Raw genomic sequence first — 115343 nt, forward strand, 5'->3', positions numbered from 1 at the left:
TAAAGATCAAGTGAAATTAAATATCCTACACAAAGCAGTAGGAGGGATAACAGATTCAGATGTGCTGCTTGCAGAAGCATCAAGTGCAGTAATTTTAGCTTTTAATGTAAAAGTGGACTCAAAAATAAGGGACTTGGCAAAACAAAAAGGTATAGAAATACATACTTATAACATAATATACGAGCTCATTGACGACATGAGAATGTATTTAACTAAAATGTTAAAGCCTGTTACACGAGAGGTTCGTGTTGGTTCTGCATCTGTAAGGCAAATATTTAATGTATCTAAAGCTGGTAATATCATTGGATGTTATGTAAGTGATGGAGTCATAAAAAAAGATTCTTTAATTAAGGTAGTGCGCAATAGTAAATTGGTGCATGAAGGAAAGTTAAAAGCACTACGTAGATTTAAAGATGATGTTAAAGAAGTAGGTGTAAACTTTGAATGCGGAGTATCACTAGAGGGTAATGTCGATATTAAAGTTGGAGATATTTTGGAAGCTTATCAATTAGTGCAAGAAGAAAGGGTGTTATAGTAGCTGGATATGAAAAAGGAAATTAGAAACCTAAAGATAGCATCGGTATTGCATAGAGCAATATCAAGAGTTCTAATGGAAGGTAAGGTGTTCAATAAAAATGTAGCGGTATCTGACGTAAAATTAAGTAAAGATTTGAAAAAAGCAGATGTATATATTGTGTTATCTTCATTGAATATTCAAGTAGCTGACTACTTAGATCCAGAAAAAAGACGCACTGGAGATCCTTCTGAGAATAATTGTGATATTAATACTGTTGTTAATGAAATGAACCAATCTGCATGGTCAATACGTAAATCTATATTGTGTTATGTTGATTTGCGATTTATACCTGAACTAGTTTTCAAGCCTGACTTAGCGTTCGATAATTTTGTTAATGTAAGCAAAATATTACATAATCACACTTAATTAATGCATTTCAATCGTTACTTTTCATTAATGAGGTTGCACAGTTTAACGGGTTTGTGGCTTGTGCTATTTCCCAGTTTGAGCGGTATTCTTTTAGCCTCAACTTCTCTATCGTATCAGGTTCTTTTTCTCCTTGTTTTGTTTACTATAGGTGCATTTTTAATGAGACCCGCAGGGTGCATAATCAATGATATCTTCGATAGAAAAATAGATGCGCACGTTGAACGAACAAAATATAGGCCACTTGCAAGTGGTGCATTAAACATAAAGCAGGCTTTAGCTTTACTTTCACTGCTACTGTTTATTGCCCTGGTAATCTTATTATTAACTAATAAAACTACACTCATACTTGGAATAATCTCAATGTGTATGATAGCTACTTACCCTTTATTAAAGCGGTATGTTTGGTGGCCACAATTGTTCTTAGGGTTTACCTTCAATATGGGATCGCTCATGGGCTCAGCAGCAATAACAAACCAGATCAGTATAGAATCCTTGCTGTTTTATATAGGATGCGTCTTTTGGACACTTAGCTATGACACCATATACGCCCATCAAGATAAAAAAGATGATGAAAAACTCGGGATGAAATCTACCGCATTATATTTTGGTGATACAACAAAATCTTGGTTGAAAAGATTTTATTTAATATCTCTTATGACGTGGCTATATGCTGGTATCTTATCATCATTAAATAACATTTTTTATATTGCTCTACTTGCTGTAGGGTTCATATTTCACCGCCAATACAAAAATTTCAATCCTGACGATCCCAGTCAATGCATGTCCATATTTAAAAATAATTCCTACGTAGGGTTGCTGCTCTTTTTCGGCATTCTTTTAGATAGAATTATCACCTAGGTCTCAAGAGTTTCGGCTCTAATGAAATCAATAGACTCAGGTAGCCCGCAGAAACAAAAAAACTTGCTTGACAAACTCCGCCAGCCCTCTTATCATGAAACTGAAGCTATTGTATTTGCTTTCGCCAATCTGCAGATTAAAAGGTAAGGATTACTTAATGTATCGGCGTCTTATGTTCAATTTTTTGCAGTATATAGATACTGTATGTCTTTACAAAACTTCATCTACATCTAGATTTTTATCTAAATAAGCTGAACGCGCTTATAAAGCGTTACAAGACATCAAAAAATGCCAATACTCGACAGAGATAGTAAAAGACTAGCTAACTCGGGGATTCTTTGTCTTTTTTTCTGCTTAGTAAACTTCTTAAACATTTGCAGCGTAAGTTAGTTGCAATTAAAAGCGGCTGAATCTCGCTTGTCAAGCGTTTAAAACATAAAAAACGCCAATATTTTAAAGCGGATAATAACCCCAGGGCTTCTTTTGCCTTTTTTTTCATTTGGTAAATTTCTTAATATTTACAGCTAAACAACAACCGTCATCCCTAAGTATCCCGCTGCTTGTTAGCGGCTGAGATACCGCGAATGAATCGCGGTATGAAGGTTCGCGGCAGGATGACGATAAGCTCGTCATCCCACTACTTGTTAGCGGCTAAGAGATACCGCGGCGGTATAGCTATAGGATGACAAAAAAAAGGGCACTGTGACGGACTTAAATCACAATTATCAGTTAATGCCAATCGCGGCATTATAAAAAACGCCAAACTTTTTTCTGCTTTTATGCAAGAAGTCTAGTCCATATATTCCTCCCACTTCTCCGCGACTTTCCTTACTATTTCCTCACTCATCTCAATTTTCTTTCCCCACTCTCGTTTGGTTTCAGGCGGGATTTTATTTGTCGCATCAAATCCCATTTTACCTCCAAGTCCACTTTCAGGGGAAGCAAAGTCTAAATAATCAATAGGTACACTTTCTATCATGATTGTATCACGCACAGGGTCCATCCTCGTTGACATTGCCCACATTACTTCCTTCCAATCACGTACATTTATATCATTATCAACAACGATAATAAACTTCGTGTATAAAAACTGCTTTAGAAAAGAAAGTATGCCCATAACAATTCTTTTTGCCTGCCCTGGATAGGATTTTTTTATCGACACTATCGCTATTCTATATGAGCAACCTTCCGGTGGCAGATAAAAGTCCACTATCTCTGGAAATTGATTGATAAGAATGGGCACAAAAATTTCATTGAGTGCTTCACCAAGAATCGATGGTTCATCAGGTGGCTTGCCAGTGAAAGTGCTAAGATATATCGGGTTTTTACGCATAGTAATTGCAGTAATATTAAATTCAGGAAATTGCTCAACAGAATTATAGTAGCCGGTGTGATCTCCGTATGGCCCTTCGTCTTGATATCTATCCAAACTCACATAGCCTTCCAGAACGATTTCCGCGTGAGCTGGTACTTGAAGTGGAATAGTCTTACAATTTACCAGCTCAAGCGGCTTCTTTCGCAGTAGTCCAGCAAATTGGTATTCTGACAATGTTTCTGGCACTGGAGTTACCGCAGCAATAATCGTTGCAGGATCACTACCGATCACAGCAGCAGCAGGAAATTTCATCTTTCTGCCTTCTTCCTTCCAACGCTTATGGTGAGTTGCGCCACCCCTGTGTGCAAGCCAACGCATTAGTGTTGTTTTTTTATCTATAACCTGCATACGATATATTCCAAGATTAAAATTATCTTGCTTTTCTTTCGTGGGTCCTTTCGTTACCACAATTGGCCAGGTGATAAGTGGTGCAGGTTCATTTGGCCAGCATGTTTGAATGGGCAGTAGACTTAGGTCCACTTCATCTCCGGTTAGCACTACCTCTTGACATGGAGCCTTGCTCACGACTTTACTTCGCATCGATAACACGACTTTCAACAAAGGAAACATTTTTATAGCATCCTTAAAGTTTTTTGGCGGCTCAGGTGATTGCAAAAATGCTAAAAGTTTACCAAGATCTCTTAGTTCATCAGGGTTTATGTTCAACCCCAATGCAATCCTCTTAATAGTACCAAATAAATTCACCAAAACTGGAATCGAATTTTTGCCATTTTCTGTGATAACATTTTCAAAAATGATCGCTGGCCCTTTGCTTGACAAAACTCTGCGATGAATTTCTGTCATTTCAAGAACTGTTGAAACTTCCTCCTTAATCCTAATCAGATCTTTTTTTTCTTCTAAGGCTTTGATGAAGTCACGTAAGTTGTTGTACATATTCCAGTTTTTAAAATTTTAAGTTTACATTTAGTTTTCAAGCACTTTATTGAAATTTGACCTATGCACTACTTTCCTGCCTAGCGAGCTTTCAGTTAATTTGAGATCAAATCCTCATATTGCTTACTAAGTTTGTATTTCCTTCCTCTATTGGAAAAATCTACAATCTTGATAAACCCCATTTCCACCCACTTTTTACAAAGTTGCGCACTGGTACGAGGCTTAAAATTAAATAGTTCGCCAACCTGACTAGCTGTAATAGCGGAAAACTCCTGGAAGAGCTCAAGAGCTTTGCGTTGTTTAGGATCAAGCTTACGTATAAGATCAGTCTGATCAGCGTGGTATTCTTCTTTATTTATACGTTGTAAAACGTTCTCAAATGAATTTGCCATACCTTCTACGAAATACTCCACCCACTTAGTAATATCTGCTTCAGCTCGTCCCATGTAATAGTTGTGCGATGGACCTATACTGATTGCTTCATAATACGCTCCTAGATTCTTAGCATAATATTCTTCCAATGAATAAAGTCCTTTTAGGTCATACCCACCAAGGTGTAAAATTAATGTAGTCAACAATCTTGCAGTACGACCATTACCGTCATAGTAAGGGTGAATTGTTACAAATTGATAATGCGCAATACCTGCAATAATTGGGCAAGGCACTTGCTCACTGTTACGAATCCAATCAATCATACTGCTCATGAGCTTTGGTACATCCTTTGCTTCAGGTGGCATATAAATTATTGCACGTGTAAGACTATCGCGGATAACATTTTGACCATCACGATAAGGTGTTGATTTTATTTTAGATTTTCCACTTGCTATTACTAGAGCATGTAGTGTTTGAACAGCTTTCTCAGTAATGGGTATTCTCCTTGCTGCCCATTGTTCAACTTGAGTTAAAGCTGCATAATATCCTTTAACCTCATTTTCATCTCTCCTATATTTTGGAAAGTGGCTTTTACCACTTAAAACCTCTTCAATCTGTTTAGGTTCAAGTCGATTTCCTTCAATCATAGTAGAATAGTGTGTGGTATAAAGCCGTGCAGTTTCACGAAGAGACAAAAGCATTGATACAGTGAGCGGCAAATGTAACACTTTTTCTTTTGCTGCTTCAATCCTTATAAGACAACTAGCAATTTTAGAAGTAATCGTATAATTCGGCATCGGCATAATATCTGCATTACATTACTTCTATATTATGCTGATAAAATGCAGATAATACAACATTTACACGACGCCGACCATAAACAGCAATAAATTCGGCTGATTGAGAAAGAAGTTTGTCTTGTAGAATAGCTATTTCTTTTTCTCTGCCAATTATTGGTTCACTCATATGTTTATTCCGCGGAAAATTATACACAGCGGAATAAAATTATCAACTTTGTTTTACCGCCGTATTTACAGCGTGGCGGTAAAAGATAGAGCATCTCATAATTGGCTATTCTGGGGGTAGTTTGGTCACCTACATTATCAAGTCTTCTGATGAACTTTGTGACAATATACCTAATCATTGTACGTAAAGTTTGTATTCGAGGCAAAACTGACTATAAAATACACTTGATATAAATGTTTTTATATATTAACATTAGATGCTTCTTTTAATATACAGATAAATGTGTACTAAAAGTTTTATGTTGTAGGTTTTTAAATAAATTGTATGTCTAGAATATCGTTTTTATTAATTTTAATAATAGCAATAGCAAGCTTGCCGATAATAAACAATTGGCTTTCAAATCGCAGCCAAATGCTAAGCGATGATTATATAGGTGAGAAATTAGATAATTATATAAGCAGAAATTTTGATAAGATCGTAAAAACTCTCAGAGAGGAGTCGATTAAAAGTAGTTACGCTGCTCGAGATAATGTAACCAAAAGTAAAATTTCACAATACAAGGATCAAATATTTGACCTTACTTATCCTTACTCCGGAAATGAAAATAGTAGTGTTATAGCTGTAGGCTTCCTTGACTATTCTTGTGGACATTGCAAAGCTATAAAGAATGATATAAAGCAGTTAATTAACGACGGCAAAATTAAGTATATCTTTAGGGATGCTCCAATACTTGGTAACGCTTCTTTAAAGGCAGCAAAAAGTGCTTTAGCTGTCTATTTTCTCGATAAAGAAAAATATTTCGATTTTCACCATGCTGCTTTAAGTCACAAAGGAGAATTTTCAGACGAAAGCATATTGGATATAGTGAAAAACATAGGGATTGATGAGGACGATTTTAATGATTCCATAAAAGATAACGCGGACAAAATTGAGCAAATGATAAACAACAGTAGGCTTCTAGTAAGAGATTTGGGAGTAGGTGGTACACCTTTTTTAATAATTGGAGATAGCCTGTTTGTAGGAGCATACGCGTCAAGTTAAGAGATTGTGAGCAAATTTAGAGAGGTTAAAGTGGATACTCTAGCCCTTCTACGTTTGTCTTTTAATGAAAATCGCGACCAAGTTATAGTGAGTTTTTTAAGAAATGCTTTTAAACTATTAATTTTGGTTAATACTAAAAATAACTCTCTAACCCGCCTTTTTAGCTCAATAAATGCCTTTGTTAAGCTAAGTTCTGTATTCTTTTTCACTTCTGTGCAACCAACTATGCCGTGAAATATAAGAATTGCGCACAATTTAGCATATAGTTCACATAATACTCTGCATGGCTTTCCTTTTAGCTTATCAAGCCTGATATGGCTTTTATACAATTTAAATAATAACTCAATTTGCCACCTTACTCTGTAAATCGTTAATACTTGCTCAGCACTAATTTTATTTTCTGGAACATTAGTTATAAATATTGACCAGTTCAACAATTTTTGATTTCTTTTAGAGGATGTATATCCCTGCGATCTTGCTAATCTATTAGCTTTCCTTCTTCTGGCCATAGACTGTTCTTCAGTTAGTTTCTGACATATAATTCTTACTCTAATTTTTGCTTCTTTTCCTAACAATACCTCGTTTTCTAAAAATAACTTATCCTCTAAACATTCTAATAACTCCATTTTTTGATTTGTTTCTACATCATATATGTTGGTATCGGATTTATAACGACTTATGAAATAAGCTCCTATTTCATTGATTTGTTTAAAAGAACTTGGCACAAAATAACCGAGATCAGATATTAGCAAATCATTGCTTAATATATTACTTAAATGTTTCCTATATCCCTGGTCTGATCTTACCCCCTCCGTTAAATTAAGTTGGTCTATTATCTGATTCATGTAGTCGAAAACTAATTGTAACTTTATTCCAGACTTAGTATTGCTTTCATAGCCACTGTAGCTAGTACCATAACCTTTATACATCTCTTCCATACTGTTAGGTAGAGTAATATAGCTACTGTCCAATAATTTAACACTATTAAATTGCTGTAAGATTTTGCAATCAACTTGCAAGATATTTTTAAAGAGAATCACAGATTCATTATACATCCTTTTCATAAATTCCACTGCTTCTTCAGTAAATCTAAAATCCAAACCTTGTTTTGTTATATCTATCGAGTCCTCGTTTAGTAATTGACACATTGTTTCTACGCTACAATTATCAACTCCTATATTACCCAAGACCATGGCTTTTACGAATGATGAACCTTTTAGCTTTCTCTTTCTTTTTATAAACCTTGTTGTAATTGAGATTTTCTCTGCTTTTTCATTAAAAAATTCTTTGAGCTTTTTTGATAAGCAAGTTATTTTATTCATTGGTTCTCTCACTAAAAGTATATCTGGGAGAACTTATACCTTATTATTCTATCTCTTTCATACCTTTATTTCCTTAACTTGACGCGTATGGTTTGTAGGAGCAACTGATTTGAATGTATTACGCAAAAAAGTAGATGAATTAAGTCACAAGCAAGGCTAGTTACAGTTTGCCATAAAATTTTATTTTTTTGCTTGACAACTCAAATGAACCTGAGTATAGTAACTGTGGGTGTGACAGCAGTTTAACTCAGTAGTCTCATCCACTTTCCATAGCGTCATTTACTATGTGAAACGCTTTCAAATTACAACATTTTCTTCAACCAAACTATTTTACTTTCACAGGAGGGTATATGTCATTCACAGAAATTAGATTTCCAGAAAATATATCTTATGGTTCCACTGGAGGACCGGAATTTTCCACTGACGTTGTAACAACTCACAATGGTTGTGAACAGCGCAACATCAATTGGTCTCATGCACGCACTAGATACAACATAGCTTACGGGGTCAGATCAAACGAGCAGCTACTAGAACTAATAACATTTTTTCATGCACGAAAAGGTAAAGCAATAGGGTTTCGTTTTAAGGATTGGTCGGATTTTATAGCCATTAATCAAGAGATTGGTATAGGAGATAACAAAAAAACGACTTTTCAGCTAATCAAAACTTATGTAAGTGGGGAAGATAAGCATATACGTATGATCAAAAAGCCAGTACATGGGACAGTAAAGATTTATTTAAATGGTAAAGAAGAGAGTGAATATTCAGTAAATTATTCAACTGGAGAAATAACATTTATGAAGCCACCAGTAAAAGATGTGATAATCACTGCGAGCTTTGAATTTGATGTGCCCGTGCGCTTTGATACAGATTACTTAAACGCTTCTATTGATGACTATGGAAGCAATAGCTGGAATAATATCCCCTTGGTGGAAGTGAAATTTTAGTTATAAGCGAGCATAGATCCACATCATAGTAGGGCTACTAGTCACCATCAATTGAAAAAATTAAGCACCACTGAGGCTCTATATTTAAATGAGCCTTAGTATATGCAATTATTTTAAACTTTATCACCAGCTATATACTACAATGTTGCTGAGCTTTGCTAACATTTACACTTGAAGCTTGGGGAGATTCTAACTCAGTGCTTTTTTCTTCCTGCAAAATAGAAAGCTTCAACAATTCCTTTAGAGTTAATTTTTCAAGTGTTGTATCATCTTTGTTTAAGATGTAGTCTAGCATGTTGTTTTTCTGTAAGCGATTAACAAAATATCTATCTTCCTCATTAAGAACCTCTATCTTGTTAATACAAGATAATACTAAATCCGAATTCTTTGTTGCTAAAATTCCATTCAAAAAGATATCTAATTTTGTTTTATCTTCAGTTAAGTCTTCAGCTAACCTATTTCTGATATTCTCATTGTCAAACACAATGTACTCGAGGTACGAGGAAGGCTCAATAAGTATAAAGTCCTCTAAAGGCACTAGTTCTGGATAGGTGCCAGCGTAATCAAGTATGCCACACTCAGTAATACACCCTCCTTTTCTTATAACACAGCAATTGAGACGACCATGATACATTGATAACAAAGAAAAAAGACGTATTATACTTGTACCTCTATCTTTCATTTCCTCGAAAAGCTTCCTATCATTTATTATAGCATTTCTCATAATAGTCCGAACAGGTCATAGGAAGGCAGAATCAACAGCACGACGAAAGGATTCGAATAGAGGAATGTTTTTCCTGGCTCTGTTTTTTATAGCAAACCAATGATGCTCAATTTTGTTGAAATCTGGAGAATAAGGCGGCAGATACAAAATTTCTGCACCAACCCCTTTAGCAAGCTCGATAATCTTATCAGACTTATGAAAAGTAGCATTGTCAAGAATGACAGTCTGTCCAGGTTCCAAGATCGGTGTCAAAAATTGCTCAAACCATCCATTAAAAACATCCATATTACAGTGGCCTTCAAAGGTTAACGGAACAACTATCTTTCTTCCACTTAAGGCTGCAACCATACTGATTCGTTGAGTTTTCTTTCCAGATTTTAAGGCATAAAACCGCTGTCCTTTCTGGCAATATCCGTAGGGGTAGTCTTCGGTGTTATCAATGCCAGACTCATCTATATACACTAAGTTTTTAGGTTCTTTTGTCGCTATAATTTTCAAAAATTCAGCACGTTTTTCTTCGTTTCTTTCCTTGTATCCATATGTCTTTTTTTGCGCGTAAATCCAATTTTTTTAAGGGCTCGATAGATCGTTTGGATACTAACGTTGTTCCAAAGTTTAGCCATTTCCGATAGAGTCTTTCCTCCGTGTTCTCTGGCAAATTTGGCAAAGGTATCCCAGTCGGTAATTTTGTGATTGTAACCCCCATTTCCAAGTTTTTTTGATTGAAAGTCTCCTGTTTCTTTTCTTCTTTGCTGCCACTCCCATAAAGTAGTTCTTCCAATCTTAAATCTTGCTGCCACTGTTTCTCTGCTTTCTCCTTCGTCTAGCGCTTCCATTGCTTTTTTTCTTAAATCATAACTATATGCTGCTGGCATTCAACCTCCTTATCATCATCTACCCTTATCCTATCACATCCGGACTTTTATGGAAAGAGCTATAATTTGTGCAAAATGTAATCCATAGCAGGACCTGGTTTGCGGAAATGAAACATATTATTCTCTTCAAAAATGGCCTCAGCTAATTCGATAGATTCTTTATCCTCATCTACAAAAGCTTTTTCATTTCTATTTAACTGTATGATCTCAGCTTTGCTATCTCTGCGTAGACCAGTTCTCCTTATTAACATCTCAAATATTTTTGTATTCATATATATCCTATATTAATTAAAGTAAATATTAATAATGTTTACTTTTTAAATAAAAATAAATGAAAATTTTAATAAAAATTAAATTTTTTTTAATAGAATAAAAATCTTTTATATTTGCTTGAGTACCAAAAGGGTTTGATTGGTGTGATACGTTTTCTATCGCGCCTGGCTGCAGTGCCCAGCGTCAAGATCTGATGAACAATGTTCGCTTGCCAGCTTTCGCTTCAATATTTGCACAATTGTGCTAGATCCCCTGCATAACCTGCTTTAAAATCTCCTCCTGCTGCTGAGTGTGAACACTAACATAACCACATGCAGGAGATGCAGCAGCAGGTCTTGCGATACACTTAGGTCTTTTTGCTTGGATATCGAGATTAGATAACACTTCTTCTATCAATGGGTTGACAAAAAACCATCCTCCCATATTTTTTGGTTCTTCTTGACACCATATAATTTCAGCGTTTTTGTACTTTTCAAGTTCATTACTTAGTTTATCTGCAGGAAAAGGATAGAATTGCTCCAAACGTATTACTGCTATATCGTTTATTTTTTGTGCTTCACATATGTCGTAATAAACTTTACCACTGCATATTACAACTTTACGTATTTTATCATTCGAAACTAAACCTGTTCTACATTCTGGAATTACTGTGAGGAATTTTCCTTCAAAATCAGATAGGTTAGATACTGCTCTTTTGTGGCGCAGTAGCGATTTAGGTGTAAACACTACCAGAGGCTTACGAAAGTCTCTATGCATTTGTCTGCGTAAGACATGGAAGTAATTCGCCGGAGTGGAACAATTAACTACCTGCATATTATCCTCTGCGCAGAGTTGCAAAAATCTCTCTATACGTGCGGAGCTATGCTCAGGTCCCTGTCCTTCATAACCATGAGGCAGCAATAAAACTAGACCGCTTGATCGCAACCACTTTGTTTCTGCAGATGCGATAAACTGGTCGATCATAATTTGCGCACCGTTTGCAAAATCACCAAATTGTCCTTCCCAGAGCACCAGTGAATACGGAGAATCAAGACTATATCCATATTCAAAGCCCATTACAGCATACTCAGATAGTGCGCTATCTATGACCTCAAAGTGAGCTTGCTTTTCATTTATATTGTTTAGCGGAATAAATGCTTCTTCTGTTACCTGATCAACAAGCCTTGAATGACGGTGCGAGAAAGTTCCACGACCAGAGTCTTGTCCTGATAAACGCACTCCTATTCTTTCTGTGAGCAGTGATGCAAACGCAAGACTTTCGGCAGTTGCCCAGTCTATATTACTACCAAAATTTATGCTGTCTATTCTGCCATCGAGTATTTTTCTAACCTTATTGTTAATGTTAAAGTTACTTGGGATATTGCTATTTATACGCACACCTAATTTTTTCAGCTCATCTGGCGGAACACCAGAATCCGTGTAGTATTCGCTCAAATCGTTCAGCTTTGCTCTTCTTAATTTTGACCACACTCCACCGAACCAGTCAGCTTTTTTTGGAGTGTAAGCCGCTGATTCAGCAAGACTTTTATCTAATTTTGCCCTGAATTCACTGCGCAATTTATTTACTTCATCGCCATCTAATACTTTCTCTGCAGTCAATTTTTCTTCATACAATGTTCCAGGAGTTTTATGCTTTGATATCGCCTTATACATAAGTGGCTGAGTGAAATTCGGTTCATCACCTTCATTATGGCCATATTTGCGGTAGCACATTATGTCAATTACTACGTCCTTTTTAAATTTCTGCCTATATTCCATCGCCAGACTTGTAGCAAAACTCACAGCTTCCGGGTTATCTCCATTGACGTGAAACACTGGAGCTTCTATTGATTTTGCTATATCAGTGCAATAAAAAGAGGATCGTGCGCAACATGGGTTAGCAGTAAAACCAACTTGGTTATTAATGACAATGTGCACAATGCCATCCACTTTATAGCCTTCAATATTGCTTAAGGTTAAAGTTTCAGCAACCACTCCTTGACCGATGAAAGCCGCATCACCATGAATTGATATGCCAAGCACAGATCTTATATTCTGTTTTGCTCTTATTCTTCCAGCCAAAACCGGATTTACCACTTCAAGGTGAGATGGATTAGGGCATAAACTTAAATGTATTTTTTTGCCACCTGAAAGTGCTCGATCAGAAGAGTAACCAAGGTGATATTTAACATCACCGGACACCTCAAGACCACTTGGGTATGCAAGATTGCCTTGAAATTCAGACAGCATTGCCGCATATTCTTTCCCCATCACTTTGGTTAGAACATTGAGTCGTCCGCGGTGAGCCATGCCAAGGACTATTTCTTCAATACCAAAAACCGTAGAATCACTAATGATTTTTTCAATTGCAACGATAGCTGACTCTCCACCTTCGATAGAGAAACGCTTATACCCAGGAAATTTCATATGGAGAAATTGTTCGAACATCTCAGATTCGATCAAGTGCCTCAGTATTTCTTTTTTGTCTTGTGAGCTCAGCGTATAGGTTTGATTTTCGATCTTTTCCTGCAGCCACATTTTCTCTTCATAAGAGGAGATATGCATAAATTCAAAGCCAATATTCTTGCAGTAAATATCTCTATAGATTCTAGTATCATCCGTAGGAGATAGATTCGAATATTTCTGATAATCTATTTCTTTATTTCCACTTGGCGATAATGGATCAAGGTCTGCAAAAAGATGACCATAAGATCTGAAGAAATTTGCCAAATCAGAAGCCGAATCATCCACCTTAGTTGCATGTTGTGCACCGCAAGTCTCTGCTTTATTAACTTCTAAATTGCTTGAAAAAACTCTGTGCCAATCCTTCCCGATTGATTTATCGCCCTGCAGATAACGGCTATACATTTCTTCCACAAATTCTGCATTATCACCATAAAGGCAGCTTAAACTCGACATAATTACTATAAAAAGTATCAAATACTTATAAGTATAACTTAAGTTTTTTAAAAAAGAACTTTTTTAGTTTCTATACGTCATACCGCGATTCATTCGCGGTATCTCTTAACATAGATCCCGCTAACACGTAGGGGGATGACGATTGTCAGGGTGTCATTCCAGCGCGTGACGCTGGAATCCAGTTTTTATTTGCAGCCTACTTGACTCGAAGCTAAGTTTTCTGGATCCAAATAGTCAAGGCACTGGGATGACAAAAAAAGGAGCACTGGAATGACAAAGCTATAGGTTGCAAGCGAGACGTCATACCGCCGCGGCGCTAACAAGAGATCCCGCTAACACGTAGCGGGATGACAGTTGTCGTTTAGCTATAAACATTAAGAAATTTACTAAGCGAAAAAAAAGGCAAAAGAAGCCCCGTGGTGGTTGGCTATTTACCATGTACTAAAATATCGGCGTTTTTTTTATTCTAAAACGCTTGATTAAGAGCGATTTAGCTGCTTTTAACTTGCAACTAACCTACACCGCAAGTGTTTAAGAAATTTACCAAGCAGGAAAAAAGGCAAAGAAACCCTAGGGTAGCTAGTATTCAAATTCTCCCTTGTCAATTTGACGTTTTTTGCTGTCTTAAACGCTTTGTAAGCGCGTTTCGGCTTATATAGGTAAAAACCCAGAAATTTTTAAAGACATGCGATGCACGTAGTGCGAAAAATTAAACATGAGACGCCAAATACCCTAAGTTTTTTGTCATTAACCTGCACAGATTGCGAAGATAAATAAATAGCTTCACTTCCATGATAAGGGGGCTGACGGAGTTTGTCAAGGAAGTTTTTTCGTTTCTATGAGCTACTTGGATGACGAGAAAGGAGCACTTACATATTTATGGCAACCTCATTACCTACGCTCAAAAAGTTTTTCAATATCACTGAGTTTCATTTCTATATAAGTTGGTCTTCCGTGGTTGCATTGCCCGGAATATGGGGTTTTTTCCATTTGTCTAAGCAGCACATTCATTTCTTCTAATCTCATTTTTCTACCCGCTCTAATTGATCCATAACAAGCGATAGTGGCCAATATTTTGTTCACTTTATCTTCTACTGGCAATGTATCTTCTATTTCCGTTAATCTATCAATTATGTTAATTAGCATCTCTTTCACATCTATTGCTCCCAAAATTGCAGGGATTTCTTTTACTATCACTTTATTTTCTGGTTTGATCTCAATATCAAAACCCATTTCAAATAACTTATCTTTATAGACTTCAATCATCTCCATTCCGGCTTGATTTTTGATTTCAACCGTTTCAGGAAGAAGTAGTTTTTGTCTTTTTACACTTGATTTTTGTTTTAAGCATTCATATACTAGCCTTTCGTGGGCTGCATGCTGGTCGACTATAATCAATTTGTCTCTTACCTCGGCAATAATGTAAGTATTATAGACCTGACAGCGTGCAAACCCGAGCGGGTGGCTCTCTATCAAATCAACTTGCTCTAACACCTTTTTTTCTAGAACCATAGCCTCCGCTTGTGCTGGGAATTTCTGTATGCCGGTATAATCAAACGATTTTGACTGTTCTGATAAGCCTTTTGCTTTTTCATTTGGAGAAGCAAATTCTTTTATTAGTTGATTTTCAAAAGGACTTGGCCTTCTTTCATTTTGAACATTAGGTTTATCAAAAGGATCTGGCAATGTTGAATCCATTTTCTGGTCATGCGCTGGAAAGGTGCCTATCCTTCTTGACAATGCTTTAATTAATCCTCTTGTCATTATCTCATATATGAGCTTCTTATTCTGAAACCTTACTTCTGACTTATTTGGATGCACGTTTACATCTACTTGATCATAAGGTATCTCTAAATGTAACGCTGCAAAAGGATACCTATCGCTTGGAATAAAATCATGATATGCATACCTAACTGCGCCAATAAGTAAATTATCTTTAATTGGCCTTCCATTAACAAACGTATAGATCTGAGTGGACTTACCACGATTGACGGTCGGCTTACAGATGTGTCCCGTAAGTTTAATGTCGTCTTCTTCTTCATTGACCTCCAAAGAATTGCCCTGAAATTCTTCTTCTACTTCACACAATCTATGAAATAACGAAGTCTGCTTAGCGTATTTTAAGAGCTTTTTATTACCTGAAGTGAGAGTAAACCCTATATGATAGTTAATCATTGCTAGGTTGTTTACAATATCAACAATGCTTTGAGTTTCTGCTCTTTCGGTTTTTAGAAATTTTAGTCTATTTGGGGTAGCGAAAAACAAATCTCGTACTTCAATATGTGTCCCTTGTGATAAAGAGTAAGGAGTTTGCTCCCCTATTTTCTCTCCACCCTCATAACTTATAGACCATGCTTCACTTGCTTCTCTTGCCTTAGACGATAATTTTATCCTACTTACTGCTGCTATTGAAGGCAGAGCTTCTCCTCTAAAGCCAAGATGCTTGATTTCTATCAACTCATTGTCGCTCAATTTTGAAGTAGCATGGCGCATAAACGCAAGTTCTAAATCGTTTTTTTCTACTCCGTTACCATCATCTGTCACAATAATAAGGTTACGCCCACCACTTTCTATTTTAATCTCTATTTCTAAACTTCCAGCATCTATTGCATTTTCCACTAATTCCTTTACTACACTTGCTGGCCTTTCTATCACCTCCCCCGCTGCTATACGGTTTATGGTTTTTGTGTCTAAAAGAATTATTGCCATAGATTTATTATGAAACTGGTTTTTCTTTTACTTCTTTGGTCTGTTTCTCTCTCCACTTTTTTAACCTACCTGCAATTTCACTGTTGGAAATTGACAATATAGATACGGCAGTAATGGCAGCATTATATGCTCCATTTTCTCCTATAGACATGGTTGCAACTGGAACACCCTTTGGCATTTGAACTATAGAGAGTAGACTGTCCAGCCCATTTAATTGTTTACTATGCACAGGAACACCGATAACTGGTAAACAAGTTAGTGACGCAACCATACCAGGTAAATGAGCTGCACCTCCTGCACCAGCTATAATAACCTTAAAACCTTCTTCTTGTGCAGATTTAGCAAAATTGAAGAGCCTTTCTGGCGTTCTATGTGCAGATATTATGAATATGTCATGTGAAGCTTCTAATGCTTTTAACATATCAACGGTATGGACCATAGTGGTGTAATCTGACTCACTTCCCATAATAACAGCAATATCTTTTTTTATTTTTGTCATATTCAACACAATTTTACTTACTAACTAAATAATGTTCCAGCTAAAAAGCAACAAATATTTAAATTATATTATAAATATAATATATAGAATTCTCGTTAAAATAGAAATTTTAAAAATTTAAATAAATATTTATATTAAGATATAGAGATATAAACTTCTTATGTAAGATAAATTTATAAAATAATTATTTTTGTATTTCAAGCTTTGTAATCTTAGCTTGTTCTTTCTATAAATGGTTTTTTCAGATAGACTGATGGTAAAATGGTAATTTAAAATTACTAGAAATTTGATAAAAATATTAATATATAATCAACTTAAAGTTTTAAATATTGATATCATATAATTATTGACAAGTTACATGATATTAATATCTTGGTATATTAAATATTATGTTATAATATTTAATAAAGTTAATTGATATGTGAGTGTAAGAATTATGGAAATAATATCGTTAAATAACTTAGACAGTGCAGGAATAAAAACAAAGTTGCTTTATATAATAAATAAAATTATAGAAAAAAATGCTTGGACTCAGGCTTTTGCAGCTGAGAAACTTGGTATTGATCAGCCAAAGGTATCGCAAATTAAAAATGGTAAAATAGATGGTTTTTCTTTAGAGCGATTGTTAGGATTTCTAAAAAAACTTGATCATGAGATAACAATCACGATGACAGAAAGCCAAGAAATAAAATCTGAGGCAGAAAAAGTAAAACATGAAGTTGAATCGCAATAGATACAAAGTTGACAACTTGTTTTTTGTGATATAGTATAAAACTTATTAAGGTAGTATCTTATGGCTGAGTCTATTGTAGAAAAGTGTATAGAACGGGTAAGTAACCGTTTCAAATTGGTTCTGTTGGCAAGTCAAAGAACACATGATTTAAATACAGGGGCAAGTAATCCAATTCAAGCAGCTAAGTTTAAAGGTCATAAAAATACCATAGTTTCCTTACATGAAATAGCAGGAAAACAGGTGGATACTCATGAGCTGTTTAGCCTTTTGGTAGGTAGATGCAAGGAATACATGAAAGGAAATATGAATAATGTTTACAGCAGTAATACAAGTAAGCTAGCGAATTTATTAAATTTTTCTGATAACACAGATCTTGATGCAAGTCAAGAAAGCCAAGATTATGAAGTGGATGGTGAAATAGATGATGAAATAAATGATCAAGATGGCGATGAAGAAGTATCCGTTTAGAAATCTACTGAAGTCACATAGTCTTTAAATGATTTGCATTGCTATCTATACACTGTTGTTCTGTATGAGTGTAATGTTGTGTTGCATAGTGTCTAAGTCAAATGATGTGTACAATAAGGTTTTAGCGTTCAATAATTTCTCAACGCAAGTAGTTGTACTTATAACAGCAATATCAATCATTCTGAATAATTTTTTTTTAATTGATATAGCATTGTTGTATGCTAGCGTTAGCTTTATATCAACTATAGCACTAATGAGATTAATGTTGTTTTGATAATTTATGATAGGATCCATTTTCATATTTTTAGGTATTTGTTTGATAATTATTTCAAATATAGGGGTGATCAGATTTCCTGATTTCTATACTAGGTTAAATGCAGCAGGTATTACAGATTCTAGCGGTGCAACGTTATTGTTAATTGGTTTTGCTTTGCAGAATGGATTTTCAATCAATACTGTTAAAATAGTATTATTAATTTTTATAATATGGGTAGCTAACTCAACTAATAGCTATATTTTAGCGCGCACTCATTATAAAGTTAAGAAAAAAACTGTTAAAGAAGGCTAAGGTGTTAGAAATATTAAATGTAGTGTTACTTTTGTTGTTACTAACAGTTACGGTTTTTATAGTTTTCTCGCGACATTTAGTCGTAAGTGCTGTTCTAATGTGTGTATTTAGTTCACTGATTGCGCTTATATACTTAATTATGAATGCACCTGATGTTGCAATTACTGAAGCTTCTGTTGGTGCGGGGCTCAGTACAGTTTTTACGTTTGCAGCACTCTCCTTGATAAAGAATCATAAAGTAAATCTATCTCATAACCCTATAACGCTTTTTTTTATGTTATTTCTGGCTGTATGTTTGTCATATTTTATGATTCAATTGCCAGATTTTGGCAGCCACAATGCTCCGATCCACTTGCATGTTGCTCCTTATTATGTGGAAAATACCGAAAAAGCTACCGGTATTCCTAATATAGTGACAGCTATTTTGGCAAGCTTTCGTGGTTATGACACGTTTGGAGAAACTATAGTAGTTTTTACTGCTGCGCTTTGTATAACGTTGATATTAAAAGAAGAAAAAGAAAATGATTAAAGATCCGATATTAAATGCAGTAACATTTTTGATGATACCTTTTATCATTTTATTTGGTTTATACATACAATTTCACGGTGATTACACTCCGGGTGGAGGTTTTCAAGCAGGAATAATTATTGCCTCCGGGATAATATTATATTCAATGCTATTTGGTGTATCTACAACTCTAAAAGCAATACCTTATTCTGTGATTAGATTGACTAACGTGTTAGGTATTTTAATTTATGGAGGAACGGGCGTTGCAACAACTTTACTTGGCCAAAATTTTTTATCTTATGATATCTTGTTAACCAATAATAGAACCGGTCAAAAATTAGGTATTTTTTTGGTGGAATTAGGTGTAGCATTTACTGTCTGCTCCTCTATGTTAATTATATATATAAATTTTGCTCGTAGGAAAAAACAATGACTTTATATAATTATACGATTATTATTGTATTAATGGTGCTAGGTTTATATATTATTATAAACGATAAAAATTTAATCAAGAAAATGATAGGGGTAAGCGTCTTCCAAGCATCTGTTTTGTTATTTTACATATCTCTAGGATATATAAAAAGTTCCTTGCCTCCTATATTGGTTTCAAATTTTTATTCATATAGCAATCCTATACCCCATGTTTTAATGCTTACTGCTATAGTGGTTGGAATTGCAACATTTTCAGTTGGATTATCCATAGCAGTAAAAATGGAAGAAAAGTATGGAACAATCGATTAAGACAAGTGTACATAAATTAACAGTATCTTAAACTATATGAAGTAACAAATAGCCACAAGTTAAAAGTAAAATTATAGACTTGCTCGTTGTAAGTTTGTTTGTTAATAAGAAATAAAATTATAAACTATAAAGGTAATGATGTCAACTATTAATGATGCAGAAGATAAGAAAAAAATTATCAAAGATCTGGTAACTAAGAGTATAAAAAAGGGTGGTTTTATCACCTTTGATGATATAAATGATAAATTATCAGATGAAAATTTTTCGTCTGACTTTATAGATGATGCTATATCTTTATTGCAGGATTCCGGAATTAATGTGCTTGAAAGTAGCGAAGATGAAGAAGATATTCCTTCCAACAGTGATGATAGTAAACTTGATGATGATGACACATCGCCAAATGTTACTGCAACTTTAGTACAAAATGATGATCCAGTGAGGATTTATTTACAAGACATGAGCTCCGTAAAGCTTTTATCAAGGGCAGATGAAATCGAGATAGCAAAAAAAATTGAATCTGAAAAGCATAACATGTTACGTGCAATAATTGAAACATCAGTAACATTAAAGGTGATAAAAGTATGGCGTGATGATTTAAGTAATGGAGCTCTCTTACTGAGAGAAATTATAGATCTGGATGCAATTTATAACTCTGATTTTAATGTGGTACCCAAAGAAGAAAGTGAAGAGAGTGAAGAAAGTGCTGAAGATGTTGAGGATTCTGAGGATGTTTCTGAAGATGCTGAGTACTGTAGTGATGATGAGAAAGATAGTAAAAAAAGTGATGATGAGAAAGACGGTAATAATGAAGATATAAGTTCAGTCAATTTAAATGTTTCTATTCTTGAAATGGAAAGTGACTTATTGCCAAAGGTCATAGTTGCATTGGATGAGATAATTACTTTAACAAATGAAGCGTTGATATTAAGAAAAAATTCTAAAAATTTCTCTAATGAGCTAGAAAATTTGTATAATCAAATATGGTCTATAGCATTACAAATTAAGTTAAGTGATGCTGCTGTTGCCAGAATTACACAAGAACTTTATAAGATAAATAGATCCATTACGCTTGAAGAGGCTAATCTTATTGCTGAGGCTAGAAAATACGATATCGATAGAGAAAGTTTCTATAAAGTTTATGATGACGTGCTTTTAAAGCACGAATTGAAAAAGATAAGTCTTTTAAAGATCAATGAAAATCAGTCCTCTTTTACAGGTGAATTAAAAAACAAATTTTTAAGGTTTATAGACAATAACTCTGAACATATAGCTAGTACCTTGAACGGTATTAAGCAGCATATACAGGAAGATAACGTACAAGAATTTAAGGAGCTAATCAAGAGAATACAAAAACACGAACGAGAAGTCTCTGAAGCAAAGCAAGAAATGATTAAGGCTAACTTAAGGCTAGTAGTTTCCATTGCTAAGAAGTATTCAAAAAGAGGCCTTGATCTGCTTGATTTGATACAAGAAGGCAATATTGGTCTTATGAAGGCCGTGGATAAGTTTGATTACAAACGTGGATATAAATTTTCAACTTATGGCACTTGGTGGGTAAGACAATCAATCACTAGAGCAATACCTGAGCAGTCTAAAGTAGTTAGAATACCAGTTCATATGGTGGAAATTATCAGTAAAATCAACAGAGCATTAAGAAAGATGACTCATGAGATGGGAAGAGAGCCGACGTTAGAGGAATTGAGTGTAGAACTGACAATGCCACTGGAAAGAATACGCAAAGTTATGAAAATAGCAAGGGATCCAGTAAGTCTTGAAGCTCCAACAGGAAAAGATGATAGTAGTACCTTTGGTGATTGTATAGAAGACAAGCGAGTCTCCAGGCCAGAGGATGCTGCAATACTTGCTGACTTGCGTGGCATTACAACCAATGTTCTTGCAACTTTAACACCAAAGGAAGAAAGAATTTTAAGAATGCGTTTTGGCCTTGGTAAAGATGGGAAGGAACATACCTTAGAAGAAGTAGGAAAAATTTTTAATGTAACACGTGAGAGAATTAGGCAAATAGAGGCAAAAGCACTGCGCAAGTTGAAACATCCAAGCCGTGCTAGAAAACTTAGAGGGTTCTTTTAAGTATACGTGTCAAGTTAAGAAGAAGCTGATTTTGCCCGGAAAAAGTGGAGAGCAAGTTAGGCCAAAGTTGTATAATTTCACCGCTATTTTTCTTTTTCTATGAATCTAATGAAACAACATGCTAATCTACGGTAAATATTATGACAAACAAAAATGACAATTCTAATTCAAAGTATAGAAATTTTTATGTTCTGGGTGATAGCTTATCCGATAATGGCGCAATCATTGGAATTTTAAATAATTTATCCTTTGCAAAAAGCGTAAAATTTGATGATCCTTTTTATCAAGGAAGATCTTTTAGCAATGGCCCTACTGCTGTTGAATATATAGCAAAATATTTAGATTTAGATGAATTTAAACCTGGGTGGAGTTATTCATTTTTTGGGAGATGGCACGAACAGCAAGGTCAGAATTACGCAGTTTCATATGCAACAGCATCTGAAATTTTTGACCCTATTTTTTCTTATTTCTTCAATAAATTTCGTTTAGCTAACCAGCTAGATGCGGTAATTAAACATCATCCAGATATAGGTAAAGAAGATTTATTTTGCATCATAATCGGCGGAAATGATGTTATGGTTGCCACTGCTTATGACGATACTAAAGCGGAAGAAGTGTTGGAACAAGCAGTGAGTGAAATATGTAATGCACTTAAGGTTCTAAATGAACATGGTGTTAAGCATGTAGTTGTTGCAAATGCACCTGAAGTTGGCTCAATACCAGCTTTTAATAGAGATGAAGAAGCAAGGGAACTAGCTACAAAGCTCACGGAGAGTTTCAATGCAAAACTGGCTAAAGGCTTAGATTATATGAAGAAAAGTACAAATCTTGAAATAAAAGCATTTGATCTTAACTCTAAAATGAGAAGTATGTTTAGCGAATACAAGAGCAAAGGTTTAAATTGTCAAGATGCATGCACATCGAACATTGCAGACCAAGTTGGGAGATTTAAAGAAAATATAAAAATACTCTTAAAGTTGATATTTAAAGGGGAACTTGACGTTCACTATAACCCTGGGTGTAGCAAAGAAACACTAAAGGATTATTTCTTTTTTGATTATTTCCATCCAACTGGGGAACTTCATCATGAAGTTGGTAATGAAGTGTATGAGTTGATTTGACACAGTTTTTTGAACATATCCTTTTAAATAGTAACCAGACTGCATTCTGTGATTTTTAGCAAAACACGATCTTTCATTTGAGCTTTCTTCAATTTAAAATAAATACAGAAAATTGCTGCCTATAGCTAAACTGACTTAGATTTACCGATAATTTGAAAAACCGTCATCCCGCTACTATATAGTTATTGATATATATTTTCTTTTAAGCTCTTGGTTTTGATCGATAAATGTAATCATTTCATCTTCTAAAGTTTTAATTTGATTACGTAAAATTGCAAGAAGTTCCTCTATTTGTTTGATTATAGATGTATCAGTTACCTGTTGGATTTGGGTTTTTTGTATTTTTGCTATTTCTACAAGTTGGTTTCTACGAGATAATTTTTGTTTCAAGCAATCAATACTACCATTACTAACTGTTAAAGGAGTAACACGCATATCTGTATTATTAATATAACGTGAGATGATACTGCAGTCTATTTTATCAGTTTTTGTAGTAATACCAAGGCTTTTAGCATAGTCTCTCCCACCTTGGTTGAATGACGTACACCTCAAAACCATTGCTTAGTAAAGTATAGGCACATAATTTTTCGTATCCACCAGTTGCCTCAAGACCAATTTTGGTTACATTATGCAAACGTAAAAAGTCCAGCATTTCATCAATGGATTGTACATTGTTTTCAAATATTTTATAATGCTCAAGTGGGTGAATGTGGAGATCTAATTTACTTTTGCTAACATCAATGCCAGCAATAATGTTTGATGAATTCATAATTCCTCCGTAATAATAACATATACTGCATTTTCCAGCCTTATATACGAGCCTAAAAGCTCAATCAGTTGTTCGGAACTTTCAGTATAATAAACCAGAGAAGAGAACCTTGCTGAACAACGATTCTTATAATCAAGGGGCGTGACGGTTCCTCTTCTCTGTGTGTCTTTAATATCACTACTTTGATATTTATAAAGACTTGTTCTTAACATATAAGGGAAGTGTCCTCTAGGTAAGATTGTGGAGTATTCGTTGCAGCATTTGGCTGTTCAATTACGCTAGTTGATTCTTTAGGTATACTATTTCCTTCAAAATTTCCATCTTTTTATTATGTTCTCTTTAGCATTTTGAGAGTGAATTATTCTAGTTTTGATATTTAACCGTTTTGTATCTGCTGTAATGATTTCACTTCCAATTTGCTATTCTTTACATATTGAATTGCAAGCACTAACGCTTTACTCCCAGAAGCTGTGGTACTGTAAGCTATATTTTGCAAAATAGCAGTTCTCCTGATATCTTTGCTATCTGAAACTGATTTCACACCTTTTGAGGTATTGATCACTAGATTTATTTTTCCATCTTTGAGCATATCAACTATGTGGGGTCTGCCTTCTCTCACTTTATTTACAGTTTGTGCAGCAATGCCATTATTATTCAGATAAGAAGCTGTACCTTTGGTTGCATATATTTCAAAACTCAGTTCTTTCAACATTCGTACAACAGGCAATATATACTCTTTATCATCATCTTTTACTGAAACCAGAGCTGTTCCTTCTGTTGGTAACTTGTATCCTGCAGCCATGTGCGTTTTTGCAAGTGCAGCTTCAAATGATGAGTCAATTCCCATCACTTCTCCTGTTGATTTCATTTCAGGACCAAGTAGAGTATCAATTCCCGAAAAACGCGTGAATGGAAAAACAGCAGCTTTAACTGCAAAATGATTGAAAGGCTTGTTTTCCTGATTCAATTTTTTACCCAAAATAACCTGAGTGGCAAGCTTTGCAATAGGAATATTGATTACCTTGGAAATAAAAGGAACGGTTCGACTAGCCCTTAAATTCACTTCAAGTATGTATACATCACTAGACCTCTTGCATAACTCGATTTCTGAAGGCAATTTTGTCGTCAAAGCTTGTCTGCGCTCCTCAAATACATTCGAGTATTCTGTGGTGCTCATCTGCACTTTTCCTAAAGATTTCTCATCACAAACAGGTTCTGCAAGAGGTCTATTCTCTTGAACAGCAAACTGAATGTTTATCAGACCTTTCACTTTTAATGCTAATGCTATTCTCTCAGTTTGGAGCTCGATCTCTTTTATTACTTCGTCACTCAATGTATTTGTCGGTATTGAGCATGTTGAATCACCAGAGTGGATACCAGCTTCTTCAATATGCTCCATGACCGCTGCAATGAAAACTTTTTCCCCATCACATACAGCATCAACGTCAACCTCAACTGCATTGACTAAAAATTTATCAAGAAGCAGCGAACCATGCTCAAAGATTTTAGTTTGATCTAAGACGTACTCTTTAAAGCTCTGAGTATCGTGTCTAATCGACATAGACTGACCGCCGAGGACATATGATGGCCTGACTACTAGTGGAAACCCCACCTTTTCTGCGTTGGTTAACGCTTCTTCTACTGAATGGCAGATAGAACTTTCAGGTTGTTTTAAATTAAGTTGCAAAGCAAGGTTTTTAAATCTCATGCGATCTTCTGCAAGGTCAATAGAATCAAACGAAGTTCCCAGAATTTTGAAACCTCTCTCGTTAAGCACTTTGGCTAACTTTAAAGGTGTTTGACCACCTATTTGAACTATCACACCAACCAGTGTGCCATTTTCTTGCTCTTTACTTAGTATTTCAAGCACATCCTCTGCAATCAGTGGGGCGAAATATAAACGATCAGCGGTATCGTAGTCAGTTGAAACAGTTTCTGGATTACAGTTGATCATTATTGTTTCATACCCCATTTCTTTGGCGGCAGAAGCTGCATGTACGCATGCATAATCAAACTCAATACCTTGACCAATGCGGTTTGGACCACTTCCTAAAATGACAACCTTTTCTCGGTCAGAAATATTCGCCTCACATTCCGTTTTATTTTCAACATCACCCTCATAGCAGCCATACATATAAGCAGTGCTTGATTCAAATTCAGCTGCACAGGTGTCTACGCGTTTATAAACTTGTTTAATGCCAAATTTTTTTCTTATTTCTTCGATTTGTTTTACTCGATCTCCAGCGTGTAACGCTGGCTGGATCCCAGTGTCACGCACTGGGATGACATTAGAGGGTACTGGAATGACAGAGGTAGGTCTATTACTTAACTTTGCTAATCTTGCATCTGAAAATCCCATTTTTTTCAGCTCTAACATTTCGTACGCAGTTCCAGGAAATCCATTTTCCTTGATTTTTTGTTCAGTTAATATAATTTGCTGTATATTTTGCAGAAACCATAAGTCATATCCTGTAATCGAATTTATTTCTTCTATGCTAATTCCGTGGCGCATTGCGTCAGCAGCAATCAGTAATCTGTTTGGTAGCAATTTTGCTAATTGAGATTTTACGTGATCAATATCAATGTTCTCAGGAAACACTTCATCAAGTCCTGTAAGATCAGTTTCAAGTGAACGAAAAGCTTTCTGCAGTGACTCATTAAAAGTGCGGCCTATAGACATTACTTCTCCCACTGATTTCATGGAGGTTGATAGTTCACAATTCGTTCCTTTAAATTTCTCAAACTCAAATCGAGGAATTTTAGTGACGATATAATCAATCACTGGTTCGAATGCTGCTGGTATTATTGGAGCACAGTCGTTACGTATTTCGTCGAGCGAATAGCCAATAGCAAGTTTAGTTACAACTTTTGCAATAGGATAGCCTGTTGCTTTCGAAGCAAGTGCAGAAGAGCGAGAAACCCTTGGATTCATCTCAATCACAACGAGGCTTCCATCTTCTTTAGGATTCACTGCAAATTGAACATTTGCACCACCGGCACTAACATCAATTTCTCTCAGCACTGCTATAGATGCATTTCTCATCTGTTGGTATTCTACGTCACGCAGAGTCAAAGCAGGAGCAACAGTTATGCTATCCCCAGTGTGCACTCCCATCGGATCAACATTTTCTATCGAACAGACTATTATGCAGTTATCTTTACAATCGCGGATAACTTCCATTTCATATTCTTTCCAGCCAATAATTGATTCATCTATCTGAACTTCATTTATTGGCGAAATTTTGAGAGCACTTTCTGCGATATTGAAAAACTCCTCTTTATTATATGCTATACCACTACCTGCGCCACCAAGAGTGAATGATGAACGGATGATTGCTGGTAATCCAACGTAGTCCAAAGCCTTTTTTATTTGTTCTTGATTTTTTATAATGATACTTTTGGGGTATTTCAGTCCTATTCTATCCATGGACTGGCGGAATAACTCTCTATCCTCTGCTTTTTTTATTGCTTCTCTATTTACCCCTATTAATTCTACGTTGTATTTGTCTAACACTCCATCATCTGCAAGTTTTATTGCACAATTGAGCGCTGTTTGCCCGCCCATTGTTGGCAATATTGCGTCTGGCCTCTCCTTAATTATAATTTTCTCTATGATTTCAGGCAGTACCGGCTCAATATACGTCGCATCAGAAAACTCAGGATCTGTCATTATAGTTGCGGGGTTGGAGTTAACCAAAATGACTTTATAACCTTCGCTTTTTAATACTTTACAGCTTTGCGTTCCGGAATAATCAAACTCGCATGCCTGACCTATAACTATTGGGCCTGCTCCTATTACTAATATAGATTCTATATCTGTGCGTTTCGGCATAATTACAATAACGGTCTCTATTCAAGTAATGTTACCAATCTTTCCTGTATATGTGAATTTTTATTAAACCTATTAGCTAATTATAGCATTTCTCATAATAGTCCGAACAGGTCATAGGAAGGCAGAATCAACAGCACGACGAAAGGATTCGAATAGAGGAATGTTTTTCCTGGCTCTGTTTTTTATAGCAAACCAATGATGCTCAATTTTGTTGAAATCTGGAGAATAAGGCGGCAGATACAAAATTTCTGCACCAACCCCTTTAGCAAGCTCGATAATCTTATCAGACTTATGAAAAGTAGCATTGTCAAGAATGACAGTCTGTCCAGGTTCCAAGATCGGTGTCAAAAATTGCTCAAACCATCCATTAAAAACATCCATATTACAGTGGCCTTCAAAGGTTAACGGAACAACTATCTTTCTTCCACTTAAGGCTGCAACCATACTGATTCGTTGAGTTTTCTTTCCAGATTTTAAGGCATAAAACCGCTGTCCTTTCTGGCAATATCCGTAGGGGTAGTCTTCGGTGTTATCAATGCCAGACTCATCTATATACACTAAGTTTTTAGGTTCTTTTGTCGCTATAATTTTCAAAAATTCAGCACGTTTTTCTTCGTTTCTTTCCTTGTATCCATATGTCTTTTTTTGCGCGTAAATCCAATTTTTTTAAGGGCTCGATAGATCGTTTGGATACTAACGTTGTTCCAAAGTTTAGCCATTTCCGATAGAGTCTTTCCTCCGTGTTCTCTGGCAAATTTGGCAAAGGTATCCCAGTCGGTAATTTTGTGATTGTAACCCCCATTTCCAAGTTTTTTTGATTGAAAGTCTCCTGTTTCTTTTCTTCTTTGCTGCCACTCCCATAAAGTAGTTCTTCCAATCTTAAATCTTGCTGCCACTGTTTCTCTGCTTTCTCCTTCGTCTAGCGCTTCCATTGCTTTTTTTCTTAAATCATAACTATATGCTGCTGGCATTCAACCTCCTTATCATCATCTACCCTTATCCTATCACATCCGGACTTTTATGGAAAGAGCTATACTTTTAGGCTTGACGCATAACTGTACGAACATTGCAATTTGCGTGGCAGATTCCAGTGCTTGACACACAGCTGTACAAACATTCATTTTTGAAGGTAAATTGCACAGCAAATGATGTCATTCAAGTAGCTGACACTGGTTCCTTTATGACGGCAGTGCCCAGAGGTGTCATCCCAGTCTGGGATGGCTTTGTTGCATCGCTACTTATGAAAGGCTAACTATAATTAGGATTATAAGCAACTTATTGAAAATCTTGTTTTTTTTGCAATCAATCTGATCAAATTTAAGAATAGTAACTTGTTATTTATATTAATAAATTTAATTCTATTGAAAATAGCTAAAGCATTGAAATTCTTGAATTTTAGCCGGATTAGTGAGTGGTAGTGAAATTTCTTTTACTCAAATTTAGGTATTCACTGACCGTTCTTGTTATAAATACCAGAATAATAAGCTACTGATATTCTCCACCTTTTTTATCTTTAATCCATCATAGCCAGCGATGCAACAAAGCCATCTGGGATCCAGAAAACTTAACTTTAAATAAGTGGCTGCATAATAAAGACTAGATTCCAGTGTCAAGCACTGGAATGACACCATAGAGGCACTGGGATGACATCCTTCCTAGTGGAGATTACTCTCAAATCACAATGTTCATACAGTTGTGGGCTTAACGGTATCTTTGCAGATACTATGGTAATTTATTCGGGAGATTTGCTGAGCGGTAAGATTTTTCCTGATATGCTGCAGTCTTCAGAAGCTAATTCCACAAATTTATCTGTCAGTTTATCAGGTGACACCAATTCAGATCCAGGAAATGCCTGCTCACTACCCACAGGTCCTTCCGTGTATACAGCATTTACACATAATTTTGTATGTTTTGTCTCAGATGCATATATCTGCACCATTATTTCTAGTGCAACTTTACTTGCAGCATACGGCATCCAATATGGATAAGAGGAAGGAGAAAGTGTCACTTCTGAGGTCATGAATATCGCTCTTCCAGCATTAGACTTTTTTAGCATTGGATCTAAGTTTTTTAGTAAGTACCAATTGGCAGTAAAATTTGTATTCATTACGTTCTGTAGCTCTTCAATCTCACAGTCATGAATGGGGTTCAGTTTGCCTAAAATTCCAGCACACGCAACTAATATATCAAGTGCTCCAGATTCTGATAATTTCAGGCTTTCTATCATGTTTGTCAGTATCTTTACATTCTCAAAGTCTAAAAGATCAAGCTGAATTAGTTTCACAGAGCCTTCTTTAAATTCTTCAAGCTCTTCAATTTCATTATATAGTGGCTTGAGATTATCAAGAGATCTTGAAATCAGAATCACACATGCACCTTCTCTTATAAACCTTTTTGCAACAGCAGAGCCTACTCCACCTGAAGCTCCGGTGATTAAAGCTACTTTACCTTCTAACTTACCCATTTCTTTCTCCTTAGCGAGATCCATTGAAATATTTTAGCTGAAAATTGAATTTTGCTCCATATATAAAAATCAAACTTAGCATATAAAAAAATAGTAATGACACTACCACACCACCTAAACTTCCATATATCAAATCCAGTTGGTCAAAGGAAGCTTTTAAATATTGCTTAAAAGCTGAAGCAGAAATCGTCCAAAGAATAACAGCTACACAAGATCCAGGAAATACGTCTGATAAATTTTGTTTTATGTTTGGTAACATAAAATATAGCCAAGAGACTACTGTGAAAAGTACAAATTCAATAAGTAAATACCTAGTATAACTTAGCCCCTGATAGGAAAAATCAATTAGCATTGGTACTAGTGTAGAAAACACTATAGTTAGAGTTATAATAAGCGTGATTACTAAAAATTGTAATATACTTAGTACTCTTCTTAATATATAAGGCGGCGAAACCGGAACTTTATAGGCCTTATTGAGTATTGTTCTAAGCCCTTCAATTGTCGATGAAGCGGTCCAAACAGCACCTACAATTGCTAAAGTTAGTAAGCTTTGCGGCGGGCCTGATATTATCTCCCTAATACGCGGCATCAAAGATGATAAAATATCCTGTGGCATGTTATCAATGATAAATACCCAGCCAATGTTGTACTGGTCTAAAAAATTTGCGAATGTTGACGCCACAGCCATTAAAACGATGAGAAAAGGAAATATTGATAACAGAATTAAAAATGATAAATACCCTGCATGCTCCACTCCATCATTATAAATTGTGTCAATCAAAGCACGATAAAGACAATAAACGATGCTGTAAAATTTCTGTAGCACTGTAATATAAACCATACGCGTCAAGTTAAGAGATTGTGAGCAAATTTAGAGAGGTTAAAGTGGATACTCTAGCCCTTCTACGTTTGTCTTTTAATGAAAATCGCGACCAAGTTATAGTGAGTTTTTTAAGAAATGCTTTTAAACTATTAGTTTTGGTTAATACTAAAAATAACTCTCTAACCCGCCTTTTTAGCTCAATAAATGCCTTTGTTAAGCTAAGTTCTGTATTCTTTTTCACTTCTGTGCAACCAACTATGCCGTGAAATATATGAATTGCGCACAATTTAGCATATAGTTCACATAATACTCTGCATGGCTTTCCTTTTAGCTTATCAAGCCTGATATGGCTTTTATACAATTTAAATAATAACTCAATTTGCCACCTTACTCTGTAAATCGTTAATACTTGCTCAGCACTAATTTTATTTTCTGGAACATTAGTTATAAATATTGACCAGTTCAACAATTTTTGATTTCTTTTAGAGGATGTATATCCCTGCGATCTTGCTAATCTATTAGCTTTCCTTCTTCTGGCCATAGACTGTTCTTCAGTTAGTTTCTGACATATAATTCTTACTCTAATTTTTGCTTCTTTTCCTAACAATACCTCGTTTTCTAAAAATAACTTATCCTCTAAACATTCTAATAACTCCATTTTTTGATTTGTTTCTACATCATATATGTTGGTATCGGATTTATAACGACTTATGAAATAAGCTCCTATTTCATTGATTTGTTTAAAAGAACTTGGCACAAAATAACCGAGATCAGATATTAGCAAATCATTGCTTAATATATTACTTAAATGTTTCCTATATCCCTGGTCTGATCTTACCCCCTCCGTTAAATTAAGTTGGTCTATTATCTGATTCATGTAGTCGAAAACTAATTGTAACTTTATTCCAGACTTAGTATTGCTTTCATAGCCACTGTAGCTAGTACCATAACCTTTATACATCTCTTCCATACTGTTAGGTAGAGTAATATAGCTACTGTCCAATAATTTAACACTATTAAATTGCTGTAAGATTTTGCAATCAACTTGCAAGATATTTTTAAAGAGAATCACAGATTCATTATACATCCTTTTCATAAATTCCACTGCTTCTTCAGTAAATCTAAAATCCAAACCTTGTTTTGTTATATCTATCGAGTCCTCGTTTAGTAATTGACACATTGTTTCTACGCTACAATTATCAACTCCTATATTACCCAAGACCATGGCTTTTACGAATGATGAACCTTTTAGCTTTCTCTTTCTTTTTATAAACCTTGTTGTAATTGAGATTTTCTCTGCTTTTTCATTAAAAAATTCTTTGAGCTTTTTTGATAAGCAAGTTATTTTATTCATTGGTTCTCTCACTAAAAGTATATCTGGGAGAACTTATACCTTATTATTCTATCTCTTTCATACCTTTATTTCCTTAACTTGACGCGTATGGTTTGAAAAACCGTCAATAAGACCCGCAGGTCAATTAAAAGCTGGCTTTGACTATCGCATAAACGAAGATGTATAGCTCTTTCCATAAAAGTCCGGATGTGATAGGATAAGGGTAGATGATGATAAGGAGGTTGAATGCCAGCAGCATATAGTTATGATTTAAGAAAAAAAGCAATGGAAGCGCTAGACGAAGGAGAAAGCAGAGAAACAGTGGCAGCAAGATTTAAGATTGGAAGAACTACTTTATGGGAGTGGCAGCAAAGAAGAAAAGAAACAGGAGACTTTCAATCAAAAAAACTTGGAAATGGGGGTTACAATCACAAAATTACCGACTGGGATACCTTTGCCAAATTTGCCAGAGAACACGGAGGAAAGACTCTATCGGAAATGGCTAAACTTTGGAACAACGTTAGTATCCAAACGATCTATCGAGCCCTTAAAAAAATTGGATTTACGCGCAAAAAAAGACATATGGATACAAGGAAAGAAACGAAGAAAAACGTGCTGAATTTTTGAAAATTATAGCGACAAAAGAACCTAAAAACTTAGTGTATATAGATGAGTCTGGCATTGATAACACCGAAGACTACCCCTACGGATATTGCCAGAAAGGACAGCGGTTTTATGCCTTAAAATCTGGAAAGAAAACTCAACGAATCAGTATGGTTGCAGCCTTAAGTGGAAGAAAGATAGTTGTTCCGTTAACCTTTGAAGGCCACTGTAATATGGATGTTTTTAATGGATGGTTTGAGCAATTTTTGACACCGATCTTGGAACCTGGACAGACTGTCATTCTTGACAATGCTACTTTTCATAAGTCTGATAAGATTATCGAGCTTGCTAAAGGGGTTGGTGCAGAAATTTTGTATCTGCCGCCTTATTCTCCAGATTTCAACAAAATTGAGCATCATTGGTTTGCTATAAAAAACAGAGCCAGGAAAAACATTCCTCTATTCGAATCCTTTCGTCGTGCTGTTGATTCTGCCTTCCTATGACCTGTTCGGACTATTATGAGAAATGCTATAAATATGCATATCGGATATAGAGGTTTTGGTGCTATTGGTAGCGATATTAAGCTTACAGCAAAAAGGTTAGGACAAGTGGTAGACGACCCTAATAATGATAAAAAAAAGAAGCTTAATCCTAGCTCAGGTAGCAAAGTAACTGAGGAAATAAATATAGGTAATCAACTATTTCACACACACGGTATAGAGGCTGGTCTTACTTTCCATTTTGCCAGCAAAGCTTAAACATGTTGCCCTTTAAAAAATGCATAAAACCGTTCCTGTCGTCCTATGGCTTGACCATAGGATCTAGTTAAATATAGATCCAAGTAGTCACGCTACTTGGATGACTAGGTAGAGGGTACTGGGATGATATAGGATAATATGGGATGAAGGCAAAAAAACATTAGCTATGTTCTTTTCACAACAATGCATCTCTTCATTCCCGCTAAGTCATATACATATTCCTGAAAAGCTAATTCGTATGAGGGGATTATTTTGTCAATATTGCTTTGATCTTCACCTATCTCCAATATCGCAAACCCATTTTTTTTAAGGCACCTCCTTAATATTGGAAAAATGCTCAAGTAACAACTCAAACCATCAATACCACCATCAAGGGCAATTCTTGGTTCCTTTTGCACTTCAGCTTGCAAGTCTTTCAATTTGCTTCTTTTAATATATGGAGGATTACTGATTATAAGATCGAATGAACCTCTGCACTCTGTCCACGAACTTGGAAATATTTTGGCTCTGCTGAGAAGATCATGTTTTTTTGTGTTCTGATAGGCAACTTTATATGCTTCCAAGCTTTTTTCAAAACCGACGCCAACAGCATATTCATACTCACTAAGTACGGATATCAATAAACAACCTGTGCCTGTACCAAAATCTGCAATTTTTAGTTTCTGTTTTTTGTTTGGGTAATATTTTAACACTGCTAGGATTATTGTTTCACTATCTGGCCTTGGATCTAAAACATGCTGGTTAACTATAAAATTTTTACTCCAGAATTCATGATTACCTATTATTTGCGATATTGGATATCTTTCCGCTCTTTTTTTTGTTAATTTCCAAAATAAAAGTTCTTTCTCCATTGGCACTTGATCAGCATGGTTCACAATTATAAATGATCTTTCCACTCCAAGTACGTGCTGCATGATGATTTCACAATCTAAATGTGGTGATTCAACTTTATGTGACGATAATAACTCCGATCCTTCTTGAATTAAAGAGCTGATTGTTTTCATTATTCTAAAAATATGTTTCTTTCAGCCAAAAATAGCAAGATGAGCTTCCAGTTTATGGTAGCTGCACTAAATCCCAGTGTCAAGCACGCAGCTGTACGAACCATACGCGTCAAGTTAAGGAAATAAAGGTATGAAAGAGATAGAATAATAAGGTATAAGTTCTCCCAGATATACTTTTAGTGAGAGAACCAATGAATAAAATAACTTGCTTATCAAAAAAGCTCAAAGAATTTTTTAATGAAAAAGCAGAGAAAATCTCAATTACAACAAGGTTTATAAAAAGAAAGAGAAAGCTAAAAGGTTCATCATTCGTAAAAGCCATGGTCTTGGGTAATATAGGAGTTGATAATTGTAGCGTAGAAACAATGTGTCAATTACTAAACGAGGACTCGATAGATATAACAAAACAAGGTTTGGATTTTAGATTTACTGAAGAAGCAGTGGAATTTATGAAAAGGATGTATAATGAATCTGTGATTCTCTTTAAAAATATCTTGCAAGTTGATTGCAAAATCTTACAGCAATTTAATAGTGTTAAATTATTGGACAGTAGCTATATTACTCTACCTAACAGTATGGAAGAGATGTATAAAGGTTATGGTACTAGCTACAGTGGCTATGAAAGCAATACTAAGTCTGGAATAAAGTTACAATTAGTTTTCGACTACATGAATCAGATAATAGACCAACTTAATTTAACGGAGGGGGTAAGATCAGACCAGGGATATAGGAAACATTTAAGTAATATATTAAGCAATGATTTGCTAATATCTGATCTCGGTTATTTTGTGCCAAGTTCTTTTAAACAAATCAATGAAATAGGAGCTTATTTCATAAGTCGTTATAAATCCGATACCAACATATATGATGTAGAAACAAATCAAAAAATGGAGTTATTAGAATGTTTAGAGGATAAGTTATTTTTAGAAAACGAGGTATTGTTAGGAAAAGAAGCAAAAATTAGAGTAAGAATTATATGTCAGAAACTAACTGAAGAACAGTCTATGGCCAGAAGAAGGAAAGCTAATAGATTAGCAAGATCGCAGGGATATACATCCTCTAAAAGAAATCAAAAATTGTTGAACTGGTCAATATTTATAACTAATGTTCCAGAAAATAAAATTAGTGCTGAGCAAGTATTAACGATTTACAGAGTAAGGTGGCAAATTGAGTTATTATTTAAATTGTATAAAAGCCATATCAGGCTTGATAAGCTAAAAGGAAAGCCATGCAGAGTATTATGTGAACTATATGCTAAATTGTGCGCAATTCTTATATTTCACGGCATAGTTGGTTGCACAGAAGTGAAAAAGAATACAGAACTTAGCTTAACAAAGGCATTTATTGAGCTAAAAAGGCGGGTTAGAGAGTTATTTTTAGTATTAACCAAAATTAATAGTTTAAAAGCATTTCTTAAAAAACTCACTATAACTTGGTCGCGATTTTCATTAAAAGACAAACGTAGAAGGGCTAGAGTATCCACTTTAACCTCTCTAAATTTGCTCACAATCTCTTAACTTGACGCGTATGGCTGTACGAACATTGCAATTTGCAGATCCAAGTAGCTTGACTACTTGGATCCAGCTAAGTTGGTGAGCATCAAAGTATAGCTAATGCGAGCTTTACGTCATACCGTCACGGTATCTCTAGATTCCGCTAACACGTAGCGGGACGACGAGGTCAGGGTGTCATCCTAGTACCTTCTCCTGTCATCCCAGTGCCCAGACACTGAGATCCAGAAAAGTTTGCTTGTAAGCAAGCAAACTAGCACAGAAAGTGGTTACAACATTTTCGATGAGATTATATGGAAAACTGGATTCCAGTGTCAAGCACTGGAATGACACCTTCCTGCTCAGTTCATGTTGCCATAAATATTAAGAAATTTACCAAGCAAAAAAAAGGCAAAAGAAGCCCTAGTCATTGTATATTTTCAGTATTGGCGTTTTTTAAGTCTTAAACACTGCAATTTAGCTGCTTTTAAATGCAACTCACCTTAGTTTAAATGTTTAAGAAATTTACTAAGCAGAAAAAAAGGCAAAAGATATCCCGTATTAGCTAGTTGTCACTCTCTAATCCTGCAAATTGGCGTACTATACTGTCTTAAACGCTTTATAAGCGCGTTTCAGCTTATATAGGTAAAAACCCAGAAATGTTGTGAAGACGTAAAGTGTGCATAGTGCAAAAAATTAAAAATAAGACGCCAATTACGTAATACTGTTGTCATTTAATCTGCACAGATTGAAGATAAATGAATACCTCCAGTACCATGATAATGGGGCTGGCGAAGGGTGTCAAGTAAGTTTTTTCGTTTCTACTGAATGACAGTTGTGGCTTGGGAGGTAGTGCAAGAAGTCTACTGATGGCTTTCAAGGCAGTTGAGCTTAATTATTAGAGTAGTAATGTTTATTTTTATATTGACTATTGAGGTTTATTATTTTATAACTAAAAGCTTAGTTATTTTAATGAGCTTGAGTTTATAACATATGCCTACGATAAATCAATTAATACGTAAGGGTAGATTAGGATTGACCCATAAGAAAAAGGTACCAGCTTTGGGAGAAAGCAACCCTCAAAGGAGAGGTGTTTGCACTAAGGTGTATACTACAACTCCTAGAAAGCCTAACTCAGCACTCCGTAAAGTAGCCAGAGTAAAAATTAGTGGGTATGGTGAAGTGACGGCTTATATACCTGGTGAAGGTCATAATTTACAAGAACACTCTGTTGTTTTGATACGTGGTGGGCGGGTTAAAGATTTGCCAGGTGTGCGTTATCACATAATAAGAGGTGCCCTTGATCTGCGTGGTGTGCAAAATCGAAAGAAAGCTCGTTCAAAATATGGTGTAAAGAAATCTGGTTAAAGTTTATGGCTCGTCGGAATAAAGCAAAAAAAAGAGAAATAAGTCCTGATTCGCGTTACGGCAGTGTTTTGCTGATGCGTTTCATTAATACAATCATGAAATGTGGTAAAAAATCTACTGCAGAAAAGATTATCTATGACGCTTTGTCTTTAGCTGAAAAGAAAATAGGCGAAGGTGGGTTATCAATTTTTGAGACAGCAGTAGGAAATGTTACTCCTTCTATAGAAGTGCGTTCTCGACGCATTGGTGGTGCAACTTATCAAGTACCTGTTGAAGTTCGACAAGATAGAGCGGTTTCTTTAGCGTTAAGGTGGATTGCTAAAGCAACTTCTGCTGCTCGAAAAAAGAGTGGAAAAACCACTGTTGATTGTTTGCAATCTGAAATACTGGATGCTTATAATAAACGCGGTGGTGCGTTTAAGATGTGCGAAGAAAAATATAAAATGGCTGAAGCTAATAAGGCATTTTCTCATCTTCGTTTTTAATGTTAGCTAATTAATTGTGATATGGAAATTGGAATATCTAAATACAGAAATATAGGGATAATGGCTCACATAGATGCTGGTAAGACTACCACAACAGAGCGTATTTTATTTTATACTGGTAAGCAAAATAGAATTGGTGAAGTGCACGATGGTGCAGCTTCTATGGATTGGATGGAGCAGGAAAAAGAGCGTGGTATTACAATCACATCTGCTGCAACAACATGTTTTTGGAATGATCATAGGGTCAATATAATAGACACTCCTGGTCACGTTGATTTCACTATTGAAGTTGAGAGATCTTTAAGGGTTTTGGATGGTGCAGTTGCTGTATTTGATGGAGTTGCTGGAGTTGAACCTCAATCTGAGACAGTGTGGCGTCAAGCTGATAAATATAGCGTTCCTCGTATCTGCTTTGTTAATAAGATGGATAGAATAGGGGCAAATTTTTATCGATGTGTTGATATGATAAAGACGAAGCTTGGTGCAGCACCTTTAGTTATTCATTTACCAATAGGGAGTGAGAAAGATTTCAAAGGTATAATTGACCTTATTTCTATGAAAGCCATTATATGGCAAGAAGAAACGTTGGGCGCTAAATTTTCTTATGAAGATATTCCTTCTGATTTGCTTGATAAGGCTCAAGAATATCGAAATCTTTTATTAGATGCTGCAGCTGAGATGGATGATGAAGCGATGAATACTTACTTTGAGTCTAATGATCTGCCAGTGGATTTACTGAAAAAATGCGTGAGAAATGGGACCATTAAAGGAAAATTTGTTCCTGTGTTATGTGGATCAGCTTTTAAAAATAAAGGCGTACAACCACTTTTAGATGGTGTGGTTGACTTTTTACCTTCTCCTATTGATGTTGATGTAATTGTTGGAATTGATCCTAAAGATTCAGAAAAGAAAATTGAGGTCAAACCTTCAGAAAAAGAGAAATTTGTTGCTCTTGCATTTAAAGTGATGACGGATAAATTTGTAGGCAGCTTGACGTTTATCCGTATTTATTCTGGTAAATTAAAGTCTAAATCTACCGTTTCAAATGCGTTAAAAAACGAAACTGAAGGGATTGGCAGAATGTTACTTATGCATGCAAATAACCGAGAAGATATAACTGAGGCTAGGGCTGGAGATATAGTTGCTTTAGTTGGGCTAAAGAAAACAACCACCGGAGATACTTTATGTTCTGTTGATTTTCCTATATTATTGGAGCGTATGGAATTTCCTGAGCCTGTTATTGAAATTGCTGTGGAACCTAAAACCACTTCAGATCAGGAAAAATTAGGTATTGCTCTAAATAGGTTGGTTGCAGAAGATCCTTCTTTGAGAATGTCAGTAAATGCGGAAAGTGGCCAGACTATATTGAAAGGCATGGGTGAGCTCCATCTTGAGATTATTGTTGATAGAATGAAGCGCGAATTTAACGTTGAGGCTAACGTCGGTGCTCCTCAGGTTGCATATCGTGAAACTATCACTAAATCTGTTGAAATTGATTACACTCATAAAAAACAATCTGGTGGAGCTGGTCAGTTTGCTAAGGTTAAAATAAAATTTGAACCTCTTGAGCCTGGTTCTGGGTTTCAATTTGAAAGTAAAATTGTAGGTGGTGCTATTCCAAAAGAGTATATTCCTGGGGTAGAAAATGGCTTGGAGTTGATAAGAGAAGGTGGTATAATTTCGGGATTTCCGTTGATTGATTTTAAGGCTACCCTTCTTGATGGTGCTTTTCATGAGGTTGATTCTAGTCCTTTAGCTTTTGAACTTGCTGCTAAAGGTGCTTTTAAAGAGATGGCAAATAAAGCTGGTCCAAAAATGCTGGAGCCTATAATGAAAGTTGAAATCATTACTCCTGAAGAATATATGGGTGATGTTATGGGTGATATAAATAGTAGAAGAGGAAATGTTGCTGATATGCTCGATTTAGGTAATAATAGTAAAATAATTACTGCTTCGGTACCTCTTGCAAATATGTTTGGTTATATCAACGTTTTGCGTTCTATGTCTCAGGGAAGGGCGCAGTATAGTATGCATTTTTCTTGTTATGAGCAAGTGCCACAATATGTGGTTGATGAGTTAAAGTTAGAGTATAATTAAGGGTAATAATTATGACAGCAGTAGTGGAAGCATTTGGAAAGCCGCATGTAAATGTGGGAACAATAGGACATGTGGATCATGGGAAGACGACGTTAACAGCGGCGATAACGAAGCATTATGGAAATTTTGTAGCGTACGATCAGATAGATAAAGCGCCAGAAGAAAGGAAGAGGGGGATAACGATAGCAACAGCGCATGTTGAGTATCAGACGGAAAAAAGGCATTATGCACACGTTGATTGTCCTGGACACGCTGACTATGTAAAGAACATGATAGTAGGTGCAGCACAGATGGATGCGGCGATATTGGTAGTGTCGGGGGTTGATGGGCCAATGCCACAAACGAGAGAGCATATATTGCTGGCGAAGCAGGTAGGTGTTGGATATATCGTGGTGTATATAAATAAAGCTGATGTTGCTGATGCTGATATGATAGATTTAGTAGAAATGGAAGTGAGGGAATTACTGAGTAAATACGGATTTCCAGGGGATGAAGTGCCTGTGGTGGTTGGTTCAGCGCTCAAGGCGCTGGAGGATGACAGCAGCGAATATGGAAAGAAATCAATAGACAAATTGATGGAAAAGTTAGATGAATATGTAGCGGTTCCACCAAGGCCTGTGGATTTACCATTTTTATTGCCAATCGAAGATGTATTTTCGATATCGGGGCGAGGAACAGTGGTAACAGGAAGAATAGAGAAGGGAGAGATAAAGACGGGAGAAGAGATAGAGATAATAGGTCTGAAAGCGACGCAAAAGACGATATGCACAGGTGTAGAAATGTTTAAGAAGTTGCTGGATAAGGGAAGTGCAGGACTCAATGTAGGAATATTGTTAAGAGGAACAAAAAGAGAAGAAGTGGAGAGAGGGCAAGTATTGGCAAAACCGGGGACGATAACGCCGCATAGAAAATTTAAGGCGGAGGTTTATATATTAAAGAAAGAGGAAGGAGGAAGGCATACACCATTTTTTGCGAATTACCAGCCACAGTTTTATTTAAGGACAACGGATGTAACTGGGAGCATAAAATTGCTAGATGGGAAGGAGATGGTAATGCCAGGAGATAATGTGAGTGTAGAAGTAGAATTGCAAGTACCGATAGCAATGGATAAGGGATTGCGTTTTGCGATAAGAGAAGGCGGTAGAACTGTTGGTTCTGGTGTTGTTTCTGAAATTTTGGAGTGAGAGTTTGAGTTATAGGAGTGTAGCTCAATTGGTAGAGCGCTGGTCTCCAAAACCAGAGGTTGTAGGTTCAATTCCTATCGCTCCTGCATTAATGTTGTGGTGGAAATGTTAAAAAGTTTGTGTGGTTTTTTCTGTGATATAAAGCAAGAAATACGAAGAATTGCTTGGGTAAAGAAACAGGAGGTGTTGTCATCTCTATTTGTTGTAATGATTGTTATATTATGCTTTTCGATTTTCTTCTGTTTTGTGGATTTTATGTCTCTTTACGTAATTAAGGCTTTATTTGGAATTATTTATGGAATGTGAATATAAATGGTATATCATTAAAGTTGATTATGGATATGAGCAAAACATACGCGAATTGGTAAGTAATGCTGTTTATTTTAAGGAAGTGTTTATTCCTTATCAAACGGTATGTAATTCAAAGTCTGATATAAAAGAATTATGTGAAGTGTATGTATATATGCATCTGTGTGATGAAAGCAAAAATATTTTGAATCAAACGCCTGGATTCTGCAGTGGCGAATCTGGTGATTTTGAGATGATTTCAGATGATGAGATAAGTTTAAAGTGTAAAGAATTTAATAGATATAAATGGTATATCTTGAGAGTTGCTTCCAATTGTGAAGAGAAAGTGCGCCAACATATATTGGAAAATTCTATGAGATTGGGTGTTAATGATTACTTTAAGGAAGTTTTTATTCCATATGAAGAGCTAAGTGAAGTAGAGTTGAAATCTAAGAAAATTGCTACACGAAGGAAATGCTTTCCTGGTTATGTCTTTTTATACGTGAATTTATGCGATGAAGTATTGAATTTTATCAATAATATACCAAAATCTCTTAAGGTTTATGGATTTTTGAAAAACGGTAATATTCCAAAGGTGATTTTGGATGATGAGATTCACTCAATGTGTAATGCACTTTATAATGCTCAAGAGACAAAGAAGTTAGGTTATGGTTATGAAAAAGGTGAAAAAGTGAAAATTAATGATGGTCTTTTTCAAAATTTTACTGGTAAGGTAAATATGGTAAACGATGAGAAAAAAATTATTAATGTGGAAGTATCGATTTTAGGTAAGCCGACAATAATAGAGCTTGATCTGGCTCAAGTAGAGAAAATAGAGGATTAATTATGAGTGTTATAGTTGCTAAGATTAACTTACTTATGGAAGCTGGGAAAGCAGTTCCAGGACCGAAAATTGCTTCAGTACTTGGTCCACGTGGTATACCTGTTCCTAAGTTTTGTGAAGCTTTTAATAAAGTTACTAGTGCTGCTAACGCTAATTATAAAGTAGGCGATTTAGTAACAGTGCGAATTTCCATAAAGGATGATCGCTCTCATGATTTTACTGTCAGCGGTCCGCCTGTGGCTTATTTACTTAAGCAGGAGGCTACATTAAGTAAAAGTTCTGGTAATCCTGGTAAAGAATTAGTGGCTAAATTACCTATGTCTGCTATAATTAAAGTAGCAAAGTGCAAGATGGTTGATATGAAAGTGGATAATGAAGATTCAGCAGTGAAAATGGTTGTAGGCACTGCAAAATCTATGGGTATAGAAGTTGTGGAAGGTTAGGTAAATGAATACATATAATGATAATCCTAAGCAGTGTTTGAAGAAGATTGTTGAGTCTGCTTCAGCAAAATTTAATGAATCAGTTGATATTGCGGTCAATTTAGGCGTAGATTCACGTAAATCTGAAGAGCAGGTGCGTGGTACAGTAGTTTTGCCTAAAGGTATCGGGAAGAATATTAAAGTAGCTGTTTTCGCTCAAGATAAACATTTATTAGAAGCTGAAAAAGCTGGTGCTGATATTGCAGGAGGAGAGGATTTAGTTGAAGAAATAAAAAAAGGTAGAAAGTTAGATGTTGATTGGTGCATTACTACTCCTGATTTTATGGCAAAAATCACTCCTATTGCAAAAGTATTGGGTGCTAAAGGGCTGATGCCTAACCCTAAATTTGGTACTGTGACTTCTAACATTGCAGAAGCTATTAAAACCATTAAGTCTGGTGAGGTAAAATTTAGAACAGATAAAAATGGTGTTATTCATGGTAAATTAGGAAATATTAAATTTGATATTGATGACTTGCTAGAAAATTTAAAAGCCTTTCTTAAAGTAATTAAAGATAATAAACCTATTTCTGCGAAAGGAATTTACTTTAAGGGTGTTTTTTTAAATTCAACTATGGGTAAAGCTTATAAGATAGGCAAAGTGGAAGATATAATTTAAGGGAGTGATACCGTGAAGCGTAAAGATAAGGATGAATTTATACAGAGCACAATAAACGTATTTGTAAATAATGATTTCTTGATATTGGTAAATTTTAAATCTATAAATGCTAATGATTCATTAACTCTGAGGAATAGTCTGAAGTCTGTAGCAGGTGGGGTATTAGTAGTTAAAAACACTCTAGCGCGCTTGGCTTTGGAAAGGACTGGTAAATTCTCTTATTTATCAGGCAAATTTTCCGGTCCTGTTGCTATTATATACTCTAGTGGCATAGTAGAAGCTGCAAAATTAATAGTTGATTTTACTAATGCTAACAAAGAAAAAATGTCTGTGATTTGCGCAGCTCATTTAAATGAATTGTTAACAGTGGAAGATGTTAATAAACTGGCTAAGTTGCCTTCTCTGGATGAATTGCGTGTTAAAATTATGCGTTTAATATCTTATGATATTCCTGCTCGGTTAGCGTTGTCTATTAATTCATCTTCTATGAGGCTTATGAGAGTTTTGGATTATTATAGTTCTAAAAAATAAATTTGTTGTTAAGTAAGGTGGTAATTATGAGTAATGTAACAAGTGATTTGGTTGATAAAATATTATCTTTAAACCTATTAGAGGCTTCTGAACTTGTAAAAGTTTTAGAAGAGAAAATAGGGTTGCCTGCTGGTTCTTTTCTTGGTGGAGCTGTTGGTGCTGGGGCGCCTATTGGTGATAATGCTGCTGCTCCTGCTGCTCAAGAAAAAGCTGAGTATAAAGTTGTGATTAAAGAAATTGATGCGAGTAAAAAAATAGGAGTTATTAAAGCTGTGAGAGAGGTTAATTCTACATTGGGTTTAAAAGAAGCAAAAGAGTTGGTTGAATCTTTACCTAAAGATTTGACTGCTAATGTTCCTAAAGACGAAGCAGAAAAAATCAAGCAAAAACTTATTGAAGCAGGAGCAACTAAAGTGGAGCTTGAATAATATTTAATGTATTAATTTTATATTGATATAGCTCTTTTAATTAGTTTGGGGTATTTTAATGGTTGATTCTTCTTATATGTACGCTTCTGGTGCTTTTGTTCCTAGAGTTTCTTATTCTAGGTCGATTGATTTAAAAGATTCTTTATTGGATTTGGTTAAGGTTCAAAAAGAATCATATGATTCTTTTACTCCTAAGAATAAGGGTAATGAAAGACTTGAAGTTATCTTTCATACAATCTTTCCAATAAATGATCCTTTGCGTAGGGCTACTATTGAGTTTATAAGTTGTAGGGTAGATGATCCTAAGTATGATGAATCTGAGTGTATAAAGCGTGGTGTAACTTTTTCTGCTCAGGTTATTGCTTCTATACGTCTTGTTGTTATGCAGGATGGTATTTCTCTTGATGAATATAAATCGATTAAAGAGAGTGGAGATCATTCTAAACTTGCAACCGTTGTAAAATCTATAGAAGAGCAGAAAGTCCACTTTTGTGGGTTGCCTATGATGACTGATAAGGGCACTTTCATCATTAATGGTGTGGAAAAAGTTATCGTCTCACAAATGCATAGGTCTCCTGGTGTATTTTTTGATAGCGATAAGGGAAAAACTTACAATTCTGGTAAATTGATCTATTCTGCTAGAATTATTCCTTATAGGGGTTCTTGGCTTGATATTGAATTTGATGTTAAAGACCATTTGTATTTTCGTGTTGATAGAAAAAGAAAATTGCCAATTTCAGTTTTATTAAAGGCGTTGGGTCTATCAAATAATGATATACTCGATAGATTTTATGAGAAAATAAAGTATGTAAAACATAAAGATGGTTGGAAAGTGCCTTTTGTTCCTGATAAATTTAAAGGAGTGAGGCTGCCTTTCGACTTAATGGATATTGAAGGTAATGTGCTGCTTAAAGCTAACGTTTGTATTACCTCAAGACTAGCTAAAAAGCTATATGATAATGAATTGAAAGAGTATCTGGTTCCTTTTAATTCTATATGTGGTTTATTCCTCGCAGAAGATTTAATGGATAGTGCTAGCTCTACGAAAATTTTATCTGCTGGTGAATCTATAAAGCTGGAAGACATAAAGAAGCTTGAGTTATTATCTGTAGATGAAATATCAGTGTTGAACATAGATAATTTGTTTGTTGGACCTTATATATTAAATACGCTTTTCTTAGATGAAAACATGTCTTATCAGGATGCACTATATGAAATATATAGAGTTTTGCGTCCTGGTGAAGTTCCTGTTTTAGAGATAGTAGAAGAGTTTTTCCGTAATCTTTTCTTCAGTCCGGAATATTATGATTTGTCTAACATTGGTAGGTTGAAGCTTAACTCTTACCTTGGATTAAATTATGATGAGGATTTAACTGTTTTAACGCATGAAGATATTATTGAAATTGTGAAAAAAATAGTATTGTTACGTGACGGTCAAGGATCTGTAGATGATATTGATCATTTAGGAAACAGAAGAGTAAGATCAGTTGGAGAGTTTATAGAAAATCAATTTAGAACTGGGTTGTTGAAATTGGAACGCGCAATAGTTGATTCTATGTCCACTTCTAGTTTAGATAAAGTTTCTCCATCTGATTTTATTAATCCAAAAGTGTTAACTAATGTCTTAAGAGATTTCTTCAATTCTTCTCAATTATCTCAATTTATGGATCAGACTAATCCGTTATCTGAAATAACACATAAAAGAAGGTTATCCGCGTTAGGTCCTGGCGGTTTAACAAGAGAACGGGCAGGATTTGAGGTGCGTGATGTTCATCCAACTCATTATGGAAGAATTTGCCCTATTGAGACTCCTGAAGGGCAAAATATAGGGTTAATCAACAGCTTAGCTATATACGCGCGTATTAATAAATATGGTTTCATTGAAAGCCCTTATAGAAAAGTAGTCAATAGGGTTGTTACTGATCAAATTGAGTATCTTTCTGCTATAGACGAAGGCTCACATCATATAGCTGACACTAGCGTAAAGCTTGATGAAAATAATTGCTTTGTTGATGACATGCTATACTGTAGATATGCTGGTAGCTTCGTCATGGTAAGTAGCGACCAAGTTAGTTACATTGACGTATCTCCTAAGCAGGTAATATCAGTTGCAGCTTCCTTGATTCCATTTTTAGAAAATGATGATGCTAATAGAGCATTAATGGGCTCAAATATGCAACGTCAGGCCGTACCTTTATTGAAGCCTACCGCTCCTCTGGTTGCTACTGGTATGGAGTCTTTTGTAGCTTCTGGCTCTGGTGCTGTAGTTTTAGCAAAACGCGATGGCATAGTTGATAGTTCTGATAGTAACTCTATAGTTATACGTGCTTTTGATAAAGAAAGGGTTAACTACTTGGACGTAGATATTTATCATCTAAGGAAATTTCAGCGTTCTAACCATAATACTTGTATTAATCAAAGACCGCTAGTGTGCGTAGGTGATTATGTTAAAAAGGGTGATGTAATAGCTGATGGTCCTGCAATTAACAGTGGTGAGTTGGCGCTTGGTAAAAATTTGCTAGTCGCTTTTATGTCTTGGCAAGGTTATAATTTTGAAGACTCTATTATTATTTCTAGTGAAGTTGTTAAAAAAGATCTCTTTACTTCTATTCATATAGAAGAATTTGACTGTGTTGTACATGATACCCCTTTAGGATCAGAAAAAATAACTCGTGCTATACCTGGTGTTAATGAAGAAAATCTATATCACTTGGATGATAGTGGTATAGTGAAAATTGGTACAAGAGTTGGTCCAGGCTATATTCTGGTAGGTAAAGTTACACCTAAACCTTCTCTTTCATTGCCTCCTGAAACGAAGTTATTAATGACAATTTTTGGTGAAAAGTCATTCGATTGTGCGGATTCCTCTTTATATACATCTCCAGATGTTGAAGGGACAGTAATTGATGTACAAGTCTTTACACGCAGGGGGGTTGAAGAAAATGAAAGGGCATTACTCATCAAACAAAAAGAGATAAATGACTTTGAGGAAGAGCGAGATTATATAATCAATGTTACTAGTGAATATTTCTATGATGAACTGAAGAAACTTCTTATTAATTCTGGTTCTCAAGATCGAGAAAAATTTGACTCTATTGAACGTGAGCAATGGTGGGGTATAGGATTAAAAAACCAATCCATTTCTGAGCAAGTTAAGAGCTTAAAAAAAGATTTTGATGAAAAAGTATCACATGCAATAGCACAGTTTAAGCTAAAAGTAGAAAAATTACATGAAGGTTATGACCTGCCTCAAGGTGTGTCGATGTCAGTAAAAGTTTTCATTGCTGTGAAACATAGTCTGCAACCAGGGGATAAAATGGCTGGTAGACATGGAAATAAAGGTGTGATTTCTCGAGTTGTGCCAGTGGAAGATATGCCTTATTTGGAAGATGGTACTCCTGTTGATATTATTCTTAACCCTCTTGGTGTTCCTTCACGAATGAATGTAGGGCAAATACTGGAAACGCATGTAGGTTGGGCTTGTAGAAAATTAGGGGAAAAGGTAAGTAATATTCTCGATGAGATCAATAAGATCAAAAGTGCTTTTTGCAAGGGAATTAGGTCCCTTAACGATGATAATTTTACACAATTTGCAGTAGCATACCTTGATAATAAAAAAATTGAAAATATTGATGATGATGAAATAACGGCTTCTGTTTTAAATACACCTAATAAGAATGCACTAAATGACGAGTTGAATGAGTTAGTAGAGAACTATTTGAACTCTTGTAAAAGTTCATACAGCAATTTACGTAACTTCCTGATTGAGGTTTATAGCTATGGCAGTAACGTATCTATCTGTAATGATATTCGTAATATTAGTGATAATAATCTCATTGAATTTGCACGCAAATTACGTGATGGCGTTCCTGTTGCTGCACCTGTATTTGAGGGTCCAAAAGATGAACAAATAGCAAAATTATTTGAACTTGCTGGTTTAGATAACTCTGGACAAGCTGTATTATATGACGGTTGCAGTGGTGAAAAATTCGACCGCAAGGTTACAGTTGGTTACATGTACATGCTTAAGTTGCACCACTTGGTTGATGGTAAAATTCATGCGCGTTCAGTAGGGCCTTATAGTTTGGTTACTCAACAACCTCTTGGAGGAAAATCTCATTTTGGTGGTCAGCGTTTTGGTGAAATGGAATGTTGGGCATTACAAGCCTATGGTGCTGCTTATACTTTGCAGGAAATGTTAACTGTGAAGTCTGATGATATTAATGGTAGAGTTAAGATTTATGAATCGATAATAAAAGGTGACAGTAATTTTGAATGTGGAATTCCTGAATCCTTTAATGTGATGATAAAAGAACTACGTTCTTTATGTTTAAATGTAGATTTAAAGCAAAATGATGTAGTGATTGAAGATATATCTCACACTAACATTGCACAACCTTTTAATGAGGTTAGCATATCGATTGCTAGCCCTGAAAGTATTAAGCGTATATCTTGTGGTGAGATAGAAGATGTTTCAACTGCAAATTATCGTACGTTCAAAGTTGAGAAAGGTGGATTATTTTGCCCTAAGGTTTTTGGCCCTGTCAATGACGATGAATGTTTATGTGGAAAATACAAAAAAAGAAGACACAGAGGTCGCATATGCGAAAAATGCGGAGTAGAAGTTACATCTTCTAAAGTAAGAAGAGAAAGGATGGGTCATATAGAGCTTGCATCTCCTGTTGCTCATATATGGTTTTTGAAATCGCTTCCTTCAAGAATTGGAGCATTATTGGATATGTCTCTCAGAGATATTGAGAATATTTTATATAGCGATAATTATATCGTAATAGATCCTCTTGTTTCGCCTTTTGAAAAAGGTGAGATTATTAGTGAAAAAGCTTATAATGAAGCTAAAGATAGCTATGGGATCGATAGTTTTGTAGCTATGCAAGGTGTTGAAGCTATAAGAGAGTTGCTAACGCGCCTTGATTTACATGAAATTAGGAAGGATTTAAGACTAGAATTAGAATCTGTTGCTTCTGAGATAAGAAGAAAGAAAATTATAAAGAGATTGCGTATTGTTGAAAACTTCATTAAATCTGGAAATAGGCCTGAGTGGATGATACTTACAACTATACCTATTTTACCACCTGATTTGCGTCCTTTGGTATCGCTTGAGAGTGGTCGTCCTGCAGTTTCTGATCTGAATCATCATTATAGGACTATTATTAATAGAAATAACAGGTTGAGGAAATTGTTGAGCTTAAATCCTCCTGAGATTATGATTCGTAATGAAAAAAGGATGTTACAAGAAGCAGTTGATTCTCTTTTTGATAATAGTCGTCGTAATACTTTGGTAAATAAAGCTGGTGCTGTTGGATATAAAAAGTCCATTAGTGATATGTTAAAAGGAAAACAGGGTCGTTTTCGCCAGAACCTCTTAGGAAAAAGGGTAGACTACTCTGGACGTTCTGTAATAGTTGTTGGTCCAACTTTGAAACTAAATCAGTGTGGATTACCAAAAAGAATGGCTCTTGAACTATTCAAACCTTTTGTTTACTCAAAGCTTAAGATGTATGGTATGGCTCCAACTATTAAGTTTGCTAGTAAGTTGATAAGAGCAGAAAAACCAGAAGTTTGGGATATGCTTGAAGAGGTAATAAAAGAGCATCCTGTTTTGTTGAATAGAGCGCCTACGCTACATAGACTTGGTATTCAGGCTTTTGAGCCAATCCTTATTGAAGGCAAAGCAATACAGCTTCATCCGCTTGTCTGTACGGCGTTTAATGCTGATTTTGATGGTGATCAAATGGCAGTGCATGTGCCAATTTCATTGGAAGCTCAGCTTGAAGCTAGGGTGTTGATGATGTCCACTAATAACGTTTTAAGTCCTTCTAATGGCAGACCGATTATAGTTCCTAGTAAAGATATAGTACTTGGTATATATTATCTGACTTTACAAGAACCTAAGGAAGATAATTTACCATCTTTTGGTGCTTTTTGTGAAGTTGAGCATTCCTTGAGTGATGGTACTTTACATATTCATTCTAGTATAAAGTATAGGATGGAGTATATTAATAGCAGCGGTGAAACTCACTATAAAACTGTTTGTACAACTCCTGGCCGTTTAATATTATGGCAAATTTTTCCTAAGCATGAGAATCTAGGCTTCGATCTAATAAATCAGATATTAACAGTCAAGGAAATAACTGGTATAGTTGATTTGGTATATCGTAACTGTGGTCAAAGTGCTACAGTGGCATTTTCTGATAAATTAATGGTACTTGGCTTTGAGTATGCCACATTTTCTGGTGTCTCTTTTGGTCGTTGTGATATGGTTATACCTGAAACTAAAGCTACACATGTTGATCACGCGAGGGGTGAAATTAAGAAATTCTCTATGCAATATCAAGATGGGCTAATAACTAGAAGTGAGAGGTATAACAAGGTTATAGATGAATGGTCTAAGTGTACGGATATGATAGCTAATGATATGTTAAAAGCAATATCTATATATGATGGAAATAGTAAGTACAACTCAGTGTATATGATGGTTAACTCTGGTGCAAGGGGTTCTACTTCACAGATGAAACAGCTAGCAGGAATGCGAGGGCTCATGACCAAACCTTCTGGTGAGATTATAGAAACACCTATAATTTCTAATTTCCGTGAAGGATTGAACGTATTTGAATACTTTAATTCTACTCACGGTGCGCGTAAAGGTTTAGCTGACACTGCACTTAAAACTGCAAACTCTGGATACTTAACTCGTCGTTTAGTTGATGTATCTCAAAATTGCATAGTTACAAAGCATGACTGTAAAACAAAAAATGGTCTTGTTGTGAGAGCTACAGTTGAAGGAAGTACTATAGTTGCATCTCTAGAGAGTGTTGTGCTGGGTAGAACAGCTGCAAATGATATATATAACCCAGTGACAAAAGAATTATTAGTAAAAGCAGGGGAATTAATTGATGAGGATAAAGTAAAGCAAATCAGCATTGCAGGTCTTGATGTTGTAAAAATTAGATCGCCTTTAACTTGTGAAATAAGTCCTGGTGTATGTTCTTTATGTTATGGAAGAGACCTTGCAACTGGTAAAATTGTTTCAATAGGTGAAGCAGTTGGTGTTATAGCTGCTCAATCTGTTGGAGAGCCAGGTACTCAGTTAACGATGCGTACTTTTCATATAGGTGGAGTAATGACTAGAGGCGTTGAATCCTCGAATATTATAGCTTCTATTAATGCTAAAATAAAGTTAAACAATAGTAATATAATTATAGATAGAAACGGAAATAAAATTGTGATAAGCCGTTCCTGTGAAGTCGTGTTGATTGATAGCCTTGGTAGTGAGAAGTTGAAGCACAGTGTACCTTACGGCGCTAAGCTTTATGTAGATGAGAGTGGGTCAGTAAAAATTGGCGATAAAGTTGCGGAATGGGATCCTTATACATTGCCTATTATCACGGAGAAGACTGGTACAGTGTCTTATCAGGACTTAAAAGATGGAATTTCGATCACTGAAGTGATGGATGAATCTACAGGAATATCAAGCAAAGTAGTAAAAGACTGGAAATTGCATTCTGGTGGAGCTAATTTACGTCCTCGTATTGTGCTGCTTGACGATAATGGTAAAGTAATGACACTCGCAAGTGGCGTTGAAGCATGTTATTTTATACCAATCGGTGCAGTGCTCAATGTACAAGATGGCCAGAAGGTTCATGCAGGTGATGTTATTACAAGAACACCAAGAGAGTCAGTTAAAACTCGTGATATTACTGGTGGTTTACCGAGGGTTATAGAGTTATTTGAAGCACGTCGTCCTAAAGAGCATGCTATTGTTAGTGAGATAGATGGCTATGTAGCGTTTTCTGAAAAAGACCGTAGAGGAAAACGCAGTATATTAATTAAACCTGTAGATGAACAAATTTCTCCAGTTGAATATTTGGTATCAAGAAGTAAGCATGTAATAGTCAATGAAGGTGATTTTGTACGTAAAGGTGATCTATTGATGGATGGTGACCCTGATCTCCATGATATTTTACGTGTGCTTGGGTTAGAAGCTTTAGCGCACTATATGATTTCTGAAATACAGCAAGTTTATAGATTGCAGGGTGTTCGTATAGACAATAAGCATTTAGAGGTGATCTTAAAACAAATGCTACAAAAAGTGGAAATTACTGATCCTGGTGATACTATGTACTTGGTTGGCGAAAGCATTGACAAGCTGGAAGTTGATAGGGAAAATGATGCTATGAGTAACTCTGGCAAACGGCCTACTCATTATCTTCCTATTCTGCAGGGGATTACTAGGGCAAGTCTTGAAACTAGCTCCTTTATTTCTGCTGCCTCTTTCCAAGAGACAACAAAAGTACTTACAGAAGCAGCATTCTGCGGGAAGAGTGATCCTTTAAGTGGATTAAAAGAAAATGTTATAGTAGGAAGATTAATTCCTGCTGGTACAGGTTTGATTATGAATAAGATCAGAGCACTTTCACTTTGTGATAATGTGGATAAATATGAAAAATATTTTGATATTGAAACTTATGACGAGGAATGGTTGATGGATAATGGTTGTCATTTACACTCTGGTGAGGAAGAGAGCGTAGTGGCATACGATCAGTCGAATTGAGTACAGCTAGTGTGTCTCTTGACCAAAAAAGCCAATAATATTTTCTTTCACTTCTGTGCTATCTGTCATGTTATTTACTCTCACACGAAATTCAGATGAGCCTTGAAGCCCGCTACTGTACCAACCTATGTGTTTGCGGGCCATCTTTATTCCTGTGTCATTTCCATAGTACTCAAGAATATTGTCGTAATGCTCGAGTATGATGCTTAATCTCTCTGAAGCTGTTGGCTCAGAAGTTTCACTTCCACTGAGAAAGTTCATTGCTTGATTAATCAGCCAAGGTTTACCGTAGGCACCACGACCTATCATCACTCCATCTGCTCCAGATTCTTTGAGAGCATTCTGAATATCATTTAAATTTTTAATATCGCCATTTACTATAACTGGAATTTTCACTTGCTCTTTAACATTTCTAACGAATTTCCAATCTGCTTGACCATTATAAAGCTGCGCTCTTGTTCTTCCATGCACAGTGATCATTTTTGCTCCTAAGTCTTCGGCAATTTTCGCAAGTCTCGGGGCATTGCGATTTTCATCGTTCCATCCAGTGCGCATTTTCACCGTAACTGGCATATTCACTGCTTTGACCACAGCTTCAATTATCTCAGCGGCTTTTTTCTCATCACGCATTAGCGCTGATCCTGCATAACCGTTTACAACTTTTTTAACAGGGCAACCAAAGTTTATGTCTATAATTTTTGCTCCCATATCCTCATTCAATTTTGCAGCTTCTGCCATAACATTCGGTTCGCATCCAGCAAGCTGAACAGCAGTTAATGCATCGACTTTTGCTTTTTGCAAACTCTGGCGAGTTTGCATAATCATAGCTCTGCTTGCAATCATCTCTGAAACTAACAAACTTGCACCAAGTTTCTTCACAATACTTCTAAACGGATAATCAGTCACTCCAGACATTGGAGCTAAAATAACTGGAGAATCAATTGTCAAATTTCCTATTTGGAGGGGCATAAGGTCAATGGTAATTTTTCATTGATTACATAATGCAACACAAACTTGCATTCTCCCTTGAAATAGAAGACTGAGATGTTTTCGTCCTTGGCGGATGCTTACGATTTCTTAGATCTTCCTTACATTTCTCATCTTCCATAAGCGCTCTTGTAAATTCTTCTCTTTTCTCATTCAAATCAAATTTATATTCTGATAACTTTTTGTCAATTTCGTCAAATGATTTGTCTTCGTTAAGCATTTGTGTAATTTTATGAGCATTTTCTAACGCAAATATTCCACAGTTATACCCGTCACTTTGCTGCTTAGTTGGGGAAATTCTTATGTCTAATACCCATTCCTCTTTTTGCAGTTCTCTTTTAACAATATTTAGCACATTATCTGGCAATTGATTACCAAATGAGTCACAGTAATAAGCTCTAAATTTTTTATCACCTGCATCAGGTTTAATAACCAAAGTTACCCAATGATTATTGTTAATATGAAGAACCGAAGTAAATATCAATTTAGAATTTTGTTTGAATTCACCTCTATAATTCTGAAGAAATTCTTTTGTGAGTTCGTCCCAACCATTAGAATAGCTAGGGGCAAGAAAATAGATATTATTATTACTATATTCACTTTGTGAGTACCCATATACAACTCTTGCAATATGTGTAATGTCATTATCATCTAACCAGTAACTATAGTTTTTTCTGTTTGTCTGATGCACAAGAGTGTCCAAATCTTCGTGAAACTCTTTACCACCCAAACCACTATCCAAAGAGCTTCTACGACTACTGTTCCTTGAATTGGGTTCACTTCCTGGTACAATACCACTATCTCCATCTTGAGTTTTTTGCTCACCTTGACTTGCTCTTTTTCCATTAATATAGTTCTTCGCTAAGTAAAATAAAGGTTCAACAACCATTTTGTATGCTACTGTAAGAATTATTCCCATTAAAACCCAAACTACGGGGTTAGAGATGAGCATAGCAAGTGGAAAGGTCAATAGAGGGGATCCTATTACCGCCCCTAAACAGCCAGCAGCGAATGTGGCTGCTAGGCATACACAAGTAGCGTAGATAACGAATTTCCAATCAGCAAAGTAAGTGCTCTTTTTTAATTGATTACATTTTCCTGTGATGCCCAACATACCACATCCTATGAACGCTAAGTTAATTAATTTTAACAAATTCTAACAAAAAAATCAACCATAATAATTTTAGTAGTATGAGAATATATTGAATATTAAGAGCTTTTGGAGTACAGTAACAATGTTAGTAATAGCACAATATATGCACGATATAGAATATATACGCAAAAACCCTGAAGGATTTGAAAAGGCAATGAAAAGCAGGGGAATTAGAGAATCTACTGCGGAAGAGATATTAGAAATCGATCACGAGAAAAGATCATTAACCACTAAACTGCAGGATTTGAATAGGCAGCGCAATGAAATCACAGAGGAAATAAAAAAGCTTAAAATGAGCAAGAGCCCCTGTGAAGAGCAAATAGAGTTGTCAAAAAGCATCACAAATGAGATAGAGGCAATCAGCTTAAAAGAACAAGCAGAAAAGGATAAGTTAGTGAATGTTTTATCTAACTTGCCGAATATTCCTGCGCAAGATGTGCCAATAGGCGCAGATGAGAACTCTAATTTAGAGGTGAGAAGATATGGAGGAAAAAGACAGTTTGATTTTGTACCAGAATCTCATTATGAACTCGGAGAAAAATTAGGTTTAATGGACTTCGAACAAGCGGCGAGAATTTCCGGATCAAGATTTACGATATTAAAAGGACAGTTAGCTAAGCTTGGACGAGCGCTAATAAATTTTATGCTTGAAATGCATGTTAATGAATTTGGCTATACTGAGGTGTACCACCCGACTTTGGTGAAAAACGAGGCTATGTATAATGTTGGTCAGCTACCGAAATTTTCTGACGATTCGTATTTAACTACCGACGAATTGAGGTTGATTCCCACAAGTGAAGTGTTTTTAACAAATTTAGTTGCTGACAAAATAATGGAAGAAAAAGAACTGCCTATTCGCTTTACTGCATATTCGGAGTGCTTTCGTAAAGAAGCAGGTAGTGCAGGTCGCGATACCAGGGGCATGATAAGGCAACACCAGTTTGGTAAAGTGGAGTTGGTAAGCATCACAACTGAAGACCAATCAAATGATGAGCTTGAGGGTATGACGAGTGTTGCTGAAGAGATATTAAAAAAATTAGAATTGCCATACAGAGTAATGCTGCTTTGCAGTGGCGATATGGGTTTTGCTGCACAAAGGACTTATGACATAGAGGTATGGTTACCTGGGCAAAATAAATATAGAGAAATATCAAGCTGCTCAAATTGTGGTGCATTTCAAGCAAGAAGGATGAACGCTAAATACTCTTCAGAAACTGATAAAAAGATAAAAAAATATGTTCACACTTTAAACGGCTCAGCTTTAGCTATAGGAAGAACGATTATTGCCATAATGGAGAATTATCAAAATTCTGACGGGTCGATTGCAATACCAAACGTGTTGCAAAAATACATGAGTAATGATACTGTTATAAGCAAATAATAATTTTGACATATAGAAAAGCGAGGAAATAAAGATGAAGGTTCTGGTTATAGGTTCTGGTGGGCGTGAGCACGCTCTACTTTGGGCTCTAAAAAAATCTCCTATCTTGACTGAGTTATATGTAACTCCTGGTCGCCAAGCTATGAAAGATCTTGGGGCTCTTGTGGATGTAAATATTCAAAATTCAGTGGATGTTACACAATTTTGCAAGAGAGAAAATATAGAGTTGGTTGTTATTGGTCCAGAACAACCAATAATTGATGGGCTTGCTGATGATTTAGTTGCAGAGGGAATAAATGTTTTTGCTCCAAGTCAAGCAACTGCAAAACTTGAGGGATCGAAGTCTTTCACCAAGGGACTATGTAAACGATATGGTATACCAACTGCCAAGTACGAGTGTTTTGTTGATGAAGGGTTAGCTAAAGATTTTGTACGTAGCAATAAAATAAAGTTTCCACTTGTAGTGAAAGCAAATGGAATTGCAGCAGGAAAAGGGGTGGTTATATGTAATACAGAAAGCGAAGCTTTTTCAGCAATAAATTCAATGCTAGTGGAGAAAAAATTTGGTGAATCAGGTGAAGAAATAATCATAGAAGAGTTTTTAGTTGGAGAAGAAGTAAGTTTTTTTGCTCTTATTGATGGGTTGAAAGTAGTAACTCTTGGGTGTGCAAAAGATTATAAGAGAGTTGATGAAAGTAATGAAAGCCAAAATACTGGAGGTATGGGGTCGTACTCATCACCTTCAATTATAAGTAAGGACATGGAGCAAAAAATTATCCAAAAAATAATATACCCTACAGCTCAAGCATTGGTTAACATGGGTACGTCTTATAAAGGAGTACTCTTTGCTGGTTTAATGATTTGCAAAGATAGCCCAAAACTTCTCGAGTATAACGTTAGATTCGGTGATCCAGAAACGCAATCTATATTACCTAGATTTGATTCAAATTGCGATTTGTTAAAATTGATGTTGTCAGTTGCAGAAGGAAAGTTAAATGTCAAAATGGTGGAACTTAACAACAAATCTACAGTTTGTGTAGTTGTTGCAAGTAAAGGCTATCCGGGTGATTATCAAAAGGGAGAAGTAATTAAAGGATTAGATAAGATTGAAAGCATTCCTGGTGTGTTGGTGTTTCATGCTGGTACTAAATTCGATGAAAGTGGTAACTTAGTTTCCGATGGCGGAAGAGTGCTAAATATAGTAGCAGAAGGGAGCACTATAGAGGAAGCCAAAAGTAAGGTGTACTCAGCATTAAATTTTTTAGAATGGCCAGGGGGCTTCTTCAGATACGATATCGGTAGTTAATGTTAGCTGTCGGTTAGCAGGTGGTTCACAGAAACGAAAAACTTCCTTGACAAACTCCGCCAGCCCCCTTATCATGAAACTGAAGCTATTGTATTTGCTTTCGCCAATCTGCAGATTAAAAGGTAAGGATTACTTAATGTATCGGCGTCTTATGTTCAATTTTTTGCAGTATATAGATACTGTATGTCTTTACAAAACTTCATCTACATCTAGATTTTTATCTAAATAAGCTGAACGCGCTTATAAAGCGTTACAAGACATCAAAAAATGCCAATACTCGACAGAGATAGTAAAAGACTAGCTAACTCGGGGATTCTTTGTCTTTTTTTCTGCTTAGTAAATTTCTTAAACATTTGCAGCTAAATCTTGCTTGTCAAGCGTTTAAAACATAAAAAACGCCAATATTTTAAAGCAGATAATAACCCCAGGGCTTCTTTTGCCTTTTTTTTCATTTGGTAAATTTCTTAAATATTTATGGCTAAACGACAATCGTCATCCCGCTACTTGTTAGCGGGATCTAGAGATACCGCGGCGGTATGACGTAGGGAAACCTTTCTTGGGTTAGCTATAAAACTAATCAGCATCTTGTTTAGCACATATAAATTAAGTTTCACAAATATAGTGCTAAACCTTGAAAATATGTTATAGCTACTTCTTCCAATTTAGTGGTGGGTTTTGACAGTACACATGTTATTTTACTAGCTACCAACTCAAGTGTCACAGAAGTTGCAATCACTGCATTTATATTCTGTACTTTAACATTTACTCTACTTTCTATTAGAGGCTTTACCCCCCTTACATCATTACGTACAGCAGTATGATTTATTTCATTTTCAATTCCACTACTATGCTGCAACAAGATATCCCCATTAACTTTTATTTCAACATTTTTGTCACTACTACCATTGTTAAAATTTAATCCCTCATCTCTTCTACTTTGTCTTTTTTCTTTTAATTTTAATTCAGTTTCTCTTTTATCAAGGGTAGGAAATGGGATGTGAGTTTTTTCCTGACCATCTTGATTTATAGCTCTTGTTGTATTAAAAGCTTCGTTGCTTTTACATGATATTGTATAAGTAAGTGGTGTGTAGATTTTTTCTTCACTATCTGGATATTTTATAGTTATTGTTGCATTAAGAATGTCTTTCAGAATATCATTTTCTCTAGCTATGTCTAAAATTTTTTGAATAACTTTGCGATCATGTAATGCGGCAAGTAACTTATCAGTTACTTTTTGATTATTTTTATGTTTTATGGTTATTGTTGTGTTAAGAATGTCTTTCAGAATACCGTTTTCTTTAGCTACTCTTAACATTTTCTCAACAGCTATACTATCTTTACGTAGTATAGCATAAGCAAGTGGTGTGCAAGTTTCTTCCTGACCATCTGGATATTTTATAGTTGTTGTTGCGTCAAGAATGTCTTTCAGAATACCGTTTTCTTTAGCTACTCTTAACATTTTCTCAACAGCCATACTATCTTTACGTAGTATAGCATAAGCAAGTGGTGTAACAGTTACTCTCCGACCATCTAGACATTTTATAGTTATTGTTGCGTTAAGAATATCTTTCAGAATACTGTTCTCCTTAGAGATTTTTAAAATTTCTTCAATAGCTATACTATTTTCACGCAGTATAGCATAAGCAAGTAGTGTGTAAGTTACTTCCCGGCTATCTGAATGTTTTATAGTTGTTGTTGCGTCAAGAATGTCTTTCAGAATATCGTTTTCTTTAGCTACTCTTAACATTTTCTCAACAGCTATACTATCTTTACGTAGTATAGCATAAGTAAGCGGTGCGCAAGTTTCTTCATGACCATCTGGACATTTTATAGTTGTTGTTGCATCAAGAATATCTTTCAGAATACCGTTTTCTTTAGAGATTTTTAAAATTTCTTCAATAGTTTTGCTATTTTTACATGATATAGCGTAAGTAAGCGGTGTGTAAATTTCTTTCTGACCATCTAGATATTTTATAGTTGTTGTTGCGTCAAGAATGTCTTTCAGAATATCGTTTTCTTTAGAGACTTTTAAAATTTCTTCAATAGTTTTGCTATTTTTACATGATATGGCGTAAGTAAGCGGTGTGTAAATTTCTTCTTGACCATCTAGATATTTTATAGTTGTTGTTGCGTCAAGAATATCTTTCAGAATACTGTTCTCTTCAGCTGCTACTAGAATTTCTTTAATAATTTTGCCATCCTCCCAGAACATAGCATGAGCAAGTGGTGTGTAAGTCACTTCCCGGCTATCTAAATGTTTTATAGTTATTGTTGTGTCAAGAATATCTCTCAGAATACCGTTTTCTTTAGCTACTCTTAACACTTTCTCAACAGCTATACTATCTCTACGTAGTATAACATAAGCAAGTGGTGTGTAAGTCACTTCCCGGTCTAGATATTTCATGGTTGTTGTTGTGTTAAGAATATCTTTCAGAATACTGTTCTCTTCAGCTGCTACTAGAATTTCTTTAATAGCTTTGCTATCCTTCCAGAACATAGCATAAGCAAGTGGCGCGTAAGTCACTTCCTTGTTATCTGGATATCTTATAGTTGCTGTTGTGTTAAGAATATCTTTCAGAATACCGTTCTCCTTAGAGACTTTTAAAATTTCTTCAATAGCTATACTATCTTCATATAGTATAGCATAAGCAAGTGGTGTAACAGTTGCTCTCCGACCATCTGGATATTTTATAGTTGTTGTTGCGTTAAGAATATCTTTCAGAATACCGTTTTCTTTAGAGACTTTTAAAGTTTCTTCAATAGTTTTGCTATTTTTACATAATATGGCATAAGTAAGTGGTGTGCAAGTTTCTTCCTGACCACCTGGATATTTTATAGTTGTTGTTGCGTCAAGAATGTCTTTCAGAATACCGTTTTCTTTAGCTACTCTTAACATTTTCTCAACAGCTATACTATCTTTACGTAGTATAGCATAAGCAAGTGATATAATAGTTGGTTCTTTACCCCGATGTTTGCTTACTTCCGTAGTAAGAATCCTTTGTTTTTCCTTTTCAGATATTTTTTCTAGTTCTTCAGCAATGCTACTTTTTTTGCCTTCTATTTTTGATGCTAATTTTAAAATACTTTTTTCATCTTTCTCTTTCAATTTCGAATCGTTTACCTGATGAGTCATTTTTTTTCTCAAGGTCTTTCTTATTAAACTAAGCATAACATTTTCTCTCTTCGTGGTTATAATATTTGCTTTTATGAATCAGTTGTGTTGACAATGTATTAATTGCATAGCTCAGACATTGTTTTATAAAGTAAAATTTTAGTAGACCACCTTACAAGAACGTTTCTTGCTAATTCTGAATCCGAAAAAAGGACGCAGTAAAGTTATTTGTAAGGGAAGAATGAAACTTGTAGCTATAGCTAAACTGACTTACGATAATTTGAAAAACCGTCATCCCGCTGCTTGTTAGCGCTTACTATTACCCACAAATATAAATGTTTGTTGCATAGCTCTTAATGGCATAACTTTTGCTTGAAATAACTGTTTATATGGTGCAATTTACAGCTTTTAGTTGCTAAAATTATAACTCTTAGTTTAATAATTTTAATCTAATAAGCTTTCAGGTTAATAAAATTAAATTATTTGAGTAAATACAATATTATGTTTTTATTTGTGGGTAATAGTAAGTTGTTAGCGGGATCTAGAGATACCGCGGCGGGATGACGGTTCGCAGTGGTATGACGGTTCGCGGCGGGATGACGATAAGCTCGTCATCCCGCTACATTAATATTGTATTAATAAAAACTTAATAATAATCCTTAATAATATATGAACTAACATGTTCGCAATTTCGTATGACAGAGGAAACAAAAGATGGATATGCTTCCTTATACGTTGCAATTCAGGAAGGTAATATTGAAGCTGCAGAACTACTAATAAAGTGTGGCACAAACGTCAATGATCATTATGAACGCAATCGTACGCCACTGCATATTGCCATCGGACGCAAACAATTAGAAATAGCAAAATTGCTGATAAAAAATGGAGCAAACGTTAATGCAAAAACTCAAAATCATGGTAAAGATGATCTAACACCAATGCACTTTGCAGTTTTTGCAAATACGCCAGAATTTATAGAATTACTAGCTAGCCATGGTGCATTGATTAATGAAAGAGAAAGCACCGAAGGGTATACTCCTCTTCACTTTGCTGCTTTATATGGGAACAAAAATATAATACAAGCCTTAATTGATAAGGGACAAGATATTGAAGATGTGGACAATAATGGGCGAACAGCTCTGTTTTTAGCTGCTAGGCAGTGCACTGAAGCAGAAGATGATAGCAGAATAGAAATTATCAAGTATTTGATAGACAAGCTCAAAGCAGATGTAACAAAGAAAGACAATAATAACAATGCAGTACTCTTTCCTGCCGCTAATAATTGCCCTGGAAAAGTGGTAGAATTCATCATTGAGCAATATATAAAAATCTTTGAGTTAGAGAATTTTATCAACCACAAAAATAATGATGGAATGGATGCTTTGGATATTGCGCTGAATAGTGGAAACGAGAAAGCTATTGAAGTATTAAGATCATATGGAGCAGATATCAAGAATAAGGTAGATGGTAGCATTCAAAAATTACTGCAGAAAAACCAAGTAGTACCCTAGACAGAGCAGAAAGTGCAGAGGTAGCGCCTCCAATTAAGCAAAGAGTATAAAACTTTTTATAAAGCGATTATAAATTTCAGTAAGTTGCAGAGGCTCTACAATGGGAAGTGTAGTATGTTAGCAGATACAAATGACTAGATAAATTATATTTCATTAAAGTCATTTATCTTGAAACATAAGCAGGATTTTGTATAGTTGTTTCAATTTGGGTCTGTATATTGAAACAACGCGTGAAAATGACAGGTCATTGTACAAGAGGTACCTAATTCACCGACAAGAATGCTAGATAAAGACACTTACATTTCAATTATTTTACAATTTCTGTATAATCTTAAAAACTCAATTAGTGCGTTATGAAGATAGTAATAGGTAATGCTAGTAAGGAATTAGGGGAATCAGTAGTTAACCGGCTAGATGTTCAACCATCCTCTGCTTGGATATCAAAGTTTACCGATGGCGAGGTAAATGTAGAAGTAGCAAATGATCTATATAATCAAGAAGTATATATAATACAATCTCTTTCTCCCCCTGTGAATGATAACCTTATGGAGCTTCTGCTCATAATTGATGCAGTAAATAGATTAGGAGCCAAAAGGATAGTAGTAATTATTCCTTATTATGGATATAGCAGGCAAGATAGAATTATCAAGAACAATAATGTGCAGTCTGCTTTAAGTGCCAAATTAGTTGCAAATCTTATTCAAACTGCAGGTGCAAGTAGCGTTGCAGTTATTGATTTGCACTCAAGTCAAATTGAAGGATTCTTTGATGTACCGATAACTAATTTGAACTGCTTTGAAGCATTTGTTGACTCTATACACACGGAAAATTTGGCAATTGTTGCACCTGATGTTGGAGCAATTGGTAGAGCACGTGCTTTTGCAAAGACTTTAGAGGAAAAGTACAAGATAGGGTTAAGTGATAAGATTATTGTAGTAGATAAATATAGGGAGAAAGCAGGCACATCTCAAGTAATGAACATAATAGGAGAAGTTGCAAACAAAAATTGTGTCATTGTTGATGATATAGTTGACTCTGGTGGAACATTGTGTAATGCAGCTCTTGCTTTAAAAAGTTACGGAGCAAAGTCCGTAACTTCATGCATCACACACGGTGTGCTTTCAGGAAGTGCAGTTGAGAAAATCTCTTCCTCTTCTTTAGATAAATTAGTGATTACGGATACCATACTTCACAAACTTGAAAAAACTGGTAAAATAGAAGTTGTTTCGGTTGTAAATATTTTAACTCACTTCATCCAAGGAGGTAGAAATGCCAGCTAAGTCAACAGAAGACGTTATTACTTCACTAATAGAATTTGCAAATAAGAGAAAAATAACAATTACCAAGGAAGAAATGCTTAAAATTGCACAGCTTGTAAGGATTAAGTTATCAAATGACGAGATTGATCACTACTCCAAAGAACTGACAATGCTGGATTGGATACATGATACTTTATTGCAAGTTAATACTGAAGGTGTTTCTCCTATGCGTTATGGCAGCATAGACAAGGACATTCATGTACGCGATGATGTTATAAATTCTCAAAATATTAAAGAAGAGATATTGTCCAATACAAAACCTGAGCATGGGTATTTTGTAGTGCCAAAGGTTATAAACGATTAAGGTAAAACAAGCTTATATCAAATCCACAATAGATCTACTTTCAAAAATAAGACCAATCCGGTAAAGAAGCATTTGTAGGAGTGGAAACCATTTTTTGATTTTTCTTTACTAAGTCTACTAAATATAGTTTAGAGTTGCTTGGTGATTCTGTTCTTGTAAAAATGATTTCTCTGCCATTTGGTAGCCATGCCGGGGATTCAATTTTATGCCCCTCTGAAAGCAGACGTTCTTCTTTGCCATCTGGCTTCATAACTCCTATGTAAAATTTTCCTGACTGAATCTTTGTAAAAGCTATCAGATCTCCTTTTGGCGACCAAACAGGCGTAGCATATCTTCCACTCCCAAAACTAATTCTTTTAGGTTTTTTACTTTTGTTAGTAAAATCGATAACGTACAGTTGCTGACTCCCACTTATATCAGAACTAAAAGCCATATACTTTTGATCTGGAGAAAAAGAGGGAGAAGTGCTTATAGCTGAACCTTTAGTAATTTTTTTTGTTCGTTTACTACTTAAATCCAAAGATAATATATTCGTTTCACCACCCAATGAGTGGGAAATTAAAAGAGATTTACCATCGGGAGAAAATCTTGGTGCAGAAACAACTCCTTCAAATGCGCTGATTATTGATTCAGTGTTATCTTTTAAATTTTTTAATATTATATAACTTTTACCATTTGCGTACGAGATATAAACAATACCCTTTCCATTTGGTGAGAATCTCGGTGTTGACACAAATCTATCGCCATTTGTTAAGTATTTTATATTACTTCCATCTTGATTCATCACAGCAATTTTACGCACAGATTTGTAGTTGCTATCTTTTTCTTCAGCGATATACGTGATTTTTGTGTTGAAGTGCCCTTTCTCACCAATTAATCTATCATGTATCACATCCGAAACGAGGTGACCAATTTTTCTCCAGTCTTTTGCTGGAAAAACAACTGACTGAGTAAGTAATTCTCTTTTTGTAAAAGCGTCAAATAAACGAAATGATAGCTCTAATGCACTACCAGATATTTCGCTTAAACTTACTGTGACTACAGTATCGCTTTTCCAAGATTTAGATTCAGCTTCCGCGCCACGTTTTACATTAAATAAGCCACAATTAGATAAATTTGTTCCTATTACCTTTGCAATATTTTCGCTTAATTCGCTTTCCAACGCTGTTTTACATGTACATTTAGATACAACAAGACCAATGTTACCAACACTGCTTTTTTTTATATCAACATATAAAGCAGCTTTTGTAAAATAAGGAATAAATAACGAAATAAATAACACCAGATGAACGAATAGCTTCATTCATTTCATACCTGTTCTATCTGAACCTCAATTATAGGCCTTTTTAGTAAATATTCCTTTAAGATACTCAATATTGAACTTTCAATCTTATTTTTAATTTTTTTTGTTGGCTGCAAACTAAACAACGACTCAACTTTCTTGACAATTTTCTGTATGGTAGCTGCATCTTCTAGCACTTCAAAAACACCAGGTACAAATACTTTTGGTTTAGCAAGCAATTTATTTTTCTTGTTTACAACTGCTGTTACCACAATAACTCCGGCATCTCTCATTCTTTTACGCATTTTTATAACACTGCTCTCCGGATGACGTAGCAACATACCATCAATACCAAAGTAGTCAACATCAATTGAATCAACCTTTTCTCCGTTCTCCAAATTAACAATATCACCTGGTGCAATCATTATTGCTTTTGCCACACCGCACTCTTTAGCAAATTTTACATGTGCATGCGTGTGAATATATTCGCCGTGAACTGGAATAGACATCTTCGGTTTTATTAAAGAATACATTTCCTTTAGCTCTTCTCTTGTTGGATGCCCAGAAGCATGAACATGCTCTGTTTTTTCAGTAATAACTTCTACCCCCATCTCAATAAAGGCATTGAGCATGTTGTGCGCACGAGTTTCATTTCCAGGAATGATTTTTGACGAAAAGATCATGGTATCACCTTGCTGCATTTTAAATGCTTGATGACTCTTAGCAGCAAGTCTTGCGGTAGCTGCCAGTGGCTCACCTTGACAACCTGTGCAAAGTAGCACCAGTTCTTCCCTTGGAAAATTTACTGCTTCCTTTGCTTCAAGAAACTGAGGAGAATCAGTTAAATAACCACTATCTTGCGCAACTTTCACTATTCTCCATAAAGATCTACCAAGTAAAACTACTTTTCTATTTAGTGCTTTTGCAGCTTGGCTTATCGTTTCAATTCGTGCCACATTTGAAGCGAATAGCGAAACAGCAACTAATTTTTTAGACCGCTTTATTATGTTATAAATATTATTATAAATTTCACCTTCTGACTCAGGGTGATGCTTGCTTAATATATTGGTTGAATCGCAAATTGCTGCAAGCAGGTCACCTTTATCGCCAATTTCTTTTAGACGCTCCATATTAGAAGTTAATCCAACAACAGGTTTTGGATCAAATTTCCAGTCTCCGGTATGGAGTGCACTACCCATTTCAGTGCTAATTAATATTGAATTTGCCTCAGGAATTGAATGAGTTACATTTATAAACTCGACGGTAAAAGGACCCAAATTTATGCTGCCATTTATGTCTACCTCTTTCACAGGCACTATACCTTCCAATCGAAATTCTTTTAGTTTCTCTTTAAGAAAATTAACCGTAAACTTTGTTGTATATATGGAGCACTGCAACTCTTCCCACAAGTGGGGCACTGCACCGCAGTGGTCCTCATGTGCATGTGTAATTATTATTCCAAGTAAATCTTTTTTTCTTTGAGCAATAAAATCTATATCAGCAATGAGCAGCTCAACACCTGGCATAGTTTCATCTGCAAAACCAACACCAAGGTCGATCATAATCCACTTACCTTGGTAATGATATAGGCTAACATTCATCCCGATTCTTCCTACTCCCCCAAGCGGAAGAAATAAAAACTCATTTTTGTTTATATTCATTAAATTTAAATTATTAAAACCTGAGAATAGCAAAACTTCGACCTTAAATAAAGAAATTTATTGCTTTTACATAGTTTTAAGGAACTAAGAAGTTTCTGTTGGCTAATAATAACACTATTGTTAAGTTTTCCATTAATAAGGTCAAAGAATTGCAGGATTAAATGAAAACCCGTAAACAGTTACCCCTTTATGTCATTTAGCAGATTTCTTATTTTTTTTTTACTTTACTAAAAAACCCTTCAGATTGCTGTTGTACACTTGCATTTTCCTCTTCTTCAAGCGCTTTTAATAGTTCAATTTGCTTTTTAGTTAAATTTTTTGGATTTAAAGTCTCAACTATTACCTGTACGTATAAATCACCACGAGCATGTGAGTTCATATATGGCATACCCTTTTCCCTACAACGTAGTTTGGTACCAGTTTGAGTGCCTTCAGGGACCTTTACTTTTATTTTAGCTCCATCAATTGATTGAATATCGATTTCACCACCAAGCACTGCTAGTGTCATTCTTATAGGCACTTTACAGTGTAAATCTGCTTTATTTCTAGCAAAGATTTTATGGAAAATTATTTTCACGTATACGTATAAATCTCCACTTTTTCCACCTTTTGTTCCAGCTTCTCCTTTACCACTTATCCTTACCTTAGCTCCTTCTTCTATGCCTTTTGGAATTGAAACGGATATATTTACTTCATCTCTTCTACGTCCACTTCCACCACATTTCTTACATTTGTTTTGTATTATTTCTCCTTCCCCATAGCATGTAGTACATGTTCTTTCGATGGTAAAAAAGCCTTGTTGAGTTCTAATCCTACCGCTTCCCTGGCATGTGTGGCACTGAACTGGTTTAATTGCTCCTTCGCCACCTGTGCCTTGGCATGTATCACATTTTACATTTGTCACATAATGTATAGGCGCTTGTATTCCTTTAAATGCATCTTCTAAGGTAATTTCAAGATCATAACGTAGGTCTGCTCCAGATACTCCTGTTGTACTTCTTTTTGCTCTCGATCTACTTGCACCACCACCGAATCCTCCACCAAAGAAGTCATTGAATATGTCGCTAAAATCTCCTGCAGAGCTAAAGCCTTGAAATCCACCAGAAGCACCTTCGTGGCCATAACGGTCATAGCCTGCCCTTTTCTCAGAGTCAGACAGAACTTCATATGCAGCTGTTACTTCTTTAAATTTTTCCTCTGCTTCTTGATTGCCAGGATTTCTATCAGGATGATATTTTAACGCTAATTTTTTATACGCTTTTTTTATCTCATCAATACTGGCATTTCTGCCTACTTCCAGTAGCTCATAGTAGTCTTTTTTGCTCATATATAATAGTTTAGTGCTCAACCTTTAAAGATAGGTATTGCATATATTAATTTCAAGTGTGACTTCTGCTTCCTATAAAATGTGGTGCACCCTGAGCGACTTGAACGCCCGACCTTTTGATCCGTAGTCAAATGCTCTAATCCAACTGAGCTAAGGGTGCTTTCATAAAGTTAACTTTAGCAGATTTTGTGGCTTGATTCAATTAATTTGGCTAAAAATAAAACTATTGATTTCTATCATACGTGAACCCCTCACAATTCTCAAACTGCCGTTTCGCATTAGAATTATCAAATTCACTACAAGGAGGAGCAGTTGGAGTAGTATTAGGATCTTGAGAAAAGTAAGGAGGTGGTGCATCATAACGAGAAGAATCTCCATAACCATGCCCTTGTCTAAGACAGCTATCTACCGCTCCTTTAGCTTTCTCGATATTTTCTGATTCTTCCTCATGCTTCATATGAAAAGCTAAACCACCAGTAAAACACACAAGAGAATTAACGCCAAGGATAACTAAACCCCACACTGGTAAGACTGGGTAAACAGCACAAGCTACCAAAGCTGCCAAAGAAACAGCGCCAACCGCAAATTCTATATTTCTGAACGTTTTAAATTTACTATCCAGGTAATCTATTTTTTCTTCTTTTCTAGCCACTTTTCTGCTGCTGTTATACCAAAAACACATACCAGCATGGAAAGCAACACACACAACTGCAGCTACCATACCTAAAGCTAATAACTTTCTATTGTCTTCTGAGTCTTTTTTCTTATCTTCTCTGCTTTGATGGCTACCACTACTGAAACCAGGGTTATTTATAACTGTAGTATGACCACCAAACCATACGCGTCAAGTTAAGGAAATAAAGGTATGAAAGAGATAGAATAATAAGGTATAAGTTCTCCCAGATATACTTTTAGTGAGAGAACCAATGAATAAAATAACTTGCTTATCAAAAAAGCTCAAAGAATTTTTTAATGAAAAAGCAGAGAAAATCTCAATTACAACAAGGTTTATAAAAAGAAAGAGAAAGCTAAAAGGTTCATCATTCGTAAAAGCCATGGTCTTGGGTAATATAGGAGTTGATAATTGTAGCGTAGAAACAATGTGTCAATTACTAAACGAGGACTCGATAGATATAACAAAACAAGGTTTGGATTTTAGATTTACTGAAGAAGCAGTGGAATTTATGAAAAGGATGTATAATGAATCTGTGATTCTCTTTAAAAATATCTTGCAAGTTGATTGCAAAATCTTACAGCAATTTAATAGTGTTAAATTATTGGACAGTAGCTATATTACTCTACCTAACAGTATGGAAGAGATGTATAAAGGTTATGGTACTAGCTACAGTGGCTATGAAAGCAATACTAAGTCTGGAATAAAGTTACAATTAGTTTTCGACTACATGAATCAGATAATAGACCAACTTAATTTAACGGAGGGGGTAAGATCAGACCAGGGATATAGGAAACATTTAAGTAATATATTAAGCAATGATTTGCTAATATCTGATCTCGGTTATTTTGTGCCAAGTTCTTTTAAACAAATCAATGAAATAGGAGCTTATTTCATAAGTCGTTATAAATCCGATACCAACATATATGATGTAGAAACAAATCAAAAAATGGAGTTATTAGAATGTTTAGAGGATAAGTTATTTTTAGAAAACGAGGTATTGTTAGGAAAAGAAGCAAAAATTAGAGTAAGAATTATATGTCAGAAACTAACTGAAGAACAGTCTATGGCCAGAAGAAGGAAAGCTAATAGATTAGCAAGATCGCAGGGATATACATCCTCTAAAAGAAATCAAAAATTGTTGAACTGGTCAATATTTATAACTAATGTTCCAGAAAATAAAATTAGTGCTGAGCAAGTATTAACGATTTACAGAGTAAGGTGGCAAATTGAGTTATTATTTAAATTGTATAAAAGCCATATCAGGCTTGATAAGCTAAAAGGAAAGCCATGCAGAGTATTATGTGAACTATATGCTAAATTGTGCGCAATTCTTATATTTCACGGCATAGTTGGTTGCACAGAAGTGAAAAAGAATACAGAACTTAGCTTAACAAAGGCATTTATTGAGCTAAAAAGGCGGGTTAGAGAGTTATTTTTAGTATTAACCAAAATTAATAGTTTAAAAGCATTTCTTAAAAAACTCACTATAACTTGGTCGCGATTTTCATTAAAAGACAAACGTAGAAGGGCTAGAGTATCCACTTTAACCTCTCTAAATTTGCTCACAATCTCTTAACTTGACGCGTATGGTTTTTTGAACATTCCCGTACTGCCTGCTTATTTCTAGCAGTTTTTTCTTCTTTTGCTTCTTCCATTTTAGAGCCTGGTTCTTCATGTGTATCAGTCACAGGTTCTTTTTCTGCTTGCATTATTTTACCTGATATGTACTCCTTAGCTTGCTTAGCGAGCTCGATTACAATAGCTACTCCAATTGCAGTTGCAATCAGAAGTACTGGTATTGTAGCTCCCATAGCTAACAAAGAACTAACTGTAGTTGATAAAGACGATAAAGAATCTACTTTAATTATTGGAGTCAAGCCACATGCAACAAGGCCAACTCCGGCTGCAACACTTCCAATAAACAAGCCAGCTAGACACGCAGTTTCTTTTAATGTTAACCCGCTATGACGCTCATATGGAATTGGATACAAAAGAATTGTTATGAAAGCTGCAATTAATGGCACTACATAGATGGCTCCAACAGTTCCGCCTATTATCAGAGGTGAAAGACTAGTGAAACTTAGTAAGAGACCTATTAAAGTGCCTATTATAGCTCCTATTATTGCTGCCACGCCCAGCATCGCTAAATAAATTACACCCACCATAACTTTGTCCCTATGTTAATAACATTTTAGTTTCACACACCATAATAAAAAAGTCAACCCACACCTTAGGTTGCAAAATCCCAAAAAGCAGCCACAATGAAATAAGCAAACATTTACAAATTAAATTTAGTGCAAACAAGGGTGTTGATATCAGCTATTCTCTGCAGAATAGCAATATGGTATGACCATATGCTCTTTATCGATCTGGTTAACATAATTAGTAGAGAGTTTTGTTGTGCAAAAGATGTTTACAACAGAATACTGCAATTGTTTGGAATTGCAGGACTGGGTGCTATGGTAAGGCCACTTGGCGCATTCATATTTGGTCACATTGGTGACAGGTATGGAAGGAGAATGGCATTAACGATTGCTATCTTGCTAATATCGATTCCGTCTAGTCTCGTTGCGTTTATTCCAAGTTATAGCAAAATAGGTATAACTTCTACTATATTGCTTCTTGCAATCCATGTGACACAAGGGATTGCGCTTGGCGCTGAACAAGGAGGCAGTTCTGTTTATCTCATAGAGCATTTACCTAATAAGAAAAAACTAGGAATGTTTTTTGGAATAATAAGTTTTGGTCGCTCCATTGGCATCTTGCTCTCTGTGATTGTAGTGATCATCTGCAAAAAAAACACTGATTTTAACGCTTGGGGTTGGAGGTTGCCGTTTACTTTTTCATTTGTTTTGGGGTTAATCAGCGCATATAGTGTATACACATTAGGAGAAACTCCAGCATATGAAGAAAATCGAAAACAAAGGAATTTATCTGATTTGCCAATAATAGAGCTTATAAAACGCTACAAGAGAGCTCTGATACTTGCTATTTTAATATCTGTACCTGTTAATGTTGTTGTTGGATTTACCATATTTCTTCGAACAATTGCAAAAGAAATAGTGTCGGTTGAGACGTATGTAACAACATATGTCAATGAAATTGTGCTCATTATAACCAGTATATTAATGCCGATATCTTCAATAGCGCTCGGAATGTTAGCTGATAAAGTAGGAAAAGAGCGCACTGCAATCTTATTTACAGTGATCACAATGGTACTGTGTTGTCCTGTGTTATCTACTGCATACTACTATAAAAGTTATCTTATAATTATGCTTGGTGTAATGGCTCTTTCTATAATAGAAAGGGGTATAAATCCTATAGGAATAGTTGCTGCTGAACTTTTTCCTACCAATGTTAGATTTAGTGGAGTGAGTTTATCACGTAACATCTCTTATGCGTTACATGGAGGATTTACTCCTATGATATGCACTTGGTTTACTATAACATTTCCTCAAGTAAACTTTGCCGCTGGGCTTTATGTAGTCTTTTGCTTATTGATCAGTGTGGTAGCAATATTGCAAATAAAACCGCAAGATAAGAAATTTGATTGGTCTTAGTTTTCTCCTATGTGATTTGATAGACCGGGAAAGGGTTTCATCTAAGTAGCTGACACCCTGACAACCGTCATCCCGCTGCTTGTTAGCGGGATCTAGAGATACCGTGACGGTATGACGTAGGACTGCTGTCATTCCCATACGCGTCAAGTTAAGGAAATAAAGGTATGAAAGAGATAGAATAATAAGGTATAAGTTCTCCCAGATATACTTTTAGTGAGAGAACCAATGAATAAAATAACTTGCTTATCAAAAAAGCTCAAAGAATTTTTTAATGAAAAAGCAGAGAAAATCTCAATTACAACAAGGTTTATAAAAAGAAAGAGAAAGCTAAAAGGTTCATCATTCGTAAAAGCCATGGTCTTGGGTAATATAGGAGTTGATAATTGTAGCGTAGAAACAATGTGTCAATTACTAAACGAGGACTCGATAGATATAACAAAACAAGGTTTGGATTTTAGATTTACTGAAGAAGCAGTGGAATTTATGAAAAGGATGTATAATGAATCTGTGATTCTCTTTAAAAATATCTTGCAAGTTGATTGCAAAATCTTACAGCAATTTAATAGTGTTAAATTATTGGACAGTAGCTATATTACTCTACCTAACAGTATGGAAGAGATGTATAAAGGTTATGGTACTAGCTACAGTGGCTATGAAAGCAATACTAAGTCTGGAATAAAGTTACAATTAGTTTTCGACTACATGAATCAGATAATAGACCAACTTAATTTAACGGAGGGGGTAAGATCAGACCAGGGATATAGGAAACATTTAAGTAATATATTAAGCAATGATTTGCTAATATCTGATCTCGGTTATTTTGTGCCAAGTTCTTTTAAACAAATCAATGAAATAGGAGCTTATTTCATAAGTCGTTATAAATCCGATACCAACATATATGATGTAGAAACAAATCAAAAAATGGAGTTATTAGAATGTTTAGAGGATAAGTTATTTTTAGAAAACGAGGTATTGTTAGGAAAAGAAGCAAAAATTAGAGTAAGAATTATATGTCAGAAACTAACTGAAGAACAGTCTATGGCCAGAAGAAGGAAAGCTAATAGATTAGCAAGATCGCAGGGATATACATCCTCTAAAAGAAATCAAAAATTGTTGAACTGGTCAATATTTATAACTAATGTTCCAGAAAATAAAATTAGTGCTGAGCAAGTATTAACGATTTACAGAGTAAGGTGGCAAATTGAGTTATTATTTAAATTGTATAAAAGCCATATCAGGCTTGATAAGCTAAAAGGAAAGCCATGCAGAGTATTATGTGAACTATATGCTAAATTGTGCGCAATTCTTATATTTCACGGCATAGTTGGTTGCACAGAAGTGAAAAAGAATACAGAACTTAGCTTAACAAAGGCATTTATTGAGCTAAAAAGGCGGGTTAGAGAGTTATTTTTAGTATTAACCAAAATTAATAGTTTAAAAGCATTTCTTAAAAAACTCACTATAACTTGGTCGCGATTTTCATTAAAAGACAAACGTAGAAGGGCTAGAGTATCCACTTTAACCTCTCTAAATTTGCTCACAATCTCTTAACTTGACGCGTATGGTTCTTCAGTTAGTTTCTGACATATAATTCTTACTCTAATTTTTGCTTCTTTTCCTAACAATACCTCGTTTTCTAAAAATAACTTATCCTCTAAACATTCTAATAACTCCATTTTTTGATTTGTTTCTACATCATATATGTTGGTATCGGATTTATAACGACTTATGAAATAAGCTCCTATTTCATTGATTTGTTTAAAAGAACTTGGCACAAAATAACCGAGATCAGATATTAGCAAATCATTGCTTAATATATTACTTAAATGTTTCCTATATCCCTGGTCTGATCTTACCCCCTCCGTTAAATTAAGTTGGTCTATTATCTGATTCATGTAGTCGAAAACTAATTGTAACTTTATTCCAGACTTAGTATTGCTTTCATAGCCACTGTAGCTAGTACCATAACCTTTATACATCTCTTCCATACTGTTAGGTAGAGTAATATAGCTACTGTCCAATAATTTAACACTATTAAATTGCTGTAAGATTTTGCAATCAACTTGCAAGATATTTTTAAAGAGAATCACAGATTCATTATACATCCTTTTCATAAATTCCACTGCTTCTTCAGTAAATCTAAAATCCAAACCTTGTTTTGTTATATCTATCGAGTCCTCGTTTAGTAATTGACACATTGTTTCTACGCTACAATTATCAACTCCTATATTACCCAAGACCATGGCTTTTACGAATGATGAACCTTTTAGCTTTCTCTTTCTTTTTATAAACCTTGTTGTAATTGAGATTTTCTCTGCTTTTTCATTAAAAAATTCTTTGAGCTTTTTTGATAAGCAAGTTATTTTATTCATTGGTTCTCTCACTAAAAGTATATCTGGGAGAACTTATACCTTATTATTCTATCTCTTTCATACCTTTATTTCCTTAACTTGACGCGTATGGTTTCAAAAACTATGCCCAAGCTTTTTCCAGATTCATCAAACGCTTCAACATGATTGGGGAATTTTTTATATTCTCCCATGTGCCTTTGATCTTTATATGAAAATTGTAAAAGCCAGATGTGAAACTGTTTTATAGTGTTTTCTGTAAATGGCATCTTTTTAAAATTTTGAAATACTTCTTCACACACATACGCATATCCGGCTATTTCTCGTTCATCTAGAGAACGAAATGAACGTGTATCAAGTTTGGATAATAATTGTTCAATTTCACGGTCTGATAGTTTTGCCCCTTCAATACGGGTAGAAGAACCAATACTTTCAATTGTTGCAATTTTCTTGAGCATTTGTAAACGTTCTGGAGCTAAATTACCAAACAATTGCCATGCTCCTTTAAATTCATCAATTTCAGCAACTAATTTTAACATTTCAGGTGTTATTACAATTTTTGAAATGTCAAACATATCTGTATTTTTATCTAGTTATATTCAATTATATTCGAAAATATCCTATTAGCAAAGAATACTTGTGAGACACACACTAAAGAATGAATTTTGGTAGGCATAAAAGCAGCTATTTTATGTTAAAATACAACATTTTGATGAAATTATAAGAAAGGCTGGATCTGAGTAGTCAGCTACTCGTCAGTGCATGTTGAAAAATCATTTTATGATCCAAGTCAGTTTTTTTACAGGTAACTTCTAAGCTTATCAATTTTTCCAAGATCTTCTTAAGTTCTGAAAGTTGCAAACTTTTCAAATGAGATTTAAAGCTCTGCAATTGTTTAAAAAACAATGGAGGGCTTAGCTGATCAATCGCAGCCTGCTCACTCATTCCACCTTGCACTGACAGCAAAACGTTTTCAAGGCGTAGGAAATAATTTGATATAATGCGAATTAGTGCTATCGGTGAAAAATTTTCTTGCGATATCAATACATCAGAAATTCTAATGAAGCGCGACATATCTTTACTTGCTATGGCAGAGCATAGATCATCAAGTGTAGCATAGTCGTTGCCAGAAGTTGAAAAGCATAATTCTATATCAGTAAGTTTTAGGTCTTTTCTCTCCCCTAAGTATAAAACTAACTTCTCAAGTTCTGAACATATAGGCAGCTTGCTATGATTAAAGTAAGATTGCAAATGGTAGATTATCTCATTTGTGCATTTTATATCATTTTGTTTTAAGTAACTTGATATAATGTCATAAAGATTGCTGTTGCTGTCCTTATAGCAAGCAATCACACCAAAAATTTTTGAACTCTCCATATAACTTTTAGTCGCAGAATTATATGGAAGATCACTTGCTACCATCATTACATAGTGACCACTTGCGTTATAATCCAATACGTTTTTTAACTCTTTGGATATACCTCCACTCACATTTATCAGCTTAATTAATTTTTTGCTGGTAAACATCGAAACGTTTGCCAATTCAGAAAACAGTAAACTGGGTGACTTATTCACTATTGCAAAATCCATCACCTGAACTGAATACTCACCCAAATTAGCAATTATTTCTTGTACATAAAAATCAACCCTACTGTTATCACTTCCATGAATTAACACACCACGTAAAGCATCAGGTTTCTCTAGGAATTTTTTAACTTTGGATGGTGTGACCCTCATGCTATCTATATGATATCATTCTCATTTGACTGTACATGAGTATCCAAAGACTCTGAGTCTCCTTGTGCAATATTATGCACATCGCCTGCTACATCATCTGACTCTTCTGTTTTTCCTGTAATATAATTATAAAATTTTTTCACAGGTTGAGATATATATTTGGAAAAAAATCCTTCTTCGCTCATATTGCTTACTCCATAAAATTAACAACTTATCATTAGCATATAAATAATAGTATAGCAAAAACTATTTTGTGCTAAGATAGTGATGTTTTATAATGAGTATATTACAAAATTATTAACATTCGAGATCAAAATTAAGCCAACCTGCTTAATACTAGCCTTATAAAATAAGCGATAATTAAATATACCGCTGCAACAAGTATAATTGCAGGTCCAGTTAACAAATCAAAACTTGCAGATAACATGAGACCTGATATCCCAGAGATCACAGAAAAAACTGTTGCAACAATAATCATCTGCATTGGAGTTTTCGAAATGAGCCTTGCAGATGCTGCTGGTATTAGCAAAAATGCAGCAATGAGTAATATTCCTATTAGTTGGGCAGCAATTGCTATAAATATAGCAAGAGTGATTAAAAATTCTAGTCTAACAAAGGTAACATTAATTTTTTCAACTACTGCTAAATCTTGATTAATTGAAATCATTAACCAATAACGCCATCTAAATATTAATATCAAAGTAACTATTAGAGAGGTTAAAAAAATCGATATTATATCACTTTGATCGAGCGTTAATATATCACCAAACAGTGAGCTAATAATACTATTATTGCCAGATGGAAGAAAAGACATAAGTATTAAACTCGATGATAAAACTACATTGGTAACAATGTTCAATATCGTATCAGCAGAATATAATCTGTTAAAATTAAGAGAAAGTAGTATAGCAAATGTAATTGCAATGAGCATTATGCTAAGCGATGGGCTAATCTTAAAGATCAAAGCAAGTGCAATACCAAGCAATGAAGAATGGGACAAACTATCACCAAGATAAGATAACCTTTGCCATATCATAAACGATCCTAAAGCGCCTGTTACTAGGCTAATTACGACTACTGCAACTAGACTGTTGATGAAAAAATCCTGGGTAAACATTTCAAACATGCTATATGGCTATTAGATAACTGACAACAAATCTATCTTCGGATATCAGAATATTATGGGTTCTGCATGCAGAACCTGTTGTCATAAATTCAAAATTTAAACCTTTTTGTTCCATAAGATAGGACTTCACTGAAGAACTTAGTATATTGCGTGTTTTACCAGTACCTATTAACAAAATTTCTATTTCCTCTGTTAAAAAAGATTCAAAATACTCCTTGCTGTTTATATCACTTTCTTTCAATTTAATCACCTTTTCAGGAAAAATTATAATTGAGCCGCAATATTCTCTATTATTCACCAAAAATTTTCCTTCCCTGTAACCATTTATAAGATTTTTATTCTCGGAAATTAAGGGCATAAGTCAAACTATTAATTGAGTGTCACATACCCACCATTCTGGTTGCTTTTTTCCGATATTAACTGCAGCAGCTTTTGCATTTTCCTCACTATCGAATATTCCAAAACATGATACACCACTGCCTGACATGCGAGAAAGTATAGAGCCTTCTTGTGACTCAAGTGTTGATATCACATCCTTAATTTCAGGTACAAAGCTTATTGCTATTTCTTGAAGATCGTTTCTCGTCTCTTTAAGAAGCTTCAACAAATCCTTTTCAGCGTCATCGCTCCATTTAATTGGCTCAGAAAATTTTCCTTCATGTTTGGAAAATACATCTGGTGTACTCAAAAACTTTTTTTTCGGTTTCACAAGCACCACATTTGTAGGTAAAGAGAATTTTTTAATGTGGCATAATTCTTCGCCAATACCTCTAACAAAAACTGGCTTGCTATCTACGCTTGCGGGAACATCAGCACCAACGTTTAAGGCTATTTCATTTAAAATCGTCCTATCAATCTCCCACAGCTTCCCTAGCGTACGTACCACAGCTCCAGCATCTGAGGATCCGCTACCAAGTCCTGCAGCAATTGGTATGTTTTTTACAACCTTTACAGTGACTTTAGTGCGTACAGGAGCATACCTAAGCAGCAGATTAACCGCTTTCATTACAGTGTTATATTGGTTATTTATTTTAGACTCGGAGTTTATAAATTCAACTGTAGAGTTATCGTATCTAGAATCCTTCTCACCTACTTTTATTTCCAAAAAATTAGAGAGATTAGCAAAGACAAATAAACCTTCAATCAAGTGATACCCTGTTTCTTTTTTGTCTACAACATGCAAAAAAAGATTGATTTTTGCAGGCGCCTTTACACAAAAACTTTTCATTATATATCTTCACTAACACTATTTTTACATTATATGTATAATGCTATTCTAGTCAACTTTTATAAGGTTCTCGCACTTCTGATGAGATCAAATGCCATAAATCCTAATTTCTCTGTGTGGGTAAATGCGTCCGCTGGTACAGGCAAAACAAAAATCTTAATAGACAGAGTATTGAGACTTTTATTAGAAAACAAAAGAAATATTCTTTGCTTAACATTCACCAATGCTGCAGCAAACGAAATGGAGAATCGCATTCACAGCATACTCAGTAAGTGGGCAATATGTTCAGATAGTGTGTTGGCAGCAGATCTAGAACAACTAGATTTCTTTCCAATGTCATCCCAGTGCGTGACACTGGGATCCAGAAAAAATAAAGATTATTTAACAAGAGCAAGAAGGCTTTTCTCTGAACTGGAAAATCTTGGTCTAACTATACAAACCATACACGCTTTCTGTTACAAATTAATCTCCAGCTTTCCTATAGAAGCTGGCATTGCTCCAAATTGCACGCTGAGCGAATGCAAAGAATTACATTCCATCATATTCAATAAAGTGCTTCATAACGAAACTGTGCAGGATGATATCAACCTTATTGCAACTGAAATTGATGAAAATAAACTACGCGATTTGCTTTATACTTTATGTATAAAAAGATCGATATCAGCAAATGATTCGAAATATATCAAAGATAAATTGAGCGCCCCAGATGAAATTCATGACTTACAGAGTGAAACAATCGAGCACGTGGAAAGACTAGCCGAGATATTAAGTGAAGGCAGTAAAAGAGATCAGAGTTATAGTGAAATACTTTATTCTACTGTCATCCCAGCTGGGATCCAGAAAAAAAGAACCAGTGTCAGCTACTCAGATGACACCGGAATAAAGTGGAATGACACCAAAATAGAAAACCTAGCCAAGGTATTTCTAAAATCAGAATCGCACGAAAAAAAGAGCATATCATCCATTGCAACAAAAAGTATTTTGGAGAAATTCAAAGATGCAGAGCAAATAATAGAGAGCGTTCAGAATGTAGTATTTACCCATATAAGAGACATGAACTCTTATCAAATATTCAAGAAAACCAGTAGCTTACTTGGTGTATTTAAAGTATATGTTGATTTGTATAATAGTGAAAAATCAAAAAATGCACTGCTTGACTACAATGATATAATTGACTTAGCAACAAATCTTCTCAGCAATCCAAACTATAAAGATTGGATATTGTTTAACTTGGATCAAAAAATAGATCACATCCTTGTTGACGAGGCACAAGACAATAGCATCAGCCAGTGGAAAATTATAACAAATCTCTGCGATGAATTTTTTGCCGGTAATGATGAAAAGCGAACCTTATTTGTAGTTGGTGACGTAAAACAATCCATATACAGATTTCAAGGAGCAAATCCCCATCTATTCAACTATATGCAACAATACTTTCATACGAAAACTGGTGGTAGAGATTGGATATCATGCCAACTTGAAAAGTCATTTCGCTCAACTCCAGAAGTTTTGATGCTTGTAGATAGAATATTTAATAACTTCCGCGCAGAAATATCTTTTAATGATAATGAAATAAAACATGTTCCACATAGAGAAAATGACCAAGGATATATTGAAATTTGGCCAGCGTTACCAAGGCGCAAAGAGAAAGAACAGCGAGCTTTACAAATTCCTCTGACATGCAAGGAAGGTTATACAATAGCAGATCGATTACTTGCTCAAACAATAGCTAACAGAATTCACAATTGGTTAAACGAAGGGCGGATTTTAGTCGCTAAAGATCGCCATATAGAGCCAAGAGACATTATGATTTTGGTGCGACAACGAAACGTGTTAGTTGATTACATAATAAGCGAACTTAAAAAAGCAAATGTGCCAGTTGTAGGCCGGGATTATTTTAGAATTATGAACTATATAGCCGTGCAGGACTTAATAGCTTTGGCCGAATTTTTACTCCTCCAGGCAAATGATTTAGCTCTTGCAAATGCTTTAAAATCACCGCTATTTAATTTCACCGAGGATGATTTATTTAACATTGCATACGACCGTAAAGAGCATTCACTATGGGAAAGAATTCACGATTATTCTGTGGTTATCTATAGTGAATTAAACTATCTCATTAACTTATCTCGCATAGAGTCTCCTCTTGCACTATTTACGCATATATTACGTACAGGTAAGAAGAAATTTGCTGCAAGGCTAGGTCTTGAGTGCTTTGAGGTCCTAGACGAATTTATGAACCTCGTGTTGCAATTTGAAAACCCATCTCTTCAAGCGTTTGTTCAATGGATCAAGGAGAATAATCCGGAGATTAAGAATGATATGCAATCAGAACGCAATGCTGTGCGAATAATGACAATTCACAAATCAAAAGGTCTGCAAGCTCCCATAGTATTTTTGGTTGATACAAACACAGTGCCAAGAAACAGTGAAAGCATTATCTTTGATGGAACGGAAGCACCATTTTGGTGTGGAAAAAACAACAACGCTTATTGCGATCAAGTAAAAAGAGAGAAAAAACTAGAGGATTATAATGAATATTTGCGTTTATTATACGTAGCACTCACGCGTGCTGAAGATGAGTTATACATCTTAAGTAAAGAGCCAGTGCAAAAGGGCTCTTGGTATGATCTAATCACTAAGTATGGAGAACCATATGAAAAGAAACAAAGGGGTTTACGGCCAATATTTAAAGAAAAAGTTGAAGTATTATGCGTGAATGCAAACTACCCTTACATTTATAAAAAACGTGATTACTTTGACGTTCCGGTCATTTCCCTTCCACCAGCTTTAGCCCACTCTTCGGTGTCATCCCAGCGCGTGACGCTGGAATCCAGTGAAAAAGAAGGAGCAGAATGGATCCCAGTGTCAGCTACTTGGATGACAGATGGTTATGCAAGAGGCCTGATTATTCACAGCATATTGCAGTATATGCCCAAGATAGAAAAAGAAAGGAGAAAAAATTGGGTCAGAAAATACCTTGATAACATCAGCGAAGATAAGGATGAAATTTACAGTAAAATATTAGCCTTTAATGAAAAATATGGCTATTTGTTTGACTTGGAAGGCAAATCAGAGATTACACTGAGTGGAACAATTGATGGCAAGTCAGTATTAGTACGACTAGATAGGCTATGCATAACGCAAGATAAAGCAATCATAATTGACTACAAATCACACCGTAACGTTTCTGTTTCCTTATTAAATGAAATAAAAAAACAGATGTTAATCTATAAAACCTTAGTACAAGAAATATATCCAAACAAGCAAGTAGAGTGCGTGGTTATTTGGGTGGAAGATTTAACCATTCAATCTGACTTTTAACGAAACTTGATTGCAAGAAATAGCTACTACGTCATACCACCGCGAACCGTCATACCGCCACTCCTTTCTCGTCATCCCGCTACGTGTTAGCGGGATCTCAGCATAGCTATCTTAAAGCTAAGTAATATAAGTCAACCCAGCTAGGATTCTTTTGATTGATCAAATTAATTTTCCACTGCCTTGGCCATCCTTTCAGGCGCCTTTCTCTTGCAATAGCTAAACTTATATCTTCAAACTCTTCAAAATATACAAGTTTATTTACATTATATCTTGATGTAAAACCTGAAACAATTTTGTTTTTGTGTTCCCAAATCCTCTTGATCAAATTTGCAGTTACACCAATATATAATGTGCTATTAGCTTTATTTGTAAGTATATAGATATATGATAACTTCATCTTAATCGTTTATAGCTAAAGTAACTGAGGTTTATCAACATTATACTACACCATCATGCCACAATAAATCTTACCGTCATACCACCGCGGATAGATCCCGCTAACACGTAGCGGGATGACGAGTTACTATACCGCGGCGGTATCTCAGCCGCTAACAAGCAGCGGGATGACAGCAATCTACGTCATACCGCGATTCATTCACGGTATCTCTTAGCCGCTAACACGTAGCGGAATGACGATTGTCGGTAAATCTAAGTTACTGTAGCTATAAAGGCTTTCACAACAACCTATTTTCCTTGAAACTAAAATAGCTACTGAATGTAATAATAATGTGGTCTATTAATTCTATTCCTATACTTTGGCAAGCTTCTGCTAGTTGTCTAGTGAGAGATATATCGCTATTTGAAGGTTGTGTATCTCCGCTTGGATGATTGTGAGATATTACAATGGATGTTGAACCAATCAAAAGTGCGCGCTTGATGATCTCTCTGACATAAAGAGGAGTTTGATCTACTGTACCAATATTTTGCAGGTCTTCCGCTATTAGACGATACTTTTTATTCATATAGATGACACGAAAATTTTCCTTATTGAGGCTTCCTATACTTATTCTTAAATAATCAAGCAATTTTTCCCAGTTATCGATTACAGGCAGGTTTTTTATTTCTTCTCTTGCAGAACGAACAAAGGCTTGTTTTACACAAAAGATGGCAGATATCGCTGCATTGCTGACATCATCAACGTTTTGCAGCGCTTCCAGGTCAGCATTAAAAACTTTATTTAAGCTGCCAAAACTTTCTATCAAACTCTTTGCCACCGGTTTTACATCAATTCTACTATATGCTGAATATAAAATGTGCTCTAAAACTTCATAATCAAGTAATGATTGTCCATTATCTGAAATAATTTTCTCTCTTAGGCGCTTTCTATGCCCCTTTTTGTAATTTTTCATCATCAATGAATTGCTTATCTCTTGTATAATAAGAAATTAGATTTTTAAGTAAAATATTTAATAAAGCGCATGACGCACAATTGTAAGAACATTCATTTTTAAAGACAGCAAATGGTGTCATGAAAGTAGCTGAGACACTGTCTTCCTTTGTCATCCGAGTAGCTGACACTGGTTCCTTTACGACGGCAGTGCCCAGAGGTGTCATCCCAGTGCATGCACATAGTGCAAAAAATTAAAAATAAGACGCCAATACGTAATACTGTTGTCGTTTAATCTGCACAGATTGAAGATAAATGAATACCTTCAGTATCATGATAAAGGGGCTGGCGAAGGGTGTCAAGTAGTTTTTAGCTCTGCCTTCTAAGGCTTTTACTCGTGACAACCACTGTGCCTGCGATCTTATCGTGCCAAGTTTGACAGCGTTTGTTGAAATTTGACCATAAAAAGCCCAAGAACAATGGTGCAACTGACAATATAAAGGAAAAAAATCTCTTTGTTGCTTGTTTTAGGGTCATCTTTTCGAAAGTTTGTGCATCCACAACTCTAAGCCCAAATAATAGTTTTCCAGGTGTAGTAGCAAACTTTACCCACATATATATTACATAGCAAAAGAGCATAATAAACTGGACTATTTGATTTAGGATTAGTAATTTTATAAGTCTACTCTGCGTTGTCTTTTCTTCCGCAGACAGTGGTGCTTGCATTGGGGATTTTGCAGCAATTTGACTTAATATTTTGCTATCCTCTGAGTTCATAAAGAGCTGATTTAAGGCTTGGCTGCAAAACTGCAAGAACAAAACGATAATAATCAAATCAAGCAATACTGATATATAGCGCCTGAGGCCCGTTACATAACATATCCCATTTTCATCTTTCTTTACCTTTTGAATAACATTTATAGAAGAAAAAATAGAAAATAAACGATTAAAAAATTTATGTAACATATATATACTTTCCAATATTTAACGTGCCCCTGGCCGGACTTGAACCAGCATGCTTTTGCAAGCAACAGATTTTGAGTCTGCCGTGTCTACCATTCCACCACAGGGGCATTAAGTTTTAATGCTATAGGCAACACGGAATTAGTCAAATTTTATATGTCTTTCAAATCAAAACTAAATATTCTACAATAATCAACAATTACTCTCAAAACTTAAAATGAATGAATTAGCCAATCTCCTCAGTTCAAGAAGTGTAGATAAGGAAATATGTAAATTACCGCATAATTTAGAAGCTGAACAGATGCTTATTGGTGCAATGATTCGTGATAATAGAATCTGTGATGCAGTTGAAGACACAATTACAGCAGAAAATTTCTATGATCCACTGCATCAAAGTATTTTTACGCAAATATCTAAAACCAGAAAACATGGCATAGTTGCCAATGAACTGAGCCTTAAAATGTTTTTTGAAAACGACCAAGCATTTACCGAGTGTGGTGGGGTAGAGTACTTAGCAAAGCTTGCAGCGAAGGCAAGTATTGCACTTGATATTTATAGTTTGACTAGAATAATCCGTGATACTTACTTAAGGAGATGTTTAATCAAGCTCGGGCAAGAAATAGTTGGTGATAGCTACAACTACGATATTGAAAATCCTGCACAGGCGCAAATTGAACAAGCAATGACAAAATTGTTCAATTTGGCAGTAAAAAAACAAGGTGAGAAAACATATATAAAACTTGCAAGTTCAATTAAAGATGTAGTTGAGAAGATCAGCACACTGAAAAATAATCCAGAAGCGCTAGGCGTTACAACCGGACTTCAAGATCTAAATCAGCTTCTTGGTGGTCTACAAAAATCTGATTTATTAATTTTAGCTGCAAGGCCTTCTATGGGTAAAACAGCATTGGCGCTAAACATCGCACTTAATGCTTGTAAGATGTTGCAAAAAAGAGCAGATAAGCAACACTATGTAGCGTTTTTCTCGCTTGAAATGTCAGCAGAGCAATTAACTGCAAGGCTGATCACTATAGATTCAGGAATTAGTTATTATAAGGCATTAACCGGGAGAATTAGTGATTTTGAATTGCATGAATTTATCAATACTAGTACAGAATTATCTGAACTGCCTTTCATCATAGATGACACCCCTGCGCTATCAATTAGTGCCCTTCGCACCAGAATACGCTTGCTGTATCAATTATATAATGTAGAAGTGGTATTCATTGATTATTTGCAGCTAATCAGAGGAACAACAAAAAGGAGTAATGAAAATAGAGTGCAAGAAATCTCGGAAGTGACGCAGGGTTTGAAAGCAATTGCAAAGGAGCTAAATATTCCCATTGTTGCACTATCTCAGCTCTCTCGTTCTGTTGAGCAGAGGGATGATAAAAAACCACAACTTTCTGATTTACGTGATTCAGGGAGCATAGAGCAAGACGCAGATATAGTAATGTTTCTCTATAGAGAAGAGTATTATGAACTAAGAAAACAGCCAAATGAAGGAAACAATAAACATCGGGAATGGCAAGAGAAAATGGAAAAAATTAGAAACATTGCAGAGCTCATTATTGCAAAGCAGAGAAATGGACCAATTGGCAGTGTGAAGCTATATTTTGACTCTAACAGAGGTGCATTTAAAGATTACACGGAAAGGCATAGTTCATAGCTTGACAGCAATCTTCTTGTTCCCAAGTTTATCAATTATTTTTTTTTATGTAAAGATAGCTTGACAACTTCTTAAAAATCCTTTTATAATGGTATTATATTTTATAATACGTGAGATGATGAATAAAAACAATGTACCCTATTATATAGCTGGAACTCTGGCTGCTTTAACTTTATTAGCATCTGGAGTGTTTGCTGCAGCTCCTTATATTGGTTTCTTAGCTCCAGTTGCAGCATTAAGTGTTGGCCTTCCATTTATTATTGATGGTGCTGTATTTTCTGCTGTAGCTATTGCACTTTCGTATGCAGCAGTTAGTAAGAACAAAACTATTTCTGAGAAGGAAGCTCAGCTTTCTGATGAAAAAAGTAAAGTAGAAGCTAAAGGTAAAATAATTTCTGAGAAAGTAAAAGAAATATCCGAAAGAAATACTCAACTGGCTAATCAAGCAAAAGAGATAGAAGATAAAGATAAAACTATTTCTGAGAAAGATCGGGAGATTTTTAGAATGAAAAATGAGTTGGCTGCAACCAGAAGGATTAATGCTTCTCAGCCAGGTAATGCGGTAGAATTTGATAGCATAAACCAGCAGCTTACTAAGAGAGATTTCGAAGTACAAACTCAAGAGCAAGCCATTATTTCACAAGCAAAAGGGAAATTTAATAGTGTTGGAAATAAATTAAAAAATATTTATGATACTATGCCATCAGCTGAGTTTGCAAAGGATATCAAAACAGCATCTGAAAAAGCATTTACTTCTACAAAAGAAGCATTTATTAGTGGTCGTGTAACTCGTATTGTTAAAGATGGCTTAAAAGATGTTTATGGTACGTCATTTGAACCAGTAAAAAGTGCACTTAATAGCTTTGGAAGCAGCTTGAAAAACACTTGTGATACATCAATTGAGTCAGCAAAAGGGACAATTAGTAGTGTTGGAAATAAATTAAAAAATGTTTATGATACTATGCCATCAACTAAAATAGAATTTTCATGGGTCTCAGAAAAATTTTCACCATACTGGAATAGTGTTAAAAACTTGATGTTTGGTAATAAGGCAGATCAAGCAAGTGGTGCTAGTCAACTTTCAAGTGAATCTCAAGGTAATGGTATTGTTATTCCAGAGGGGGCAAAGCTAGAGCTTTCTCCAATATTATTTGATTTTTTGTTTAGAGAAAAACAGAAGATGGTAAGGCAATTTTTAAGAGAGCAAACTGATGAAAAAAAGAATGTGGCTACACAAGAAAATTTAAAAACTGAGACTCCTAGCCAGGAAAATCAGATGAATATTGATAACGTTCCTAAGCAACCTGATCATTTAAATGTTGATGCTGCTAAAAGGTATTTAATGAGTCTTTCTGAGGATCAGGATGTATTTTATGATGCAGAATCTGGTGATGAAAAAGGTACTGAGATTTCTAGCCCAGAAAGTCAGCCAACTAAAGAAGAAAATGGTCAAGGCTGGTTTGCATGGAGCCTAGGAAAGGTTAAGTCGGCAATGACTGAAGTAGTAGTGATAGATGCTGATGTTACTAAATCACATTTTGCTAAAGTAACTAAGGCACTTGCCACCTAACTTGAATATGTAGACAGCGGTGTGCACCGTCGTTAACTAAAGATAATCCCATCCAGGAGAAATAGTTTTTACACTATTTCTCCTCTTTAGCATCAACCCTCAAAAAAACCGGCGTAGGTTTAGGCAATGTTATGCCTGAACTTACGCACGCGTCGCACAAAGATTTTAAATCTCGTTGTTCTTTCGGAATTTGCAGTTGATTTAGTATCATCTCTGCTGACTTGGGAACGATTGGCTGCAATAAAATGCCTATTATCCTGATATATTCCAGTAACTTGTAAATTACTAAATTCATGCGCTCTCTGTCAGTTTTGCTTAGTGTCCAGGGTGCACTTTTGTCTATGTAGGCATTTGCTTCAGAAGAGATGTTGATAATTAGAAGTATAATCTGGTTAAATTCATACTTTGATAGGTGATTCATCACTTGATCGAGTATAGCTTTGCAACCTGGAAGACTTTCTTCACCTTTAAGTAGGCTTTGATCGATTGTTGGTACAATTCCAGAACATTGCTTGTGTAAAAATGAAATTGTTCTTTGTACTAAATTGCCTATGTTGTTTGCCAGTTCTGAATTTATCCGGCTGATCATATTTTTCTTACTAAAGTTGCCATCTTGGCCGAATCTTGCTTCCCGAAGGAGAAAATAGCGTAGCTGATCAACACCAAACTCTTGAGCGAGGCCAATTGGATCTATGACATTACCAAGGGACTTGGATATTTTCTCTCCCTCGTTCAACCACCAACCATGAACTGCAATTTGTTTTGGCAGTGGCAGGTCTGCTGCAAGGAGAATCGCTGGCCAATATACAGCATGAAAGCGCAATATGTCTTTACCGATTACATGAACGTTGAAAGAGTTGTCAGCTAGGTTTGCAGCGCTTGACACTGGAATCTGCGTTTTCCCTTGGTTTGGTGTCATTCCAGTGCTTGACACTGGAATCTGTGTTTCTGGTTCTGCCCAAAACCTCTTATATTCCTCACCTTCAGTACTAGGGAAACCTATTGATGTAAGATAATTGGTTAATGCATCTATCCAAACATAGATTACGTGTTTGTCATTACCTGGTACTTTTATTCCCCAGTTAAAACTAGTGCGAGAGATTGAGAGGTCAATGAGCCCTGATCTTACAAACGATATCACTTCATTTCTTCTGGTCTCAGGAAAGATAAAACTTGGCTGATTTTTATAGAGTTCCAGTAATTTTTCTTGCCAGTTTGATAAGCGAAAAAAGTAACTCTCTTCTTTTATCCACTGGACCTCAGCACCTGTTGGTGCTTTGCCATCTATCAGCTCTGACTCCTGATAAAATGCTTCATCACGAACTGAATACCAACCCGAATAGGAATCCAAATATATTTGCCCTCTCTCTTCAAGTCTATTCCATAAAGCTATAACTGCTTTTTTGTGACGTTCCTCCGTAGTGCGAATAAAATCGTCATACTCAAAATTCATGAACTTAGCCAATTCTTTAAATGAAACGCTCACTTCATCTGTAAATTCTTTTGGCTGCATTTCCTTTGCTTTAGCTGCTTTTTCTATTTTTTGTCCATGTTCATCTGTACCGGTGGTAAATTTGACATTTTTCCCAGCTAGTTTCATGAACCTTGCCACCACGTCACACAAGAGAGAAGTGTATGCATGACCAATATGCGGCTTATCGTTTACGTAATATACTGGCGTGGTGATGTAAAAGTTCTCGAATTGTTCCATGGTTTAGCATTTTGATAAAAATCAACTGAGTTAATTATAGTATTAAAAAGGCAGTAATAAATAAATATTGATTGGGTTAAGCATAATTTTTGAAAAAAGCTATTTACTGAAATTTTATTAAAATAAGAAACAATCAGGCATGATTATTGAAAGAACAATGAGAAATTTTCTTGTAATTCTATTTATAGTTTTCTATGCATTTGATGCACACGCTGATGGAGCAACAGATGTAATGTGTAATGTAATAGGTTACGTTCATGGAATAGGTAGACCAATGATTACAGTGGTAATAATTGGTTCAAGCTTACTTGCAATATTTGGCAGAATGCCTTGGCCTGCACTTTTCGCACTGGGTATGTTTGTTGCTGTGTTTTTTGGTGCTCCTCAAATTGTAACAAAGGTAACAGAAAAAGAAGTTTGTTGTCTTTTTAAAGGTCAAACCTTGGAGAATGGAAAGTGTGTTGCTGCTCCTGGATATGAACGTGTAGGTACAGATTATGCTTGTCGTTCCGGTTGGGCGCTAACTAATAAAGGCTACTGTATAAAAGCTGGCCAAGATCCTTCAAAGTATTGGAAGTGAAAATGGTGCTTTTATAGAGTTAAATCTAACAAACCGCAGAGTATATAATTAACATCCACGCCTTTAGTTAGATTCCACTCACGCTTTATTACGTTGTACTCCATGCCAGCCATGTTTTGCAGCGTTACATTATTTTCTCTTAAGTGATTTGCAATTTCTGACGGCTTGAGAAATTTATTCCAGTTATGTGTACCTTTTGGCAGCCAATTTAATATGTACTCTGCACCAATTATTGCAAGGCAGAAGGATTTGATAGTTCTATTTATTGTGGATATAAATATCAGCCCATTCGGTTTTAGCAGTTCTATCGCTTTTTTCATGAAAAGCTCTAAATTATCCACATGTTCAACTACTTCCATCAACAGAACCACGTCGTACTTCTTGTCATTGCTTAGCTCTTCAATGCTGGTGTGTATATATTCTATATTTAACCCTACTTTTTTTGCATGTGAATGCGCTACTTTTATGTTTTCTTCACATACATCTATTCCCACAACGTTAATGCCAACGCGTGCCATTGACTCTGACAAAATGCCACCACCGCATCCAACATCAAGCAATGATAATTCTTTCAAATTGCATTTTTTTAACTCTTTTATTTTCTCAATAATGTAAGATACTCTAACAGGATTCATTATGTGCAATGGTTTGAATTTGCCGTTCTCATCCCACCACTGGCCTGCCATTTTAGCGAATTTTGATATTTCATCTTCGTTATAAGTTTTTGTTTTTTTTTTCTTAGAGGTTATATTGCTGAGTTTATCAAGGCGTTTTTTATGTCTGCTTTCTTTTGAAAATTCTGTTTCGAGGAATTGTTTGACTATGTCTTTTGCTAATCCACTCGCAGTAAATCCTGCACCAAGACACAGTACATTTGCGTTGCCATGCTCGCGAGCTAATTTTGCGATCTCAACACTGTTACATAAAGCAGCGTAGATTCCTTCAAAACGATTTGCCACAGTACTCATGCCCAAACCTGTACCACAAATTAATATCCCATAATTTGCTTTTTTGCTTGTTATATCTTCTACAACTTTAACAGCATAGTTTGGGTAATCTACACACTTTTGCTTAGCAGTGCAGCCTTGATCTACTACTCTGTAACCTAGGGCTTCCAGGTAAGGTTTTATTTCTGATTTTAATTCATAACCAGCATGATCTGAGGCAATTGATACTATACCTAACATATAAGAAATAAGGACATTTTATATGGGTTTGAACTTTCTGTCAAGTCATTCAATGCTTCTGACCTTTTGGGAGTTCTAAAGCTATAGCTAAGGTTTTCCTACGTCATACCGCAATTCATTCCACAACTGTACGAACATTGTGATTTGAGAATAATCTCCGCCAGGAAGGGTGTCATCCCAGTGCTTTGGCACTGAGATCCAGAAAACTTAATTTTAAATAAGTACACCAGATAGCTGTATAATAAGAACTGGATTCCAGTGGGCTTTGTTGCATAGCAACTGAAAAAATCTGGTGGCTACTGACAAAATTCATTATAAAATAGCCATTTAACCTTGAAAGAAAAAATATGCCACAAAAAATGAGGGTCAGTAACCATAGCGAATATAACAAATTTCTAGAAAAAAGAGGAAATATTTTTCATTATATCAACGAAGCCATAGAAAAGTGGTACGAGAATGGTCCAAAAATACCAGGTGGCAACAATATTTATAGCGATAAAGTTGTAATTTTGGTGCACATAATAACTTGTTTATTTAGAATAGGCCTGAGGCAAACAGTTGGGTTTATAGCAGGATACCTTGAGCAAATTGGGAAAAATTTGCAAGTTATCAGCTATTCACAATCATCAAGAAGGTTTAAGAAACTCAATATTAAGATCAATGATTGCAGAAAATAATATGGAAGATATCGAAATTGCTATAGACAGTACAGGAATTAGTATATACAACAACACTCCTGGTCATAGCAAAGAAAATAGCGAAGATAGAAAGTATCGCAGCTATGAACAGACAAGAAAATTGCATGTAATGTTGAATACAAACAGCAAAAAAGCCATAGCTGTAAAATACAGTAACGGCTGATCACTATGGAGCTTGTGATTTGCTAAAAGAAGTCGATTTTCAGTATGTCATAAAAGTACTATATGCAGATAGGGCATATGACAGAGAAAAGCTCTATAAGCTGTGTAATCAATATGGTATAAAAACGAAAATTCCTCCGAAAAACAACGCAGCAGAGCATCCAAAGTTAGACTATATGGCTGAGAGAAATGCTGCAATTAGACTAATAAAATCATGCAGCGAAGATGGAATGAAGAGGTGGAAAAGGCAAACAAACTACGGAAAAAGATCTTATATAGAAAGTTTTTTCTCGCGACTGAAACAAACATTCGGGTTTAGTTTTAGGAATAAATCTGAGACAAATAGAGAGAAGGAACTACTTGTTAAATGCTATTTGCTCAATAAGTTCACTGATATTGGTATGGCTAAATTTGAGATAGCTTCATGAATTTATTGTGCGTTACCTACTATCCGAAGAGCGATGCAACAAAGCCATTCCAGTGTCAAGCACTGGAATGACACCTTCTGTATAAATATTAAGAAATTTACCAAACGAAAAAAAAGGCAAAAGAAGCCCCGTGGTTGGCTAATTACTTACATTATACTTTCAAGTATGGCGTTTTTTTATTCTAAACACTTAATAACCGCGATTTAGCTGCTTTTAAGCCGCAACTAATCTAAATTATAAACGTTAAGAAATTTACTAAACAGAAAAAAAGGCAAAAGAAACCCTAGGGTAGCTAGTTATTCACTATCCATTTTTTAAGTTGGCGTTTTTTAATGTTTTAAATGCTTTATAAGCGTATTTCAGCTTGTGTAGGTCAAAACCCGGAAATTTGATAAAGACATAAGGTGCACATAGTGCAAAAAATTAAACATGAGACGCCAGATACGTTGAGTTTTTTTGTCATTTAATCTGTACAGAGAAGATAAATAAATAGCTTCAGTTTCATGATAAGGGCGCTGGCGAGTTTTGTCAAGGAAGTTTTTTGTTTCTGTGGGCTACCTGGATGACAGGATTGCTCTTGAATTTGTATAGCTACATTGTCGGTAAATCTAAATTGCTTTAGTTATAGAAATAAATTTCGAGTCAGATGTGTATAAATTCTATATAATTTTTATCCTACTACTAATTTCACAAGATGGATCATATAGATATTATAAAATCAAAATTATTATTATCCGACCTAGTAGGTAAAAAAGTCAGATTAATAAAAAGAGGAGATAGTTTTGTTGGGCTCTGTCCATTTCATAACGAAAAAACCCCATCTTTTTCGGTAAGTAATACTAAAGGATTGTATTACTGTTTTGGTTGCTTGGCTAGTGGTGACGTATTTGAATTTATTTCACAAACTGAAGGATTAAGCTTTAAAGAAGCATTGGAAAGATTAGCATCGGTTACAGGTGTTGAACTGCCCAAAAGTCTTAGTATTACAAAAGAGGACAATAAACTATTTTTAGCGCTTGATTTAGCTGCAAATTGGTTTGCACAAAAAAATCAAAGTGTTGTAGATTATTTAAAGCAGCGTAAGATTTCACCTAAAATCATAGATAAATTTAAGATAGGTTATGCACCAAGCTCTGGTTTGAAAGAGTATTTAAACTCTTCAGGTATTGAAGACAAAATTTTAATTGATATTGGATTAGTAAACAAAAATTTTCATGATTATTTTTATGACCGGCTGATATTTCCTATACAGAGCATTGCAGGGAGAGTTATTGGTTTTGGCGGACGTGCGCTAAGTTCTGAGCAACAGCCGAAATATTTAAACAGTCCAGAGAGTCAGCTCTTCAAGAAGAGGGAGAATTTATACGGATTAAACTTTGCTTTAAGCGAAATACGTAAAAAACAGCACATACTCGTTGTTGAAGGATATATGGACGCTATAGCGCTACATCAAGCAGGAATTAGTAATGCAGTTGCTCCGCTTGGTACCGCAATTTCTGCAGAGCAGATAAAAAATCTATGGAGATTTGCTAAAGAAATCTCCATCTGTATGGATGGCGATAGTGCTGGACGTCATGCTGCTACTCGAGTTGCAGAACTTGCTCTGCCAATATTAGAGCCTGGATACACGTTAAAATTTGTGACTTTGCCGAGTAATAAAGATCCATACGATATATGTAACGAACTGGAATACAAGAAAGAAGACGTATTGATTGCGCTTGATCACTCAACAAAACTTCATTCTGAATATTTATGGCATCACATAATCGATAGCAATTTGCAAAATTATGAAAAACTTGCTCCGGAAAAATATTCAATTCTTGAGCACAAGTTCATGGAATATGTAAATACTATTAGCAACAGCAGTATTAGAAGGTATTACAGAGATTATTTTTACAATAAGGCTAGTGAACTAAGAAGTAGCTTCAAAAAACAGATTTTTAATAGTAAAACTAGAGCAACAAAAGGTGAGTATCTTCATAACAAATCTCCAGAGCTAATTGAAGCAGAGCAAAATCAGGCCGTAATTTTGCGTATAGCCGTAGAATTTCCTGAAATCTTGAACCGTCCTATATTTTTTGAGCAATTTTCTCATTTTGAATTTACTAATGAGATGAAAAGATTACAACAGCGTATAATTGATGTAATAAGTAACAAAAGCAAACTCGATAAAGAGGCTTTGTTACAAGAATTGAAACAGTTTAACGTTATAAAGTATGTATTTGAAAAAACTAGTGTACTAAATAGCCAACTGAACGAGAGAAAATCTGCAGAAATTGTGTGGAATAATATAGTGTTACTAAAAGAGTTAAATGCATTACGAAAAGAAAGAACCGAAGCGAGGCTGAGCGGTAATCTTGACTTAGAGGAAAGGTTGATAGAACAAATAAAGCAAATAGAAAGCAGTATACAAGAAATGCAAATGGAGTTTATTGAAAAGTAGATATCGTCTCGTTAGTCAACAAGAAAATTACAAAATAAGACAATATTTTACATAAGATTGAAATTTTTAACTAATTAAGCCTTCCTCTAACAGCTTTGCCCTGTAGTTTTTGATATGGTTAGGATCACTTGAAAATGTATAATTTTTGTAGTTAGCTCTGCTGTGCATATAAAGTTTACTATTGACTTTTATCACATTATCTCACATTATCTCACATAATATGCATGTGAGAAGAATATGAACTGGAAGAATTTTCGTCTTAGTACGCGTCTCAACCTAGAAGGGCCTGTAATTGAGCAAGTGTACGAGTTAATTACTGCAGTTGATAGTGTTAAAAATAGCTGGCAGATAACGAAAAAACTACTACCACAAACAATTGAAAGATTAACTCATTCAGTTATTGTTACATCTTCTGGCGCTTCTAACCGTATTGAAGGAAATCGTCTAACCGATAAAGAAGTTGAGGATCTATATAAAAACCTACGTGTCAAAAAATTTAAAAATAGAGATGAGCAAGAAATTGCTGGCTACTTAGAAATGCTTAAACTAATATTTCATGATTATACGGATATTCCAATTAGTGAGTCATCAATATTGCACATTAACAACCAGATGCTACTTTATAGTGAAAAAGATTTGTATCATAGAGGAAAATACAAAGCAAGTTCTAATAGAGTTGAGGCAAAAGATCAGAATGGAAAAGTTGTTGGTATAATTTTTGATCCCACACCACCTTACCTTGTTAGAAAGGAAGTACAAGAGCTTATTGATTGGTATCACTGGTCCTTAAATAATAAATTTAAGCATCCTCTTATTATTGTTGCTAACTTTGTTTTTGAGTATTTGGCAATACACCCTTTTCAAGATGGAAATGGCAGAACTAGTAGATTGATAACTAATTTAATGCTGTTGCAGCAGGGTTATGATTTTGTATCTATTGTATCACATGAAAAGATAATTGAAACTAACAAACTTGATTACTATTTAGCGCTTAATAAAACACAAAGTAGCTGGAAAAGTGGCAAAGAAGATATTTCCCCATGGTTAATATTTTTTCTTAATGTGCTCAAAACGCAAGCAAATGAGGCGCATTATATTCTTGAGAGGGAGAATACTGAATATTTATTATCAAGAAAACAATTATTCTTCTGGGAGTGGGCACTTAGCCTTGCAGATAAAGAATTTAGTAGAAAAGATGCTATAGAAGCTCTAGGATTTCCTCCAAGAACAGTAGAGGCAATTACAAAGAAACTGCTAGGGATGAAATACTTACAGCGTCTTGGAGAAGGCAAAGCCACTAGATATAAAGTTATTATTTAAAAGTTTTAGTATGTTTTTCGAGATTTTTTTAAATCCAGTCTTATGCACAACTTTGTTTGCAATTTTATTCGATTAAAAATTGCATTTTAGCAATAAAAAACTTACTTATTATAGGAAAATCTTGTGTTTGTTCTCATATAAAACTATTTATGGAGTGACAATGGTACATGTATTATACTTACATTTCTGATTCGAAAATTTATGCAGTTGTTTCTAACAAGATTGGTCAACAAATTCTATTGTTTAAAGATGAGAAATAAAGTAATCATCATTTCCAGTATTGCTTTTATTCTACTGTTTTTTATCAGCAGTGCATTTTTAAAAAAAGATCAGGCGGTTCATAGCGATAATGCAACTAGTAGCTTTTCAGTAAAAACTCAAGAACGTGCGCCGCAAAACCGCACTATATATTTAAATTTTTCTGGTACAGTAAATCCCTTACATAGAGCTAGCCTTGTCTCAAAAATAAGTGGTAAGATTATTGCTATTTATTTACCTGATGGTGAAAAGGTAAAAAGAGATGATGTAGTGTTAAAGATAGAAGATTATGACAGGATTGAGCAAGCTCAGAAAGCCAAAGCTTTATTAAAGCAGCGTGAAATTGAGTATGATTCCTCTCACAAACTGAATAAAAAAGGCTATGGGGCACAAATACAAGTAGAAGCAGCTTTTACTGCGTTACAAAGTGCAAAAGCTGACCTAAAAAGGCTAGAATTGGATTTAGAAAATACTGCAGTCACATCTCCTATAGATGGTTATATTGATAAAATCAATGCAAACGAAGGGGATTTTGTTAATGCTGGGCAAAAAATAGCTGACGTGGTTAATTTCGATCAAATTCTTGTAGTGTTATACGTTTCGGAAAATGAAGTAAATAAAATAGAGCTAGGCAGCACAGCTCAAATTAATTTGCTGGACGGAAAAGAATTGGCAGGTGAAGTAAGTTTTATTAGTAAAATTGCTGAGCCTAAAACTGGGTCTTATAGGGTAGAAGTAAAGGTAACTAATAATAAAATGATATCCTTGCAGGGACTAACTGCCAACGTAAGGCTACCTTCAGGCGAAAGATTTGCATATAAAGTTCCTTCTTCAGCCCTGAGCTTAAGTGACGAAGGTGCTCTTGGAATAAAGATTGTTGATGATAATAATTATGTAGTATTTGCACCAATAGAAATTGTTGATCATGAGAGCGATGGGGTTTGGATAGTAGCAAATAACGAAGGTAAACCCATAAAGTTAATAGTATTGGGCCACCTATTTGTTAAGCCTGGTGATAAGGTTTAAGACATAAGATCCTTTGACCTTACCCAGAAAAAGTGGAGAGAAAGTTTGGAATGTTTTTCACAAAGAGAATGATGAATCAAAATGCTCAGGAATGCAATAGTTAATAGTGACGTTGTTTGTTATAAAAAATTTCTATATATTCAAATATAGCAGTTTTGATATGCTGTTTAGAGTGCCGAGAGGTGTCTATTGGTAACTCCCTTTTTAGAGAACTGAAGAAGCTTTCCACAACAGAATTGTCGTAACAACAGCCTTTATTACTCATCTATATTCTTTACAGCTAAGAGATATTGATACCCTTGCGCAGTATATTGTGAACCTTGGTCACTGTGCAGCAGTAGATTTTTAACAGGTTTACGCCTATTAATGGCCATTAATAAAGAGTTCATAACCAATTGTTTATTTATTGCACTACTCATTAACTACCATACGTGAGAATTATTGCTGCCAAATATAGCCATCCCTCCTTGGTTTTGATGTAAGTAATCCCATACTTTATTTGGTTGATCAACAATATAGCTCTTTCCATAAAAGTCCGGATGTGATAGGATAAGGGTAGATGATGATAAGGAGGTTGAATGCCAGCAGCATATAGTTATGATTTAAGAAAAAAAGCAATGGAAGCGCTAGACGAAGGAGAAAGCAGAGAAACAGTGGCAGCAAGATTTAAGATTGGAAGAACTACTTTATGGGAGTGGCAGCAAAGAAGAAAAGAAACAGGAGACTTTCAATCAAAAAAACTTGGAAATGGGGGTTACAATCACAAAATTACCGACTGGGATACCTTTGCCAAATTTGCCAGAGAACACGGAGGAAAGACTCTATCGGAAATGGCTAAACTTTGGAACAACGTTAGTATCCAAACGATCTATCGAGCCCTTAAAAAAATTGGATTTACGCGCAAAAAAAGACATATGGATACAAGGAAAGAAACGAAGAAAAACGTGCTGAATTTTTGAAAATTATAGCGACAAAAGAACCTAAAAACTTAGTGTATATAGATGAGTCTGGCATTGATAACACCGAAGACTACCCCTACGGATATTGCCAGAAAGGACAGCGGTTTTATGCCTTAAAATCTGGAAAGAAAACTCAACGAATCAGTATGGTTGCAGCCTTAAGTGGAAGAAAGATAGTTGTTCCGTTAACCTTTGAAGGCCACTGTAATATGGATGTTTTTAATGGATGGTTTGAGCAATTTTTGACACCGATCTTGGAACCTGGACAGACTGTCATTCTTGACAATGCTACTTTTCATAAGTCTGATAAGATTATCGAGCTTGCTAAAGGGGTTGGTGCAGAAATTTTGTATCTGCCGCCTTATTCTCCAGATTTCAACAAAATTGAGCATCATTGGTTTGCTATAAAAAACAGAGCCAGGAAAAACATTCCTCTATTCGAATCCTTTCGTCGTGCTGTTGATTCTGCCTTCCTATGACCTGTTCGGACTATTATGAGAAATGCTATAAAGTTTTGATCTAATATATTGGGAGCTACAGCTCTATTATCTGTTTGTTGTTTTTTAATTTTAAACTTTCTTCTCAGTATAGCCCTGATGTCATTTTTCTGCATAATACTTTGCACCGTTTTCAAATTGCAACTTTTACCCAAAGCCTTCAATTCAGCATGAATTTTAGGAGCTCCATATCTACATTTAGAAACTTGATATATTTTTTGAATAGCTTCGAGTAGCTCTTTATTTGCTGATTCTCTACTGCTTATTTTTCTTGTGGTCCACTTATAGTAGCCACTAGCAGAAAATCCTACATAATTCCTGTACTTTATAGCAGTTACTATATAAAAAAATATTTTACTCTTTTTGACTGGCCAGGGCTTTTTTTTAAATGTCTCTTTCCCTTGTTACTCTTGCTTTGTAAATCAAACCTCTCTTTGTCATAAGGTGCTACATCTGGAAATGCATTTGCCGCTGACTTTTTTTCGTTATATTTCTTCATCCATTTTCCTAATACACTATCCCTTATTCCTAGATCTCTTGCTACTTTTGCAACTGGTTGACCTACCTTTCTTTGTTCATTTGCCAGCTTAACAGCTTCCAATTTGAATTCTGCCGTATATTCTCTTACCATTTCTAATCCTCCAAAATTTTATTTTACCCAAAAAAACTCTTTTCTTTCTCTCCACTTTTTCTGGGTAAGGTCACTACTGCTATTCCACGTCAAGAACAACCATAAGTTCATTAGGGTTCACATAACCTAAAGCATTTTTTGCTTGCTCATCAAGCAGATCTAAATCTAAGCTTTTTTCATATAAGCCAAATACTTTGTTGTCCAACTTTTCCTTTTCAGAAGAGACATCCTTTAGCAAAAGTTTATTGTACTCGATTTCTTTTTTTAAATCGATTAACGTCAATAAGCCACGTTTACCTGTAATTGTGCTAATGCTGAAATATAATGTAAGGGAAGAAATGAGTAAGGCTGCGCTTAAACACAGTAACTTTTGCTTCTTTTTAGATATAAGCACCGTACTTTCACATATAAAAAATATATAACATGAAAAGGTGAACAAAAAGCTAAGAACCTTGACGCGCTTTACACCTTGGCTTTACCTTATTTATAATGTAAATCTTACCACCCCTTTTCACAACTTTACAATTTTTATCTCTGTTACGATGAGATTTTAGCGACCCTTTGACTTTCATATCTATAGTAAGAATTAAATTACTTTACATTATAATCACTTATCAAGAGTTAGTCAATTGATAACATTTTATTAAAATATTGTATAATTGTTGCTGATACTTCTTCGATCGACTTTTGCGTGACATCGATAATTGGCCAGTTATTCTGTTTAAAGAGCTCCTCTGCTTCTTTAATTTCCTTTTCTACTTTCTCAGGGTTAGCATATATATTATTATCTTCGTTGTTAATTGAAGTAAGTCTATTTTTGCGTATTTCTATTAGCCTACTTACGTCTATTGTTACCCCTATCGTTAGTTTATTTTTTAATTTTGCCAAGTCGACATAAAAGGGTACCCCACTAACAAAAGGAATATTTGCAACCTTATAGCCTCGGTAAGCTAAATACGTACTGGTGGGAGATTTTGATGTACGTGAAACTCCAACCAAAATTATATCTGCTTTATCAATATCTTGAATATTTTGTCCATCATCATGATTAATAGTGTAGTTTATTGCCTCAATGCGCTGAAAATATTCGTTATTTATCTCAGTATGCAAGTCAAGCTTTTCGTCTTTTTCAATTTCAAGATAAGACGAAATTTCTCTAATAATATGTGATAATATTGCTCTATAGGGAATTTTCAACTTTATACAGTTATCTTTTAGATATTTTCTTAGCTCATCATCAGTAATAGTGCATATAACAAAATTATGCTCATCACTTTTCCTATTAATTTCCTCCAGAATTTTGTCAATCTGCTCTTCTCCTTTTACAAAAGACCAAACATATTCGATCGTTTCTACAGAACGAAAGTGTTTCAGAGCTGATTTTGCAACTGATATAACAGTTTCACCACTTGAATCTGATACTAAGTGTAGATTAAGCTTTTTAAGGGTCATATACTAAAAATAATAGCTAGCAATCTGCTACTGAAATTATGCTAATTTGTTGACCTACGTAAATATAGAAAAACTATCCTGTTGATAAAACTCAAACTAATTGGTAAATTCTTAACACAATTATTCTCAAAACGAATGTTTTTATTAAAGCCTACAAATTTCTCTTATTTTTCTAAGAAAGCTCTACCTTGGCTTGGGGTTATTTGTTTCGCATGTTTTTTAATTGGAATGTCTTTGGCGTTATTCTTCTCTCCAGAAGATTATAAACAAGGAGAAATTGTACGAATCATGTACATTCATGTGCCTTCTGCATGGCTTGCTCTTGGAATATATGGATTAATTGCATCACTTGGTTTCATTTCATTGGTATGGAACAATAGCATTGCTAGTGTCTTGGCACATGCTGCTGCTCCTGCAGGGACAGTCTTTTCGGCAATATGCTTAATCACAGGCAGCATCTGGGGAAAAGGAACCTGGGGCACTTGGTGGGTATGGGATGCAAGGCTTACTTCAATGCTGATTTTATTTTTCCTATATGTTGGCTACCTTTCATTGTGGAGCGCTTTTGATAATGAAGCGAGGGCAGAAAAATCAGCAGCAGTATTTGCCATCTTTAGTGCTATAAATATTCCTATAGTAAAATTTTCCGTGAATTTATCGTCCACTCTCCATCAGCCAGCAAGCATTTTGAGAAAAGGTGGAATAGCAATAGAAAGTTCCCTGCTGTTGCCACTGGTTGCAATGTTTATGTTTTGTGCCACATTTTTTTTAGTAGTGTGGATACTGTATTCACTTTACTTAATTAATTTATATAAGATAAAGAGAGAAATCAGTATGCGGTATTAGGCCGAGAGATGAAAATAGAACACACCACATCACCAAGTAGCAAAGACATTGAATTCCTACTCAAAAAGATTAATGAAGAAACCGTTGATAAAGGTACGTGTAACCCATTTGCTTTTTTTATTCGCGATGATACTGAACAAATTATTGTAGGTTGTAGCGGTTTTGTTATCTATGGTTCAATTTACACTGACTTGCTTTGGGTGCACTCTGATTATAGAAGAAAAGGTATGGGAAAGCAGCTAATGGAAGAAGTTCATGATTATGGTCGTGAGATGCACTGTAAAATAGCAACCGTTGCAACCATGAATTTTCAAAAAGCGAAAGTATTTTATGAAAAGCTTGGGTATAAGTGTGATCTTGTACGTCCAGGGTATGTTAACATGTATATTTTTGAAGAAAGTGTTGTGAGATGCACTGTAAAATAGCAACCGTTGTAACCATGAACTCTAAAATATTTAAAGAGCCTACTAATATCTTTAAGGTAAATGTTCATGTGATTCCGCAGAATAATTCTGTTTTTTGATTCTATCTGTCCATTTATCATTTTCTATATCTTGTTTGTTGGTTGCTTTTTTTTCTTGCTCAACAATTGCCTTATCTATCTCCTTATGAATTGCATCAATTGCATTAATCGCACCTCCTTTTTTGTATACTTCGCTTTTCCCTTCAATAATTAACTTAATAAAAGTATTTACAACAGACTGCACTTGATTATGATTAACCTGACCTTTTGTCAAAGAAGGTAAAGAGCCTAATTCCATCAATACTTCTGGTGCTGTTTTATCTTGAGTGGAAAGTCCTAAATTATCTGCTACTTTACTTATTAATAACTCTCTGTGTTCTTTATTATCTTCCAATTTAGCATAATCACTCAATAGATCTATAACGGTAGATACTCTGACTTCAACAACATCATCAACATCTTCATCTTCTAGAGCAACTCCTGACCCCAATAACCTCTCTCTGAGATTTTCGCTTAAAAGATTGATAAATTCTTCATTTGCATCTGATCCTGTGGTTGATATTGTACCATCTAAATAGTTACTTTGAGCACCGAAGCCATGCTCTATTTGTATTTTTGTCTCAGGTTTAAATCCTAATTTTGCACAGAATTTCTGAAAATATTCTTTAATAATGTCAAACAAGCTCTTGCCATTATCTTTATAATTTTTTAACTCTTTAGGAATAGTAAGTGACAATTTACCATCTCTGTATGTTACAAAGTCTTCACCATTGTGAGATTCAATTGTAAATTCCAATGAACTAGACAGATTACATATCTTATCGCCATGCATAACTTGATTTTTAACAGAGAGTATTGGTAGCCTCATATCAGATCTAATTCTCACATTATTTTGGTTAGCACAATCAATGTTTATTACTTTTTTAGGATTTTCTACTATGAACGACTGTCCAAGTGCAAGTTGGGTTTGTATAAATGGAGCAGCCTCATACCCTGCTTGATTACAATTGTTAACTAGCTCTTCTAAAATAGCATCACTTGGAACTTCTGCCCCAGCGTATCTGAACATTTTTTTGAAAACTTCTTTTGCAAAGGAACGGTAATCCTTGTTTTCATCTTTCTCTGTTGGTAATAGATGGATATACCTTTGGCCAGCATTGTAAAATTCTTCAAATTCTTTCTTATATGAATCGGTTTTTTGATGATTGGCAGTTTTGGAATTTTCACAGTGATTTTTCCATAGCTCACCCAATGCATTACTTACAAGCTCTTTCTCAATATCTTCGAGTACTGAAGCAACAAAAGCTTTGCCATGATCCGTATCTATTTCTCTTGTTCCTTTTTTGTTAAATATTTCGTCATTATATATATCATCACTATTAAAAAGTTCGCTTTTGCGGTGCTTAGCTCCTTCCTTAAATGCAATAATAAGATTTTTATCTATTTCTTTTCCGTTAATAATAAAATTCATCCTTTGAAAATCTAAGAACATTGTTTCACCGGAATTCGCTAATTTATTATCTTGATCTGCTCTTAATTTACTAAAATTGAACTCTTTAGCTGTGGCCTTTAATCTAACTACTGGACTCTTATTATTTTTTCCTTTTGTCTCTTTCATAAATAACACCTTACTGTAAATATGCTGTAAGTTATATCATATAATGATGAATAATTTGGTAATATATTAAGAAAATCGACAGTATATTTCTTTATTTAAGGGGTGTAGGAAAGGCGTAGATTTCTCTTTCCATTTGTAGCGTACTGCATTAATATTTATGTATTAATCTAGAAAATAATGATGAATAACATTGTAATTGTTGGTCTGCAATGGGGTGACGAAGGCAAGGGTAAAATAGTAGATTATCTTTCTGAGAATGCAGATGTAGTTGTGAGATTTCAGGGAGGAAATAATGCAGGGCACACTATAGTAGTAGATGATGAGGTTTATAAATTAAATTTACTGCCCTCTGCTGTTTTGAGGCCAGGCAAAATATCTATCATAGGAAATGGCGTTGCTCTTGATCCACACGCTCTAATCTCAGAAATAGAGTCATTGAAAGTTAAAGGAGTAGACGTAAACTATAACAACTTGATGGTATCCGAGAGCTGTCCATTAATACTTAGCATACATAAGGACAAGGAAAAGCTATTTGAAGATTTAAATGGAAATCACAAAATTGGTACAACAAACAAAGGGATAGGGCCATGTTATGAAGATAAAGTTGGAAGGAGAGCTATACGCCTTTGTGACTTAGAAAACGCAGATGAGCTCAATAAAAGAGTGGATACTCTTTTGAATTACCACAATGCTATCAGGAAAGGCCTTAACTACCAGGTGGTTAAAAAAGAAGAAATATTAAAGGAAATTCAAGAGATTTCAGAAAAAATTCTTTCATATAAAAAACCTGTGTGGAAGATATTAAATGACTTGATGAAAGAAGGTAAGAAAATAATATTTGAAGGTGCCCAAGGCGCATTTTTAGATATCGACCACGGAACTTACCCTTTTGTTACTTCAAGTAATACTGTAGCATCGCAAGCAATAACAGGCTCAGGGTTATCCTCCAATGCTTACATTATTGGTGTGGTAAAAGCTTATACAACAAGAGTGGGCAATGGCCCATTTCCTACTGAGCAGAAAAATGAAGTAGGAGATAGCTTGTTTACTATAGGTAAGGAACTTGGAACAGTGAGCAATAGAAGAAGGCGTTGCGGATGGTTCGATGCAGTTTTAGTGCGCCAGGCCGTACAACTCTCTGGAGTTTCAAGCATTGTATTAACCAAATTAGATGTGCTTAATTCTTTTGATACAATTAAAATATGCACTGGTTACAAGTATAGCGGAAAAATATATGATTATTTACCCGCATCGCATTCAATACAAGGGGAATTAGAGCCAATATATGAAGAGTTTCCTGGCTGGAAAGAAAACACTCAAGGTAAAAGGTCGATTGAAACATTGCCTATCAATTTAATAAAATATATAGAAGGGTTAGAAAAATTAATAGGTGTACCAATTCATCTAATCTCAACTAGTCCAAAGAGAGAGGATGTTATTAAGCTTAAAGATTTCTGAAAACGTCTTTGTATCTTAGAGCCTGTACGTAATCTCAAAAAAGAGATAAAGTGAGAGGATAAAGTATATAAAGTAGGATATGCGAAGTTTATAACCAAGTGACATAAGTCGAGAAAAGTTTGAGATTATTGTAGCAGATCTGGAATCTTGCAGAAAGAAGACAAAACCAAGAACACTTGATTTACATGATATATTTTGTGGAGTGTTATACGTGTTAAAAAGTGGTTGCTAGTGGAGAATGGTATCAAAAGAGTTCCCAAAATGGCGCAATTGTTACGACTATTTTAAGAAGTGGAGTGAAAAACCAGATGTAAATAAAGAAAGTGTTCTGGAGCTGGTATTAAAAAAAAATAATTGCGACAAAACAATGGTCGGAAAAGCTTCTGCATAATTGATGCACAGAGTATAAAAAATGCAGATACTGCTGAAGCTATGATGCAGGCAAGAAGATTTCAGGGCCGTATTGCAGTAGATACGCAAGCATGCAATTTATACAACAACAGCAGAGATAACTGACCGTAGCAGTGCTGTGAGAATGGTCGAAAATGCAAAAGAAAACCTCTCGGAAGTTAAAAATGTACTGGTTGATGCAGGCTATACTGGAGAGAATTTTGTAACTCAAATAAAAACGATTATTGGTGCAACCGTTGAAGTGATCAAAAGAAATGAATTACGTTCCTTTGTTGTATTGCCCAAAAGATGGGTTGTGGAGCGATCTTTTGCTTGGTTAGAAAAATGTAGAAGATTGTGGAAAAATTGTGAGCGAAAACTCAATACTAGCCTACAAATGGTAGTTCTGGCTTTCACTGCCTTACTTCTGAAAAAATTATGAACAGGCTCTTACTAACTCTTATCTAATAAAAAAAATACTTGTGTAACTTCGAATAGTCTATTATGCAAGACAGCAGTATAAACATGTAGTAAGAAATGTATAATGAAAAATAAAAGCTCAAGTTTAACACTTGCAGTTATTTTCACACAATTAAGTAATCATAAAAGTTAGTGTAGGGCGAGGTTATACAGTTTGATTTCTTTTAATATATGTTAATTGGTATAATATAAATATAGTTAAGGAGGTGTATTATGATTGGAAGTTTGGCTAAAGAAGAAAAAACAGCAGAGGCAGGAAAAACAGGTGATCAACTTGAAAAGTGTATTGGACCAACTTCACTGAATAGGGAGGTTTATTACTCTACGCTTATCTACTATACATTAAAAGAGTTATATTCACAATTAGGTGATATCTCTTATGCTAATAAAACAAGATCAGAAAAAGAAATAATCAATTTTTATGTTCTACCTCAATTTGCACGTTTTAAAGAAATTATTGATGAAGATATAAAAAAAGATCCTTCGTTTGCAAATTCTGCTATTGTAAAGTTTTGCTCCTCAATTATAAAAAATAACAAATTACTTAAAGAATTAGAAGAAGTTAGTATTCCTGCCAAAAACTCTAGTGTAAAGGCAAGGGTAAGCTTTCAACTGAAAAATCTGAAAGAAAAGGTGTGGTTCTTAGGAAAACTAAAGGAAAAAAAGAATTTCACTTACGTGCAGAGGGCTTTTGGGGATAAGTGGAGTTTTTATGACCTAATAAATGATGGAGATTTTAAAAAAACGTACATAGATAAAGCAGTAACAGAGTCTGCTAATAAGAGCTTTAAGGAAGATATAGATAAATGCATAAAGTTGGCAGAGCAGGGAAAAGAAGCTGCAAGTAAATATCTTGGAGAGAAAGGCGTAGAGTTTCGAGCTTATTACACAGAAACTGATAACACTCATAGAGTTTTGAATATCAATCTTATTAATTACAATAGAAGTGAGCAAACCAGGATTAGTGACATTTTACAGCAAGAGAAAGATATTAAAGAGCTGAATATCTATTGCAATAAAAAACATGAAATACACGCTCATCGGAAAGGTAAGGAAAGATATTATGAATTTAAAGAGGGCGCATATTATGAAATGAAAAGCACTTGGCCTGTAAAGGATGGATCCGAAATGTGTACCATGATTATGAATGTGAGTAGCGATGGCATAACTGAAGTACTAAAATTTAATGATGAAGATTTTGTGCTATCGGATGAGATCTTAGAATTAATAAAGCAAAACGATGAATTATATATTCAAGGTCTCTCCTTATATGATGCTGTACTAGAAAAAGGTAAGGCTGCTGATGTTGTACCTACTGCTAATAATAATTTTCAAAATGAGTCTATAGCGGCCTATCGCGAGGAACCAGAGGGAGAATTAGACCCTAAAGTTGATGCTGACAATAGCCTTCCTCCTTCTATTAATAGCAATGCATCAACTCAAACGGAAGTCAATTTACAACACACTGAAACTCAAACAGAAGTTGCTTCACAACAAATCGAAACTAAAACGGAAGTCAATTTACAGCACACTGGAACTCAGACAGAATTTGCTTCACAACAAATGGATGAATTGATTTTAAATAATCAGATGCTGTCCGAAAAAAACGTTGAATTGAAGCAAGAAATGTCAAATTTGAAAAAAGAAGCTGTTGAATTGAAGCAAGAAATAGAAGCAGGGTTGCAAGTGATAAATAAAAAGCACCATGAATTAATACAAGAAAATCAGCGACTACAGGAGAAACTAGAAACAACCCAAGCAGAAGCTAATCAAACAATTGTAAAGTTAGAGAAGCAGAATAGCAATTTACAAGACAGGTTTGAAAAAGAGGAGCAAAAAAACACGGAATTGCAAACTGAAATGGCACAAAAAAATGAAGAATTAGCAGGTGTGTTAAAAGAGCTACAAGGGAAAGCACAAGAACTTAAAGGTGTATATGAAGAAAAAAGAAAGCTAAAGGAAGAGCTGAAAATTGTTAATGCAGGAAAGAAGAATTTGGAAAAAGAGCTAAATCAAGCACGAGAAGATGCGGAACAGATAATGGTTGAACGACGCCAGCAGAAAGAGCGCTTGAAAGATCAGCTAAGAGAATTAGATCAGGAATATAAGGTACAAGTAGAAATTGAGCAAAAGATTAAAGAATCAGATAGGCAGGATAGCGATTTACAAGATACACTTGGAGAAGAGAGACTAAAACTCAACATTGAAGAACTAGAAAACGAGTACGAGGAATTTCCAGGAGATAAGGTGCTTACACTTGAACTCACTAAAGATGAAGATAAAGTCGAAGAGTTAAGAAACGAGCTAGAGCGTGAGAAAGAAAAGTGTAAACAATTATTAGAAGAAGAAAATGAATGGGGTGATGAATTGGTAGGAATGCTTGATGGACTGGAAGAAAAAATTCGTGCTGATGAACAAAGGAGCTTCAACAATCAATTAACGGGAGAAATTTCTAATGAGTCTGGTAATGCTCCACGACAGAAGAAAAGGTTATCCAAATCTTCAAGCGTTGATAATGAGTCTTATGTTCCACTGAGAGAGAAGACAACATTACTCAGATCTTTAAGCGTTGATAGTGGACTTGATAGCGATGAAGAAAATTGTGATAATGATTTATCTTTCAACATAAGTCCTATAAGTTCTATTGAGAAGGTTGCAGAGAGTAGAAACGTAGGTAGGGTATCATTGTGAAGATGGTTGGGGTTAAGTTGCAACTTAAGTGGGGCGCAAAAGGTCTTTTGTGTTGATAATAATTTAAAATCTATAGTAGACTAAAAAAGATTATTAAATTACAATATAACATATGATAAAAGACGAGAAATCGAAAACAATTTTTGAAGTGGAAGGGGCAGTAACTGCTTTACTACCTGCAGCAGAATTTAGAGTGAAACTGGACAATGAACATGAGATTATCTGTCATGTATCAGGGAAAGTGAGAAGAAGTAAAATACGCATCATTATAGGGGATAGGGTGTTAGTTGAGATGAGCATTTACGATAGGAATGCGAGAAAGGGTAGGATCATTAGAAGGCTTAAAGGTACAAGTGACAGAACGATCTCTAAATAATCTTATTCTTGCTTCATCATCGAAAAGGCGTATAGCTTTACTAAAACAAATAAACATTGAGCCAGGTTTAATTTTGCCAGCAGATATAGATGAAGCCCCTTTAAAAAAGGAACTTCCGAAGGATTACTCAATCCGTATGGCAAAAAGTAAAGCTGAGAAAATACAAAGTTTAAATCCAAATTATTTTGTGCTTGGTGTTGATACAGTTGTTGCTTGTGGTAGAAGGATATTGCTCAAAGCTGAAAACGTTGAGCAAGCAGAAAAATGTATCCGCTTGTTATCAGGAAGAAGGCATAGAGTATACACCAGTGTATGTCTATTAACTCCCGATCAATCTAAACAACATATCAGGACTGTGGTTACAATAGTGAAATTTAAACGTCTCAGTGAACAAGAAATTAAGTATTATTTAGCATCAGAAGAGTGGAAAAATAGGGCGGGGGGATGCAATATACAAGGCCTAGCTGGAGTGTTCGTATTGTTCTTACGCGGCTCCTACTCTTCCGTTATAGGGTTACCATTACATGAAACCTATTGTTTGCTAAGCAATTATTTTAACTTCAATTTATATTGAAATACCTTTATTAGTATCTTTTTTTTGTTGTGACTCAGCAACCTGTTTAGCCCAATCTAGTGGTCTTTTATTTCTGTTAGCTAATGCAATTCTATTGCGATCATAACCATCAGTGTGTTCTGTTAAAGTATCTCCTCTTTCTTCTTCTATTACTCCAGCTTTCAGTTGTGCTTCATCTTTCTCTAGTAATTTATATAGTTCGCTATTTTTATCTACAGTTGGATTAGTGTCATTATTTTCTCGTTCTGCCACTGTTTTTTCTAACCACTTACGTATAGGGTCATATTGTTTACCTTCTCCTATCTTTTCTAAAATGTTTTCTGAGAATGAATCTTTAGGAATATTTTCTTTAGTAGCCTGTTGTGCCGGTTCTCTTAACCCTTTATCCGGGTTTCCCAATGCTCCTTTTAACTCACTCGTATCTCCGATTTCTTTTGGTTCAATGTTTTCTAAGCTCTTCTTTAACTGTTCAGGATTTACTTGAGATTGTTCATTATTGTCATGAGTTGGAGATGAATAGCCCGAATCGTTTGCTTTTATGTCTGTTGAGCTGTCTTTTAGCAACCCAACTTCTCTCAAGCGTTTTTTAGTTTCTTCGCTAATCTGACTCTGATCAGCTGGTTTTAACCCGAGATTTTCTTGACCTAATGTATTTTTAAGTTCTTCAAATAGAGTTAGATTACTTTGTCTAATATGTTCTTCTAATTTCCTTCCTACCTGTTTTAAATCTGTTTGAGATTTACTATCACTATTAGTTGGAGATATATAGCCTGAATCACTTATACTATTTGGTGTTGAAGCAGAGACACTAATAGTTGGACCTTCCACTATTTTTACATCTGCTAAATCGTCTTTTTGCAATCCATCTTCTTTATCTTGTGACAGTTTATCAGTAGGATCAACTTGCCTTAATCCTCTATTATCCTGCTGTGATCTATCTCTGATTTCTTTAAGAAGATTTTCAGGTGGAGTTTGATCACTTTGTTCAATGTTCTCTAAGCTCTTCTTTAACTGTTCAGGATTTACTTGAGATTGTTCATTATTGTCATGAGTTGGAGATGAATAGCCCGAGTCACTTTTATTATTGAGTGCTGTAGCAGAGAGCGGCTGTTCACTTTCTTTCCACTTAGCATCACTAGCATCTTGGTTATCACTGTTATCTGGAGAAGATGAATAAGGAATTATGTCCTTTAATGTCTCTAACGGTGATGGGTTATTTTTTCTACTTCCTGCAATTGATGCTTTTCTATCATCAACATCAATGTGCCGTAAGTTGTTTTTCTTGAAATTTCTGATGTCTTGTAACAGATCGCCTTTGCTATTTCCTTCTTGTTGCTGGGTTTTAGGTTGTTGCTGATCATTAGGTGTTTGCTCACTTCTATCTGGTTTTTGGCTTCCAGGTACAGCATGTCCAAATGTAGGATTGTCATACCGTTCATCTTCTTGCCTATTATCTTGATTGTGGCTTACAGACTTGGTGAAAGTAGAACTATCTGAAGAATCAGAAGTTGCACCTTTTTGCTGATTATTAGGTGTTTGCTCATTTTCGCGCAAGTCATCTGGTTTTTGGCTTCCAGATTTGGCTCCCCCTTGCTCATCGAAAACACCTTTTTTAGGTGGTAGTGAACTAGTTCTAGGTGGAAGTGGCGGAGGAGTTTTTTTGTTCTGAGGATTCTCCTCAAAAAGCGATTGTAGGTTATAAACTTGACCTCCCGAATTTGCTTCTCGTGCTGCTTGTCTAAGCTCACGCTTTTCTTTAGCCTCCTGAGAATTAATTTTATCGTCAAAATCTTTTCCAATTCCGCTATCGTAAGACTGCCTTCTGCTGTTAGATTGTGGTCCAAAATGTGAATGGTGATCTTCTTTTTTTCGAGTTATATCAGTAGCTTGAACACTAACATCTCTATTAACATCAATTCTTGTCGTAGTTTCAGATGATAGCTCGTTACTGTCTTTACTATGTTGCATCTCATTCACTTTTCCTTGTCCTTTCTCCCTGAATTGTATTTCATGCAAGAATAAACCACCTATTTTTACATCTCTGTTTACTTCTAACCGTTCTAGAGAAAAATCATCACCTTTAACAAGGTCTACACCGTTAGCATCAATCTTAATTTTGATCTTACATTCCTTCCCCTCCGCATACCACTTTAAAGTCATTTCATATGAACCATCAGTTACGACATAATGTCTTATTTTTTTCCCTTCTTCCTCGGCAACAAAACCATGCATTCCGCTCTTTCCATCACTATGCAATGTTGAAAATCCCGAGATTTCATTCTTCTCACAAAAATCACTATTTAAAAATTCGCTGATTTTAAACTCTTTTTTGTCATCTCCCAGCGTAATACTTGCGTGATTACCGTATATTGAAACTCCTGCAACATCATCAACATACTCTTTCAACCTTTCTTTAACTTCACTTTCAAGCTCTTGTCCAGCTTTCTTTGTCTTGTCGCATTTCTGAAGAATAACTCCATATGCTTTATCTTTGTTTTCTTCTTCGTCCCAATTCCAGTTGGCGTGTTTTGTTAAAAACTTTACTGTGTTAAAATCAACTCTAGCATTATAAATTGGGTCGTCTTCCTTTTTTATTTTATCAAATAAAGGAAAAATTTCTTGAATGCGCTCATTATAAATGTGTTCTTGTTGTGTATCGTTAGTGCCCATATATCCCTCACTAATAACCCTCTGCCTTTAGTTCTAGCTAATACTAGCTAATATAATTATCACAAGCATTGGTTGAATTTTTATTAAGGAAGGTTGTGTTACTAATGTGATGACACAAGCTATTTTATGGTAACATCAAACGATTTAAGTTGTCATTCCAGTCTGGAATCAAGCCTTTCACGAACCCCATCAAAAATGTTGTGTTTTAACATAAGATTAGCTACTTTTATGCTCACTAACTTAGTGCCAATCAAGATTCCTGGATCCCAGTGTCTGGGCACTGGGATGACATCCTTCTTGGCGGAAATCACTCTTATATCACAACAGCTGCATAGCCTAAATTGCTTTAGCTATAGCTCTGTTTTTGCAACTTCAAATATCTGCTACTCATAGTAAACACTTCTGGATCTTGAGAGGTTAGCTTGAGTATAGCGAGTATGTTGATAAACAACAAAGCAGCAATCGAGATATCAGCAACATCCCATAGCAACCGGACTTTACCTATCGCACCAAGCGGAATGATCATGGTAAAAATTACAATCCAGATTTTAGTGTATTTATTATCCATAGACACATAGCGTATTGTCTGTTTTGAGCAAAAAAACCAAGTAAAAATAGTAGTAAAGGCAAAACAAAACATTATGGCCATAATTAAATAGTCAATATAGGGCCAATTCATAGCTTTTCTAAAAGCAAATATGCACATGTTAGTACTCTCTAAATCAGTGACCCAAGAATCTGTGACAAGCAGTACCATTGTTGTAATAAACACTATGAATGCAACTATAAAAGGCGATATTATTGTGATTAGGCTCTGTTCAATAATAAATTTATTATTATTTTTCTTAGGAACAATTGAAGAATGTACGATTCCTTCGAGGCCAAGCCCTATATCTGTTGCAAAAATACCTCGCAAAGTTCCAACTTGAATAATAGTCAACATTTCTAAAATCAAACCTAGAGATAAACCAGAGTTAAAGCTACTAGTTGTAAAAAAACTGCTTGTTATTAGTTTTAGAGAAGGAAGAATATTTTCACTAAATTTAAATAATATGATACCGCAAAGTGTGAGGTAACTTACCGTCATTATCGGTATCATAGCCGATATAAAAATTTTAATTTTTTTTAAGCTGAGAGCTGCAACAACAAAAAATATTATGGCCATTACAATGCCACCAATGACTACAGGCACATCTATCATGTTAAGTGGTATTGATAGAGAATTTACCTGAACAAGGTTACCAACTGTTATTGAAACCATTATCATAACAACTAGAAACACAATTGTAGCTTTTCTAGAGTTAAATGCATCAGCGATGTAGGCTACAGGGCCACCTATAAACCGTCCGTTCTTTTCCTTTCTGGTTTTTATACTTAGATAACAAGTGACATATTTTATCACAGAAGTGATAACAATAATTATCGCCATCCACAAAATAGAGCCCGGTCCTCCGGTTTTTAGAGCAACAGCAGTTCCTGAAATATTTCCTACTCCTAAATTTCCCCCTAAAATTGTAAACAGAGCGGCTATAGAAGAAAATTTATTTTCTCCTTTTTTAGCTCCAAGGAGTGAAAGGGCGTATGGTAATCTAAATACCTGTAGCCATTTTAGTTTAATCGATAGGTAAACACCAGCAACTAGCATGAGTAATATTGTTGGCAGTAATAAAACAAACTTTACTGTATCCATCTGTAAAAGTGAGATTTTTATTTGAGTATACAACAAAAATTGAAAATACCTAACCTATTTTCTATGTATGACTTCGTTTCCGTCATTCTAGAAACCTTTTCTTGTCATCCAAGTAGCGTGACACATAACTGTACGAACATTGTAATATGGTACAATGTTAAGACGATGTCATTCCAGTGCTTGACACTGGAATCCAGCTTTTAATGCAACCCCTCACCAAAAATATTGTGTTTTAACATAAGGTTAGCTACTTTTATACTCACCAACTTAGTGTCCAATCTGGATCCCAGTGGGCTTTGTTGCATCGCTACTTATGAAAGGCTAACTATAGTTAGGATTATAAGCAACCTATTGAAAATCTTGTTTTTTTGCAATCAATCTGATCAAATTTAAGAATAGTAATTTGTTATTTATATTAATAAATTTAATTCTATTGAAAATAGCTAAAGCATTGAAATTCTTGAATTTTAGCCGGATTGGTAAATGGTAGTGAAATTTCTTTTACTCAAATTTAGGTATTCATTGACCGTTCTTGTTATAAATACCAGAATAATAAGCTACTGATATTCCCTATCTTTTTTATCTTTAATCCATCATAGCTAGCGATGCAACAAAGCCATCCCAGTGTCTGGACACTGGGATGACATCTTTTTTCTTGGTACAAATTACTCTTATATCTCAATGTTCGTACAGTTAGTGCGTGACACTGGGATCTAAATTTTTTATGCGAAACCATTATGTTTATATACTTGTAGGCCCAAGTTCCTCACATAGTGAACAAAAAAGTAAATGAGATTCCAGTGGGCTTTGTTGCATCGCTAGCTATGATGGATTAAAGATAAAAAAGGTGGAGAATATCAGTAGCTTATTATTCTGGTATTTATAACAAGAACGGTCAGTGAATACCTAAATTTGAGTAAAAGAAATTTCACTACCACTCACTAATCCGGCTAAAATTCAA

At 35.1% G+C, this 115343-nt stretch carries 96 protein-coding genes, 3 tRNA genes and 6 pseudogenes (1 of these 105 running past the window's edge); 55 read left to right on the top strand and 50 right to left on the bottom strand.

The window, feature by feature from the left end:
- The 3 genes in view from infB to ubiA are tightly spaced (at most 9 nt apart) and all read left to right on the top strand, a layout consistent with a single transcriptional unit that may run on beyond the window.
- A protein-coding gene (gene infB, locus ACQH2Q_RS00740; protein ID WP_341817762.1) for a translation initiation factor IF-2 crosses the window boundary here: on the top strand, positions 1–535 show its 3' portion. It extends 1790 nt beyond the left edge of the window; 535 of the gene's 2325 nt are visible here — the last part of the coding sequence; the start codon falls outside the window, past its left edge; it ends in the stop codon at positions 533–535.
- A 9-nt stretch (positions 536–544) separates the two neighbouring features.
- Complete coding sequence (locus ACQH2Q_RS00745; RefSeq protein ID WP_006279769.1) at positions 545–943, top strand: ribosome-binding factor A; 399 nt, start codon at positions 545–547, stop codon at positions 941–943.
- A 3-nt stretch (positions 944–946) separates the two neighbouring features.
- On the top strand, positions 947–1804 hold the full coding sequence (gene ubiA / locus ACQH2Q_RS00750) for a 4-hydroxybenzoate octaprenyltransferase (protein WP_264339226.1): 858 nt from the start codon (positions 947–949) through the stop codon (positions 1802–1804).
- A gap of 322 nt (positions 1805–2126) precedes the next feature.
- On the opposite strand, the gene ACQH2Q_RS00755 is transcribed toward ubiA, so the two are convergent.
- The 4 genes from ACQH2Q_RS00755 to ACQH2Q_RS00770 all read right to left on the bottom strand — a co-directional run bounded on the left by ACQH2Q_RS00755 (position 2127) and on the right by ACQH2Q_RS00770 (position 5411).
- A complete protein-coding gene (locus ACQH2Q_RS00755) occupies positions 2127–2303 on the bottom strand; it encodes a hypothetical protein (protein ID WP_425383500.1) in 177 nt (58 codons plus the stop codon).
- A gap of 291 nt (positions 2304–2594) precedes the next feature.
- Positions 2595–4073, bottom strand: a complete 1479-nt coding sequence (locus tag ACQH2Q_RS00760) for a UbiD family decarboxylase (RefSeq protein WP_425383501.1) — start codon at positions 4071–4073, stop codon at positions 2595–2597.
- A gap of 95 nt (positions 4074–4168) precedes the next feature.
- A complete protein-coding gene (locus tag ACQH2Q_RS00765) occupies positions 4169–5092 on the bottom strand; it encodes a Fic family protein (protein WP_425383502.1) in 924 nt (307 codons plus the stop codon).
- Between the two features lie 166 nt (positions 5093–5258).
- Positions 5259–5411, bottom strand: a complete 153-nt coding sequence (locus tag ACQH2Q_RS00770) for a hypothetical protein (protein WP_007548541.1) — start codon at positions 5409–5411, stop codon at positions 5259–5261.
- Between the two features lie 324 nt (positions 5412–5735).
- Here ACQH2Q_RS00770 and ACQH2Q_RS00775 point away from each other — a divergent pair, with 324 nt between their 5' ends.
- On the top strand, positions 5736–6452 hold the full coding sequence (locus tag ACQH2Q_RS00775) for a DsbA family protein (RefSeq protein WP_425383503.1): 717 nt from the start codon (positions 5736–5738) through the stop codon (positions 6450–6452).
- On the opposite strand, the gene ACQH2Q_RS00780 is transcribed toward ACQH2Q_RS00775, so the two are convergent.
- Complete coding sequence (locus tag ACQH2Q_RS00780) at positions 6449–7774, bottom strand: IS4 family transposase (RefSeq protein ID WP_264339118.1); 1326 nt, start codon at positions 7772–7774, stop codon at positions 6449–6451. The genes ACQH2Q_RS00775 and ACQH2Q_RS00780 overlap by 4 nt on opposite strands.
- A 350-nt stretch (positions 7775–8124) precedes the next feature.
- Here ACQH2Q_RS00780 and ACQH2Q_RS00785 point away from each other — a divergent pair, with 350 nt between their 5' ends.
- Complete coding sequence (locus ACQH2Q_RS00785) at positions 8125–8721, top strand: TIGR02217 family protein (RefSeq protein ID WP_264329612.1); 597 nt, start codon at positions 8125–8127, stop codon at positions 8719–8721.
- 130 nt (positions 8722–8851) lie between these two features.
- Here the strand turns inward: ACQH2Q_RS00785 and ACQH2Q_RS00790 are convergent, their stop codons facing one another.
- The 6 genes from ACQH2Q_RS00790 to purE all read right to left on the bottom strand — a co-directional run bounded on the left by ACQH2Q_RS00790 (position 8852) and on the right by purE (position 16699).
- Positions 8852–9445, bottom strand: a complete 594-nt coding sequence (locus tag ACQH2Q_RS00790) for a hypothetical protein (protein WP_425383504.1) — start codon at positions 9443–9445, stop codon at positions 8852–8854.
- 15 nt (positions 9446–9460) lie between these two features.
- A protein-coding gene (locus ACQH2Q_RS00795; protein WP_264705388.1) for an IS630 family transposase occupies positions 9461–10320 on the bottom strand; the annotation gives its coding sequence in 2 pieces (ribosomal slippage) (positions 9461–9996 and positions 9996–10320; 861 coding nt in all).
- 59 nt (positions 10321–10379) lie between these two features.
- Entirely contained in the window at positions 10380–10592 is a 213-nt protein-coding gene (locus tag ACQH2Q_RS00800; RefSeq protein ID WP_425383505.1) for a hypothetical protein, read from the bottom strand.
- A 244-nt stretch (positions 10593–10836) separates the two neighbouring features.
- Positions 10837–13491 (bottom strand): 2-oxoglutarate dehydrogenase E1 component, encoded by a 2655-nt coding sequence (locus tag ACQH2Q_RS00805; RefSeq protein ID WP_425383506.1) that lies wholly within the window; start codon positions 13489–13491, stop codon positions 10837–10839.
- Positions 13492–14382: 891 nt separating this feature from the next.
- Complete coding sequence (mutL, locus tag ACQH2Q_RS00810; protein WP_264339222.1) at positions 14383–16200, bottom strand: DNA mismatch repair endonuclease MutL; 1818 nt, start codon at positions 16198–16200, stop codon at positions 14383–14385.
- 7 nt (positions 16201–16207) lie between these two features.
- A complete protein-coding gene (gene purE / locus ACQH2Q_RS00815; protein ID WP_174515715.1) occupies positions 16208–16699 on the bottom strand; it encodes a 5-(carboxyamino)imidazole ribonucleotide mutase in 492 nt (163 codons plus the stop codon).
- 436 nt (positions 16700–17135) lie between these two features.
- Here purE and ACQH2Q_RS00820 point away from each other — a divergent pair, with 436 nt between their 5' ends.
- The 9 genes from ACQH2Q_RS00820 (at position 17136) to ACQH2Q_RS00860 (ending at position 22929) form a co-directional block, all read left to right on the top strand.
- Positions 17136–17432 carry a helix-turn-helix domain-containing protein gene (locus tag ACQH2Q_RS00820; RefSeq protein ID WP_010081926.1) on the top strand — a complete coding sequence of 99 codons (297 nt, stop codon included), beginning with the start codon at positions 17136–17138 and terminating at the stop codon, positions 17430–17432.
- Between the two features lie 60 nt (positions 17433–17492).
- On the top strand, positions 17493–17900 hold the full coding sequence (rpoZ, locus tag ACQH2Q_RS00825) for a DNA-directed RNA polymerase subunit omega (protein ID WP_007548528.1): 408 nt from the start codon (positions 17493–17495) through the stop codon (positions 17898–17900).
- A gap of 28 nt (positions 17901–17928) precedes the next feature.
- Positions 17929–18174 carry a monovalent cation/H+ antiporter complex subunit F gene (locus tag ACQH2Q_RS00830; RefSeq protein ID WP_007548527.1) on the top strand — a complete coding sequence of 82 codons (246 nt, stop codon included), beginning with the start codon at positions 17929–17931 and terminating at the stop codon, positions 18172–18174.
- A 6-nt stretch (positions 18175–18180) separates the two neighbouring features.
- Positions 18181–18468 (top strand): monovalent cation/H(+) antiporter subunit G, encoded by a 288-nt coding sequence (gene mnhG, locus ACQH2Q_RS00835; RefSeq protein WP_155969497.1) that lies wholly within the window; start codon positions 18181–18183, stop codon positions 18466–18468.
- Position 18469: 1 nt separating this feature from the next.
- On the top strand, positions 18470–18997 hold the full coding sequence (locus ACQH2Q_RS00840; protein WP_015589497.1) for a DUF4040 domain-containing protein: 528 nt from the start codon (positions 18470–18472) through the stop codon (positions 18995–18997).
- Entirely contained in the window at positions 18990–19409 is a 420-nt protein-coding gene (locus tag ACQH2Q_RS00845; protein ID WP_006279705.1) for a Na(+)/H(+) antiporter subunit B, read from the top strand. The genes ACQH2Q_RS00840 and ACQH2Q_RS00845 overlap by 8 nt, the downstream gene beginning before the upstream one ends.
- Positions 19406–19717: a cation:proton antiporter subunit C gene (locus ACQH2Q_RS00850; protein WP_006279706.1), complete on the top strand. Its 312-nt coding sequence runs from the start codon at positions 19406–19408 to the stop codon at positions 19715–19717. Before ACQH2Q_RS00845 ends, ACQH2Q_RS00850 begins: the two co-directional genes overlap by 4 nt.
- A gap of 138 nt (positions 19718–19855) precedes the next feature.
- Positions 19856–21808 carry an RNA polymerase sigma factor RpoD gene (rpoD, locus tag ACQH2Q_RS00855; RefSeq protein WP_264339220.1) on the top strand — a complete coding sequence of 651 codons (1953 nt, stop codon included), beginning with the start codon at positions 19856–19858 and terminating at the stop codon, positions 21806–21808.
- 140 nt (positions 21809–21948) lie between these two features.
- Positions 21949–22929 (top strand): SGNH/GDSL hydrolase family protein, encoded by a 981-nt coding sequence (locus ACQH2Q_RS00860; RefSeq protein WP_425383507.1) that lies wholly within the window; start codon positions 21949–21951, stop codon positions 22927–22929.
- 180 nt (positions 22930–23109) lie between these two features.
- Here the strand turns inward: ACQH2Q_RS00860 and ACQH2Q_RS00865 are convergent.
- The 3 genes and pseudogenes from ACQH2Q_RS00865 to ACQH2Q_RS00875 form a co-directional block, all read right to left on the bottom strand.
- Positions 23110–23698: pseudogene (locus ACQH2Q_RS00865) on the bottom strand (IS110 family transposase); the annotation flags it as partial.
- A 376-nt stretch (positions 23699–24074) separates the two neighbouring features.
- Positions 24075–27530 (bottom strand): carbamoyl-phosphate synthase large subunit, encoded by a 3456-nt coding sequence (carB, locus tag ACQH2Q_RS00870; protein ID WP_264339218.1) that lies wholly within the window; start codon positions 27528–27530, stop codon positions 24075–24077.
- 111 nt (positions 27531–27641) lie between these two features.
- Positions 27642–28501, bottom strand: a protein-coding gene (locus ACQH2Q_RS00875) for an IS630 family transposase (protein ID WP_264705388.1) whose coding sequence is annotated in 2 segments (ribosomal slippage) — positions 27642–28177 and positions 28177–28501 — 861 coding nt in all. Because the reading frame shifts where the segments join, the coding sequence is not laid out codon by codon here.
- A gap of 119 nt (positions 28502–28620) precedes the next feature.
- Between ACQH2Q_RS00875 and ACQH2Q_RS00880 the strand changes: the two genes are divergently transcribed.
- The gene (locus ACQH2Q_RS00880; RefSeq protein WP_238514577.1) at positions 28621–28782 is read left to right on the top strand and encodes a hypothetical protein; all 162 of its coding nucleotides are present in this window, start codon (positions 28621–28623) and stop codon (positions 28780–28782) included.
- Positions 28783–29262: 480 nt separating this feature from the next.
- Here the strand turns inward: ACQH2Q_RS00880 and ACQH2Q_RS00885 are convergent, their stop codons facing one another.
- The 3 genes from ACQH2Q_RS00885 to ACQH2Q_RS00895 are packed head-to-tail and all read right to left on the bottom strand — an operon-like array spanning position 29263 to position 32171.
- Positions 29263–30018 carry an SDR family oxidoreductase gene (locus ACQH2Q_RS00885; RefSeq protein WP_012673418.1) on the bottom strand — a complete coding sequence of 252 codons (756 nt, stop codon included), beginning with the start codon at positions 30016–30018 and terminating at the stop codon, positions 29263–29265.
- Positions 30005–30820 (bottom strand): YihY/virulence factor BrkB family protein, encoded by an 816-nt coding sequence (locus ACQH2Q_RS00890; RefSeq protein ID WP_155969484.1) that lies wholly within the window; start codon positions 30818–30820, stop codon positions 30005–30007. Before ACQH2Q_RS00890 ends, ACQH2Q_RS00885 begins: the two co-directional genes overlap by 14 nt.
- A 25-nt stretch (positions 30821–30845) precedes the next feature.
- Entirely contained in the window at positions 30846–32171 is a 1326-nt protein-coding gene (locus ACQH2Q_RS00895) for an IS4 family transposase (RefSeq protein ID WP_425383451.1), read from the bottom strand.
- A 225-nt stretch (positions 32172–32396) separates the two neighbouring features.
- Here ACQH2Q_RS00895 and ACQH2Q_RS00900 point away from each other — a divergent pair.
- Both ACQH2Q_RS00900 and ACQH2Q_RS00905 read left to right on the top strand, forming a co-directional pair.
- Positions 32397–33256 (top strand): IS630 family transposase gene (locus ACQH2Q_RS00900; protein WP_264705388.1). Its coding sequence is split into 2 segments (ribosomal slippage): positions 32397–32721 and positions 32721–33256, totalling 861 coding nucleotides; the frame shifts between segments, so codons are not numbered across the junction.
- Positions 33257–33271: 15 nt separating this feature from the next.
- Positions 33272–33511, top strand: coding sequence for a hypothetical protein (locus ACQH2Q_RS00905; protein ID WP_425383452.1), 240 nt, complete (start codon positions 33272–33274; stop codon positions 33509–33511).
- A gap of 164 nt (positions 33512–33675) precedes the next feature.
- On the opposite strand, the gene prmC is transcribed toward ACQH2Q_RS00905, so the two are convergent.
- Entirely contained in the window at positions 33676–34515 is an 840-nt protein-coding gene (gene prmC, locus ACQH2Q_RS00910) for a peptide chain release factor N(5)-glutamine methyltransferase (RefSeq protein WP_264339235.1), read from the bottom strand.
- Between the two features lie 191 nt (positions 34516–34706).
- Between prmC and ACQH2Q_RS00915 the strand changes: the two genes are divergently transcribed.
- The 14 genes from ACQH2Q_RS00915 (at position 34707) to ACQH2Q_RS00980 (ending at position 52903) form a co-directional block, all read left to right on the top strand.
- Entirely contained in the window at positions 34707–36032 is a 1326-nt protein-coding gene (locus tag ACQH2Q_RS00915; RefSeq protein WP_264339118.1) for an IS4 family transposase, read from the top strand.
- A 287-nt stretch (positions 36033–36319) separates the two neighbouring features.
- Positions 36320–36472 carry a hypothetical protein gene (locus tag ACQH2Q_RS00920; RefSeq protein WP_425383508.1) on the top strand — a complete coding sequence of 51 codons (153 nt, stop codon included), beginning with the start codon at positions 36320–36322 and terminating at the stop codon, positions 36470–36472.
- A gap of 526 nt (positions 36473–36998) precedes the next feature.
- Positions 36999–37373: a 30S ribosomal protein S12 gene (rpsL, locus tag ACQH2Q_RS00925; RefSeq protein WP_006279787.1), complete on the top strand. Its 375-nt coding sequence runs from the start codon at positions 36999–37001 to the stop codon at positions 37371–37373.
- Positions 37374–37378: 5 nt separating this feature from the next.
- On the top strand, positions 37379–37858 hold the full coding sequence (rpsG, locus tag ACQH2Q_RS00930; RefSeq protein ID WP_007549313.1) for a 30S ribosomal protein S7: 480 nt from the start codon (positions 37379–37381) through the stop codon (positions 37856–37858).
- 21 nt (positions 37859–37879) lie between these two features.
- On the top strand, positions 37880–39955 hold the full coding sequence (gene fusA / locus ACQH2Q_RS00935) for an elongation factor G (RefSeq protein ID WP_425383509.1): 2076 nt from the start codon (positions 37880–37882) through the stop codon (positions 39953–39955).
- An 11-nt stretch (positions 39956–39966) separates the two neighbouring features.
- Positions 39967–41139: an elongation factor Tu gene (gene tuf / locus ACQH2Q_RS00940; protein WP_010962309.1), complete on the top strand. Its 1173-nt coding sequence runs from the start codon at positions 39967–39969 to the stop codon at positions 41137–41139.
- A 13-nt stretch (positions 41140–41152) separates the two neighbouring features.
- A tRNA-Trp gene (locus ACQH2Q_RS00945) sits at positions 41153–41225 on the top strand.
- A 19-nt stretch (positions 41226–41244) separates the two neighbouring features.
- On the top strand, positions 41245–41445 hold the full coding sequence (gene secE, locus ACQH2Q_RS00950) for a preprotein translocase subunit SecE (RefSeq protein ID WP_022626186.1): 201 nt from the start codon (positions 41245–41247) through the stop codon (positions 41443–41445).
- Positions 41435–42271 (top strand): transcription termination/antitermination protein NusG, encoded by an 837-nt coding sequence (gene nusG, locus ACQH2Q_RS00955; protein WP_070356705.1) that lies wholly within the window; start codon positions 41435–41437, stop codon positions 42269–42271. Before secE ends, nusG begins: the two co-directional genes overlap by 11 nt.
- 2 nt (positions 42272–42273) lie before the next feature.
- Complete coding sequence (locus ACQH2Q_RS00960; RefSeq protein WP_425383510.1) at positions 42274–42714, top strand: 50S ribosomal protein L11; 441 nt, start codon at positions 42274–42276, stop codon at positions 42712–42714.
- Positions 42715–42718: 4 nt separating this feature from the next.
- Positions 42719–43372 (top strand): 50S ribosomal protein L1, encoded by a 654-nt coding sequence (gene rplA / locus ACQH2Q_RS00965; protein WP_425383511.1) that lies wholly within the window; start codon positions 42719–42721, stop codon positions 43370–43372.
- Between the two features lie 12 nt (positions 43373–43384).
- Positions 43385–43903 carry a 50S ribosomal protein L10 gene (gene rplJ / locus ACQH2Q_RS00970; protein ID WP_425383512.1) on the top strand — a complete coding sequence of 173 codons (519 nt, stop codon included), beginning with the start codon at positions 43385–43387 and terminating at the stop codon, positions 43901–43903.
- Positions 43904–43929: 26 nt separating this feature from the next.
- The gene (rplL, locus tag ACQH2Q_RS00975; RefSeq protein ID WP_007551887.1) at positions 43930–44331 is read left to right on the top strand and encodes a 50S ribosomal protein L7/L12; all 402 of its coding nucleotides are present in this window, start codon (positions 43930–43932) and stop codon (positions 44329–44331) included.
- A gap of 58 nt (positions 44332–44389) precedes the next feature.
- The gene (locus ACQH2Q_RS00980) at positions 44390–52903 is read left to right on the top strand and encodes a DNA-directed RNA polymerase subunit beta/beta' (RefSeq protein WP_425383513.1); all 8514 of its coding nucleotides are present in this window, start codon (positions 44390–44392) and stop codon (positions 52901–52903) included.
- A gap of 6 nt (positions 52904–52909) precedes the next feature.
- Here the strand turns inward: ACQH2Q_RS00980 and dusB are convergent, their stop codons facing one another.
- Together dusB and ACQH2Q_RS00990 are read right to left on the bottom strand one after the other, a co-directional pair.
- Positions 52910–53872 carry a tRNA dihydrouridine synthase DusB gene (gene dusB, locus ACQH2Q_RS00985; protein WP_264339239.1) on the bottom strand — a complete coding sequence of 321 codons (963 nt, stop codon included), beginning with the start codon at positions 53870–53872 and terminating at the stop codon, positions 52910–52912.
- A 25-nt stretch (positions 53873–53897) separates the two neighbouring features.
- Positions 53898–55004: a Ulp1 family isopeptidase gene (locus ACQH2Q_RS00990; protein WP_425383514.1), complete on the bottom strand. Its 1107-nt coding sequence runs from the start codon at positions 55002–55004 to the stop codon at positions 53898–53900.
- A gap of 142 nt (positions 55005–55146) precedes the next feature.
- Between ACQH2Q_RS00990 and serS the strand changes: the two genes are divergently transcribed.
- Together serS and purD are read left to right on the top strand one after the other, a co-directional pair.
- Positions 55147–56424 carry a serine--tRNA ligase gene (gene serS / locus ACQH2Q_RS00995; protein WP_338482154.1) on the top strand — a complete coding sequence of 426 codons (1278 nt, stop codon included), beginning with the start codon at positions 55147–55149 and terminating at the stop codon, positions 56422–56424.
- Positions 56425–56458: 34 nt separating this feature from the next.
- Positions 56459–57730 carry a phosphoribosylamine--glycine ligase gene (purD, locus tag ACQH2Q_RS01000; protein ID WP_138264878.1) on the top strand — a complete coding sequence of 424 codons (1272 nt, stop codon included), beginning with the start codon at positions 56459–56461 and terminating at the stop codon, positions 57728–57730.
- A gap of 610 nt (positions 57731–58340) precedes the next feature.
- On the opposite strand, the gene ACQH2Q_RS01005 is transcribed toward purD, so the two are convergent.
- Positions 58341–60899, bottom strand: coding sequence for a WD_0033/WD_0034 family tandem repeat-containing protein (locus ACQH2Q_RS01005; protein ID WP_425383515.1), 2559 nt, complete (start codon positions 60897–60899; stop codon positions 58341–58343).
- Between the two features lie 638 nt (positions 60900–61537).
- On the opposite strand from ACQH2Q_RS01005, the pseudogene ACQH2Q_RS01010 reads away from it, so the two are divergent.
- The 3 genes and pseudogenes from ACQH2Q_RS01010 (at position 61538) to gatC (ending at position 63976) form a co-directional block, all read left to right on the top strand.
- Positions 61538–62403: pseudogene (locus ACQH2Q_RS01010) on the top strand (ankyrin repeat domain-containing protein).
- Positions 62404–62706: 303 nt separating this feature from the next.
- Positions 62707–63633, top strand: a complete 927-nt coding sequence (locus ACQH2Q_RS01015) for a ribose-phosphate diphosphokinase (RefSeq protein WP_182309371.1) — start codon at positions 62707–62709, stop codon at positions 63631–63633.
- Complete coding sequence (gene gatC / locus ACQH2Q_RS01020; RefSeq protein ID WP_065094978.1) at positions 63623–63976, top strand: Asp-tRNA(Asn)/Glu-tRNA(Gln) amidotransferase subunit GatC; 354 nt, start codon at positions 63623–63625, stop codon at positions 63974–63976. The genes ACQH2Q_RS01015 and gatC overlap by 11 nt, the downstream gene beginning before the upstream one ends.
- Before the next feature lie 40 nt (positions 63977–64016).
- Here the strand turns inward: gatC and ACQH2Q_RS01025 are convergent, their stop codons facing one another.
- From ACQH2Q_RS01025 to ACQH2Q_RS01045, 5 genes are all read right to left on the bottom strand, one after another.
- Positions 64017–65279 carry a Tol-Pal system protein TolB gene (locus ACQH2Q_RS01025; RefSeq protein ID WP_006279726.1) on the bottom strand — a complete coding sequence of 421 codons (1263 nt, stop codon included), beginning with the start codon at positions 65277–65279 and terminating at the stop codon, positions 64017–64019.
- Positions 65280–65284: 5 nt separating this feature from the next.
- Complete coding sequence (locus ACQH2Q_RS01030) at positions 65285–66919, bottom strand: ribonuclease J (RefSeq protein WP_012673044.1); 1635 nt, start codon at positions 66917–66919, stop codon at positions 65285–65287.
- 208 nt (positions 66920–67127) lie between these two features.
- Positions 67128–68246 carry a molecular chaperone DnaJ gene (dnaJ, locus tag ACQH2Q_RS01035; protein ID WP_174515787.1) on the bottom strand — a complete coding sequence of 373 codons (1119 nt, stop codon included), beginning with the start codon at positions 68244–68246 and terminating at the stop codon, positions 67128–67130.
- A gap of 82 nt (positions 68247–68328) precedes the next feature.
- Positions 68329–68406 (bottom strand) — tRNA-Arg (locus ACQH2Q_RS01040).
- Positions 68407–68469: 63 nt separating this feature from the next.
- The gene (locus ACQH2Q_RS01045) at positions 68470–68967 is read right to left on the bottom strand and encodes a hypothetical protein (RefSeq protein WP_264339242.1); all 498 of its coding nucleotides are present in this window, start codon (positions 68965–68967) and stop codon (positions 68470–68472) included.
- 205 nt (positions 68968–69172) lie between these two features.
- On the opposite strand from ACQH2Q_RS01045, the gene ACQH2Q_RS01050 reads away from it, so the two are divergent.
- Entirely contained in the window at positions 69173–70498 is a 1326-nt protein-coding gene (locus ACQH2Q_RS01050; RefSeq protein WP_264339118.1) for an IS4 family transposase, read from the top strand.
- On the opposite strand, the gene ACQH2Q_RS01055 is transcribed toward ACQH2Q_RS01050, so the two are convergent.
- Entirely contained in the window at positions 70485–71063 is a 579-nt protein-coding gene (locus ACQH2Q_RS01055; protein WP_425383602.1) for a hypothetical protein, read from the bottom strand. The genes ACQH2Q_RS01050 and ACQH2Q_RS01055 overlap by 14 nt on opposite strands.
- A gap of 213 nt (positions 71064–71276) precedes the next feature.
- On the opposite strand from ACQH2Q_RS01055, the gene ACQH2Q_RS01060 reads away from it, so the two are divergent.
- On the top strand, positions 71277–72482 hold the full coding sequence (locus tag ACQH2Q_RS01060; protein ID WP_265023872.1) for an MFS transporter: 1206 nt from the start codon (positions 71277–71279) through the stop codon (positions 72480–72482).
- A 225-nt stretch (positions 72483–72707) separates the two neighbouring features.
- Positions 72708–74033, top strand: a complete 1326-nt coding sequence (locus ACQH2Q_RS01065; protein ID WP_264339118.1) for an IS4 family transposase — start codon at positions 72708–72710, stop codon at positions 74031–74033.
- A gap of 14 nt (positions 74034–74047) precedes the next feature.
- Here the strand turns inward: ACQH2Q_RS01065 and ACQH2Q_RS01070 are convergent.
- The 7 genes and pseudogenes from ACQH2Q_RS01070 to ACQH2Q_RS01100 form a co-directional block, all read right to left on the bottom strand.
- Positions 74048–74854 (bottom strand): annotated as a pseudogene (locus ACQH2Q_RS01070) (IS4-like element ISWen1 family transposase); the annotation flags it as partial.
- Between the two features lie 65 nt (positions 74855–74919).
- On the bottom strand, positions 74920–75405 hold the full coding sequence (locus ACQH2Q_RS01075) for a hypothetical protein (protein ID WP_338481540.1): 486 nt from the start codon (positions 75403–75405) through the stop codon (positions 74920–74922).
- Between the two features lie 169 nt (positions 75406–75574).
- The gene (gene holA / locus ACQH2Q_RS01080) at positions 75575–76567 is read right to left on the bottom strand and encodes a DNA polymerase III subunit delta (protein ID WP_182309435.1); all 993 of its coding nucleotides are present in this window, start codon (positions 76565–76567) and stop codon (positions 75575–75577) included.
- Positions 76568–76572: 5 nt separating this feature from the next.
- Positions 76573–76752, bottom strand: coding sequence for a hypothetical protein (locus tag ACQH2Q_RS01085; RefSeq protein ID WP_010082539.1), 180 nt, complete (start codon positions 76750–76752; stop codon positions 76573–76575).
- A gap of 131 nt (positions 76753–76883) precedes the next feature.
- Positions 76884–77693 carry a metal ABC transporter permease gene (locus ACQH2Q_RS01090; RefSeq protein WP_182309433.1) on the bottom strand — a complete coding sequence of 270 codons (810 nt, stop codon included), beginning with the start codon at positions 77691–77693 and terminating at the stop codon, positions 76884–76886.
- A 1-nt stretch (position 77694) separates the two neighbouring features.
- On the bottom strand, positions 77695–78051 hold the full coding sequence (locus ACQH2Q_RS01095; RefSeq protein ID WP_209472851.1) for an Mth938-like domain-containing protein: 357 nt from the start codon (positions 78049–78051) through the stop codon (positions 77695–77697).
- A gap of 3 nt (positions 78052–78054) precedes the next feature.
- Positions 78055–78921 carry a 4-(cytidine 5'-diphospho)-2-C-methyl-D-erythritol kinase gene (locus ACQH2Q_RS01100; protein WP_425383516.1) on the bottom strand — a complete coding sequence of 289 codons (867 nt, stop codon included), beginning with the start codon at positions 78919–78921 and terminating at the stop codon, positions 78055–78057.
- 81 nt (positions 78922–79002) lie between these two features.
- On the opposite strand from ACQH2Q_RS01100, the gene ACQH2Q_RS01105 reads away from it, so the two are divergent.
- On the top strand, positions 79003–82245 hold the full coding sequence (locus ACQH2Q_RS01105; RefSeq protein ID WP_425383517.1) for a UvrD-helicase domain-containing protein: 3243 nt from the start codon (positions 79003–79005) through the stop codon (positions 82243–82245).
- Between the two features lie 106 nt (positions 82246–82351).
- On the opposite strand, the gene ACQH2Q_RS01110 is transcribed toward ACQH2Q_RS01105, so the two are convergent.
- From ACQH2Q_RS01110 to ACQH2Q_RS01130, 5 genes are all read right to left on the bottom strand, one after another.
- Positions 82352–82642 carry a GIY-YIG nuclease family protein gene (locus ACQH2Q_RS01110; protein WP_425383518.1) on the bottom strand — a complete coding sequence of 97 codons (291 nt, stop codon included), beginning with the start codon at positions 82640–82642 and terminating at the stop codon, positions 82352–82354.
- A 277-nt stretch (positions 82643–82919) separates the two neighbouring features.
- Entirely contained in the window at positions 82920–83594 is a 675-nt protein-coding gene (radC, locus tag ACQH2Q_RS01115; RefSeq protein ID WP_425383519.1) for a RadC family protein, read from the bottom strand.
- Positions 83569–83799 carry a hypothetical protein gene (locus tag ACQH2Q_RS01120; protein WP_041573522.1) on the bottom strand — a complete coding sequence of 77 codons (231 nt, stop codon included), beginning with the start codon at positions 83797–83799 and terminating at the stop codon, positions 83569–83571. The genes radC and ACQH2Q_RS01120 overlap by 26 nt, the downstream gene beginning before the upstream one ends.
- Before the next feature lie 142 nt (positions 83800–83941).
- The gene (locus ACQH2Q_RS01125) at positions 83942–84538 is read right to left on the bottom strand and encodes an RDD family protein (RefSeq protein ID WP_015589093.1); all 597 of its coding nucleotides are present in this window, start codon (positions 84536–84538) and stop codon (positions 83942–83944) included.
- Between the two features lie 24 nt (positions 84539–84562).
- Positions 84563–84645 (bottom strand) — tRNA-Leu (locus ACQH2Q_RS01130).
- A gap of 107 nt (positions 84646–84752) precedes the next feature.
- On the opposite strand from ACQH2Q_RS01130, the gene ACQH2Q_RS01135 reads away from it, so the two are divergent.
- Both ACQH2Q_RS01135 and ACQH2Q_RS01140 read left to right on the top strand, forming a co-directional pair.
- Complete coding sequence (locus ACQH2Q_RS01135; RefSeq protein ID WP_015589094.1) at positions 84753–86204, top strand: replicative DNA helicase; 1452 nt, start codon at positions 84753–84755, stop codon at positions 86202–86204.
- Positions 86205–86292: 88 nt separating this feature from the next.
- On the top strand, positions 86293–87774 hold the full coding sequence (locus tag ACQH2Q_RS01140; RefSeq protein WP_425383520.1) for a hypothetical protein: 1482 nt from the start codon (positions 86293–86295) through the stop codon (positions 87772–87774).
- 73 nt (positions 87775–87847) lie between these two features.
- Here ACQH2Q_RS01140 and metG read toward each other — a convergent pair whose 3' ends face one another.
- The gene (gene metG, locus ACQH2Q_RS01145; RefSeq protein ID WP_425383521.1) at positions 87848–89485 is read right to left on the bottom strand and encodes a methionine--tRNA ligase; all 1638 of its coding nucleotides are present in this window, start codon (positions 89483–89485) and stop codon (positions 87848–87850) included.
- Positions 89486–89642: 157 nt separating this feature from the next.
- Here metG and ACQH2Q_RS01150 point away from each other — a divergent pair, with 157 nt between their 5' ends.
- Positions 89643–90065: a TrbC/VirB2 family protein gene (locus tag ACQH2Q_RS01150; protein WP_341817429.1), complete on the top strand. Its 423-nt coding sequence runs from the start codon at positions 89643–89645 to the stop codon at positions 90063–90065.
- Between the two features lie 11 nt (positions 90066–90076).
- Here the strand turns inward: ACQH2Q_RS01150 and ubiG are convergent, their stop codons facing one another.
- Entirely contained in the window at positions 90077–91252 is a 1176-nt protein-coding gene (gene ubiG, locus ACQH2Q_RS01155; protein ID WP_174515933.1) for a bifunctional 2-polyprenyl-6-hydroxyphenol methylase/3-demethylubiquinol 3-O-methyltransferase UbiG, read from the bottom strand.
- A 347-nt stretch (positions 91253–91599) separates the two neighbouring features.
- Between ubiG and ACQH2Q_RS01160 the strand changes: the two are divergent.
- From ACQH2Q_RS01160 to ACQH2Q_RS01175, 4 genes and pseudogenes are all read left to right on the top strand, one after another.
- Positions 91600–92540 (top strand): annotated as a pseudogene (locus tag ACQH2Q_RS01160) (IS5 family transposase).
- Positions 92541–93234: 694 nt separating this feature from the next.
- Positions 93235–94983, top strand: a complete 1749-nt coding sequence (dnaG, locus tag ACQH2Q_RS01165) for a DNA primase (RefSeq protein WP_265023830.1) — start codon at positions 93235–93237, stop codon at positions 94981–94983.
- Positions 94984–95220: 237 nt separating this feature from the next.
- Positions 95221–96303, top strand: coding sequence for a Fic family protein (locus ACQH2Q_RS01170; protein ID WP_213863077.1), 1083 nt, complete (start codon positions 95221–95223; stop codon positions 96301–96303).
- A gap of 201 nt (positions 96304–96504) precedes the next feature.
- On the top strand, positions 96505–97587 hold the full coding sequence (locus tag ACQH2Q_RS01175) for an efflux RND transporter periplasmic adaptor subunit (protein ID WP_265023831.1): 1083 nt from the start codon (positions 96505–96507) through the stop codon (positions 97585–97587).
- Between the two features lie 57 nt (positions 97588–97644).
- On the opposite strand, the pseudogene ACQH2Q_RS01180 reads toward ACQH2Q_RS01175, so the two are convergent.
- Positions 97645–98102 (bottom strand): annotated as a pseudogene (locus tag ACQH2Q_RS01180) (transposase); the annotation flags it as partial.
- Between the two features lie 63 nt (positions 98103–98165).
- Between ACQH2Q_RS01180 and ACQH2Q_RS01185 the strand changes: the two are divergent.
- A protein-coding gene (locus tag ACQH2Q_RS01185; protein ID WP_264705388.1) for an IS630 family transposase occupies positions 98166–99025 on the top strand; the annotation gives its coding sequence in 2 pieces (ribosomal slippage) (positions 98166–98490 and positions 98490–99025; 861 coding nt in all).
- Here the strand turns inward: ACQH2Q_RS01185 and ACQH2Q_RS01190 are convergent.
- From ACQH2Q_RS01190 to ACQH2Q_RS01210, 5 genes are all read right to left on the bottom strand, one after another.
- Positions 98938–99396, bottom strand: coding sequence for an IS3 family transposase (locus ACQH2Q_RS01190; RefSeq protein WP_425383603.1), 459 nt, complete (start codon positions 99394–99396; stop codon positions 98938–98940). The two genes, ACQH2Q_RS01185 and ACQH2Q_RS01190, sit on opposite strands and share 88 nt — an antisense overlap.
- A complete protein-coding gene (locus ACQH2Q_RS01195; protein WP_007548709.1) occupies positions 99381–99674 on the bottom strand; it encodes a transposase in 294 nt (97 codons plus the stop codon). Before ACQH2Q_RS01195 ends, ACQH2Q_RS01190 begins: the two co-directional genes overlap by 16 nt.
- A gap of 79 nt (positions 99675–99753) precedes the next feature.
- On the bottom strand, positions 99754–100068 hold the full coding sequence (locus tag ACQH2Q_RS01200) for an FtsB family cell division protein (RefSeq protein WP_010962526.1): 315 nt from the start codon (positions 100066–100068) through the stop codon (positions 99754–99756).
- Between the two features lie 49 nt (positions 100069–100117).
- Complete coding sequence (ykgO, locus tag ACQH2Q_RS01205) at positions 100118–100246, bottom strand: type B 50S ribosomal protein L36 (protein WP_006279631.1); 129 nt, start codon at positions 100244–100246, stop codon at positions 100118–100120.
- 49 nt (positions 100247–100295) lie between these two features.
- Positions 100296–101126 carry a pyruvate, water dikinase regulatory protein gene (locus tag ACQH2Q_RS01210; protein ID WP_006280267.1) on the bottom strand — a complete coding sequence of 277 codons (831 nt, stop codon included), beginning with the start codon at positions 101124–101126 and terminating at the stop codon, positions 100296–100298.
- Between the two features lie 135 nt (positions 101127–101261).
- Between ACQH2Q_RS01210 and ccmC the strand changes: the two genes are divergently transcribed.
- On the top strand, positions 101262–101972 hold the full coding sequence (ccmC, locus tag ACQH2Q_RS01215) for a heme ABC transporter permease CcmC (RefSeq protein WP_264339161.1): 711 nt from the start codon (positions 101262–101264) through the stop codon (positions 101970–101972).
- A gap of 8 nt (positions 101973–101980) precedes the next feature.
- Entirely contained in the window at positions 101981–102397 is a 417-nt protein-coding gene (locus ACQH2Q_RS01220) for a GNAT family N-acetyltransferase (protein ID WP_083250453.1), read from the top strand.
- Positions 102398–102448: 51 nt separating this feature from the next.
- Here the strand turns inward: ACQH2Q_RS01220 and ACQH2Q_RS01225 are convergent, their stop codons facing one another.
- A complete protein-coding gene (locus tag ACQH2Q_RS01225) occupies positions 102449–104053 on the bottom strand; it encodes a hypothetical protein (protein ID WP_425383522.1) in 1605 nt (534 codons plus the stop codon).
- A 180-nt stretch (positions 104054–104233) separates the two neighbouring features.
- On the opposite strand from ACQH2Q_RS01225, the gene ACQH2Q_RS01230 reads away from it, so the two are divergent.
- The 5 genes and pseudogenes from ACQH2Q_RS01230 (at position 104234) to ACQH2Q_RS01250 (ending at position 110022) form a co-directional block, all read left to right on the top strand.
- A complete protein-coding gene (locus ACQH2Q_RS01230) occupies positions 104234–105511 on the top strand; it encodes an adenylosuccinate synthase (protein ID WP_264339160.1) in 1278 nt (425 codons plus the stop codon).
- Positions 105512–105614: 103 nt separating this feature from the next.
- Positions 105615–106343: pseudogene (locus tag ACQH2Q_RS01235) on the top strand (IS5 family transposase).
- A 251-nt stretch (positions 106344–106594) separates the two neighbouring features.
- Positions 106595–109072 carry a hypothetical protein gene (locus tag ACQH2Q_RS01240; protein WP_425383523.1) on the top strand — a complete coding sequence of 826 codons (2478 nt, stop codon included), beginning with the start codon at positions 106595–106597 and terminating at the stop codon, positions 109070–109072.
- A 112-nt stretch (positions 109073–109184) separates the two neighbouring features.
- Positions 109185–109448, top strand: a complete 264-nt coding sequence (infA, locus tag ACQH2Q_RS01245; RefSeq protein ID WP_007550159.1) for a translation initiation factor IF-1 — start codon at positions 109185–109187, stop codon at positions 109446–109448.
- Entirely contained in the window at positions 109426–110022 is a 597-nt protein-coding gene (locus ACQH2Q_RS01250) for a Maf family nucleotide pyrophosphatase (protein ID WP_010082554.1), read from the top strand. Before infA ends, ACQH2Q_RS01250 begins: the two co-directional genes overlap by 23 nt.
- On the opposite strand, the gene ACQH2Q_RS01255 is transcribed toward ACQH2Q_RS01250, so the two are convergent.
- Both ACQH2Q_RS01255 and ACQH2Q_RS01260 read right to left on the bottom strand, forming a co-directional pair.
- Positions 110014–112692 (bottom strand): hypothetical protein, encoded by a 2679-nt coding sequence (locus tag ACQH2Q_RS01255; RefSeq protein WP_174515885.1) that lies wholly within the window; start codon positions 112690–112692, stop codon positions 110014–110016. The genes ACQH2Q_RS01250 and ACQH2Q_RS01255 overlap by 9 nt on opposite strands.
- 346 nt (positions 112693–113038) lie before the next feature.
- Entirely contained in the window at positions 113039–114382 is a 1344-nt protein-coding gene (locus tag ACQH2Q_RS01260; RefSeq protein ID WP_425383524.1) for an alanine:cation symporter family protein, read from the bottom strand.
- Positions 114383–115343: the final 961 nt, after the last annotated feature.

It is taken from the genome of Wolbachia endosymbiont (group A) of Melieria omissa, assembly GCF_964031125.1.
GTDB lineage: Bacteria > Pseudomonadota > Alphaproteobacteria > Rickettsiales > Anaplasmataceae > Wolbachia > Wolbachia pipientis.

Excerpts from the sequence above, each read along its gene's own strand:
- ACQH2Q_RS00895 (WP_425383451.1), bottom strand. The coding sequence starts at position 32,171 with ATGAATAAAATAACTTGCTTATCAAAAAAGCTCAAAGAATTTTTTAAT.
- ACQH2Q_RS00790 (WP_425383504.1), bottom strand. The coding sequence starts at position 9,445 with ATGAGAAATGCTATAATAAATGATAGGAAGCTTTTCGAGGAAATGAAA.
- carB (WP_264339218.1), bottom strand. The coding sequence starts at position 27,530 with ATGCCGAAACGCACAGATATAGAATCTATATTAGTAATAGGAGCAGGC.
- ACQH2Q_RS00830 (WP_007548527.1), top strand. The coding sequence starts at position 17,929 with ATGATTTGCATTGCTATCTATACACTGTTGTTCTGTATGAGTGTAATG.
- rplA (WP_425383511.1), top strand. The coding sequence starts at position 42,719 with ATGAATACATATAATGATAATCCTAAGCAGTGTTTGAAGAAGATTGTT.
- ACQH2Q_RS01150 (WP_341817429.1), top strand. The coding sequence starts at position 89,643 with ATGAGAAATTTTCTTGTAATTCTATTTATAGTTTTCTATGCATTTGAT.
- mnhG (WP_155969497.1), top strand. The coding sequence starts at position 18,181 with ATGATAGGATCCATTTTCATATTTTTAGGTATTTGTTTGATAATTATT.
- ACQH2Q_RS01015 (WP_182309371.1), top strand. The coding sequence starts at position 62,707 with ATGAAGATAGTAATAGGTAATGCTAGTAAGGAATTAGGGGAATCAGTA.
- ACQH2Q_RS00980 (WP_425383513.1), top strand. The coding sequence starts at position 44,390 with ATGGTTGATTCTTCTTATATGTACGCTTCTGGTGCTTTTGTTCCTAGA.
- ACQH2Q_RS01255 (WP_174515885.1), bottom strand. The coding sequence starts at position 112,692 with ATGGGCACTAACGATACACAACAAGAACACATTTATAATGAGCGCATT.
- ACQH2Q_RS01005 (WP_425383515.1), bottom strand. The coding sequence starts at position 60,899 with ATGCTTAGTTTAATAAGAAAGACCTTGAGAAAAAAAATGACTCATCAG.
- ACQH2Q_RS00990 (WP_425383514.1), bottom strand. The coding sequence starts at position 55,004 with ATGTTGGGCATCACAGGAAAATGTAATCAATTAAAAAAGAGCACTTAC.
- ykgO (WP_006279631.1), bottom strand. The coding sequence starts at position 100,246 with ATGAAAGTCAAAGGGTCGCTAAAATCTCATCGTAACAGAGATAAAAAT.
- ACQH2Q_RS00770 (WP_007548541.1), bottom strand. The coding sequence starts at position 5,411 with ATGAGTGAACCAATAATTGGCAGAGAAAAAGAAATAGCTATTCTACAA.
- purE (WP_174515715.1), bottom strand. The coding sequence starts at position 16,699 with ATGACAAAAATAAAAAAAGATATTGCTGTTATTATGGGAAGTGAGTCA.
- tuf (WP_010962309.1), top strand. The coding sequence starts at position 39,967 with ATGACAGCAGTAGTGGAAGCATTTGGAAAGCCGCATGTAAATGTGGGA.
- ACQH2Q_RS01170 (WP_213863077.1), top strand. The coding sequence starts at position 95,221 with ATGAACTGGAAGAATTTTCGTCTTAGTACGCGTCTCAACCTAGAAGGG.
- rplL (WP_007551887.1), top strand. The coding sequence starts at position 43,930 with ATGAGTAATGTAACAAGTGATTTGGTTGATAAAATATTATCTTTAAAC.
- ACQH2Q_RS01105 (WP_425383517.1), top strand. The coding sequence starts at position 79,003 with ATGAGATCAAATGCCATAAATCCTAATTTCTCTGTGTGGGTAAATGCG.
- nusG (WP_070356705.1), top strand. The coding sequence starts at position 41,435 with ATGGAATGTGAATATAAATGGTATATCATTAAAGTTGATTATGGATAT.
- serS (WP_338482154.1), top strand. The coding sequence starts at position 55,147 with ATGCACGATATAGAATATATACGCAAAAACCCTGAAGGATTTGAAAAG.
- ACQH2Q_RS00775 (WP_425383503.1), top strand. The coding sequence starts at position 5,736 with ATGTCTAGAATATCGTTTTTATTAATTTTAATAATAGCAATAGCAAGC.
- ACQH2Q_RS01195 (WP_007548709.1), bottom strand. The coding sequence starts at position 99,674 with ATGGTAAGAGAATATACGGCAGAATTCAAATTGGAAGCTGTTAAGCTG.
- ccmC (WP_264339161.1), top strand. The coding sequence starts at position 101,262 with ATGTTTTTATTAAAGCCTACAAATTTCTCTTATTTTTCTAAGAAAGCT.
- rpoZ (WP_007548528.1), top strand. The coding sequence starts at position 17,493 with ATGGCTGAGTCTATTGTAGAAAAGTGTATAGAACGGGTAAGTAACCGT.
- mutL (WP_264339222.1), bottom strand. The coding sequence starts at position 16,200 with ATGGCAATAATTCTTTTAGACACAAAAACCATAAACCGTATAGCAGCG.
- rpsG (WP_007549313.1), top strand. The coding sequence starts at position 37,379 with ATGGCTCGTCGGAATAAAGCAAAAAAAAGAGAAATAAGTCCTGATTCG.
- ACQH2Q_RS00800 (WP_425383505.1), bottom strand. The coding sequence starts at position 10,592 with ATGAATACAAAAATATTTGAGATGTTAATAAGGAGAACTGGTCTACGC.
- ACQH2Q_RS00760 (WP_425383501.1), bottom strand. The coding sequence starts at position 4,073 with ATGTACAACAACTTACGTGACTTCATCAAAGCCTTAGAAGAAAAAAAA.
- ACQH2Q_RS00960 (WP_425383510.1), top strand. The coding sequence starts at position 42,274 with ATGAGTGTTATAGTTGCTAAGATTAACTTACTTATGGAAGCTGGGAAA.
- ACQH2Q_RS01135 (WP_015589094.1), top strand. The coding sequence starts at position 84,753 with ATGAATGAATTAGCCAATCTCCTCAGTTCAAGAAGTGTAGATAAGGAA.
- dusB (WP_264339239.1), bottom strand. The coding sequence starts at position 53,872 with ATGCCCCTCCAAATAGGAAATTTGACAATTGATTCTCCAGTTATTTTA.
- ACQH2Q_RS00780 (WP_264339118.1), bottom strand. The coding sequence starts at position 7,774 with ATGAATAAAATAACTTGCTTATCAAAAAAGCTCAAAGAATTTTTTAAT.
- ACQH2Q_RS01050 (WP_264339118.1), top strand. The coding sequence starts at position 69,173 with ATGAATAAAATAACTTGCTTATCAAAAAAGCTCAAAGAATTTTTTAAT.
- ACQH2Q_RS00820 (WP_010081926.1), top strand. The coding sequence starts at position 17,136 with ATGGAAATAATATCGTTAAATAACTTAGACAGTGCAGGAATAAAAACA.
- prmC (WP_264339235.1), bottom strand. The coding sequence starts at position 34,515 with ATGAAAACAATCAGCTCTTTAATTCAAGAAGGATCGGAGTTATTATCG.
- ubiG (WP_174515933.1), bottom strand. The coding sequence starts at position 91,252 with ATGTTAGGTATAGTATCAATTGCCTCAGATCATGCTGGTTATGAATTA.
- metG (WP_425383521.1), bottom strand. The coding sequence starts at position 89,485 with ATGGAACAATTCGAGAACTTTTACATCACCACGCCAGTATATTACGTA.
- ACQH2Q_RS00915 (WP_264339118.1), top strand. The coding sequence starts at position 34,707 with ATGAATAAAATAACTTGCTTATCAAAAAAGCTCAAAGAATTTTTTAAT.
- purD (WP_138264878.1), top strand. The coding sequence starts at position 56,459 with ATGAAGGTTCTGGTTATAGGTTCTGGTGGGCGTGAGCACGCTCTACTT.
- ACQH2Q_RS01085 (WP_010082539.1), bottom strand. The coding sequence starts at position 76,752 with ATGAGCGAAGAAGGATTTTTTTCCAAATATATATCTCAACCTGTGAAA.
- ACQH2Q_RS01045 (WP_264339242.1), bottom strand. The coding sequence starts at position 68,967 with ATGGTAGCTGCAGTTGTGTGTGTTGCTTTCCATGCTGGTATGTGTTTT.
- ACQH2Q_RS01090 (WP_182309433.1), bottom strand. The coding sequence starts at position 77,693 with ATGTTTGAAATGTTTACCCAGGATTTTTTCATCAACAGTCTAGTTGCA.
- fusA (WP_425383509.1), top strand. The coding sequence starts at position 37,880 with ATGGAAATTGGAATATCTAAATACAGAAATATAGGGATAATGGCTCAC.
- ACQH2Q_RS01220 (WP_083250453.1), top strand. The coding sequence starts at position 101,981 with ATGAAAATAGAACACACCACATCACCAAGTAGCAAAGACATTGAATTC.
- ACQH2Q_RS01065 (WP_264339118.1), top strand. The coding sequence starts at position 72,708 with ATGAATAAAATAACTTGCTTATCAAAAAAGCTCAAAGAATTTTTTAAT.
- ACQH2Q_RS01100 (WP_425383516.1), bottom strand. The coding sequence starts at position 78,921 with ATGAAAAGTTTTTGTGTAAAGGCGCCTGCAAAAATCAATCTTTTTTTG.
- ACQH2Q_RS01125 (WP_015589093.1), bottom strand. The coding sequence starts at position 84,538 with ATGTTACATAAATTTTTTAATCGTTTATTTTCTATTTTTTCTTCTATA.
- ACQH2Q_RS00755 (WP_425383500.1), bottom strand. The coding sequence starts at position 2,303 with ATGAAAAAAAAGGCAAAAGAAGCCCTGGGGTTATTATCCGCTTTAAAA.
- infA (WP_007550159.1), top strand. The coding sequence starts at position 109,185 with ATGATAAAAGACGAGAAATCGAAAACAATTTTTGAAGTGGAAGGGGCA.
- rpoD (WP_264339220.1), top strand. The coding sequence starts at position 19,856 with ATGTCAACTATTAATGATGCAGAAGATAAGAAAAAAATTATCAAAGAT.
- ACQH2Q_RS01225 (WP_425383522.1), bottom strand. The coding sequence starts at position 104,053 with ATGAAAGAGACAAAAGGAAAAAATAATAAGAGTCCAGTAGTTAGATTA.
- ACQH2Q_RS01175 (WP_265023831.1), top strand. The coding sequence starts at position 96,505 with ATGCAGTTGTTTCTAACAAGATTGGTCAACAAATTCTATTGTTTAAAG.
- ACQH2Q_RS00745 (WP_006279769.1), top strand. The coding sequence starts at position 545 with ATGAAAAAGGAAATTAGAAACCTAAAGATAGCATCGGTATTGCATAGA.
- ACQH2Q_RS01095 (WP_209472851.1), bottom strand. The coding sequence starts at position 78,051 with ATGCCCTTAATTTCCGAGAATAAAAATCTTATAAATGGTTACAGGGAA.
- ACQH2Q_RS00850 (WP_006279706.1), top strand. The coding sequence starts at position 19,406 with ATGACTTTATATAATTATACGATTATTATTGTATTAATGGTGCTAGGT.
- ACQH2Q_RS01240 (WP_425383523.1), top strand. The coding sequence starts at position 106,595 with ATGATTGGAAGTTTGGCTAAAGAAGAAAAAACAGCAGAGGCAGGAAAA.
- ACQH2Q_RS00860 (WP_425383507.1), top strand. The coding sequence starts at position 21,949 with ATGACAAACAAAAATGACAATTCTAATTCAAAGTATAGAAATTTTTAT.
- ACQH2Q_RS01260 (WP_425383524.1), bottom strand. The coding sequence starts at position 114,382 with ATGGATACAGTAAAGTTTGTTTTATTACTGCCAACAATATTACTCATG.
- ACQH2Q_RS01230 (WP_264339160.1), top strand. The coding sequence starts at position 104,234 with ATGAATAACATTGTAATTGTTGGTCTGCAATGGGGTGACGAAGGCAAG.
- ACQH2Q_RS01025 (WP_006279726.1), bottom strand. The coding sequence starts at position 65,279 with ATGAAGCTATTCGTTCATCTGGTGTTATTTATTTCGTTATTTATTCCT.
- ACQH2Q_RS01140 (WP_425383520.1), top strand. The coding sequence starts at position 86,293 with ATGGTATTATATTTTATAATACGTGAGATGATGAATAAAAACAATGTA.
- ACQH2Q_RS01210 (WP_006280267.1), bottom strand. The coding sequence starts at position 101,126 with ATGACCCTTAAAAAGCTTAATCTACACTTAGTATCAGATTCAAGTGGT.
- ACQH2Q_RS00785 (WP_264329612.1), top strand. The coding sequence starts at position 8,125 with ATGTCATTCACAGAAATTAGATTTCCAGAAAATATATCTTATGGTTCC.
- secE (WP_022626186.1), top strand. The coding sequence starts at position 41,245 with ATGTTAAAAAGTTTGTGTGGTTTTTTCTGTGATATAAAGCAAGAAATA.
- ACQH2Q_RS00920 (WP_425383508.1), top strand. The coding sequence starts at position 36,320 with ATGGAAAACTGGATTCCAGTGTCAAGCACTGGAATGACACCTTCCTGC.
- ACQH2Q_RS01110 (WP_425383518.1), bottom strand. The coding sequence starts at position 82,642 with ATGAAGTTATCATATATCTATATACTTACAAATAAAGCTAATAGCACA.
- ACQH2Q_RS01030 (WP_012673044.1), bottom strand. The coding sequence starts at position 66,919 with ATGAATATAAACAAAAATGAGTTTTTATTTCTTCCGCTTGGGGGAGTA.
- ACQH2Q_RS01060 (WP_265023872.1), top strand. The coding sequence starts at position 71,277 with ATGCTCTTTATCGATCTGGTTAACATAATTAGTAGAGAGTTTTGTTGT.
- ACQH2Q_RS00905 (WP_425383452.1), top strand. The coding sequence starts at position 33,272 with ATGAGAAATGCTATAAATATGCATATCGGATATAGAGGTTTTGGTGCT.
- dnaJ (WP_174515787.1), bottom strand. The coding sequence starts at position 68,246 with ATGAGCAAAAAAGACTACTATGAGCTACTGGAAGTAGGCAGAAATGCC.
- ACQH2Q_RS01120 (WP_041573522.1), bottom strand. The coding sequence starts at position 83,799 with ATGACACCTCTGGGCACTGCCGTCGTAAAGGAACCAGTGTCAGCTACT.
- radC (WP_425383519.1), bottom strand. The coding sequence starts at position 83,594 with ATGAAAAATTACAAAAAGGGGCATAGAAAGCGCCTAAGAGAGAAAATT.
- ACQH2Q_RS00805 (WP_425383506.1), bottom strand. The coding sequence starts at position 13,491 with ATGTCGAGTTTAAGCTGCCTTTATGGTGATAATGCAGAATTTGTGGAA.
- holA (WP_182309435.1), bottom strand. The coding sequence starts at position 76,567 with ATGAGGGTCACACCATCCAAAGTTAAAAAATTCCTAGAGAAACCTGAT.
- dnaG (WP_265023830.1), top strand. The coding sequence starts at position 93,235 with ATGGATCATATAGATATTATAAAATCAAAATTATTATTATCCGACCTA.
- ACQH2Q_RS00765 (WP_425383502.1), bottom strand. The coding sequence starts at position 5,092 with ATGATTGAAGGAAATCGACTTGAACCTAAACAGATTGAAGAGGTTTTA.
- ACQH2Q_RS00845 (WP_006279705.1), top strand. The coding sequence starts at position 18,990 with ATGATTAAAGATCCGATATTAAATGCAGTAACATTTTTGATGATACCT.
- ACQH2Q_RS00885 (WP_012673418.1), bottom strand. The coding sequence starts at position 30,018 with ATGGATCTCGCTAAGGAGAAAGAAATGGGTAAGTTAGAAGGTAAAGTA.
- ubiA (WP_264339226.1), top strand. The coding sequence starts at position 947 with ATGCATTTCAATCGTTACTTTTCATTAATGAGGTTGCACAGTTTAACG.
- rpsL (WP_006279787.1), top strand. The coding sequence starts at position 36,999 with ATGCCTACGATAAATCAATTAATACGTAAGGGTAGATTAGGATTGACC.
- ACQH2Q_RS01055 (WP_425383602.1), bottom strand. The coding sequence starts at position 71,063 with ATGCTGGGCGTGGCAGCAATAATAGGAGCTATAATAGGCACTTTAATA.
- gatC (WP_065094978.1), top strand. The coding sequence starts at position 63,623 with ATGCCAGCTAAGTCAACAGAAGACGTTATTACTTCACTAATAGAATTT.
- ACQH2Q_RS01075 (WP_338481540.1), bottom strand. The coding sequence starts at position 75,405 with ATGTTTGACATTTCAAAAATTGTAATAACACCTGAAATGTTAAAATTA.